At 70.9% G+C, this 111,838-nt stretch carries 102 protein-coding genes, 1 pseudogene and 2 riboswitches (2 of these 105 running past the window's edge); of the genes and pseudogenes, 51 read left to right on the top strand and 52 right to left on the bottom strand.

The genetic code is table 11. The annotated features are described in order from the left end of the window. The 5 genes from P1K89_RS20130 to P1K89_RS20110 all read left to right on the top strand — a co-directional run. Positions 1–422, top strand: partial view of an amidohydrolase family protein gene (locus P1K89_RS20130; protein ID WP_284618290.1) — the end only. Its footprint begins 460 nt before the window's first position; 422 of the gene's 882 nt are visible here — the last part of the coding sequence; the start codon falls outside the window, past its left edge; its stop codon occupies positions 420–422. 66 nt (positions 423–488) lie between these two features. After that, a complete protein-coding gene (locus P1K89_RS20125) occupies positions 489–1,055 on the top strand; it encodes a DinB family protein (RefSeq protein WP_284618289.1) in 567 nt (188 codons plus the stop codon). Next, entirely contained in the window at positions 1,052–1,378 is a 327-nt protein-coding gene (locus P1K89_RS20120) for an ArsR/SmtB family transcription factor (RefSeq protein WP_284618288.1), read from the top strand. Before P1K89_RS20125 ends, P1K89_RS20120 begins: the two co-directional genes overlap by 4 nt. Next, complete coding sequence (locus tag P1K89_RS20115) at positions 1,375–2,259, top strand: DinB family protein (RefSeq protein ID WP_284618287.1); 885 nt, start codon at positions 1,375–1,377, stop codon at positions 2,257–2,259. The genes P1K89_RS20120 and P1K89_RS20115 overlap by 4 nt, the downstream gene beginning before the upstream one ends. Continuing rightward, positions 2,256–3,128 carry a hypothetical protein gene (locus P1K89_RS20110; RefSeq protein WP_284618286.1) on the top strand — a complete coding sequence of 291 codons (873 nt, stop codon included), beginning with the start codon at positions 2,256–2,258 and terminating at the stop codon, positions 3,126–3,128. Before P1K89_RS20115 ends, P1K89_RS20110 begins: the two co-directional genes overlap by 4 nt. A 112-nt stretch (positions 3,129–3,240) precedes the next feature. Here the strand turns inward: P1K89_RS20110 and P1K89_RS20105 are convergent, their stop codons facing one another. Beyond that, positions 3,241–3,672, bottom strand: a complete 432-nt coding sequence (locus P1K89_RS20105; RefSeq protein WP_284618285.1) for an SWIB/MDM2 domain-containing protein — start codon at positions 3,670–3,672, stop codon at positions 3,241–3,243. Positions 3,673–3,985: 313 nt separating this feature from the next. Between P1K89_RS20105 and P1K89_RS20100 the strand changes: the two genes are divergently transcribed. After that, a complete protein-coding gene (locus tag P1K89_RS20100) occupies positions 3,986–4,345 on the top strand; it encodes a phage holin family protein (protein ID WP_284618284.1) in 360 nt (119 codons plus the stop codon). A 42-nt stretch (positions 4,346–4,387) separates the two neighbouring features. Here the strand turns inward: P1K89_RS20100 and pbpC are convergent, their stop codons facing one another. From pbpC to P1K89_RS20085, 3 genes are all read right to left on the bottom strand, one after another. Next, the gene (gene pbpC, locus P1K89_RS20095) at positions 4,388–6,556 is read right to left on the bottom strand and encodes a penicillin-binding protein 1C (RefSeq protein ID WP_284618283.1); all 2,169 of its coding nucleotides are present in this window, start codon (positions 6,554–6,556) and stop codon (positions 4,388–4,390) included. Then, complete coding sequence (locus tag P1K89_RS20090) at positions 6,553–12,402, bottom strand: alpha-2-macroglobulin family protein (protein ID WP_284618282.1); 5,850 nt, start codon at positions 12,400–12,402, stop codon at positions 6,553–6,555. Before P1K89_RS20090 ends, pbpC begins: the two co-directional genes overlap by 4 nt. A gap of 90 nt (positions 12,403–12,492) precedes the next feature. Further along, the gene (locus P1K89_RS20085) at positions 12,493–14,148 is read right to left on the bottom strand and encodes a M48 family metalloprotease (protein ID WP_284618281.1); all 1,656 of its coding nucleotides are present in this window, start codon (positions 14,146–14,148) and stop codon (positions 12,493–12,495) included. A 94-nt stretch (positions 14,149–14,242) separates the two neighbouring features. Between P1K89_RS20085 and moaC the strand changes: the two genes are divergently transcribed. Further along, entirely contained in the window at positions 14,243–14,728 is a 486-nt protein-coding gene (moaC, locus tag P1K89_RS20080) for a cyclic pyranopterin monophosphate synthase MoaC (protein WP_284618280.1), read from the top strand. 16 nt (positions 14,729–14,744) lie between these two features. Here the strand turns inward: moaC and P1K89_RS20075 are convergent, their stop codons facing one another. The 13 genes from P1K89_RS20075 to recA all read right to left on the bottom strand — a co-directional run bounded on the left by P1K89_RS20075 (position 14,745) and on the right by recA (position 27,427). Further along, entirely contained in the window at positions 14,745–16,511 is a 1,767-nt protein-coding gene (locus P1K89_RS20075; protein WP_284618279.1) for a PglL family O-oligosaccharyltransferase, read from the bottom strand. 43 nt (positions 16,512–16,554) lie between these two features. Continuing rightward, positions 16,555–17,340 carry a TfpX/TfpZ family type IV pilin accessory protein gene (tfpZ, locus tag P1K89_RS20070; protein ID WP_284618278.1) on the bottom strand — a complete coding sequence of 262 codons (786 nt, stop codon included), beginning with the start codon at positions 17,338–17,340 and terminating at the stop codon, positions 16,555–16,557. Positions 17,341–17,428: 88 nt separating this feature from the next. Further along, positions 17,429–17,914: a pilin gene (locus P1K89_RS20065; RefSeq protein WP_284618277.1), complete on the bottom strand. Its 486-nt coding sequence runs from the start codon at positions 17,912–17,914 to the stop codon at positions 17,429–17,431. Between the two features lie 287 nt (positions 17,915–18,201). After that, the gene (locus P1K89_RS20060) at positions 18,202–18,687 is read right to left on the bottom strand and encodes a pilin (RefSeq protein ID WP_284618276.1); all 486 of its coding nucleotides are present in this window, start codon (positions 18,685–18,687) and stop codon (positions 18,202–18,204) included. Positions 18,688–18,875: 188 nt separating this feature from the next. Then, complete coding sequence (locus P1K89_RS20055) at positions 18,876–19,658, bottom strand: MBL fold metallo-hydrolase (RefSeq protein WP_284618275.1); 783 nt, start codon at positions 19,656–19,658, stop codon at positions 18,876–18,878. 269 nt (positions 19,659–19,927) lie between these two features. After that, on the bottom strand, positions 19,928–20,620 hold the full coding sequence (locus tag P1K89_RS20050) for an FHA domain-containing protein (RefSeq protein WP_284618274.1): 693 nt from the start codon (positions 20,618–20,620) through the stop codon (positions 19,928–19,930). 83 nt (positions 20,621–20,703) lie between these two features. Then, on the bottom strand, positions 20,704–21,489 hold the full coding sequence (locus P1K89_RS20045) for a Stp1/IreP family PP2C-type Ser/Thr phosphatase (RefSeq protein ID WP_284618273.1): 786 nt from the start codon (positions 21,487–21,489) through the stop codon (positions 20,704–20,706). A gap of 96 nt (positions 21,490–21,585) precedes the next feature. After that, positions 21,586–22,548, bottom strand: coding sequence for a serine/threonine-protein kinase (locus tag P1K89_RS20040; protein ID WP_284618272.1), 963 nt, complete (start codon positions 22,546–22,548; stop codon positions 21,586–21,588). An 87-nt stretch (positions 22,549–22,635) separates the two neighbouring features. Then, positions 22,636–23,358: a TerC family protein gene (locus tag P1K89_RS20035; protein ID WP_284618271.1), complete on the bottom strand. Its 723-nt coding sequence runs from the start codon at positions 23,356–23,358 to the stop codon at positions 22,636–22,638. A 153-nt stretch (positions 23,359–23,511) separates the two neighbouring features. Then, complete coding sequence (sucD, locus tag P1K89_RS20030) at positions 23,512–24,405, bottom strand: succinate--CoA ligase subunit alpha (protein WP_284618270.1); 894 nt, start codon at positions 24,403–24,405, stop codon at positions 23,512–23,514. Positions 24,406–24,435: 30 nt separating this feature from the next. After that, positions 24,436–25,596 (bottom strand): ADP-forming succinate--CoA ligase subunit beta, encoded by a 1,161-nt coding sequence (gene sucC, locus P1K89_RS20025; protein WP_284618269.1) that lies wholly within the window; start codon positions 25,594–25,596, stop codon positions 24,436–24,438. A gap of 223 nt (positions 25,597–25,819) precedes the next feature. Further along, positions 25,820–26,356, bottom strand: a complete 537-nt coding sequence (locus P1K89_RS20020) for a regulatory protein RecX (protein ID WP_284618268.1) — start codon at positions 26,354–26,356, stop codon at positions 25,820–25,822. Between the two features lie 30 nt (positions 26,357–26,386). Next, positions 26,387–27,427 carry a recombinase RecA gene (gene recA / locus P1K89_RS20015; RefSeq protein WP_284618267.1) on the bottom strand — a complete coding sequence of 347 codons (1,041 nt, stop codon included), beginning with the start codon at positions 27,425–27,427 and terminating at the stop codon, positions 26,387–26,389. Positions 27,428–27,610: 183 nt separating this feature from the next. On the opposite strand from recA, the gene P1K89_RS20010 reads away from it, so the two are divergent. Beyond that, complete coding sequence (locus P1K89_RS20010) at positions 27,611–28,282, top strand: response regulator (RefSeq protein ID WP_284618266.1); 672 nt, start codon at positions 27,611–27,613, stop codon at positions 28,280–28,282. A gap of 139 nt (positions 28,283–28,421) precedes the next feature. Next, positions 28,422–29,993, top strand: a complete 1,572-nt coding sequence (locus P1K89_RS20005) for a sensor histidine kinase (RefSeq protein WP_284618265.1) — start codon at positions 28,422–28,424, stop codon at positions 29,991–29,993. Here the strand turns inward: P1K89_RS20005 and P1K89_RS20000 are convergent. The 6 genes from P1K89_RS20000 to P1K89_RS19975 all read right to left on the bottom strand — a co-directional run bounded on the left by P1K89_RS20000 (position 29,954) and on the right by P1K89_RS19975 (position 36,774). Next, positions 29,954–30,856 (bottom strand): NAD(P)-dependent oxidoreductase, encoded by a 903-nt coding sequence (locus P1K89_RS20000; protein ID WP_284618264.1) that lies wholly within the window; start codon positions 30,854–30,856, stop codon positions 29,954–29,956. The genes P1K89_RS20005 and P1K89_RS20000 overlap by 40 nt on opposite strands. Further along, a complete protein-coding gene (rodA, locus tag P1K89_RS19995; RefSeq protein WP_284618263.1) occupies positions 30,853–32,007 on the bottom strand; it encodes a rod shape-determining protein RodA in 1,155 nt (384 codons plus the stop codon). The genes P1K89_RS20000 and rodA overlap by 4 nt, the downstream gene beginning before the upstream one ends. Beyond that, positions 32,004–34,067 carry a penicillin-binding protein 2 gene (mrdA, locus tag P1K89_RS19990; RefSeq protein ID WP_284618262.1) on the bottom strand — a complete coding sequence of 688 codons (2,064 nt, stop codon included), beginning with the start codon at positions 34,065–34,067 and terminating at the stop codon, positions 32,004–32,006. The genes rodA and mrdA overlap by 4 nt, the downstream gene beginning before the upstream one ends. Before the next feature lie 118 nt (positions 34,068–34,185). Next, positions 34,186–34,707, bottom strand: coding sequence for a rod shape-determining protein MreD (gene mreD / locus P1K89_RS19985; RefSeq protein WP_284618261.1), 522 nt, complete (start codon positions 34,705–34,707; stop codon positions 34,186–34,188). 10 nt (positions 34,708–34,717) lie between these two features. After that, positions 34,718–35,665: a rod shape-determining protein MreC gene (gene mreC, locus P1K89_RS19980; protein ID WP_284618260.1), complete on the bottom strand. Its 948-nt coding sequence runs from the start codon at positions 35,663–35,665 to the stop codon at positions 34,718–34,720. Between the two features lie 65 nt (positions 35,666–35,730). Further along, complete coding sequence (locus P1K89_RS19975) at positions 35,731–36,774, bottom strand: rod shape-determining protein (protein WP_284618259.1); 1,044 nt, start codon at positions 36,772–36,774, stop codon at positions 35,731–35,733. Between the two features lie 239 nt (positions 36,775–37,013). On the opposite strand from P1K89_RS19975, the gene gatC reads away from it, so the two are divergent. Genes gatC through gatB form a run of 3 tightly spaced genes read left to right on the top strand, consistent with a single transcriptional unit; the run spans position 37,014 to position 40,242 of the window. Continuing rightward, positions 37,014–37,313, top strand: a complete 300-nt coding sequence (gatC, locus tag P1K89_RS19970) for an Asp-tRNA(Asn)/Glu-tRNA(Gln) amidotransferase subunit GatC (protein WP_284618258.1) — start codon at positions 37,014–37,016, stop codon at positions 37,311–37,313. Continuing rightward, positions 37,310–38,794 carry an Asp-tRNA(Asn)/Glu-tRNA(Gln) amidotransferase subunit GatA gene (gene gatA, locus P1K89_RS19965; protein ID WP_284618257.1) on the top strand — a complete coding sequence of 495 codons (1,485 nt, stop codon included), beginning with the start codon at positions 37,310–37,312 and terminating at the stop codon, positions 38,792–38,794. Before gatC ends, gatA begins: the two co-directional genes overlap by 4 nt. Then, the gene (gene gatB, locus P1K89_RS19960) at positions 38,791–40,242 is read left to right on the top strand and encodes an Asp-tRNA(Asn)/Glu-tRNA(Gln) amidotransferase subunit GatB (RefSeq protein ID WP_284618256.1); all 1,452 of its coding nucleotides are present in this window, start codon (positions 38,791–38,793) and stop codon (positions 40,240–40,242) included. Before gatA ends, gatB begins: the two co-directional genes overlap by 4 nt. Here gatB and P1K89_RS19955 read toward each other — a convergent pair. Continuing rightward, on the bottom strand, positions 40,211–40,924 hold the full coding sequence (locus P1K89_RS19955; RefSeq protein ID WP_284618255.1) for a DUF4124 domain-containing protein: 714 nt from the start codon (positions 40,922–40,924) through the stop codon (positions 40,211–40,213). The two genes, gatB and P1K89_RS19955, sit on opposite strands and share 32 nt — an antisense overlap. A 7-nt stretch (positions 40,925–40,931) precedes the next feature. Beyond that, positions 40,932–41,642, bottom strand: a complete 711-nt coding sequence (gene pyrE, locus P1K89_RS19950; RefSeq protein ID WP_439898013.1) for an orotate phosphoribosyltransferase — start codon at positions 41,640–41,642, stop codon at positions 40,932–40,934. Between the two features lie 14 nt (positions 41,643–41,656). On the opposite strand from pyrE, the gene P1K89_RS19945 reads away from it, so the two are divergent. The 4 genes from P1K89_RS19945 to P1K89_RS19930 all read left to right on the top strand — a co-directional run bounded on the left by P1K89_RS19945 (position 41,657) and on the right by P1K89_RS19930 (position 46,246). Then, positions 41,657–42,445 carry an exodeoxyribonuclease III gene (locus tag P1K89_RS19945; protein WP_284618253.1) on the top strand — a complete coding sequence of 263 codons (789 nt, stop codon included), beginning with the start codon at positions 41,657–41,659 and terminating at the stop codon, positions 42,443–42,445. A gap of 114 nt (positions 42,446–42,559) precedes the next feature. After that, positions 42,560–45,061, top strand: coding sequence for a serine/threonine-protein kinase (locus tag P1K89_RS19940; RefSeq protein WP_284618251.1), 2,502 nt, complete (start codon positions 42,560–42,562; stop codon positions 45,059–45,061). Between the two features lie 119 nt (positions 45,062–45,180). Next, positions 45,181–45,585, top strand: a complete 405-nt coding sequence (locus P1K89_RS19935; RefSeq protein WP_284618250.1) for a DUF3597 domain-containing protein — start codon at positions 45,181–45,183, stop codon at positions 45,583–45,585. Between the two features lie 43 nt (positions 45,586–45,628). Next, positions 45,629–46,246 carry a DUF937 domain-containing protein gene (locus P1K89_RS19930; RefSeq protein ID WP_284618249.1) on the top strand — a complete coding sequence of 206 codons (618 nt, stop codon included), beginning with the start codon at positions 45,629–45,631 and terminating at the stop codon, positions 46,244–46,246. Positions 46,247–46,271: 25 nt separating this feature from the next. Here P1K89_RS19930 and metW read toward each other — a convergent pair whose 3' ends face one another. Together metW and metX are read right to left on the bottom strand one after the other, a co-directional pair. Then, positions 46,272–46,856, bottom strand: a complete 585-nt coding sequence (gene metW / locus P1K89_RS19925) for a methionine biosynthesis protein MetW (protein ID WP_284618248.1) — start codon at positions 46,854–46,856, stop codon at positions 46,272–46,274. Continuing rightward, positions 46,853–48,007, bottom strand: coding sequence for a homoserine O-succinyltransferase MetX (metX, locus tag P1K89_RS19920; RefSeq protein WP_284618247.1), 1,155 nt, complete (start codon positions 48,005–48,007; stop codon positions 46,853–46,855). Before metX ends, metW begins: the two co-directional genes overlap by 4 nt. 61 nt (positions 48,008–48,068) lie before the next feature. Next, positions 48,069–48,144, bottom strand: a riboswitch (SAM riboswitch). 127 nt (positions 48,145–48,271) lie between these two features. Here metX and P1K89_RS19915 point away from each other — a divergent pair. Genes P1K89_RS19915 through P1K89_RS19895 form a run of 5 tightly spaced genes read left to right on the top strand, consistent with a single transcriptional unit; the run spans position 48,272 to position 57,648 of the window. After that, the gene (locus P1K89_RS19915; RefSeq protein WP_284618246.1) at positions 48,272–48,919 is read left to right on the top strand and encodes a ubiquinone biosynthesis protein; all 648 of its coding nucleotides are present in this window, start codon (positions 48,272–48,274) and stop codon (positions 48,917–48,919) included. A 59-nt stretch (positions 48,920–48,978) separates the two neighbouring features. Continuing rightward, positions 48,979–51,126, top strand: coding sequence for a flotillin family protein (locus tag P1K89_RS19910; protein WP_284618245.1), 2,148 nt, complete (start codon positions 48,979–48,981; stop codon positions 51,124–51,126). A gap of 17 nt (positions 51,127–51,143) precedes the next feature. Then, the gene (locus P1K89_RS19905; RefSeq protein WP_284618244.1) at positions 51,144–51,737 is read left to right on the top strand and encodes a TFIIB-type zinc ribbon-containing protein; all 594 of its coding nucleotides are present in this window, start codon (positions 51,144–51,146) and stop codon (positions 51,735–51,737) included. Positions 51,738–51,745: 8 nt separating this feature from the next. After that, positions 51,746–56,923: a DNA repair ATPase gene (locus P1K89_RS19900; RefSeq protein ID WP_284618243.1), complete on the top strand. Its 5,178-nt coding sequence runs from the start codon at positions 51,746–51,748 to the stop codon at positions 56,921–56,923. Further along, complete coding sequence (locus tag P1K89_RS19895) at positions 56,920–57,648, top strand: phospholipase D-like domain-containing protein (RefSeq protein WP_284618242.1); 729 nt, start codon at positions 56,920–56,922, stop codon at positions 57,646–57,648. The genes P1K89_RS19900 and P1K89_RS19895 overlap by 4 nt, the downstream gene beginning before the upstream one ends. 4 nt (positions 57,649–57,652) lie before the next feature. Here P1K89_RS19895 and P1K89_RS19890 read toward each other — a convergent pair whose 3' ends face one another. Further along, entirely contained in the window at positions 57,653–59,083 is a 1,431-nt protein-coding gene (locus P1K89_RS19890) for an FAD-dependent oxidoreductase (protein WP_284618241.1), read from the bottom strand. A gap of 123 nt (positions 59,084–59,206) precedes the next feature. On the opposite strand from P1K89_RS19890, the gene P1K89_RS19885 reads away from it, so the two are divergent. The 6 genes and pseudogenes from P1K89_RS19885 to P1K89_RS19860 all read left to right on the top strand — a co-directional run bounded on the left by P1K89_RS19885 (position 59,207) and on the right by P1K89_RS19860 (position 65,304). Then, positions 59,207–59,845, top strand: coding sequence for a TetR/AcrR family transcriptional regulator (locus P1K89_RS19885; RefSeq protein ID WP_284618240.1), 639 nt, complete (start codon positions 59,207–59,209; stop codon positions 59,843–59,845). Beyond that, a complete protein-coding gene (locus P1K89_RS19880) occupies positions 59,842–60,822 on the top strand; it encodes an HlyD family secretion protein (protein WP_284618239.1) in 981 nt (326 codons plus the stop codon). Before P1K89_RS19885 ends, P1K89_RS19880 begins: the two co-directional genes overlap by 4 nt. Then, a pseudogene (locus tag P1K89_RS19875) lies at positions 60,819–61,484 on the top strand (ABC transporter ATP-binding protein); the annotation flags it as partial. The gene P1K89_RS19880 and the pseudogene P1K89_RS19875, both read left to right, overlap by 4 nt. Positions 61,485–61,577: 93 nt before the next feature. Then, a complete protein-coding gene (locus P1K89_RS19870; protein WP_284618238.1) occupies positions 61,578–62,708 on the top strand; it encodes an ABC transporter permease in 1,131 nt (376 codons plus the stop codon). Between the two features lie 60 nt (positions 62,709–62,768). Beyond that, a complete protein-coding gene (locus P1K89_RS19865; protein WP_284618237.1) occupies positions 62,769–64,529 on the top strand; it encodes an FMN-binding glutamate synthase family protein in 1,761 nt (586 codons plus the stop codon). Positions 64,530–64,665: 136 nt separating this feature from the next. Next, positions 64,666–65,304, top strand: a complete 639-nt coding sequence (locus P1K89_RS19860; RefSeq protein ID WP_284618236.1) for a response regulator — start codon at positions 64,666–64,668, stop codon at positions 65,302–65,304. A 51-nt stretch (positions 65,305–65,355) separates the two neighbouring features. Here the strand turns inward: P1K89_RS19860 and P1K89_RS19855 are convergent, their stop codons facing one another. Beyond that, a complete protein-coding gene (locus tag P1K89_RS19855; RefSeq protein WP_284618235.1) occupies positions 65,356–65,970 on the bottom strand; it encodes a glutathione S-transferase family protein in 615 nt (204 codons plus the stop codon). Between the two features lie 346 nt (positions 65,971–66,316). Between P1K89_RS19855 and P1K89_RS19850 the strand changes: the two genes are divergently transcribed. Genes P1K89_RS19850 through P1K89_RS19830 form a run of 5 tightly spaced genes read left to right on the top strand, consistent with a single transcriptional unit; the run spans position 66,317 to position 70,392 of the window. Further along, complete coding sequence (locus P1K89_RS19850; protein WP_284618234.1) at positions 66,317–66,724, top strand: type IV pilin protein; 408 nt, start codon at positions 66,317–66,319, stop codon at positions 66,722–66,724. Beyond that, positions 66,724–67,197, top strand: coding sequence for a GspH/FimT family pseudopilin (locus P1K89_RS19845; RefSeq protein WP_284618233.1), 474 nt, complete (start codon positions 66,724–66,726; stop codon positions 67,195–67,197). Before P1K89_RS19850 ends, P1K89_RS19845 begins: the two co-directional genes overlap by 1 nt. Continuing rightward, positions 67,191–67,892: a PilW family protein gene (locus tag P1K89_RS19840; protein WP_284618232.1), complete on the top strand. Its 702-nt coding sequence runs from the start codon at positions 67,191–67,193 to the stop codon at positions 67,890–67,892. The genes P1K89_RS19845 and P1K89_RS19840 overlap by 7 nt, the downstream gene beginning before the upstream one ends. Before the next feature lie 11 nt (positions 67,893–67,903). Next, complete coding sequence (locus P1K89_RS19835) at positions 67,904–69,232, top strand: pilus assembly PilX family protein (protein WP_284618231.1); 1,329 nt, start codon at positions 67,904–67,906, stop codon at positions 69,230–69,232. After that, the gene (locus tag P1K89_RS19830; protein WP_284618230.1) at positions 69,229–70,392 is read left to right on the top strand and encodes a type IV pilus modification PilV family protein; all 1,164 of its coding nucleotides are present in this window, start codon (positions 69,229–69,231) and stop codon (positions 70,390–70,392) included. Before P1K89_RS19835 ends, P1K89_RS19830 begins: the two co-directional genes overlap by 4 nt. 14 nt (positions 70,393–70,406) lie before the next feature. Here the strand turns inward: P1K89_RS19830 and P1K89_RS19825 are convergent, their stop codons facing one another. Then, on the bottom strand, positions 70,407–71,687 hold the full coding sequence (locus tag P1K89_RS19825) for an amidohydrolase family protein (RefSeq protein WP_284618229.1): 1,281 nt from the start codon (positions 71,685–71,687) through the stop codon (positions 70,407–70,409). 74 nt (positions 71,688–71,761) lie between these two features. Here P1K89_RS19825 and P1K89_RS19820 point away from each other — a divergent pair, with 74 nt between their 5' ends. From P1K89_RS19820 to P1K89_RS19810, 3 genes are read left to right on the top strand one after another with little or no spacing between them, the layout of a single operon-like run. Beyond that, positions 71,762–73,099, top strand: a complete 1,338-nt coding sequence (locus P1K89_RS19820; RefSeq protein WP_284618228.1) for an FAD-dependent oxidoreductase — start codon at positions 71,762–71,764, stop codon at positions 73,097–73,099. Between the two features lie 37 nt (positions 73,100–73,136). Next, positions 73,137–74,162 (top strand): Bug family tripartite tricarboxylate transporter substrate binding protein, encoded by a 1,026-nt coding sequence (locus P1K89_RS19815; protein WP_284618227.1) that lies wholly within the window; start codon positions 73,137–73,139, stop codon positions 74,160–74,162. Between the two features lie 2 nt (positions 74,163–74,164). Then, the gene (locus P1K89_RS19810) at positions 74,165–75,013 is read left to right on the top strand and encodes a phytanoyl-CoA dioxygenase family protein (RefSeq protein WP_284618226.1); all 849 of its coding nucleotides are present in this window, start codon (positions 74,165–74,167) and stop codon (positions 75,011–75,013) included. A gap of 90 nt (positions 75,014–75,103) precedes the next feature. Here the strand turns inward: P1K89_RS19810 and P1K89_RS19805 are convergent, their stop codons facing one another. From P1K89_RS19805 to soxC, 10 genes are all read right to left on the bottom strand, one after another. Continuing rightward, positions 75,104–75,514 (bottom strand): carboxypeptidase regulatory-like domain-containing protein, encoded by a 411-nt coding sequence (locus P1K89_RS19805; RefSeq protein ID WP_284618225.1) that lies wholly within the window; start codon positions 75,512–75,514, stop codon positions 75,104–75,106. Between the two features lie 49 nt (positions 75,515–75,563). Further along, on the bottom strand, positions 75,564–75,920 hold the full coding sequence (locus tag P1K89_RS19800; protein ID WP_284618224.1) for an ArsR/SmtB family transcription factor: 357 nt from the start codon (positions 75,918–75,920) through the stop codon (positions 75,564–75,566). A 102-nt stretch (positions 75,921–76,022) separates the two neighbouring features. Beyond that, positions 76,023–77,321 carry a D-amino acid dehydrogenase gene (locus P1K89_RS19795; RefSeq protein WP_284618223.1) on the bottom strand — a complete coding sequence of 433 codons (1,299 nt, stop codon included), beginning with the start codon at positions 77,319–77,321 and terminating at the stop codon, positions 76,023–76,025. Positions 77,322–77,547: 226 nt separating this feature from the next. Continuing rightward, a riboswitch (glycine riboswitch) is annotated at positions 77,548–77,650 on the bottom strand. Positions 77,651–77,678: 28 nt separating this feature from the next. Then, the gene (soxB, locus tag P1K89_RS19790) at positions 77,679–79,415 is read right to left on the bottom strand and encodes a thiosulfohydrolase SoxB (protein WP_284618222.1); all 1,737 of its coding nucleotides are present in this window, start codon (positions 79,413–79,415) and stop codon (positions 77,679–77,681) included. 66 nt (positions 79,416–79,481) lie between these two features. After that, positions 79,482–80,132 (bottom strand): sulfur oxidation c-type cytochrome SoxX, encoded by a 651-nt coding sequence (soxX, locus tag P1K89_RS19785; protein WP_284618221.1) that lies wholly within the window; start codon positions 80,130–80,132, stop codon positions 79,482–79,484. Between the two features lie 14 nt (positions 80,133–80,146). Next, positions 80,147–80,986 carry a sulfur oxidation c-type cytochrome SoxA gene (soxA, locus tag P1K89_RS19780; protein ID WP_439898012.1) on the bottom strand — a complete coding sequence of 280 codons (840 nt, stop codon included), beginning with the start codon at positions 80,984–80,986 and terminating at the stop codon, positions 80,147–80,149. A 79-nt stretch (positions 80,987–81,065) separates the two neighbouring features. Next, complete coding sequence (gene soxZ, locus P1K89_RS19775; protein WP_284618220.1) at positions 81,066–81,377, bottom strand: thiosulfate oxidation carrier complex protein SoxZ; 312 nt, start codon at positions 81,375–81,377, stop codon at positions 81,066–81,068. Positions 81,378–81,389: 12 nt separating this feature from the next. Beyond that, a complete protein-coding gene (gene soxY / locus P1K89_RS19770) occupies positions 81,390–81,848 on the bottom strand; it encodes a thiosulfate oxidation carrier protein SoxY (RefSeq protein ID WP_284618219.1) in 459 nt (152 codons plus the stop codon). A 50-nt stretch (positions 81,849–81,898) separates the two neighbouring features. Then, complete coding sequence (locus P1K89_RS19765; RefSeq protein WP_284618218.1) at positions 81,899–82,999, bottom strand: c-type cytochrome; 1,101 nt, start codon at positions 82,997–82,999, stop codon at positions 81,899–81,901. Further along, positions 82,983–84,371, bottom strand: coding sequence for a sulfite dehydrogenase (gene soxC, locus P1K89_RS19760; RefSeq protein WP_439898011.1), 1,389 nt, complete (start codon positions 84,369–84,371; stop codon positions 82,983–82,985). The genes P1K89_RS19765 and soxC overlap by 17 nt, the downstream gene beginning before the upstream one ends. A 145-nt stretch (positions 84,372–84,516) precedes the next feature. Between soxC and P1K89_RS19755 the strand changes: the two genes are divergently transcribed. Beyond that, complete coding sequence (locus tag P1K89_RS19755) at positions 84,517–86,007, top strand: ABC transporter substrate-binding protein (RefSeq protein ID WP_284618216.1); 1,491 nt, start codon at positions 84,517–84,519, stop codon at positions 86,005–86,007. 13 nt (positions 86,008–86,020) lie between these two features. Next, entirely contained in the window at positions 86,021–87,352 is a 1,332-nt protein-coding gene (locus P1K89_RS19750; protein WP_284618215.1) for a tetratricopeptide repeat protein, read from the top strand. Between the two features lie 3 nt (positions 87,353–87,355). Here P1K89_RS19750 and P1K89_RS19745 read toward each other — a convergent pair whose 3' ends face one another. After that, on the bottom strand, positions 87,356–88,171 hold the full coding sequence (locus P1K89_RS19745; protein ID WP_284618214.1) for a Crp/Fnr family transcriptional regulator: 816 nt from the start codon (positions 88,169–88,171) through the stop codon (positions 87,356–87,358). 148 nt (positions 88,172–88,319) lie between these two features. Here P1K89_RS19745 and P1K89_RS19740 point away from each other — a divergent pair, with 148 nt between their 5' ends. Beyond that, entirely contained in the window at positions 88,320–89,021 is a 702-nt protein-coding gene (locus P1K89_RS19740; protein WP_284618213.1) for a TetR/AcrR family transcriptional regulator, read from the top strand. Between the two features lie 10 nt (positions 89,022–89,031). Here P1K89_RS19740 and P1K89_RS19735 read toward each other — a convergent pair whose 3' ends face one another. Further along, positions 89,032–89,754, bottom strand: coding sequence for a histidine phosphatase family protein (locus tag P1K89_RS19735; RefSeq protein WP_284618212.1), 723 nt, complete (start codon positions 89,752–89,754; stop codon positions 89,032–89,034). Between the two features lie 85 nt (positions 89,755–89,839). On the opposite strand from P1K89_RS19735, the gene P1K89_RS19730 reads away from it, so the two are divergent. From P1K89_RS19730 to P1K89_RS19710, 5 genes are all read left to right on the top strand, one after another. Then, a complete protein-coding gene (locus tag P1K89_RS19730; RefSeq protein ID WP_284618211.1) occupies positions 89,840–90,754 on the top strand; it encodes a glutaminase in 915 nt (304 codons plus the stop codon). Between the two features lie 150 nt (positions 90,755–90,904). Further along, positions 90,905–91,084 (top strand): hypothetical protein, encoded by a 180-nt coding sequence (locus tag P1K89_RS19725; protein WP_284618210.1) that lies wholly within the window; start codon positions 90,905–90,907, stop codon positions 91,082–91,084. A gap of 680 nt (positions 91,085–91,764) precedes the next feature. Next, a complete protein-coding gene (gene fusA / locus P1K89_RS19720; protein WP_284618209.1) occupies positions 91,765–93,798 on the top strand; it encodes an elongation factor G in 2,034 nt (677 codons plus the stop codon). 193 nt (positions 93,799–93,991) lie between these two features. Then, a complete protein-coding gene (locus tag P1K89_RS19715; RefSeq protein WP_284618208.1) occupies positions 93,992–94,300 on the top strand; it encodes a hypothetical protein in 309 nt (102 codons plus the stop codon). Positions 94,301–94,511: 211 nt separating this feature from the next. After that, positions 94,512–94,694, top strand: coding sequence for a hypothetical protein (locus P1K89_RS19710; protein ID WP_284618207.1), 183 nt, complete (start codon positions 94,512–94,514; stop codon positions 94,692–94,694). A 65-nt stretch (positions 94,695–94,759) separates the two neighbouring features. Here P1K89_RS19710 and P1K89_RS19705 read toward each other — a convergent pair whose 3' ends face one another. Further along, positions 94,760–95,620, bottom strand: coding sequence for an FAD/NAD(P)-binding protein (locus P1K89_RS19705; protein ID WP_284618206.1), 861 nt, complete (start codon positions 95,618–95,620; stop codon positions 94,760–94,762). Further along, entirely contained in the window at positions 95,542–96,156 is a 615-nt protein-coding gene (locus P1K89_RS19700; RefSeq protein ID WP_284618205.1) for an FAD/NAD(P)-binding protein, read from the bottom strand. The genes P1K89_RS19705 and P1K89_RS19700 overlap by 79 nt, the downstream gene beginning before the upstream one ends. A gap of 150 nt (positions 96,157–96,306) precedes the next feature. On the opposite strand from P1K89_RS19700, the gene P1K89_RS19695 reads away from it, so the two are divergent. Both P1K89_RS19695 and P1K89_RS19690 read left to right on the top strand, forming a co-directional pair. After that, positions 96,307–97,014, top strand: a complete 708-nt coding sequence (locus P1K89_RS19695) for an RBBP9/YdeN family alpha/beta hydrolase (protein WP_284618204.1) — start codon at positions 96,307–96,309, stop codon at positions 97,012–97,014. Between the two features lie 51 nt (positions 97,015–97,065). Then, the gene (locus P1K89_RS19690) at positions 97,066–98,079 is read left to right on the top strand and encodes a sulfate ABC transporter substrate-binding protein (RefSeq protein ID WP_284618203.1); all 1,014 of its coding nucleotides are present in this window, start codon (positions 97,066–97,068) and stop codon (positions 98,077–98,079) included. Between the two features lie 39 nt (positions 98,080–98,118). Here the strand turns inward: P1K89_RS19690 and P1K89_RS19685 are convergent, their stop codons facing one another. Genes P1K89_RS19685 through P1K89_RS19670 form a run of 4 tightly spaced genes read right to left on the bottom strand, consistent with a single transcriptional unit; the run spans position 98,119 to position 101,773 of the window. Next, positions 98,119–99,240, bottom strand: coding sequence for a WG repeat-containing protein (locus tag P1K89_RS19685; protein WP_284618202.1), 1,122 nt, complete (start codon positions 99,238–99,240; stop codon positions 98,119–98,121). Positions 99,241–99,248: 8 nt separating this feature from the next. Further along, complete coding sequence (locus P1K89_RS19680) at positions 99,249–99,425, bottom strand: hypothetical protein (protein ID WP_284618201.1); 177 nt, start codon at positions 99,423–99,425, stop codon at positions 99,249–99,251. 15 nt (positions 99,426–99,440) lie between these two features. Beyond that, positions 99,441–100,643 (bottom strand): S-adenosylmethionine:tRNA ribosyltransferase-isomerase, encoded by a 1,203-nt coding sequence (locus P1K89_RS19675; protein ID WP_284618200.1) that lies wholly within the window; start codon positions 100,641–100,643, stop codon positions 99,441–99,443. Next, the gene (locus tag P1K89_RS19670; RefSeq protein WP_284618199.1) at positions 100,640–101,773 is read right to left on the bottom strand and encodes an SDR family NAD(P)-dependent oxidoreductase; all 1,134 of its coding nucleotides are present in this window, start codon (positions 101,771–101,773) and stop codon (positions 100,640–100,642) included. The genes P1K89_RS19675 and P1K89_RS19670 overlap by 4 nt, the downstream gene beginning before the upstream one ends. A gap of 107 nt (positions 101,774–101,880) precedes the next feature. Between P1K89_RS19670 and P1K89_RS19665 the strand changes: the two genes are divergently transcribed. The 3 genes from P1K89_RS19665 to P1K89_RS19655 are packed head-to-tail and all read left to right on the top strand — an operon-like array spanning position 101,881 to position 104,076. Next, on the top strand, positions 101,881–102,450 hold the full coding sequence (locus tag P1K89_RS19665; RefSeq protein ID WP_284618198.1) for a helix-turn-helix domain-containing protein: 570 nt from the start codon (positions 101,881–101,883) through the stop codon (positions 102,448–102,450). 34 nt (positions 102,451–102,484) lie between these two features. Beyond that, entirely contained in the window at positions 102,485–103,513 is a 1,029-nt protein-coding gene (locus P1K89_RS19660) for an aldo/keto reductase (RefSeq protein ID WP_284618197.1), read from the top strand. Between the two features lie 14 nt (positions 103,514–103,527). Further along, entirely contained in the window at positions 103,528–104,076 is a 549-nt protein-coding gene (locus P1K89_RS19655) for a flavin reductase family protein (RefSeq protein WP_284618518.1), read from the top strand. A 3-nt stretch (positions 104,077–104,079) separates the two neighbouring features. Here P1K89_RS19655 and P1K89_RS19650 read toward each other — a convergent pair whose 3' ends face one another. Continuing rightward, the gene (locus tag P1K89_RS19650) at positions 104,080–105,813 is read right to left on the bottom strand and encodes a hypothetical protein (protein WP_284618196.1); all 1,734 of its coding nucleotides are present in this window, start codon (positions 105,811–105,813) and stop codon (positions 104,080–104,082) included. Positions 105,814–105,917: 104 nt separating this feature from the next. Between P1K89_RS19650 and P1K89_RS19645 the strand changes: the two genes are divergently transcribed. Further along, positions 105,918–106,466, top strand: a complete 549-nt coding sequence (locus P1K89_RS19645; protein ID WP_284618195.1) for an HD domain-containing protein — start codon at positions 105,918–105,920, stop codon at positions 106,464–106,466. A gap of 64 nt (positions 106,467–106,530) precedes the next feature. Then, positions 106,531–107,298 carry a glucose 1-dehydrogenase gene (locus P1K89_RS19640; RefSeq protein ID WP_284618194.1) on the top strand — a complete coding sequence of 256 codons (768 nt, stop codon included), beginning with the start codon at positions 106,531–106,533 and terminating at the stop codon, positions 107,296–107,298. 6 nt (positions 107,299–107,304) lie between these two features. Here P1K89_RS19640 and P1K89_RS19635 read toward each other — a convergent pair whose 3' ends face one another. Both P1K89_RS19635 and P1K89_RS19630 read right to left on the bottom strand, forming a co-directional pair. After that, complete coding sequence (locus P1K89_RS19635; RefSeq protein WP_284618193.1) at positions 107,305–109,296, bottom strand: OPT family oligopeptide transporter; 1,992 nt, start codon at positions 109,294–109,296, stop codon at positions 107,305–107,307. Positions 109,297–109,327: 31 nt separating this feature from the next. Beyond that, positions 109,328–109,747, bottom strand: a complete 420-nt coding sequence (locus tag P1K89_RS19630) for a VOC family protein (RefSeq protein ID WP_284618192.1) — start codon at positions 109,745–109,747, stop codon at positions 109,328–109,330. 173 nt (positions 109,748–109,920) lie between these two features. Here P1K89_RS19630 and P1K89_RS19625 point away from each other — a divergent pair, with 173 nt between their 5' ends. Further along, positions 109,921–111,267 (top strand): MATE family efflux transporter, encoded by a 1,347-nt coding sequence (locus P1K89_RS19625; protein ID WP_284618191.1) that lies wholly within the window; start codon positions 109,921–109,923, stop codon positions 111,265–111,267. A 31-nt stretch (positions 111,268–111,298) separates the two neighbouring features. Here the strand turns inward: P1K89_RS19625 and pncB are convergent, their stop codons facing one another. Beyond that, a protein-coding gene (pncB, locus tag P1K89_RS19620) for a nicotinate phosphoribosyltransferase (protein ID WP_284618190.1) crosses the window boundary here: on the bottom strand, positions 111,299–111,838 show its end. It continues 663 nt past the right edge of the window; only the last 540 of its 1,203 coding nucleotides appear in the window; its start codon lies beyond the right edge, outside the window; the stop codon is at positions 111,299–111,301.

The following is a 111,838-nucleotide window of genomic DNA, read 5'->3' as shown; positions in this document are numbered from 1 at the left end:
AGCTGGCGCAGGCGCGCGGGCTGGTCGTGCTGGCGCACGTGGATGACGCGGCGATCGACAAGCTGATGGCGCATGCGCCGCAGGCCCGCCTGATCTGGGCGCACACCGGCATCGGCGGGGCACCGATCGAGCGGGTGCGCGCCCTGATGCAGCGTTACCCGCAGCTGGTCGGCGAGCTGTCCTACCGCCCCGGGCTGACCACCGGCGGCGGGGGCCTGAGCGCCGAATGGAAGGCGCTGATGACCACCTTCCCCGACCGCTTCGTGGTCGGCTCGGACACCTGGATCAACGGCCGCTGGAGCGGCTACGAAGCGCTGATGAGCGACGCGCGGCGCTGGCTCGGCGACCTGCCGCCGGAAGTCGCGCGGCGCATCGGCTGGGGCAACGGCGCGAGGCTGTTCGGGCTCGCCGATCCGGACTGAGGGCGCAACGGCTTCGCATCTCGATCTGCAATCGATGGGTTGCATGTTCGCGTCAGGCCTGGCAACATGCAACCATCGAGTTGCCTGTCGGCGCCGACCGACCTTGTCGCGATGATCCCGCTGCCATTACTGGAATCCGTGTTCGGCCACAAGGCCTGGGCCGACGACGCGCTGCTGAGCCGCCTGCGCGACGTGGACGCCGAAGCCCATGCCGATGCGCGCCACGCCGCGTTGCGCATCCTGAACCACATCCACGTCGTCGACCGCATCTTCGCGGCGCACCTCGAAGGCAGGCCGCACGGCTACACCGCCACCAACACCTCGGAGACGCCGACGCTCGACGCGCTGCACGCCGCCGTGCGCGAGACGGACCAGGGCTACCTCGCGCTGATCGGCGCGCTGTCGGCCGATGCACTGGCCGAGCCCATCCGATTCACCTTCACCGACGGTGACGTCGGCTGCATGACCCGGGCCGAGATGCTGCTGCACGTCGCGCTGCACGGCAGCAACCACCGCGGCGCGGTCGGGCGCATCCTCACGCAGCTGGGCGTGGCGCCGCCGCGCGACCTGTTCACCGGTTTCCTGCATCGCCAGCAGCCGCAGCGCCGCGAAGCCGGCGCCGCGCCGGCATGAACGACGACGACATCGATCGCCTGCTGCGCGCGTTGTCCGACGCGACGCGGCGGCGGCTGCTCGACCGCCTGCGCGACCAACCGGGGCTGACGCTCGGCGAGCTGATCGAGGGCTTCACGCAGTCGCGCCAGGCGCTGTCGAAGCACCTCGCGCTGCTGGAAGCGGTCGACCTCGTCGTGCCGGTGTGGCGCGGGCGTGAGAAGCTGCACTACCTGAACCCGGTGCCGCTGCAGACGCTGCCCGCGCGCTGGGTGACCACCAGCGCGCGCGAGCACAGCGCCGCGCTGGCCGCGCTGCACAAGGCCCTGGAGGGCGCGTCGTGAGCCGGGCCGGCGTTCCGCAGGCGGTGCATGCGTCGCGGCTGCCGGCGCCGCCCGAGCGCGTCTGGGCGCATGTGCACGACAGCGGCTTCATCGCCGACTACCTCGGCGCGGCGCTGCCCCGGCGTGCGCTCGAGGCCGGCGCGGTGCTCACCGGTCATGACGCACAGGGTCGTGCCATCACCATCACCGTGCTCGACGCCCGACCGCCGACCAGCCTCGTGCTGGTGGTCGACGGCGCGGGCGGCCGGCGTTCGCTGCACTGCGCGGTGGCGGCTTGCGACGGCGGCAGCCGGTTGACCTTGCTGCATGAAGCGCTCGACGGGCAGGACGGTCGCCTGCCGCGCGATGCGGTGGCGGACGCCCTCGGCGCTGCGCCGCGCGGCCTGCTGCCGGGTGCCCGCATCGGCGACGAGGCGGCGCTGGCGGCGGCCCGCGCGTACCTGGCCGGCAGCGCCGCCGCGGTGCGCCGGCTGCTCGACGCGATGCCCGCCGATGCCGGCTACCGCAAGCCGGCACCCGATCGCTTCTCGCTGGTCGAGCACCTGTGGCACCTGGCCGACGTCGAGCAGCTCGGCTGGGCGCAGCGCTGGCCGCGCGTGCTGCACGACATCGAGCCCGAGCTCGCCGGCGTCGATGGCGACCGGCTGGCGATCGAGCGCCGCTACCAGCAGCGCCCGTGGCGCGGCGCCGCGCGGCGCTTCGTCGCGCAGCGCGCACGATCGCTGGCCGCGCTCGCGCGCTGCGATGCCGAAGTGCTGGCGCGGCCGATCCGATTCGGCGGACCGACCACGGCCGGCGACCTGCTGGCCGCGATGGTCGCGCACGACCAGGAGCACCGCGCCGAGATGGCCTTGTTGTGGAACGAAGGGGAGGATCGATGAACGACGACCTGCGCGCCTTTCTCGACGGCGCCTACGACACCCACGCGGCCTCGCCGCAAGCCATCGCCGAGGCGCTGGCCGCGCGCGCGCCGACGCTGCCGGCGGACGACGAAGGCGCCGAGGCCTTGCGGCTGGCCGAGCATGTGCTGCTGGGCCACCTGGCGGACGCGGACGCACTGCAGCGCCTTCTGGCGGCCTTGCCGGCCGGGTTCCGCGACGCGCCGGGCGGCGCCTGCGCCGATGCGGTGGGCCGCGTCCGTTGGGCGCTGGCACGGGTCGGCGATGCTGCGGATCTGCCGCCGATCGGCGAGCCGTCGCGCTGGCGCGTGCTGCAGAACGTGCTGCTGGCCTGGATCGCCACGGGCCGCGGCGGCGACGCCAGCCGCACGTTGCGCGAGTCCGAGCCGCAGGCGGCCGGATCGCCCGACACCGCTACGCGCCAGGCCTTCGCCGCCTGTGCGAACAACCTCGCGCTGCACCTGCGCGAGGGCCCGCGCGGGAACGCGGCGCGCGACGCGCTGATGCTGGACGCCGCCACGATCGCGCGGCGGGCCTGGCAGGGCGCGGGCACCTGGATGCATGTGGAGCGCGCCGACTACCAGCTCGCGCGCTGCCATGCGGTGCTGGGCCGGGGCGACGAGGCGCTCGCCCACGCGCGTTCGTGCCTGGCGATCTGCGAGGCCGAAGGCGCCGATGCGGCCGAACGCTTCTTCGCGCACGAGGCGCTGTGGCATGCGGCCCGTGCTGCGGGCGATGCGGACGCTGCCGGGCGACAGCGTGACCGCATGCAAGGCCTGTTGGCCGAGGTCGGCGACGAGGCCCTGCGCACGTGGTGCGCGCAGGTGCTGCAGGATCTGCCGGCGCATTGATGAGCAACGACGCGCGCACCAATGAAAAAGGCCGGCTGCAAAGCCGGCCTTCGTCGCTGCTTCGGGATCGCTCGTCCGGGTAGCCTGCCCCTCGGAGCGATCCTGAGGCGGCTTACTTCAGGTGCGCGTTGATCAGCTTGGTCATCTCGAACATCGACACCTGCGCCTGCTTGAAGATCTCCTTCAGCTTGGCGTCGGCGTTGATCATCGTCTTCTTGACCTTGTCCTGCAGGCCGTTCTTCTTGATGTACTCCCACACCTTCTTCGTCACCTCGGTGCGCGGCAGCGCCTTGTCGCCGATCACGGCGGCCAGGGCGGCGCTGGGCGTCATCGCCTTCATGAAGGCGGCGTTCGGGGTGCGCTTCTTGGCGGGCGCGGCCTTCTTCGCTGCGGCCTTCTTCGCCGGGGCGGCCGCCTTCTTCGCGGGGGCTGCTTTCTTCGCCGGGGCGGCGGCCTTCTTCGCGGGCGCCGCCTTCTTCGCCGGGGCGGCCTTCTTCGCCGGAGCGGCCTTCTTGGCCGGAGCGGCCTTCTTCGCAGTTGCCATGTTGATTCTCTCCATCACAAGGTTGTTGATGTGCCGGGGTCCGGGCCGGGGTCTCGCGGACCCTCGTTTCTCTCATGACCTCTGCGGGCGCAATGGTACTGCGTCACCTAGGTGCTGAGAAGCGGTTTTCCCTCGTAGAAGCCCGCTTCTTCCCTCTGAAAACGCTGATTTGTCGTCTCGCTGCATCACTCGATGCGTCACTCGGTGCGTCACTCGGTGCATTCGGGCGCGCTCTCGTGGACCTTTCGTGGCTCGCACGAGCGCATCGCGAGGCACTTGAAGGGCCGCTCGACGGCCTTGATATGCTGGCCGCATGAAGATCATCGCGCGCTGGTTGTTGCTCGCCGCGGCCCTGCTGCTGGTGGCTCACGTGTACTCGGGGGTCGTCGTCACGAGCTTCGTCTCGGCGATGATCGCGGCCCTCGTGATCGGCCTGTTGAACACGCTGGTGCGGCCGCTGCTGGTGCTGCTGACCTTCCCGGTCACGCTGCTCACACTGGGCCTGTTCCTCTTCGTGATCAACGCGCTGATGTTCTGGGCCGCGGCCAGCGTGCTGGCGGGCTTCAACGTCTCGGGCTTCGGCGCGGCGCTCATCGGCTCGGTGATCTACAGCCTGTGCGGCATGGTCATCGACGTCGCGGTCGAGCGCGTCTTCAACCGGGCTGACGCCTGATGGCGCGTTGAGCGAGATGCCGTCTCGCTCAGCGCAACAAGTTCAGCGCTTCGCAGTCACCGTCGCGCCACGCACCTCGAAGGCGACGCGGTCGACCACGCGGCCGTCGAGGCCCTTCAGCTCCAGCCGATGGCGACCCGGCCACGGCATCCACTGCAGCGACGCGCCCTGGCCGATCGGCCGGCCGTCGAGCCACCAGTGGCCCGCTTCGCCCTCGAAGCGGATGCGCTGCACCGGCGCCGGCATATCCGGATCGAGCGCGAACACCGAGCCGTCGCGCGGGCTGCTGATGCCGCTGGGCCGCGCCTGCGCGAGCTGCTCGCCGGCGCGCACGCGGCCGCCGGCGGGTGCGCTGCCGGCCACGAACCACTCCTCGCGCGACGCTTCGAGTGCCTCGTCGAAGTGGATCGCGCGCCGCTCGAGTCCGGCCGGCGGCAGCGGCGCGCGCGACGGCACCTGCGCCTGCAGCTGCTGCACCAGCGCGCGCCACACCGGCGCCGCGCCCTGCGTGCCGCTGACGCGGTGCATCGCCTCGCCGCTGGCATTGCCGACCCAGACGCCGATCGTGTGGTGTTCGGTGAAGCCGATGCACCAGTTGTCGCGCATGTCCATGCTGGTGCCGGTCTTGACCGCCGCGAAGCCGCGAGTGACCAGCGCGCTGTCGAGGCCGAAGGTGGTCGCGCGCGCGCCGGCGTCGGCGAGGATGTCGCCGATCTGGAACGCGGTGCGGGCATCGATCACCGAACGACTGCCGCCCCTGGCAGGCGCCGTGCCCGATGCGCCGGCCAGGCCCACCACCGGCGACCACCGGCCCTGGTTGGCCAGCATGCGGTAGGCATTCGTCAGCTGCAGCAGCGTGACGTCGGCGGTGCCCAGCGCGAGCGCGAGGCCGTGGTAGCCGCCGCTCTCGCCGAGCTGCAGGCCGGCGGCGTTCAGTGCATCGAAGAGCGGCTCCGGCCCGATCAGCGCCGCGGTCCGCGCGGCCGGCACGTTGAGGCTCGCGGCCAGCGCGGTGCGCGCGCTGACCCAGCCGCGGTAACGGTGGTCGTAGTTGCGCGGCATGAAGGCGCCGCTGCCGCCGTCGAGGTCCGCCGGCGCGTCGTGCACCAGGCTCGCCGGCGTCAGCAGGCCGCGTTCGAAGGCCAGCGCATAGACGAACGGCTTCAAGGTCGAGCCCGGCTGGCGGCGCGCGAGCACCGCATCGACCGCCGGTGCGTCGGACCAGGCGGCGCCGCTGGAGCCGACCCAGGCCAGCACCTCGCCGGTCCGGTTGTGCAGCACCACGACCGCGCCGTCCTCGACCTGCCGGCCCTGCAGCTCGGCCATCTGCGCACGCAGGGCCTGCAGCGCGCTGCGCTGCAGCCTCGCGTCGAGCGTGCTGCGCAAGGTGGCCGCGGTCATCGGCTTCGGCTGCTGCGCGAGCAGCCAGCGCGCATGGTGCGGCGCCAGCGGCTCGACCGGCGGGGGCATCGTGCGCTTCGGGGCCAGCGCGCGCGCGGCGACGATGCCGATGCGCTCGCAGTCCGGCGCTTCGCCGATCAGCGCGCAGGCGCGCCGCTGCACGAGCGCCGGTGTGGCGTTCGGCGCGCGCAGCAGCGCGACCAGCAGCGCCGCTTCGCTGCGGTCGAGGCCCGACGCGCGCTTGCCGAAGAGCTGCCAGCTCGCCGCCGGCACGCCGACCAGCTCGCCGCGCAGCGGCACGAGGTTGAGGTAGGCCTCGAGGATCTGCACCTTGCTCCAGCGCGCTTCGAGTTGACGCGCCGCGCCGATCTGCGACCACTTCTGCGCCACGCCGCGTCCTCCAGACGGCCGCGCGAGCGCCGGGTCGAGCAGCGCGGCGAGCTGCATCGTCAGGGTCGAGCCGCCCTCCACCCGGCCCTGCGAACGGGCCAGTGCACCGCGCGCGAGGCCGCCCCAATCGACACCGGCGTGCGACCAGAACTGCCGGTCCTCGCCCTGCACCAGCAGTTCGCGCAGCGCCGGCGAGACCTGCGCCAGGGGCAGCCACGGCAGGCGGCGCACGGTGTGATCGATGCGCAGCGACTGGATCGGCCCGCCATGACGGTCGAGCACCGTGAGGTCCGAAGGCCGGTGCGCCGCGCGCACGGCCTCGAAGCGCGGCACCTCGTCGTCGGCCGCCGCATCGGCCGCCACGGCACAGGCCATCGCGCACAGCAGTGCGACGGTGGCGTGCCGTGCCGAACGGGTCACGGCTTCACCTCCAGCACCGCGTTCGGTACTTCGCCGAAGCTCTCCGGCGCGTACATCGCCTCGACGCGCGACGGCGGCAGGCCGAAGCGGCCGGCGCTGTTCAGGCGCAGCGTGTACTCGATGACGTGCTTGCCGCGCGGCATGAACTCCCAGGTCGCGCGGAAGGCGTCCTGCGCGCGCTCCTCGTAGGTCAGCCATGCGCTGCCCTCGCGGCGTTCACCGCCGGTGGCGATGGCCGAGTCGCGGCCGAGGCCAGAGCCGAGCAGCGTGGCGCCGGTCGGCACCGGATCGTTCAGCGCGACCCAGGTCATGTCGGCCTGCGCATCGATCTCCACGCGCACCCGCAGCACGTCGCCGCGGCTCCACGCGCCATCGGCCTTGCGCTCGACGGCGCTCACCGTGCGCGTCAGGCGATAACCGGCGGCGACCGGCGCCTTCAGCGGCACCGCGGCGAGCGCCTGCACGGTGAGCCAGGGCTTGCCGCCGCCCTGCTGCGTGACCTGCAGCGTGGCGCCCGAGGCCGCCGCGGCGGGCCACGGCAGCGACATGCGGCCGCCGTTCTTCTGCGCAGACCAGTCGTGCGAGACGCTGGCGCTGCCGAGGGTCGCGACGCTGCGGCCGCCGACCGCGGCACTCTCGAAGCGCGCCGCGAAGCGCTCGAGCGCGAGCACGCCCCAGAGATTGGCGGTGGTCGTCAGCCACGCGCCGCGCTGCTGGCGGCCCAGCGCACCGAGCACCAGCCGTGGCAGCTCGTCCTTCCAGGCCGGGTCGTCGACCAGCGCGAGGATCAGCTTCGCCGCGTTGGCATCGCCGCTGTCCATCAGCCACCACCAGAAATCGCCGGCCTCGGTGCTGAACTTCAGCATGCTGCCGGCATACGTGATGCGCGAACGCAGCACGGTCTGCGCCTCGGTCAGGCGCTGCGCGCGCTCGGGCACGCCGTCGATGCGCTGCAGGATGCGCAGCCAGTCGATCACCGCGGCGGTCGGCCAGCGGTTCGGCTCGATGGTGATCGACTGCAGCTGCGCGGCGCGCGCGCGGCCGTGGCGCGACAGCGCCTCGATCGCCGCGAGCTTGCGCACGTCGAGGTCGATGCCGGCGCTGCTGGCCGGCACCCAGGGTTTGCGTTCGAGCCGGCCTTCGACGAAGTTGACCAGGGCCTGCAGCATGCGCTCGCGCGGGGCGTCGGGAATCGTCTGCTTCGCTTCGTGCGCGGCGGCGATCAGGTAGGCGGTGAGCCGGTCGCTGCCGCGCGGTGCATCGCCGGCGCGCGGCGGGTAGTAAAGCGCGAGGCCATCGGCGTCCAGGTACCCCGGCAGCGCGTTGACGAGGCGCGTCCAGGCCGCCGCGTCCTGCAGCGCCAGCGCGCGCGAGCTCTGCTGTTCGAGGCAGCTGAACGGGTACTGCTCGAAGAAGCGGCGGATGCCGGGCAGCGCGCCGGCGAGTGTCGGCTGCAGGCCGATCACCAGACCGCCGGCGCGCGGGCCGTCGGGCTTCGCGGGATCGACGGGGATCGCATCGGCCGGCGGCGCCACCGGCAGCGTGACCGGACCGTCCAGCTGCTGCAGGGTCGCGCCCCAGGTGCGAACCGGCAGCGCCGGCCGCACCAGCTGCGTCGTCTTCACCGCGTCGCGCACGCCGCCGCGGTCCACTTTCTCCTGTGCCGTGGCCTCGTAGACCAGGCTGATCGCGCCGGTCGGCAGTTCGATGGGCCATTTCACTTCGGCCGCTCCACCGGCCGGCAAGGTGACCGCCTGCGGCGCGAAGGTCAGCGGCGTGCGCTGCAGGCCGCCCGCGCCATCGTCGCGCTGCACGCTGGCCGCGAGCGCCGCGTCGACCTTCAGCTCGCGCGCGGTGGTATTGCGCAGCGTGTAGACCGCATCGAAGCGGTCGCCTTCGCGCGCCACCGGCGGCAGGCCCGGCAGCAGCTGCAGGTCCTGCGTCACCCGCACCGTCGCGTGGCCCGTGCCGAAGCGATCGGCACCCGACGAGGCCAGCGCGACGAGGCGGAAGCTGGTCAGCGAATCGTTCAGCGGCACGTCGATCGTGGCTTCGCCGCGCGCATCCAGGGTCACGCTGCCGCGCCACAGCAGCAGCGTGTCGAAGAGCTCGCGCGTCGGGTTGCGGCCGCCGCCGCCGCCGGCCGGGATGGCCTTGCGGCCGTAGTGGCGCCGGCCGATGATCTCGCCTTGCGCGGTGGAGGTCTCGACCGCCCAGGCCCGCGGCGGGAACATCGATTCCAGCACCTTCCAGCTGTCGTTCTCCAGCAGCGCGAGCAGGCTTTCGTCGACCGCGGCGAACGCCATGTCCGCCCCCGCGGCGGGCTGCCCGGCCTGCGTCACCTGGACGCGCGTCTTCACGGTCTGCCGCACAGCGTACTGGCTGCGCTCGGGCGTGACCTTGACGTCGAGCTGGTGCGCCGCGAGCCCGATCTTCAGGTTCGCGACGCCGAACTTGTGCGAGGGCTTCGCGAGATCGACCATCGCCGTCGGTGCCTGGTACTCGCGCCCCTCGTAGCGGAAGGCGCGCCACCATTCGCCGGGCGAGCGCCAGCCCCAATTGAAGAACGAGTACCACGGCACATGGCGCACGCGGCCGCGCAGCACCAGCACGCTGGCGTAGACGTTGGGCGCCCACGAGGCGGTCGACGCGCCCGCCGTGCCGCTCTTCGCGTCGCGGTTCGGGATCACCAGCTCGATCACCGGATCGTCGCCCTGCAACTGCACGACGCGGCTGTCGACGATGCCTTCGCGCTCGATCGAGACCAGCGCGGTCGCCTGGCGGTAGGGCATGCGCACCTGCAGCCTGGCGGTCTCGCCCGGCGCGTAGTGCGGCTTGTCGGCCAGCACGTCGATGCGGTCGTCGTTGTCCTGCTCGAACCACAGTTCGCCCTGGCGCGTGATCCACACCGTGGTCGCGGCTTCGGCGATGCGGCCGGCCTCGTCGATCGAGCGCGCGACGAGCTCCACCTCGCCGGCGGCGTCAATCGAGGCTTCGCACAGGAGCATGCCGCGTTCGTCGCTCTTGCCCGAGCAGACCTCGCCGAGCGGCTTCTGCAGCGAGCGCTGGTCGTAGGCGTAGAAGCCGCCGACGAGGCGCTTGCGGCTGGCTTCCCATTGCGTGACCCGCGCGATGACGCCGAGCTTGGTGTTCGCAATCGGCTTGCCGCGCAGGTCCAGCGCGATCGCCTGGAACTTCACCTTGCCGATCGCCGCGGCCCAGCTGCCGGTGCGCACGCCGACCACCCGCGCGGCCGGCCACAGCGGCACGCGCGACGACACCGTCTGCACCTCGCCGTTCGGGTCGTTGAAGGTGACCTCGGCCTGCAGCTCGCTCGGCCGCGTGATCTTCGGCAGGCCCTTCAGCGTCACCGCGGCGGCGCCGTTGGCGTCGGTGGCCAGCGCCTGCTTGTCGACCACCAGCTTCGCGGCATCGCCGGACGCCGGCTCGTCGTCGGCCGACGGATCACGCCGCTCGGGGCGGGGCGGCTGGAACGAAAAATTCTCGTAACCGGGGAAAGACACGTCCCGGTCGCGCAGCAGCGCACTGGCGCGCGCCGGCGCACGCGCGACGCCGCCGCCCGACAGGTGGTTCAGCTGCAGCGACAGCACGGTCTCGGCCGGCGCGATCACGTCGCCGCGCGGCGGCATTAATTTCGCATCGATCAGCGGCAGGCGGAATTCCTCGACGCGGAAGCGCCCGCCCGACCATACGCGGCGTGCGCTCTTCAGGATCACGTCGTAGAGCCCGAGCCTGGCGGTCGGCGGGATCGCCCAGCTCGACAGCGCCGCGCGACCGGCGGCATCGAACTGCAGGGGCTGCGTCACTTCGTCGCCGCTGCCGACGTGCACGATCTTCAGCGTCGTCGGCAGGCTCGCCCGATCGGCATCGCGCAGGCCGGCGGTGGTTTCCTGGCGCACCAGGTGCTTCATCGACACCGTCTCGCCGGCGCGCAGCAGCAGGCGGTCGAAGATGGTGTGCACGCGCAGCTGCTCGGCGCCGCGTTCGTCGCCGTAGAGGCCTGAGACCTGGTTGAAACGCCAGGGCTCGATGCCGCGGTTCCAGTTGCTGAAGACGAAGGCGCTGTCGCGCTGCGGCTGGCCCTGCGCGGTCTTCATCACCTTGCTCGCGGTGACGTAATAGCCGGGCTGCCAGGTGCAGCGTTCTTCGTTCGGGTCGGGCAGCGCCTGGGGCACCAGCGCGCGGCCCTGCGCATCGGTGCGGCCTTCCCACAGGCGCTTGCCGACGCAGTCGTGCAGCAGCACCTCGGCATCGGCGACCGGCTGCGCGCGGTCCAGCGTCGTCACCCACACCAGCGAGTTCTCGTGGCCGCGCTTGAAGTGCACGCCGAGGTTGGTCACCAGCACGCCGGTGCGCACGAACATCGGCGCGCGCGTCGCCAGCAGCCGTTCGCCGAGCACCTGCGACTCGATCTCCACCACGTGGTAACCCGGCTCGGCGAGCGGGATGCCGACCACCTCGAAGGGCCGCGGGTCGCCGCCCTGCAATTGCGGCAGGTCGAGCTTGCGCACGTCGGGCTGGCGCGCGAGCAGCGCGGTTTCGCGACTCTTGAACTCGTTGTTCTGGGCCGCTGCGAGCTGGCCCATCCACTTCAGCCACTCGCGTTCGTCGATCTTCTTGATGCGCACCGCGCCGCCGGCGCGGATCTCGCCTTGCACATGGCGCAGCGTGATCGGCAGCATCGCGTCCGGCCCGTGCTCGACGATGCCGAAAGGCGAGGCGGCGAACTTCGCCAGCGGCGGCATCGGGCCGGTGGCGACGGTCAGCGGGAAGCGGTCGGCGTTGGCGAGCGGCCGGTCGGCGATGTCCTTCAGCTCGCGCGGCAGCGTCAGCTGCAGGCTGGCCTGCTCGGGCAGCGGCGCGGGGAAGCGCACTTCGCTCGTCTGCGATTCGTTGTCCGGCAGCTTCGGCGTGCGCGCGGCGCCGTGTTTCGAGTCGCTCGGCGTCAGGCGCAGCTGCTCGGCCAGCGCGCGCGGGATCGGTGCGCTGAAGCGCACGATGGCGGCGGCCAGCGGCATGCACGGCGCCTGCGCGCGCTCGCGCTCGCAGCTGAACTCGGCGGTGAAGCGTGGCTGCACCTCGAAGCGCAGGCGCTGCGGCGCGCGCGTCTGCACCGCCGGGTCGGCGGCCGAAGCGATGCCCGCGCCCCAGACGATGCGCAGCTTGGCCTGGGGGCTGAGCGGCCGCGCGCAGTGCACGAGCAGGGTGCGGGCCGCATCGGCCGCGCGCACGCGACGGGCCTTCAGCACCGCGTCGCGCGCCGCGCCATTGACGATGTTCAGGCCGATGCGCTCGCCGATGCCGTCGACCTCGCACCACGCGTTGGCGGCGATGCTGGCCGGCGTCGCCGGGCCGGTCAGGCGCAGCAGGAAATGCTGGTCCTCGGCGATCGTCGTCGAACCGTCCCAGGGGTCGCTGCGCTCGATCGCCGGGCCGCCGGTGGAGAAGTTGAAGTCGGTGCGGCCCTCGAGTGTGCCGCTGCGCGGCTGCCAGGCCGGGTTGCGCTGCGTGGTGCAGCGCACGCCGGGCGGCAGCGGCGCGTGGAAGTCGAGCACCCATTCGCGTTCGGTGTTCCAGCGCGCGCTGCGCTCGGGCAGCGCACCGCCGCTGCACTGCAAAGTGAGCGGCGCCTGGCGCAGCATGTCGCCGGCCGGCGAGACCGCGTCGTCGAAGCGCACGACCAGCTGCCGCACCTGCGCGACCTCGCCCTGCGGCGTGACGCCGGTGATGCGCGCGGCCTCGGCCGGCGCGGTGACGGCCGCGGCCATGAGCGCGGCGACGATGTTGCCTGCAATGCGGCTGAACGCCGCGATCCCCAAACGCATGGTCGGCTCCCCTGGCGAACGCGGCCAGTGTAGGAGCCGCGGTGCCTGCCCCCGGGGGCAAGCGTCGCCTCGGGAACGGCCCGGCGGCGACTAGTCGGGGTCGGCCTGGCGCGGCTGTCCGCGGTCGCCGCGCTGCTCGGCCATCAGCTGGCGGCGCTGTGCGATCAGCTCGCGCATGCGTGCGTCGATCACCGAGGCTTCGATGAAGTCGATGTTGGGACCGCCGCGCTTGGCCAGCAACTGGCCGGCGCGCAGGCGGTCCATCGCCCCGGGCAGGTCGCCCAGCGCAGCCTGCGCCTCGGCCTGCGCCCGCAGCGAGCGCAGCGGCTGGTTCATTCGTTCGGCGGTGGCGGCGAGTGCACGCCATGCGCCGGCGTCGCCGCGGTGTTCGGCGGCCCAGGCCTGCAGCGCTTCGGTGCTGTCGCGCAGGGCCGTGTCGTCGTTGGCCAGCAGCGCGAGCTGGCTGCGCAGCAGCAGCTGGCTGCGCGTGCCGTCGGCCGGCAATGCGGCCAGGGCCTGCGCGGCGAGTTGCGGCTGCGCACGCGCGATCGCGAGCTCCGCGTTCAGCTGTGCCCAGGCGAGGCGGGCGTCGCTGTCGGCCAGCAGCGGTGTGCCGGCGGCGAGGGTTTCCTCGGCGAGGGTGAAATCGCGCAGCCGCATCGACGCGAGCGCACGCGTGTACAGCGCGGCGAGGCGCTGCATCGGCGTTGCGTCGCTGCGCGGCACGGTCTCCTGCTGGCGCCGCACCGACTGCGTCGACGGGTCCATCAGCACGCGCGAGCGCGCCTGCATCAGCGCGTGGCGCAGCGCGCCGGCATGCGCCGGGGCGTTGCCGAAGGCCGGGGTCGTCGCCGCCGACGCGCGCTGGCGCGCTTCGCCGACGCGGTCGACGGTCAGCGGGTGGCTGCGCAGGTAGGGAAAGCCGCCGCTGTCGTTGATGCGGTTGGCGCTGTCGAGCTTCTCGAACATCGCGGCCATGCCCGACGGCGCGTAGCCGGCCTGCGTCATCAGCGCATAACCGTTGCGGTCGGCCTCGCGCTCCATGTCGCGCGAGAAGTTCAGCTGTGCCTGCGCGGCGGCGGCCTGGCCGCCCATGATCGCGGCCTGCGCCATGTCGGCGCTGCCGGCGCGGCTGGCGGCCAGCACGCCCAGCAGCATCGCGGCCAGGCTCAAGGTGCTGCTGCGCTGCGACGCGACGATGCTGCGCGCGATGTGGCGCTGCGTGACGTGCGACAGCTCGTGCGCCAGCACCGATGCCAGCTCGTCGCGCGTGGCGGTCAGCCCGATCAGCCCCAGGTGCACGCCGACATAACCGCCGGGCAGCGCGAAGGCATTGACGCTGCGGTCGCGCACCAGGAAGGCTTCGTACGGGAACAGGCCGTCGGAATCCTTGTCGATGTCGCCGCGCGCGCGCGCCGTGCGCACCAGCGGCTGCCACAGCGCCTGCAGGTAGTCCAGCAGCACCGGGTCGTCCAGGTAGTCGGGATCGCGGCGCACCTCGCGCATGATCTGCTCGCCCAGGCGCTTCTCGGCATTGAGGTTGAACTCGTCGGAGGCCGATTCGCCGAGTGCCGGCAGGCGCACGTTCGATTCGGCCGCGCGTGCGGCAGCCGAGTCGTCGACACGGCCGGGCTTGGCTGTCGCGTCGGGCGACTGGGACCACGCGGGCGCGGCCAGCGCGGCCGCCATCAGGCAGCACAGCGCGCGTCGGCGCCACGGGAAGCGGGGGGAGGGGGAACGAACCACCGGCGGCAGCGGGCGGCGGTGGCGCCGCCCGAGAAATAGCGTCGCCTATGATGGCACCGCTGCATTTCCCTTACGTTTCTGGTTGTCCCCGACGATGACGCAACCGCTGACCCACTTCGATGCCCAGGGCCAGGCCCACATGGTCGACGTCGCGGCCAAGCCGGACACGCACCGCATCGCGCGCGCCGGCGGCACGATCCGCATGCAGCCGGCGACGCTGGCGCTGATCGCGCAGGGCAGCGCGAAGAAGGGCGACGTGATCGGCATCGCGCGCATCGCGGCGATCCAGGCCGCCAAGCGCACGGCGGAGCTGATCCCGCTGTGCCACCCGCTGCCGCTGACGCGCGTGGCGGTGGAGTTCCGGCTCGACGACGCGGCCAGCGCGGTGCACGTGGAAGTGCAGGCCGAGACCGTCGGCCGCACCGGCGTCGAGATGGAGGCGCTGACCGCGGTGCAGGTCGCGCTGCTGACCATCTACGACATGTGCAAGGCCGCCGACCGCGGCATGGTGATGGACGACGTTCGCTTGCTCGAGAAGCAGGGCGGCAAGTCCGGCCACTGGGTAGCCGACGCCGGCTGACCCGCTGCGGCGGACGCTACTTCGCCGGCGGCGACCGGTAGTCGCGCCAGTCGTGCGGGCGCTGCGGCGCCTGGCACTGGAAGTTCGAGAAGGCGCCCTGGGCGCAGGGCTTCAGGAACTCATCGGAGGCGGAGTTCCGGAACTCGCGCAACCGGTCGGCCAGCGCGCGGGCGAGATCGGGCTGGCCGTGCTGGTCGAGGTAGCGGGCCCAGGCGATCATCAGCCGGGTATCGAGCAGGTAATGCGGTGCGCGGCGGAACGCCAGCGCGGTGCCGGGCATCGGCTCCGCGCCGGTGGCGGCGGCGTAGTCCGCATGGTGGCCGAACAGCAGGCTGCGCTGGCCGATCGCGATGCGTTCGTCGAGCGGACCGGCGCTTTCGCTCGGCGCGTAGATGTCGACGATCAACTTGTAGTCGTAGGTGGCGTAGGCGGCGCCCAGCACCAGCACGGCGCCGGCGATGCCGCCGGCCCAGGACGGGCCGGGCCGCGGCCCGATCGCGGTCACGGCCCGGCCGGCGCCCAGCGAAAAGCCCCAGGCGAACGCCGCCGGCAGCAGGAAGTACGCGTACCACAGCGGGTACTCGGACAGGCTGTGCAGGCCGATCATCAGCACCAGCATCCAGGCCGACCGCGCGCAGGTTCCGTCGTCGCCGGTCGCGTCACCGCTGCGGCGCCAGCCCTGCCACAGTGCCAGGCCCAAGAGGCCCATGATCAGCCCCGCCAGCGGCAGGCCGAGCTCCACGGCCAACTGCAGCGGCAGCGTGTGCGTGTGGTCGAAGAAGGCGGTCGGACGGCCGGGGAAGGGTGTCAGCGACCAGGCGAAATTGAACTCGCCGAAGCCGACGCCCAGCCACGGGTGCCGGGCGATCAGGGCCAGCGCATTGGCCCAGATGCGGCGCCGCGAGTTCGGGCTTTCTATGCCGCCGCCGCCTTCCGCCGCGCTGTCGGCGGCGATGCGCGCGGCGGCGCCGAAGGCCTGGTCGCTCCACTGGCCGTACAGCGCCATCGCGCCGTACGACAGGGCGTACAGCAGCGGCGTGGCCAGCAGCAGCGCGCGGCTGCGCCTGGACAGGCGCTTGTCGAGCAGGCCCCACAGCGCCAGCAGGCCGAGGCCGAGCGCGCCGGTGCGCGAGGCGCTCAGCTCGACGGCGAAGACCATCGCGGCGACCAGCGCGGCGGTGGCCCCGAAGCGCAGCACGCGCAGTTCATGCAGCGCGACGGTCGCGATCACGCCCCACAGCAGCAGGCTGCACAGGTGGTTCGGCTGGCGCAGGTTGCCCACCGCGCGGCCCGGCAGGCCGCTGACCGCGATCCAGTTGCCGTCGGCCAGCGACGGTGCGAAGACCTGCACCAGCGCGACGACGGTGCTCAGGGCCCCGGCGACCAGCAGGCCGATGGCGAACCAGCTGAAGAGGGCCGTGCGCTCGTCGCGCTGCGCGGCCGCGCAGCCCGCCCACGCCACCCCCAACGCCGCGATGACCAGCGCAGCGGCCGAGGCCGTCAGCGGCAGGGGCAGGGCACCGAAGAGGCCGCTGCCGAGCACCGCGGCCAGCAGCAGCAGCACCGCGGCCATCAGCACCCGCGCGCGCAGCCAGCCGTCCGAGGGCGCCACCGTCGCGACGACGCCGCCCCAAAGGCCCACCGCGAGGCACTGGTTCAACATCGTCGAGGACGGCGGCAGGTTGTATGCCAGCAGCGCGGGCAGGGCGCAGGCGAGCAGCAGGGCGGGCATCCAGAGCGCGTGGCGCGCGGCCTGCGATCCTGCAGTGGAGGTCAGCAGCATCGGTGCATTCTAGGAATGCGCCGAAGGGGGACCGGGCGCGCGATCAGTACGCGTTGAACGGCGCGAAGCCGACGACATCGCCGCTGGCCTTGTCGATCAGCGCCACCCAGTCGGCGTGCCGCGAGATCACCGGCACGAAGACCAGCTGGTCGTCGCTGCGGCCGCTGCGCGCGACGGCCTCGTCGAGCTCGGCGGCTCGGGCCGGGTAACGGGTGCGCAGCACCTTCAGGGGTTTGCCGTTCTCGCGCGTTTCCCGTCGGGCGGTGTCGTCCCAGGCGCGCCAGTACTTCGGCCGCGTGCCCAGGTCCGCGCCAGCCAGTGCCATCTCGATGGACTTCATCAGCTCGTCGGCATCGGTGGGCGTGATGGTCCGCAGCTGGCGCGGACCGGTGATCGACAGGGCGCGCAACTCGGCCGGGGCTTGCCCGAGTTCCTCGGCGATCACGTCGTTCGCAGCGACCACCCGGAAACGGTTGCTCTCGAGCGCCAGCGCCACCGGTCGCGCGAGGTACATCGTGTGCATGCCGTAGCCCAGCGCCGCGAGCTGCAGCACGACGATCACCGCGAGGTCGCGCCGCAGGTGCGGCCAGCCCTTGCGCAGGTCGAAGATCGCGAAGGTGATCGCCGGCCCGAGCACGATGTCGACGCCGGTGATCAGCAGGAAGAGCTTGCTGCCGCCGCTGAGCGCCGCGTAGGGCCACGGGTACCAGAGCAGGAAGATCAGCGCCGCGGCGATGCCGGCGACGAATGCGCTGCCGCTCAGGTGGATCAACGCGGCTTTGATGCGGGTCCGCAGGTCCAGTGCGGGCAGGGCGGTAACGCGGTTCATGGTGAATCGAATGGCGCGTCGGACGTTGTTGGAGTCGGAAATGGCAGAAGGGCGCCCGCAGGCGCCCTCCTTGGCAGGTCGGGTGCCGTTACTTGCAGGAACCCGGAGCGTACTTGCCGAAGGTGGCCGGCGTGCCGACGACGCAGCGGAAGCGGTCGACCTGGGTCGGGATGGCGGCGACGGTCAGCGCGGTGCCGGCGGCATTCTGCGGGGTCAGCGTGAAGACGATGCCGGCGGCGCCGAACAGGTCGGGCGCGTTGGCCAGCGACTCGCCGGTGGCGGTGATCACGCCGTTGGCATCGGTGGCGATCGAAGCCAGGTACTTGGTCTTGGCGGTGCCTTCGCCACAGCCCCAGCCGTTGGCACCCGGGGCGGTGACGCCGGCGGTACCCGTCTGGTAGACCTCGGCGACCGACGTGCGGCACTGGCTGGCGGCCAGGATGATTTCCGAGACACGCGCCTTGACGGTGTAGTCGCGGTAGGCCGGCAGCGCGACGGCTGCGAGGATGCCGATGATCGCGACGACGATCATCAGTTCGATCAGGGTGAAACCTTTTTGGATGCTGCGCTTCATGAGACTGGAACTCCAGACGGTGTTGGGGGGGCGAGTGCCATGTTGCAGGGCCCGTGCCAGCCCGATAACGAGGACCTTTTGCACGCCGAGTGCGCCGGCGGGTCATCGAAAGGGGTTTCTTCGACCATTTTCGTCAGCCGGTTCGTGTCGGTTGACGCGATTCGTCACTTTGGTCAGCGCCAGCTTTGGCCTCCAGCTTGGCCGCCGACTTGGCATTCAGCGAGCCGCGGCGCCGCAATGACAAAGGGGCGCCGAGGCGCCCCTTGTCGAATGGGCCGACGGCCCGATTACTTGCAGGAACCCGGGGCGTACTTGCCGAAGGTGGCCGGCGTGCCGACGACGCAGCGGAAGCGGTCGACCTGGGTCGGGATGTCGGCGATGGTCAGCGCGGTGCCGGCCGCATTCTGCGGGGTCAGCGTGAAGACGATGCCGGCGGCGCCGAACAGGTCAGGCGCGTTGGCCAGCGACTCTCCGGTGGCGGTGATTACGCCGTTGGCATCGGTGGCGATCGAAGCCAGGTACTTGGTCTTGGCGGTGCCTTCGCCGCAGCCCCAGCCGTTGGCGCCCGGGGCGGTGACGGCAGCGGTGCCGGTCTGGTAGACCTCCGCAACCGACGTGCGGCACTGGCTGGCGGCCAGGATGATTTCCGAGACACGCGCCTTGACGGTGTAGTCGCGGTAGGCCGGCAGCGCAACGGCTGCGAGGATGCCGATGATCGCGACGACGATCATCAGTTCGATCAGGGTGAAACCTTTTTGGATGCTGCGCTTCATGGGGTGCTCCTGGACAACCGAGGGGGGAGGGGTGGTGCGCTTCCAAAGTTGCACGCCATGTGCCAGCCCTTGAACGTGGGGGTTGGCCGCCTCAACCGTGAATCACGTCACGAATGAAAGGGCGAAGTGCCCTGGTGCGTCACTTCACGCTGCCGGAGCTGACGCTTTTCGTCGACCAGAACGGTCGGTCAGACGATGGCCATCACCTGCCCCGCCGTCAGCGCATGGATCGCGTGGCGGTGGGCGATGGCGCCGATCTCGCTCATCACCGGATCGAGCTCGCCCGGCTTGATGTGGGTGATGTAGACCGAGACACCCGGCGCCAGGTTCTGCAACTCGCGGCCGAGCGCGGCCGGGTGCATGTGGCGGCTGATGTCGGCGAGCACGTGCTCGTCGTTGCGGAAGGCGGTCTCGATCACCAGGCTGCCGACACGCATCGCCGCCAGCCGCTGCCACAGCGCCTGATCGGGTGCGGTGTCGCCGGTGAAGACCCACGCGCCGGCGTCGGTGTCGGCCGGCGGCAGCACCGCGAAGCCGACGGCCGGCACGGTGTGCAGCGCCGGCAGCACTTCGACGCGGCGGTCGCCGAACTCCAGCACGTCGCCCGTCGCGAAGGGGCGCAGCGACAGCACCGGCTGGTCCTTCGACGGCAGGCGGGTGAAGTCGGGCCAGATGGCGCCGTTGAAGATGTGGGCGCGCAGCGCGTCGAGCGTTTCGGGCAGCGCATGCACCTGGATCGGCGGGCGGCCGCTGCGCCGGCGCATCACGCTGTCGGCCAGCAGCGGCACGCCGAGCACATGGTCGAGGTGCGAGTGGCTGAGCAGCACGTGGTCGATGTGCTCGAGCTGGTCGAGCGACAGATCGCCGACACCCGTGCCCGCATCGATCAGCACGTCGTCGTCGAGCAGGAACGCGGTCGTGCGGCATCCGGCCGCGATCGACCCCGAGCAGCCAAGAACCCGGATTTGCATGGAAAGGCGGCGTGGTCCGAGAGCGGCGTGCGCGCCCGGGCGAACAAAAGCCAATCGTCGCGCCGGGTTTGTCGGACCGCAAGGTCGCTTTGTCCACAGTCGGCGCTAGCCGTGGAGCACCGATCGCCGTTCGTGACGGCCTCGTGACCTAGTTCACGACGGCTCGGGTGGGTCCGAATGCAGCGGAAACGGGGGGCCGCCGAGGGGCGTCGCATCCCGCTGGAGCGGACGCCGCCGCATCCCGCGGCGCCCGGTTGTGTCCTCGCAGGCTACGCCTGGATGAACTGCATCTGCGTGCCGGCCAGCTCGATCAGGTCGCCGTTCTTCAGCGGCGCGATGTCGCCGGCGAGCGGCATGCCGTTGATGGTCGGGCGGCTGAGGCCCTCAACATGGGCGATCACGTAGCCGCCCGGACGCTTGGTGATCGAGGCGACTTGCACGCCCGGCTTGCCCACCGTGGTGACGACCTTGGTGAGCGTCACTTCGCGGCCGGCGGCGGCGCCGCTCAGCACCTTGATCGACGCCGGCAGCGTGCTGACCGGATTCGCGCCCAGCGGGCGCGGCGAGGTGGCGACGGGGTTGAAGGTGCCGTGGCCCGACGGCGGTCCGGCATGGTGGGCGGCCGGCGCCATGGCGCCCGGCCGCATGATCATCGTCTTCTCGTAGTCGCCGTTGTCCTCGACCAGGTACTTGATCTTGTACTTGCCGATCTCGACCGTGTCGTTGTGAGCCAGCAGCTGCTTCTTGATCGCCTTGCCGTTGATGTAGGTGCCGTTGGTGCTGTTGAGGTCTTCGATGAAGACGTCCTGGCCGACCATCTGCAGCACGGCATGCTCACCGCTGACGGCGAGGTTGTCGATCACGATGTCGTTGTAAGGCCGGCGCCCGAGCGTGGTCTTGTCCTTGGTGATCTGGACTTCCTTGATGACCACACCGTCGAGCGACACCACCAGTTTGCCCATGCTTGCCCTTATCTAGACTGCCGGACCCCCCGTCACCCCGGTCCGGCATGTTCGGCCTTGCAGGCCGCTGTAATCAGGTCTGTTCAGCGCCCGAAGCGCCACCAGGGCTTGGCGTTCGACGCCGGGTTGCCCGCGACGCGCACGAGAACGAGCGCGATATTATCCTTTCCGCCTGCCTCATTGGCCGCGTCGATCAGCGCGCGGCCGGCCTTCGGTAACTCGTCGTGTACCTGCAACAGCTGCTGCATCGCGGCGTTGTCGAGCATGTCCGAGAGGCCGTCGGAGCACATCAGGTACAGGTCGCCGGGCTGCACGTCGTGCAGGTGCGTCTCGAGCAGCACCGTGTCCTCGACGCCGACGGCGCGCGTGACGAGGTTCTTGTTCGCGGAAAAGGCGGCCTGTTCCGGCGTGATCAGGCCGGCATCGATCTGTTCCTGCAGCAGCGAGTGGTCGCGGGTGATCTGCACCAGCTGGCCGCCGCGCATGCGGTAGGCGCGTGAATCGCCGACGTGCCCGAGCCGCAGCTGGCCGTCGCGGAACACCGCGACCACCAGCGTGGTGCCCATGCCAGCGTACTGCGGGTTGGCGTTCGCGGCGTTGAAGATCGCGCGGTTGGCGTTGTCGACGCAGATGTCCATCGCGCGGCGGACCTCGGCATCGTTGGCCTTGCCGCCCGCCTCGTGCAGCCAGCGCCCGAGCTCGCTGCGGATGAACGAGGTGGCCATGTTGCTGGCGACCTCGCCGGCGTTGTAGCCACCCATGCCGTCGGCCAGCACCGCCAGCGCGTTGCCCTCGTCGACGGCCACCGAGTCCTCGTTGTTCGAGCGCGCGCGGCCGGTATCCACGGCATGGAAGAACTCGAAGCTCATCGGGGCGGAGTTGTGCTCGGCATGCAGTTGTGCGGCGATTGTGCCTTGTCCTTTGCGGGCGTCACCTTGCGGGTGGTCCCGAGCCCGTGGGGGACGTCACGATGGCGCCGGCCGCTGCAGCAGCGCGGCCCAGCGCTCCAGGTCGTCGGCCAGCCGGCCCAGATCGGCCGGTCGGGCCTGCGGGTCGGCGTGCAGCAGGCTGGCGAGCAGTTGGTCGAGGCCCTCGGGCAGCTCCGGGCGCCAGTGGCGCAGCGGCGCCGGCGCGCCGGCGGCGACCGCGCGCAGCAACTCGCCCAGGTGCGTGGCCGGATACGGCAGGCGGCCACACAGCAGTTCGTAGAGCATGACGCCGAGCGCGTAGGTATCGCTGGCCGGGCGGGCGTCGTCGCCGGCCAGCTGCTCCGGCGCCATGTAGGCCGGCGTGCCGAGCGTGACGCCGGTGCGGGTGACCGAGGCGTCTTCCAGCCGGGCGACGCCGAAGTCGAGCAGCTTGAGGCGGTCGCCGGCCAGGTCGAAGCGCACGTTGGCCGGCTTCAGGTCCCGATGAACGACCCCATGGGCATGCGCATGCGCCAGCGCCCGCGCGACGCGCGCGCCGATGCGCAGCACCAGCGGTTCGGGCAGCAGCCGGTTGGGGCGCGTATAGCGGGTGAGGTCCGTGCCCGGCGCCACCTCCATCGCGATCCAGGGCCGGCCGTCGCTGTCGCCCTCGTCGAGCAGCCCGACGATATCGGGGTGCGACAGTGCGCGCATCACCGCCGCCTGGCGTTCGAAGCGCCGGCGCAGGTCGGCCAGTTCCAGCGACTTCAGGCGGGGATCGAGTGCCAGCACCTTCACGGCGGCCGTGCGCTCGCCATCCTGGGCCAGGTAGACCGGACCCGAGGCGCCCTGGCCGAGCAGCGCCGTCGCCTGGTAGCGGCCGAAGCGCGGTGCGCCGCCGGTGGCCGGCGTGCCCGATCGCGCGCTGCTCGCCGCCGGAGCCGCTCCGCCCGCGTCCGGGCGCGCCGGCCACAGGCGGCGCCACCATCCGGGCGCACCAGGCGGAGCGGTGGGTTGCATGTCGTCGGCTGCTGCGGTGGCGGGGCGGTTCGACCGCAAGCTACCACAGCGACGACAGCCCGGGAACTGCTCCGGGCCCGTCGGACGTTATTCCTTGCCGTGCTGCGAGGGCCGTCGCCGCCGCAGCAGCATGCCGACGGCCAGCACCAGCAACGCGCCAGCGATGCCGGCGGTGTAGCGCACCGCCGCGGTCGCCTCGCCGTTGACCTGCGGGATCTGTCCGGCGAGCGCCGGGTCGCCGACGGCCATCGTGCCGGCGATCCAGCCCAGCAGCATGCCGCCCAGCGTGATGACGATGGGGAAGCGGTCCATCAGCTTGATCACGAACTGGCTGCCCCAGACGATGATCGGAATGCTGACCAGCAGGCCGAATATCACCAGCGGCATCTTGTGGTCGCCACCCGCACCTTCGGCCGCGCCGGCGATGGCGATCACGTTGTCCAGGCTCATCACGAAGTCCGCGATGATGACGGTGCGCACCGCGGACCACAGCTTGTCGCTGGCCTGGATGTTGCCGTGTTCGTCGCCGTCCTCGGGCAGCAGCAGCTTGATGCCGATCCACACCAGCAGCGCGGCGCCGACCAGCTTCAGGAACGAGATCTTCAGCAGCGTCAGCGCGAAGAAGATCAGCGCGACGCGCAGCACGATCGCGCCGATGGTGCCCCAGATGATGCCCTTGGTGCGCTGCTGCGGCGGCAGGCTGCGGCAGGCCAGCGCGATGACCACCGCGTTGTCGCCGCCGAGCAGGATGTCGATCATGATGATCTGCCCGACGGCGATCCAGAAGTCGACATGCATGAACTGGTCCATGGGTGGCCTCTTGTGATGCGTTCTTGCGCCGCCGGTGGCGAAGGCGGCGGAAGTTTATGCCGCGCACCCGCCCGCGGCGCTGCGGGGATTACATAGCGCCAGGGCCATGAAAAAGGCCACCCGCAGGTGGCCTGGCAGCGGTGCGTCGAAGCCTTACAGCAGCGACTTCAGCAGCCGGCCCATCTCGCTCGGGTTGCGCGTGATGGTGAAGCCGCACTCCTCCATGATCGCCAGCTTGGCGTCGGCGGTGTCGGCGCCGCCGGAGATCAGCGCGCCGGCATGGCCCATGCGCTTGCCCGCAGGCGCCGTGACACCGGCGATGAAGCCGACGATCGGCTTCTTCATGTGGTCCTTGCACCAGCGCGCGGCTTCGGCTTCGTCCGGGCCGCCGATCTCGCCGATCATGATCACCGCGTCGGTGTCCGGATCGTCGTTGAAGGCCTTCATCACGTCGATGTGCTTCAGGCCGTTGATCGGGTCGCCGCCGATGCCGACCGCGCTCGACTGGCCGAGGCCGATCTCGGTGAGCTGCGCGACCGCTTCGTAGGTCAGCGTGCCCGAGCGCGAGACGACGCCGATGCGGCCCTTGCGGTGGATGTGGCCGGGCATGATGCCGATCTTGATCTCGTCGGGCGTGATCAGGCCGGGGCAGTTGGGGCCCAGCAGCAGCGTCTTCTTGCCGCCGGCGGCTTCCTTGGCCTTCATCTTGTTGCGCACCTCGAGCATGTCGCGCACCGGGATGCCTTCGGTGATGCAGATCGCGAGGTCCAGGTCGGCTTCCACCGCTTCCCAGATCGCGGCGGCGGCACCCGCCGGCGGCACGTAGATCACGCTGACCGTCGCGCCGGTCTTGGCCTTGGCGTCGGCGACGGTGGCGTAGATCGGGATGCCTTCGAAGTCCTCGCCGGCCTTCTTCGGATTGACGCCGGCGACGAAGCAGTTCTTGCCGTTGGCGTAGGCGACGCAGCCGCGCGTGTGGAACTGGCCCGTCTTGCCCGTGATGCCCTGGGTGATGACCCGGGTGTCTTTGTTGATCAGGATGGACATGGAGTGAATTCCTTCGGGACTGGCGGGCGGTTACTTCACGGCGGCGACGATCTTCGTCGCGGCTTCGGCCATGGTGTCAGCACTGATGATCGGCAGCCCCGACTCGGCGAGCATCTTCTTGCCCAGGTCCTCGTTGGTGCCCTTCATGCGCACCACCAGCGGCACGCTCAGGTTCACTGCCTTGCAGGCGCTGATCACGCCCTCGGCGATGGTGTCGCACTTCATGATGCCGCCGAAGATGTTGACGAGGATGCCCTTGACCTCCTTGTTCTTCAGCATGATCTTGAAGGCCTCGGTGACCTTCTCGGCGCTGGCGCCGCCGCCGACGTCGAGGAAGTTCGCCGGCTCGCCGCCGAAGAGCTTGATGGTGTCCATCGTCGCCATCGCCAGGCCCGCGCCGTTGACCAGGCAGCCGATGTTGCCGTCGAGCGAGATGTAGGCGAGGTCGAACTTGCTGGCTTCGATCTCCGCCGGATCTTCCTCGTCGAGGTCGCGGTAGGCGACGATCTCGGGGTGGCGGAACAACGCGTTGGCGTCGAAGTTGAACTTCGCGTCCAGCGCCTTGATGTTGCCGTTGCCTTCGAGGATCAGCGGGTTGATCTCGGCGAGGCTGGCGTCGGTCTGCATGTAGCAGGTGTAGAGCTTCTTCAGCACGTCGATGGCCTGCGCCTGGCTGGCCAGCGGAACGCCGATGCCGGCAGCAAGCTCGAGCGCCTGCTTGTCGGTCAGGCCCTCGGCCGGCTCGACGAAGACCTTGATGATCTTCTCGGGCGTGGCGTGCGCCACTTCCTCGATGTCCATGCCGCCTTCGCTGGAGGCCATCATCGCGACCTTCTGCGTGGCGCGGTCGGTCAACGCGGCGACGTAGTACTCCTTCTTGATGTCGGCGCCTTCCTCGATCAGCAGGCGGCGCACCTTCTGGCCTTCGGGGCCGGTCTGGTGGGTCTTCAGCTGCATGCCGAGGATCTGGCCGGCGAGCGTCTTCACCTCGTCCATCGAGCGCGCCAGCTTGACGCCGCCGCCCTTGCCGCGGCCGCCGGCATGGATCTGCGCCTTGACGACCCAGACGCTGCCGCCGAGCTTCTGCGCGGCTTCGACCGCTTCCTGCACGGTGAACGCGGGGTAGCCCCGGGGGACCGGTACGCCGAACTGGCGCAGGATCTCTTTGCCTTGATACTCGTGGATCTTCATCGGGGGGCTCGCTGCGAAGGGTCGGTAAAACGCCGGACGCCGGCAGCGGCGCCGACGATCGGCAGCAGGCTGGCGCCTGCCACGGAAGCAAACCGACGCAATTTAGCATGCTGCGCTGCGGCAAAGCTGACGGGAACCACGCACCCCGCTGACGCACCGGGCGGGCGCGCCCTTTTGCGCGGATCCCCGCGCCTGCCGCGCGGTCTTGCCAGCGCTGCGGCCCTCAGGGCTCGGTGTCGACCGTGTCCGCCCGTTCGCCCGGCGCGGCGGCATCGCGCAGCACGCGGCGCACGACCTCGGGCGAGAAGCCTCGGCCGACGAGGAATCGCATCTGTCGAACCCGCGCGGCGGCGTCGGCCGCGCCGATGGCCGCGTACTTCCTGTGCCAGACCTCGCGGGCGCGCTGGTATTCGGAGGCCTTCAGCGCCGCGCGGGCGTCGGCGTCGAGCGTGACGCCGTGCTGCTGCAGTTCGCGCTCGATGCGCAGGTTGCCGAAGCGCTTCTCGCGCGCATGCACTCGGCTTTCGACGAAGCGCGCCTGCGACAGGTAGCCGCGCGTGCTCAGCCAGTCGAGCAGGGTGTCGACCTCGGCGGCGAGGTCGGCTTCATCGCGGTCGCCGCCCTCGGGCGCTTCGACGGTCGCGCGCGGCGTGCGCATCAGGCGCAGCAGCTTGGCGCGCAGTTCGTCGCGGCTGTGCTCGCGCTGCGCCAGCCACTGCAGCGCGCGCACCTTCGGCGAGGCGGGGGGCTTGGGCGCCAAACCGGGCCGTGCGGACGATCAGTCTTCGGATCAGCCTTCGGCCGCGGCGGCCGGCGGCAGCGCCGGGATGCCCAGCGACTCGCGCACCTTGTTCTCGATCTCGCGTGCGAGGTCGGGGTTCTCGCGCAGGAACTCTCGCGCGTTGTCCTTGCCCTGGCCGATCTTCTCGCCGTTGTAGGCATACCAGGCGCCGGACTTCTCGAGGATCTTGGCGTTGACGCCCAGGTCGATGATCTCGCCCTGGCGGCTGGTGCCTTCGCCGTAGAGGATGTCGAACTCGGCGGTCTTGAAGGGCGGCGCCACCTTGTTCTTGACGACCTTGACCTTGGTCTCGCTGCCGATGACTTCCTCGCCGCGCTTGATGCTGCCGGTGCGGCGGATGTCCAGGCGCACCGACGAATAGAACTTCAGCGCGTTGCCGCCGGTGGTGGTTTCGGGGTTGCCGAACATCACGCCGATCTTCATGCGGATCTGGTTGATGAAGATGACCATCGTGTTGGTCTTCTTGATCGTCGCGGTCAGCTTGCGCAGTGCCTGGCTCATCAGGCGGGCCTGCAGGCCGGGCAGCGAGTCGCCCATCTCGCCTTCGAGCTCGGCCTTGGGCGTCAGCGCGGCGACCGAGTCGATGATCACCAGGTCGACCGAGCCGGAGCGCACCAGCGCGTCGACGATCTCGAGCGCCTGCTCGCCGGTATCGGGCTGGCTGATCAGCAGTTCCTGCAGGTCGACGCCGAGCTTCTGGGCATAACCCGTGTCGAGCGCGTGTTCGGCGTCGATGAAGGCGCAGGTGCCGCCAAGCTGCTGCATCTGCGCGACGACCTGCAGCGTCAGCGTGGTCTTGCCCGACGATTCGGGGCCGTAGATCTCGACCACCCGGCCGCGCGGCAGGCCGCCGACGCCGAGCGCGATGTCCAGGCCCAGCGAGCCGGTGGAAACGACCTCGATCGGCTCGACCTCGCCGTCGCCCAGGCGCATGATCGAGCCCTTGCCGAACTGCTTCTCGATCTGGGCCAGCGCGGCCTGCAGGGCCTTGGCCTTCTCGGTGTTCAGCGCTTTGACGGGTGCATCCATGGGGCTCTCCTCGGGGTCTTGCTGGGTTGGCGCCGGATTATGGCAGTGGCTGGATATTTGTACAGTACATTGAACTTGCGCATCCACAAGGCGGTGCTTGACAGTGCGGGCTGTCCGGTGAATCGAACTGCCTAGAATCCGCTCGACACCTCGGCCCGCAGAGGCTCGAGCAGGAGACAAGCGATGCGGATACTGATCGCCGAGGATGACCAGGTGCTGGCCGACGGCCTGATGCGCTCGTTGCGCGCGTCGGGCTACGCGGTCGACCAGGTCGGCAGCGGCAGCGAAGCCGACGCGGCGCTGTCCTCGCACGAATTCGACCTGCTGATCCTCGACCTCGGGCTGCCGAAGATGCATGGCTTCGACGTGCTGCGCAAGCTGCGCGCCCGCGGCTCCTCGATGCCCGTGCTGATCCTCACCGCGGCCGACAGCGTCGAGCAGCGCGTCAAGGGCCTGGACCTCGGCGCCGACGACTACATGGCCAAGCCCTTCTCGCTGCAGGAGCTCGAAGCGCGCGTGCGGGCGCTGACGCGGCGCGGCCTGGGCACCGCGTCCAGCCTGATCCGCCATGGCCCGCTGACCTTCGATGCGACCGGCCGCGTCGCCTACATCAGCGACCAGATGATCGAGCTGTCGGCGCGTGAGCTGAGCCTGCTGGAAGTGCTGCTGCAGCGCGCCGGGCGCCTCGTCAGCAAGGACCAGCTGGTCGACCGCCTCTGCGAATGGGGCGAGGAGGTCAGCAACAACGCGATCGAGGTCTACATCCACCGCTTGCGCAAGAAGATCGAGCAGGGCCCGATCCGCATCGCGACCGTGCGCGGCCTCGGCTACTGCCTCGAGAAGATCCAGAACTAGCCTACCCCTGGAGCGGCCTGGCGGCCGGTCAGGCCGCGAGGCCCGACGTGGCCCGCAGGACACACCAGCGGCCCGGCAGAGCCGGTTCCGCGCTGTCCGCTTGGGAAGGCACGCGGTCGGGCTATGCTGAGACCCAGCCATGCAAGCCCACCCGTACCGTGAGCAGCGGTCGTTGTTTGGCGAGATCCTCGACTGGATGCTCGCGCCGCTGCTGCTGCTGTGGCCGATGAGCGTCGCGTTGACCTGGCTGGTGGCGCAGAGCATCGCCAACCGGCCTTTCGACCGCGCACTGGCGGAGACCGCACGCACCATCGCGCGCCAGGTGGTTGTCGAGCACGCCGCGGGCGGCGCCAGCCGCGTGAAGCTGCGGCTGCCGGAGGTGGCCAACGAGGTGCTTCGCTCGGACGAGGCCGACCGCGTGTTCTTCCAGGTGCTGGGCGCACGCGGCGAGTTCGTCGCCGGCGACCGCGAGCTGCCGGTGCCGGACGAGGTCGCGGCGCCGGCGCAGGAGCTGCGCTACCGCGACGACGACGTGCAGTCCGACGCGGTGCGCGTGGCCTACGTCTGGCTGCCATCCACCGGCGTGCCGGGCGAGGTGCCGCCGCTGGTGCAGGTGGCCGAGACGCTGGACAAGCGCTCGCGCCTGGCCACCGAGATCATCAAGGGTGTCATCGTGCCGCAGTTCGTCGTGCTGCCGCTGGCGGTGCTGCTGGTGTGGTTCGCGCTGGCGCGTGGCATCAAGCCGCTCAACGAGCTGCAGCAGCGCATCCGCCGCCGCGAAAGCCACGACCTGTCGCCGCTGCAGGAGCGCGACGTGCCCGAGGAGGTCGCGCCGCTGGTGGGCGCGATCAACGACCTGCTCGGCCGCCTCGACCGCTCGATCGGCGCGCAGAAGCACTTCCTGGCCGATGCCGCGCACCAGCTGAAGACGCCGCTGGCGGGGCTGCGCATGCAGGCCGAGCTGGCGCAGCGCGAGATCGATGCCGGCGAGCAGGACCCGAAGGCGCTGAAGCGCTCGCTGCAGCAGATCGCGCATGCCAGCCAGCGCGCGGCCCACATGGTCAACCAGTTGCTGGCGATGGCCCGCGCCGAGGACAAGGAGAGCTCGCGCAGCCGGCAGGACGTGAACATCGCCCGGCTGGCCCGCGAGACCGTGCGCGACTTCGTGCCGCGGGCGCTGGAGAACCGCATCGACCTCGGCTACGAGGGGCCGGACGAAGGCCAGGCGCTGCACGGCCGCCTCACCGGGCAGCCGCTGCTGGTGCGCGAGCTGATCCGCAACCTCGTCGACAACGCGCTGCAATACACGCCGGCCGGCGGCAGCGTCACGGTGCGTGTGATGGACGACCCGTTCGGCCAGGTGGTGGTGCTGCAGGTCGAGGACACCGGGCCCGGCATCCCGGAGGCCGAGCGCGAGCTGGTGTTCCGGCCGTTCTACCGGGCGCTGGGCACCAATGTCGACGGCAGCGGGCTAGGCCTGGCGATCGTGCACGAGATCGTGCAGCAGCACCAGGCCGAGATCGCCATCGCCGACGCGCGTCCGCGCACCGGCCTGCCGTCCGGCCAGGGGCCCGGTGCGCTGTTCACGGTGCGCTTCCCGCTGGCGCGGCGCGACGAGCTGCTGCCGGACGGCACGGCCGCGCCGTCCGCGGCATCGCCCGACGACCGTGATCAGCCTGCCGGCGGCTTGCCGGCGCCCGCTCGCAGGTAGCGCAGCAGGCTCGCGTCGTCGGCGGCGGCAAAGCCGGCGTCGCAGGCGGCGCGGAACAGCGCCGCGGCATCGCCGCCCAGCACCGGCGCGACGCCGGCCGCCTGCGCCATGGCCATCGCCAGTGCCGAGTCCTTGGCCAGCAGCGTCGTGTGTGCGCGCGGCGCGAAATCGCCCCGCAGCGCCCGTGCCATGCGGTCGCTGCCGATCCAGCTCTGGCCGCTGGACTGCTCGATCACCTCGAGCGTGCGGCGGGCGTCGAGGCCGAGGTGTTCCGCCAGCGCGATCGCCTCGGCGGCACCGGCGAGGTTGATCGCTGCCAGCAGGTTGTTGACCAGCTTGGTGCGGGCGCCATCGCCGGGCCGCGCACCGATCCGGAACAGCCGGCTGCCGAGCGTGCGCAGCAGCGATTCATGACGCGCAAAGAGCGCGTCGTCGCAGGCCACCATCAGACTCATCGTGCCGTCGCGGGCGCGCGCCGGGCCGCCGGAGATCGGCGCGTCGATGCAGGCGATGCCGTGCGCGGCGAGCTGCGCCGCCGCCTGTTCGACGTCGCCCGGGCCGATGGTCGGGCAGAGCATCACGGCGGCTGGCCGGCGCGGCGCGTGCACGACACCGCGCGCGCCGAAGAGCACCTCGTGCACCTGCGCGGCATCGATCACGACGACGATCACCACGTCGCAGTGCGCGGCCAGCGCGGCCGCATCGGGTGCACACGTGCCGCCGGCGGCCAGCACCGGCGCCTCGCGCGCGGGCAGCAGGTCGCGCACCGTGACGCGCCAGCCGGCCTCGACCAGGCGCAGCGCCATGCCCTGGCCCATGTTGCCGACGCCGATGACGCCGACACGCATCGAGTCGTCGGTCATCGCTGCATCAGCCCGCGGCTGCGCGAGATCGACATCAGCATGCCCAGCGCCAGCCCCAGCGTGACCATCGCCGTGCCGCCGTAGCTGACGAAGGGCAGCGGGATGCCGACCACCGGCAGGATGCCGCTGACCATGCCCATGTTGACGAAGGCGTAGGTGAAGAAGCTCAAGGAAAGCGCGCCGGCCAGCAACCGCGTGAAGACGGTCGGCGCCTGCGCGGCGATGACCAGCCCGCGCAGGATCACGAAGATGAAGGCGCACACCAGCACCGCGGCGCCGGCGAGGCCGAACTCCTCGGCATAGGCGGCGAAGATGAAGTCGGTGGTGCGCTCGGGGATGAACTCCAGGTGCGTCTGCGTGCCGTTCATGAAGCCCTTGCCGCCGACGCCGCCGGAGCCGATCGCGATCATGCCCTGGATGATGTGGAAGCCCTTGCCGAGCGGATCGGTCGTCGGGTCGAGCAGCGTGCAGACGCGGTGTTTCTGGTACTCGCGCAGCAGCGGCCACACCTTGTCCGGCTCGCAGATGGTGTCGGCACTGGCCACCAGCGCCACCAGGCCGATCGCCGCCGCCCCCAGCACCGGCAGGATCAGCTTCCACGACAGCCCCGCGAAGAAGATCACGTAGAGGCCGGCCGACAGGATCAGGATCGCGGTGCCGAGGTCCGGCTGCTTCGCGACCAGCCCCACCGGCAGCAGCAGCAGCGCGCCGGCGATCGCGAAGTCCGGCACGCGCAGCTGGCCTTCGCGCTTCTGGAACCACCAGGCCAGCATCAGCGGCATCGCCAGCTTCATGATCTCGCTCGGCTGGATCACGACGCCGATGTTGAGCCAGCGCGTCGCGCCTTTCTTCGTGATGCCGAACATCGCCGTGGCCACCAGCAGTGCGATGCCCAGCGTGTACAGCGGCACCGCGAGCCGCATCAGCTTCTGCGGCGGCAGCTGCGCCATCAGGAACATCACGACGAAGCCCAGCGCCATGTTGCGGCCATGGTCGACGAAGCGCGTGCCGTGGTCGAAGCCGGCCGAGTACATGATCGTCATGCCGATCGCCGACAGCAACAGCAGGCCGCCGGCCAGCGGTGCGTCGAACACCGCCAGCACGGGCCGCACGCGCTGCCACAGCGTCGGCTGCTCGACGATCGCGATCATCGCGACGCTCCCGCGGGCTGGCGGCCCACCGCGCCCACCGGGCCCACTGCGATCGGCGAGCCCGCCGCCGGCACGCTGGCCGCGGCGGGCACGACGGCCGATGCCGGCACGGCCGACCTGAACGCCACGTCCGCGATCCGCCGCGGCGGCTTCAGCGGTGCCGGCGCCTGGCCCTGCTGCACCGCGGCGATGTCCTCCTCCGTCGGATACAGGCCCATCAGCCAGTAGTCGAAGATGCGGCGCGCGATCGGCGCGGCGTTCTGCGCGCCGAAGCCGGCGTTCTCGACCACCAGCGCGACGGCGATCTTGGGGTTGTCGGCCGGCGCGTAGGCGACGTACAGCGCGTGGTCGCGCAGGTGCTCGGCCATCTTCGCGGCGTTGTACTTCTCGTTCTGCTTGATCGTCACCACCTGCGCGGTGCCGGTCTTGCCGGCCGAGGTGTATCCCGCGCCGCGGAAGGCGGTGGCCGAGGTGCCCTCGACGTTGACGCCGACCAGCGCGCGGCGGATCTCGGCGAGGTGCTCGGGCTTGATCGGCACCGGCTCGAACGGCTCCTTGCCCACCGGGCGTCGCGTGTTGTGCACGACATCGACGACCTCGCGCACCAGGTGCGGCTTGTGGCGTTCGCCGCCGGTGGCCAGGATGCCCAGCGCCTGCGCCATCTGCAGCACGGTGTAGCTGTTGTAGCCCTGGCCGATGCCCAGCGAGATCGTCTCGCCGGCGTACCAGCGCTGCTGCTCGGGCTTGCGGTAGGCGCGCTTCTTCCAGCTCGTCGACGGCAGGATGCCCTTGACCTCGCCCTCGAGGTCGATGCCGGTCAGCTGGCCGAAGCCGAAGGGCGCCAGCTGCTCGGCCATCAGGTCGACGCCCAGCTCGCTGGCCAGCACGTAGTAGTAGGTGTCGCAGCTGTGCACGATCGAGCGGTACATGTCGACCCAGCCGTGGCCGCCTTCCTTGTCGTCGCGGAAGCGGTGGTTGCCGAACATGAAGTAGCCCGGGTCCGAGATGCCCTGCTGCGGCGTGCGCTTGCCGGTGGCCAACCCGACCAGAGCCATGAAGGGCTTGTAGGTCGAGCCCGGCGGGTACAGCCCGCGCAGCGCGCGGTTCAGCAGCGGCTTGTCGATCGATTCGTTGAGCTCGCGCCAGCTGTCGACGTCGATGCCGTCGACGAAGAGGTTCGGATCGAAGGTCGGCTTGCTGACGAAGCTCAGCACCTCGCCGGTGTGCGGGTCCAGCGCCACCAGCGCGCCGCGGCGGTCGCCATAGAGCCGCTCGACCAGCTGCTGCAGCCGCATGTCGACCGACAGCACCAGCGTATTGCCCGGCGTCGACGGGTGGCTGCGCAGCCGCCGCACCGCGCGGCCGCCGGCGCTGGTCTCGACCTCCTCGAAGCCGGTGATGCCGTGCAGCTCGCGCTCGTAGCTCTGCTCGAGGCCGAGCTTGCCGATGTAGTCGGTGCCGCGGTAGTTGCCCTGGGTTTCCTCGTCCCACTCCTCCATCGCCGCCTTTTCCTTGGCGTTGATGCGGCCGATGTAGCCGAGCAGGTGGCTCGCGGCTTCGCCCTCGGGGTAGTTGCGGAACAGGCGCGCACGCACGTCGACGCCGGGGAAGCGGAAGCGCTGCGCCATGAAGCGCGCCACTTCCTCGTCGGTCAGCTTGGTGCGGATCGGCAGCGATTCGAAGCTCTTGCTCTCCTCGAGCAGGCGCTTGAAGCGGCGGCGGTCGCGCGGCTGGATCTCCAGCAGGGCCCCGAGCTGGTCGATCATCGGGTCGAGCTCGGCCTCGACCTTCGACGGCGTGATCTCCAGCGTGTAGGCCGAGTAGTTCGTCGCCAGCACGAGGCCGTTGCGGTCGACGATCAGGCCGCGGTTCGGCACGATCGGCACCACTGCGATGCGGTTGGCCTCGGCCTGCGTCTGCAGCTCCTCGTGGCGCACGACCTGCAGCCAGGTCAGGCGCGCCGCCAGCAGCCCGAAGCACAGCAGCACGAACAGCGCCGCCGCCACCAGCCGGCCACGGAAGCGGCTCAGCTCGCGCTCCAGATCCTTTATCTCCGTCATGGCGCGGGTCTTCCCAAGCGGGCGCCGCGGAACCGGCTCTGCCGGGCCGCTGGGGCCGCCCCCTGGGGGGAGAGGGCGAAGCCCGAGGGGGCATCGCCGAAGGCGCTCCGGGGGGGTCTCATAACGGTCTGTTTTCGTCGGGGTCCGGCGCGCGCCGCTGCGGCGCCAGCAGCAGCCAGCCGACCACCGGCCACAACATCGCCTCGAACACCGGCGCCAGCATCACCGACCAGCCGGGGAACATGCCGCCGACGATCAGCCGCGTCGCCAGCGACACGCCGTGTGCCGCGGCGAACAGCGGCAGGATCTGCAGCGCCTGCGACATCACCGGGAACCACAGCAGACGGCGGTGGATGCTGACCGCGAAGAAGGCCAGCAGCGTGTAGGCCAGCGCATGCTGGCCGAGCACCGCGCCTTCGTGCACGTCGATCAGCAGGCCGAAGACGAAACCGAGGCCGACGCCCACGCGCTGCGGCTGGTGCACGATCCAGAACACCAGCACCAGCGCCAGCAGGTCGGGCGACGCGGCGTGGCGCCCGATCGGCAGCATCTCGAGCGCCAGCGCCAGCAGCAGCGACAGCCCGATGAACATCGGGTTGACCGGCAGCAGCAGCTGGTCGGAGCCGCGCGGCATGATCATCGCGGTCTCCTCACGGGGCGGCTCCCGAGCCGGCGATGCCCGGCCGCGAGGCCTTGCCCTTGCCCGGCCTGGCCGCCGCGGGCGGCGCTTCGGGCAGGGGCGGCAGCTGCACAGACAGCGGCTCCAGCACCAGCACGTGCCGCACGCCGTCGATCGCCGCCGCGGGGGTCAGCAGGATGTGCGCGAAGCCCGAATCGACCTTGCGATCGACCTGGGCGACCTGCGCCACCGGCAGCCCCGGCGGGTAGACGCCGTCGACGCCGGACGTGACCAGCTTGTCGCCGACCTGCACGTCGGCATTGCCGGCCATGAAGCGCAGCTCCAGGCCGCCGCCGTCGGCACCGCCGAAGGCCGCGCTGCGCCGCTGGCTGCGGGCATTCAGCACCGGGATCGCCGCGTCCTTGTCGGTCAGCAGCGTGACCATCGAATTGAGCGGGAAGACTCGCGTCACCTGGCCCAGCACGCCGGCTTCGTTGATCACCGGCGCGCCGAGCACGATGCCGTGCGTCGCGCCGCGGTCGATGAAGGCCTTGCGCGAATACGGGTCGGGCGCCTCGTACATCACCTCGGCCGAGATCGACTTCACCTGCAGCGCCGGGCGCAGGTCGAGCAGCGCGCGCAAGCGGGTGTTCTCCTGCGCCAGCCGGTCCCCGCGCTCGGCGCGTTCGGCCTGCCGGGCCAGCTGCTGGCGCACCCGGTCCTCGGCGGCGATGGCCTGCTGCAGGCCGTTCAGGTAGTCGAGCCCGCTATAGGCCAGGTTCACCGGCGCCATCAGCGCGCGCTGCAGCGGCAGCAGCGCGGTGGCCACCGCGGCGCGCAGCGGCTGTGTCAGCTTGAGGCGGTTGTCGGCGGCCATCAGGAACACCGCCAGCGCGGAACACAGCACGAGCTTGGTCAGCGCCGGTGTTCCTTGGCGGAAGAACGGCGGCGGGGTGCGGTCCAGGGTACCCAGCGGCATGGTGTGGCGGCCCGCCCTTGCTTGGGGTGCGCCAGCGCCTCGTGGGCTTCAGCGCACCACGAACCTTACTCCGAGGTGAAGATGCTGCCCAGGCGTTCCATGCGCTCCAGCGCCATGCCGCAACCGCGCACCACGCAGGTCAGCGGGTCTTCGGCCACCAGCACCGGCAGGCCGGTTTCCTCGGCCAGCAGGCGGTCGAGGTCGCGCAGCAGCGCGCCGCCGCCGGTCAGCATCATGCCGCGCTCGGCGATGTCGGCGCCGAGCTCGGGCGGCGTCTGCTCGAGCGCGTTCTTCACGCTGGAGACGATCTGGTTCAGCGGATCGGTCAGCGCCTCGAGGATCTCGTTGGAGCTGATCGTGAAGCTGCGCGGCACGCCTTCGGAGAGGTTGCGGCCCTTGACCTCCATCTCCTTGACCTCGCTGCCGGGAAAGGCGCTGCCGATGCTCTTCTTGATGCTCTCGGCCGTCGGCTCGCCGATCAGCATGCCGTAGTTGCGGCGGATGTAGTTGATGATCGCTTCGTCGAACTTGTCGCCGCCGACACGCACGCTGCCCTTCCAGACCATGCCGCCGAGCGAGATCACGCCCACTTCGGTCGTGCCGCCGCCGATGTCGACGACCATCGAGCCCGAGGCTTCCGACACCGGCAGCCCCGCCCCGATCGCCGCGGCCATGGGTTCTTCGATGAGGTAGACCTCCGACGCGCCGGCGCCGAGGGCCGATTCGCGGATCGCGCGGCGCTCGACCTGCGTCGAGCCGCAGGGCACGCAGATGATGATGCGCGGGCTCGGCCTCAAGACGCTGCGCGGATGCACCATCTTGATGAACTGCTTGAGCATCTGCTCGGTGACGGTGAAGTCGGCGATCACGCCGTCCTTCATCGGGCGGATGGCCTCGATGTTGCCGGGCACCTTGCCGAGCATCGCCTTGGCTTCGGCGCCGACGGCCTGGATCGTCTTCTTGCCGTTGGGGCCGCCTTCATGGCGGATCGAGACGACCGAGGGCTCATCGAGCACGATGCCCTTGCCACGCACGTAGATCAGCGTGTTGGCGGTGCCGAGGTCGATGGCCAGGTCGGTGGAGAGGTAGCGGCGCAGGGATCCGAACATTGCAGGCGGTGACGGGCTAGGGTGCGCTGAGGGCCGGGCTTTCTCGACCGCGCGCTGTGTCGGCGCGCGGGAAGGGCCGCGTGGGCGTGCGCGGCGGCAGCGAGGTTCTGGGTGGGGGAATTCGGGGCCGCTGCACCGGGGAACCGGTCGCGGCGGATAGCCAGCGATAATACCCGATCACCCTCGTGTTTCCGCTCTTGGAAACCCGCTGCAGGACGTAACGCACCGCCGTCATTCCGATGCCTTTGACCCCCGTGGACGTGAGCCGGATCGCCCATCTGGCGCGGCTCGCACTGACCCCCGACGAAGAACGGCTGATGCTCGCGCAGCTCAACGGCTTCTTCTCGCACGTCGAACAGATGCGCGCCGTCGATACCAGCGGCGTCGAGCCGCTGTACACGCCGCTGTCGGCGGTGCACGAGGTCGCGCTGCGCCTGCGCGACGACGCCGTCACCGAGGCCGACCGCCGCGAGGCCAACCAGCGCAGCGCGCCGGTGGTCGAGGACGGCCTGTTCCTCGTGCCGAAGGTGATCGAATGAGCGCTGAACTGCATGAGCTCGGTGTGGCCGATCTCGGCCGCGCGCTGGCGGCGAAGCAGGTCTCCAGCGACGAGCTGGTGACACATCTGCTCGCGCGCGTCGACAGCCGGTCACGATTGGGCGCCTTCCTGCATGTCGACGCCGAGGGGGCCCATGCCGCGGCGAAGGCCGCCGATGCGCGCCGCGCGGCCGGTGAGTCGTCGCCGCTGCTGGGCGTGCCGATCGCGCACAAGGACATCTTCGTCACCGCCGACGCGCCGACCACCGCCGGCTCGAAGATGCTCGAGGGTTACGCGAGCCCGTTCGATGCCACCGTGGTCGCGCGCCTGAAGGCCGCCGGCACGGTGAGCCTGGGCAAGCTGAACTGCGACGAGTTCGCGATGGGCTCGGGCAACGAGAACTCGGCCTACGGGCCGGCGCTGAACCCGTGGGATAGCTCGCGCGTGCCGGGCGGCTCCTCGGGCGGCTCGGCGGCCGCGGTGGCCGCGCGTCTGGTGCCCGCGGCCACCGGCACCGACACCGGCGGCTCGATTCGTCAGCCTGCTGCCTTCACCGGCGTCACCGGCATCAAGCCGACCTACGGCGTGTGCTCGCGCTACGGGATGATCGCCTTCGCGTCCAGCCTCGACCAGGCCGGCCCCTTCGCCCGCTCGGCCGAGGACTGCGCGCTGCTGCTGTCGGCGATGAGCGGCTTCGACGAGCGCGACTCGACCAGCGCCCAGCGCCCGCCGCAGGACTTCCACGCCCAGATGCTGCAGCCGCGTCCCGGCGCCAGCGCCGCGCGGCCGCTCGAAGGCCTGCGCATCGGCCTGCCGAAGGAGTTCTTCCCGGCGACGCTGGCTTCGGACGTCAACGGCGCGCTGCGCGCCGCGCTGGCCGAACTGGAGAAGCTCGGCGCGACGCTGGTCGACGTCAGCCTGCCGCGCACCGAGCTGTCGATCCCCGTCTACTACATCATCGCGCCGGCCGAGGCCAGCTCGAACCTGTCGCGCTTCGACGGCGTGAAGTTCGGCCACCGCGCGGCGCAGTACGGCGACCTGCTCGACATGTACAAGAAGACGCGCGCCGAGGGCTTCGGGCCCGAGGTGAAGCGCCGCATCATGATCGGCACCTACGTGCTGAGCCACGGCTACTACGACGCCTACTACCTGCAGGCGCAGAAACTGCGGCGCATGATCGCCGACGACTTCCAGCACTGCTTCGCCGAGTGCGACCTGATCGCCGGCCCCGTGGCCCCGAGCGTCGCCTGGAAGCTGGGCGAGCAGGGCGACGACCCGGTCAAGGCCTACCTCGCCGACATCTTCACGCTGCCCGGCAGCCTGGCCGGCCTGCCCGGCATGAGCTTGCCGGCGGGCTTCGGCGAACACGGCATGCCGGTGGGCCTGCAGCTGCTGGGCAACTACTTCGCCGAAGGTCCGCTGCTGCATGCCGCGCACGCGTTCCAGCAGGCGACCGACTGGCACCGCCGTTCTCCCCAATGAGCACCGCTTCCCTCCTTGTGCGCGGCTACGAGGTCGTCATCGGCCTCGAGACGCATGCGCAGCTCTCGACCCGGAGCAAGATCTTCTCCGGCGCGTCGACCGCCTTCGGCGCGGCGCCGAACACCCAGGCCTGTGCCGTCGACCTGGCGCTGCCGGGCACGCTGCCGGTGATGAACCGCGCGGCGGTGGAGCGTGCGATCCGCTTCGGCCTGGCGGTGGGCGCGAAGGTGGCGCCGCTGTCGATCTTCGCGCGCAAGAACTACTTCTACCCCGACCTGCCCAAGGGCTACCAGATCAGCCAGTACGAGATCCCGGTGGTGCAGGGCGGCAGCGTGTCCTTCTTCGTCGGCGAGCAGCCGAAGACGGTGCGGCTGACGCGTGCGCACCTCGAGGAGGACGCGGGCAAGAGCCTGCACGAGGACTACCACGGCCAGTCCGGCATCGACCTGAACCGCGCCGGCACGCCGCTGCTGGAGATCGTCACCGAACCCGACATGCGCTCGGCGGCGGAGGCGGTGGAGTACGCGCGCGCGCTGCATGCGCTGGTGGTGTGGCTCGGCATCTGCGACGGCAACATGCAGGAAGGCAGCTTCCGCTGCGATGCCAACGTCTCGGTGCGCAAGCCCGGCGCCGAGTTCGGCACGCGGCGCGAGATCAAGAACCTGAACTCGTTCCGCTTCATGCAGCAGGCGATCGACTTCGAGGTGCACTGGCAGATCGACCGCATCGAGGACGGCCTGAAGATCGAGCAGGCGACCGTGCTGTTCAATCCGGACACCGGCGAGACGCGGGCGATGCGCACCAAGGAGGACGCGCACGACTACCGCTACTTCCCCGATCCCGACCTGCCGCCGCTGGTGATCGCGCCCGAGTGGATCGAGCGCGTGAAGGGCGAGATGCCCGAGCTGCCCGCGGCGATGGCCGAGCGCTTCCAGAAGGCCGACGGCCTGCCGGCCTACGACGCGACGATGATGACGCAGAGCCTGGGCTTTGCGCGTTATTACGAGGCCGCGCGCGACGCCTGCGGCCAGCCGAAGCTGGTCGCCAACTGGCTGATGGGCGAAGTGGCGCGGCGGCTGAACGCCGAAGGCCGCGACATTGCCGACAGTCCTGTGCCGGCGGCGACGCTGGCCGCGCTGATCCAGCGCATCGGCGACGGCGTGATCTCGAACAACGCCGCCAGGCAGGTCTTCGATGCGCTGTGGACCGGCGAGGGCAGCGACGTCGATCAGCTGATCGAGGCCAAGGGCCTCAAGCAGATGAACGACACCGGCGCGCTGGAGAAGATCGTCGACGAGGTGGTCGCCGCGAACCCGAAGTCGGTCGACGAATACCGCGCCGGCAAGGACAAGGCCTTCAATGCGCTGGTCGGCCAGGTGATGAAGGCCAGCCGCGGCAAGGCCAACCCGGCGCAGGTCAACGAGCTGCTGAAGCGGCGGCTCGGCTGAGCGCCGGCGCCGCCGGGGCGCCGGATGTGCTCGGACCCAGGGAGCCCGGCTGCGCGCCGGCCCACAGCTTGCGCAGGTGCGCGAGCTCCTCGTCGTAGAGCTTGTTGATGCGCACCAGCTCGGCCTGCTGGTTGGCCACCGCGGAGCGCTGGGCCTCGACCGCCGCGTCGTTGGCGTCGATCTGCTGCTTCAGCTTCGCGGGCAGCGACCGGCCCTTGTAGAACTCGGCTTCCTCGTTGAGCGGCTTGCGCTCGTTGGCCAGCTCCTGCTGGCGCTGCTCGGTGGCCTTCATCGCGACGCGCACGGTGTCCAGCGCGGCCTCGCGCGCCTTCTGGTGCGAGGCTTCGTTGGGGAAGCGCAGCATCAGGTTGCGGTCGCGGCGCACGGCATCGGCCTGCGCCGCGCGCATCAACGCCGCACGGCGCTCGGCGGCCTCGCGATCGGCTCGTTCCTCGGCCGTCAGCGTGGGCGGCACGATGCGCCGCAGGGAACCGTCGCGGTTGAGCTCGCGCTGCTCCTTGGCGGCGCAGGCTGGAATCGGCCGGTCGGACGTCAGGCGCCGGCCGTTGTCGTCGACGCAGGTGAAGATGCCCGCAGCCGACGCCGCCTGGCCGGGCACCTGCGCCGGCGCCGTGCCGGCGGCGCCGATCGACAGCAGCAGCAACAGCAGCGGGCCGCGCATGGTGGCGTCAGGCCGCGGCGACGCCATAGCGGTCGCGGTAGGCGGCCACGCGGTCGGCGTGCTCGGCGAGCCGCGGATCGGCCGTCGTCGACAGCGTCTGCAGCAGGTCGGCCAGCGTGGCGATCGCCACCACCGGCAGCTGCAGCTGCTGCTGCACGTACTGCACGGCCGACCACGGCAGTTCGTTGCCGGCTTCGGCCGCGCGCTCCTGACGGTCCAGCGCAATCAGCACGCCGGCCGGCTGCGCGTTGGCGGCCTGGATCATCGAGATCGATTCGCGCACCGAGGTCCCCGCGGAAATCACGTCGTCGATGATGACAACGCGGCCGGCGACCGGCGCGCCGACCAGCGTGCCGCCTTCGCCGTGATCCTTGGCTTCCTTGCGGTTGTAGGCGAAGGGCACGTTGCGGCCGAGGCGCGCGAGCTCGATGGCCACCGCCGCGGCCAGCGGAATGCCCTTGTACGCGGGGCCGAAGAGCATGTCGAACGCCAGGCCCGAGTCGAGCAGGCGGCGTGCATAAAATCCCGCCAGGCGGCCCAGCTTGGCACCGTCGTCGAACAGGCCGGCGTTGAAGAAGTACGGCGACAGCCGACCGGCCTTGGTCTTGAACTCCCCGAATCGCAGCACACCGGCCTCGACCGAGAAGCGGACGAAGTCCTGCGCCAGCTCGTCGCCGGCCACCGTGTCAAGCGCTCGCGGGGGCGGCATCGTGGACATCGTTGGAGTCACCCTTGGCATTTCGTCTCGTCACCCTGAACCTGAACGGCATCCGTTCGGCGGCCAGCAAGGGCCTCGTCCCATGGGCGGAGACAGTGGGCGCCGATTGTATGGGGGTGCAGGAGGTCAAGGCCCAGGCCGCCGACGTCACCGGCCGCTTCGATGCCATCGCCGGCCTGCAGGGCCATTTCCACTTCGCGCAGAAGAAGGGCTACTCGGGCGTCGGCGTCTATGCGCGCAAGACGCCGTCGGACGTCATCGTCGGCCTGGGCCATGACGAGTTCGATGCCGAGGGCCGCTACGTCGAGACGCGCTTCGACACGCCGGGCCGCAAGCTGAGCATCATCAGCTGCTACTTCCCCAGCGGCTCGTCGGGCGAGGAGCGGCAGGCCGCCAAGTTCCGCTTCCTCGATGTCGTCTACCCGCACCTGCTGTCGATGCGGGGCGCGCGCGAGTTCATCCTCGTCGGCGACGTCAACATCGCGCACAAGGAAATCGACCTGAAGAACTGGCGCGGCAACCGCAAGAACTCGGGCTTCCTGCCCGAGGAGCGCGCGTGGATGACGCGACTGCTCGAGGAAGCCGGCGTGGTCGACGTGTTCCGCCAGCTGAACCCGCATCCCGAGCAGTACACGTGGTGGAGCAACCGCGGCCAGGCCCGGGCGAAGAACGTCGGCTGGCGGCTGGACTACCACCTCGCGACGCCCGGCCTCGCGGCGAAGGCCAAGCGCGAGTCGATCTACCTCGAGCAGCGCTTCTCCGACCACGCGCCGCTGATCATCGACTACGACTTCAGCCTGTAAGCCCCCTCGGGCGGGCGGGCGGTCGGCGGCGCGCCGCACCGCGCCGCGGCTGCCGGCCTCCATCATCCCGATGCGCTCGACCGCTCGCGGTGCAGTCCTTACGATGCGCGGGTGGTGCAGCAGCGGCCCGATACGACCAACGGCCAGACCGACGGCCAGAACGACGGCCAGACCCAGGTTCTGTCCGAGCCGGCGCGTGAGGCCGCCAGCGACGCCTTCCACCAGGCCGTGACCGCGGCGACCGGCGCCGAGCCCCGCAGCGGGCAGGTCATCGCCGGCTATCGCCTGCTGCGCCAGCTCGGCGAAGGCGGCATGGCCACCGTGTGGCTGGCCGAGCGCGCCGACGGACAGCTGAAGCGCCAGGTGGCGATCAAGCTGCCGAAGGCCTCGCATGCCTGCGGCGTGCTGGCCGAGCGATTCGCGCGCGAACGCGACGTGCTGGCGGCGCTGGACCATCCGCACATCGCCCGCCTGATCGATGCCGGCGTCGCCGAACACGAGCAGCCCTTCATCGTGCTCGAGCACGTGGCCGGCGTGCCGATCACCGAGTACGCGGCCGGGCGCCCGCTGCGCGACAGGCTGCGCCTGTTCCTGCAGGTGCTCGACGCCGTCGACCATGCGCACCGCCACATGACGGTGCACCGCGACCTGAAGCCCAGCAACATCCTCGTCGATGCCGAGGGCCAGGTGAAGCTGCTCGACTTCGGCATCGCCAAGCTGCTGGCGCCGGCGGCCGAGACGCCGGCACTGACGCAGGACGCGGTCTACCTGATGACGCCGCAGTACGCCGCGCCCGAGCAGGTGCCCGGCGGTGACGCGGTGACGACGGCGACGGATGTCTACAGCGCCGGCGTCGTGCTCTACGAGCTGCTCACCGGCCGCATGCCGTACGGCCGCGCCGGCGACAGTGCCGCGCAGTCGATCCAGGCGCTGACGCTCACCGAGCCGCGCATGCCGGGCCTGGGCCGCGATGTCGACACCGTGCTGCTGAAGGCCTTGCGCAAGGCGCCGCGCGACCGCTACGCATCGATCGAACATTTCGCGGAGGACCTGCGCCGCCTGCTCGCCGACCGGCCGGTGCTGGCGCGCCGCGTGCCGTGGTGGCAGCGCCTGCAGCTGCTGCTGCGCCGACACCGCGTGGCCAGTGTCGTGGCGGGCGCCGGCGGGCTGCTGGTGGTGGCGGCCGCGGCGCTGGCCTGGCAGCAGGGGCGCGAGTCCGACGCGCAACGCGAGCGCGCCGAGACGGTGCGCGACTTCATCTACCACATGGTCAGCGATGCCGAGCCGGCACAGGGCCGCAGCGAGGTGACCGGGCGCGAGATGATCGACGCGGCGGTGGCCCGCGCGCGCGGTGATTTCGCCGGCCAGCCGCGCCTGCGCGGCGAGCTGCTGGGCGAGCTGGGGCGCGTGTACTTCCGCCTGCGGCAGACCGAGGCCTCGGTGGCGACGCTGCAGGAGGCCGTCGGCCTGCTGGAGTCGCAGGCCGAGGCCGACGATCCGGCGCTGAACCGCAGCCGCGCAGCGCTGGCCGAGGCGCTGCTGCGCAGCGACGGCGCGCGCGCTCGCACGCTTGCGCAACAGGCGCTGGCGGCGTGCACGCGGTCCGGCGTCGGCTGCGCCGAGGCGCGCGCGCTGGCGCACTACGCGTTGACGGCGGCCGAGAGCTGGCTCGGCCACGCCCCGCAGGCGCTGCAGCATGCGCGGGCGTTCGTCGCCGAGACCGAACGCGCCCGCGGGCCCGATCACCTCGATCTCGCCTCCGCGCTGGAGGCCTTCGCGACCACCGCGCGCAACCAGGGCGAGCTGCGCGAGGCCGCCGACGCGATGCAGCGCGCCCAGCGCATTGCGGCCCGCCGACCGATGAAGGCCGTCAACCGGGCCCGGCTCGACGCGGTGCAGGCGGTGATCGACATCGACCTCGGACAATACGGCGCGGCGCGCGAGCGCCTGCTGCGCCTGATCCGCGGCAGCGACGCGCCCACCGAACACCCGCTGCAATGGCGCCTGCTGGCGGCCGCCGAGATCGGGCTCGGCCGGCCCGAGGCGGCGATGGACGCGGCCCGTCAGGCCCTGTCGGACACCACGGCCACCCGCGGCGCCGAAGGCTGGGTCGCGGTGCAGGCCTGGGGACTGGCGGCCTCGCTGGCCGGTCGCGCCGACGACGGCCTCACCGCGCTCGCCGAAGCGCGCGCCGGCTTCGTGGCGGCGGGCTTTCCGGCCACGTCGGCGTCGATGTTGAAGCTGCGCCGCATGCAGGCCGAAGCCTGGCTGCGCCACGGCCGGGACGATCCGGCAGCCGAGCTGCGCACGCTGGTGGCCGAACACGCCGCGGCGCCGACGCCGCACCGCGTCGAATGGGGCCAGGCGCTCGACGCCCTGGGCTGCACCGAGGCGCTGGCCGGGCGCGCCGACGCGGCGCGCCGCCTGCATGCCACGGCCGATGAACGCTATGCCGCGGCGCTGCCGGCCGAACATCCGCTGCGCCTGCGCAATGCGCTGCTGCGCGAGCTGCTCGATGGCCCGGCCGCCACCGCGCTGGCGGCCTGGCATCAGACGCTGGCTGCCGACAGCCCCTGGCGGCAGCGCACGGTGCGCAGCTGCCAGGCGGTGCTCTGAACCCGGCCGGTTTCGCGCCGTCACCAGCAGGTTGATCAGGGGGCTTGGCGGGCCGTGGCCGGCGGGCGCATGATGGGCCGCGCCGGCGTGTGCCGCGATCATCCTCGGGGAGAAGCACCATGGGATTCTTCAGCAACATCCTCAGCAAGCTGGGCTTCGGCGGCGGCGACGCGGCGGCAGCCCCCGCCGCGCCCGGCGCGGCGGGGGCGGCGCCCTCCGCGACAGCGGCCCCTGCCGCGCCGGCCGCCCCGGTGGCCGTGCCGGTCGTCGACGTCGTCGCGCAGCTGGAGCAGCGCGCTGCGGCCAATGCCCAGAAGCTGAACTGGCGCACCTCGATCGTCGACCTGCTGAAGTTGCTGGACATCGACAGCAGCCTCGGCGCGCGCAAGGAGCTGGCGACCGAGCTCGGCTGCCCGGCGGCGCTGATGAACGACTCGGCGCAGATGAACATGTGGCTGCACAAGACGGTGCTGGCGCGCATCGCCGCCAACGGCGGCAACGTGCCGAAGGAACTGCTCGATTGAACCTTCGCCGCGCGGCCGCGCGGCCTGTCGACGGGAGAAGTGCATGGACATGACGGACGTGCTGGCCCGCATGGGCGGGCTGCAATCGATGGCGCGCGAGCTCGGCGTGAGCGAATCGCAGGTGGCCAACGGCGCCGATGCGCTGCTGCCGGCGATCCTGGGCGGCTTCAAGAAGCAGGCGCAGGCCTCCGGCGCGGGGCTCGACGCGCCCGGCGGCCTCGGCGACCTGCTGGGTCAGCTCGGCGGCGGCGGCCTGCTCGACGACGTGCTGTCGCCGCAACCGACCGACATCAACCGCGGCAACGACGTGCTGGGGCAGATCTTCGGCTCGCGCGACGTCAGCCGCGCGGTGGCGCAGAACGCGTCGGCGCAATCGGGGCTCAACGTCGATCTGCTGAAGAAGATGCTGCCGATGCTGGCGATGCTGGTCACCGGCCTCATGGCACGGCAGCAGCCGGCCGACGGCGCCGCGGCGGCCGACACGGGCGACGGCGGCGGCCTGGGCGGCATGCTCGGCAGCGTGCTCGGCGGTCTCGCCGGGGGACACGCGCCGGCGGGCGCGCCCGCCGGCGGCGGCCTGGCATCGATGCTCGACCTCAATGGCGACGGCAATCCGCTGGACGACATCCTGCAGATGGCCGGCAAGGTGCTGCGCCGCTGACGGCGCGCCGGTGCGGCGCCGGCCGTCAGCCGCGCTCGAACTTGAACACGGCGACCGTCGCCAGCAGGTTCGGCAGCCGCCGCACCGGCTCGCCGCGGTGCAGGCCGAAGCTGTCGAGCACGCGCAGGCCGTTCTTGCGCGCCAGCACCTCGAAGTCGGCATGCGTGCCGACGCGGATGTTGGGCGTGTCGTACCACTGGTAGGGCAGGGTCTTCGTCACCGGCATGCGGCCGCGCAGGATCGAGAAGCGGTTCTGCCAGTGCGCGAAGTTCGGGAAGCTGACGATGCCCAGGCGGCCGACGCGCGCGGTTTCGCGCAGCATCTTCTCGGTGTTGCGCAGGTGCTGCAGCGTGTCGAGCTGCAGCACGACGTCGAAGCTGGCGTCGTCGAAGAGCGCCAGGCCCTCTTCCAGGTTCAGCTGGATCACGTTGACGCCGCGCCGGGTGCAGGCCAGCACGTTGTCGTCGGCGATCTCGATGCCGTAGCCCGAGCAGCCGCGGTGCGCGCACAGGTGCGCGAGCAGCGCGCCGTCGCCGCAGCCGAGGTCGAGCACGCGCGAGCCGGCGGGCACCAGCTCGGCGATCAGCTCCAGTTCCTTGCGTTCGCTCATGCGACCTCCGTCGCGATGCGCTCGAAGTACGCCCGCAGCACGCCGTGGTAGCGCGGGTCCTCGAGCAGGAAGGCATCGTGGCCGTGCGGCGCGTCGATTTCCGCATAGGTGACGTCGATGCGGTTGTCGACCAGCGCCTTGACGATCTCGCGCGAGCGCGCCGGCGAGAAGCGCCAGTCGGTGGTGAAGCTGACCACCAGGAACTTGTGCGCCTTCGCCGCCGCGAAGGCGCGGGACAGGTCGCCGCCGTGGTCGCGCGCCGGGTCGAAGTAGTCGAGCGCCCGGGTGATCAGCAGGTAGGTGTTGGCGTCGAAATACTCGCTGAACTTGTCGCCCTGGTAGCGCAGGTAGCTCTCGATCTGGAACTCGATGTCCTGCGTCGTGTAGCCCAGCGTCGGGGCGCCGCTGTCATGGCTGCCGTTGCGCAGGCTGCGTCCGAACTTCTCCTCCATCGAGTCGTCGGACAGGTAGGTGATGTGGCCGATCATGCGCGCCACGCGCAGGCCGCGCCGCGGCAGCACCCCATGGGCGTAGAAGTGGCCGCCGTGGAAGTCGGGGTCGGTGATGATCGCGCGCCGCGCGACCTCGTTGAAGGCGATGTTCTGCGCCGACAGGTTGGGCGCCGTGGCCACCGCGATGCAGTGGCCCACGCGCTGCGGATGGCGCAGCGTCCACGACAGCGCCTGCATGCCGCCCAGGCTGCCGCCGAGCACCGCGGCCAGCCGCGTGATGCCCAGGCGGTCGAGCAGCCGGGCCTGCGCGTCGACCCAGTCTTCCACCGTGACCACCGGGAAGTCGGCGCCCCAGGGGCGGCCGGTGCCCGGGTTGTCGTGCATCGGGCCGGTCGAGCCGAAGCACGAGCCGAGGTTGTTGATGCCGATGACGAAGAAGCGGTCGGTGTCCAGCGGCTTGCCAGGGCCGACGAGGTTGTCCCACCAGCCTTCGCTCTTCGCCTCGCCGGCGTAGGTGCCGGCGACGTGGTGGCTGGCGTTCAGCGCATGGCACACCAGCACCGCGTTGCTCCTGTCGGCGTTGAGCGTGCCGTAGGTCTCGTAGACCAGGTGATAACGCGCAATCGACGCGCCGCTCTGCAGCGGCAGCGGGTCGGCGAATTCCAGCGTCTGCGGCGTGACGTGCCCGAGCGATGCCATCGCGAAAATCCTGCCCCCGAAAAACAAAACCCGGCGCCGCTGCGAAGGCGACACCGGGCTTTCAGGGCCGTGGCGTCCCTCTTTAGCGGCATTTCTAGAGCGCCCGCAATCCGGAACAAATCGGCGCTGTGAAAGTGGAGTATATCGGTGCCGACGCCAATCCCGATCGTCCCCTCGCCGGTGCTTGACGGGCTCGCGCGATCCATCGGACCATGCGCCGCCGGCGGCCCTCCCGGGCTGCGGCGCAGGAACCAGAGAGGGCCCATGGGCGACTTCACCGCAGCGACCTTCGTCTACCCCACCGCGGTCTACACCGCGCTGCTGGGCATCGTGCTGGTCTACTGGGTGCTGGCGCTGATCGGCCTGGTCGACTTCGAGCACTCGGGGCTGGATCTCGACATCGAGGCGCAGGCCGATGTCGATGCCGCGGAGCTGACCACGCTGGCGAGCTACGTCGTCGCCTTCGGCCTGTCGGGCGTGCCGATCTCGGTGGCGGTGAGCCTGCTGGTGCTGTACGCCTGGGTCGCCAGCTGCCTGGCCGGCATGTGGCTGCTGCCGCTGCTGCAGGCAATGACGCCGCTGCCGGATGCGGTGCAGACGATCGTCGCCGGCACCGTCGTGCTGCTGCTGGCCGCCGCGCTGGCGATCCCGCTGGCCGCGGCGACCATCCGGCCGCTGCGCAAGCTCTTCGTCACGCACACGGCGATCTCCAACCACGCGCTGGTGGGCCAGGCCTGCCGGGTGCTGACCGGCGTGGTCAATGCAAAGGTCGGCCGCGCCGAGGTCGCGCAGCGCGGCGCCAGCATCAACATCCGCGTCTGGGCCGACGAGCCCAACGCGCTGACCAAGGGCTCGGCCGCACGCATCGTCGACTACGACGCCGAGCGTGCGCGCTACAAGATCGCACCCTAGCTGCGACCGGACCCGTTTCACCCACCTTCACCTGCACGCGCTCTACGAGAGGGATTTCGATGGAACCGCTGATCATTGCCGCCATCGTGCTGGCCGTCTTCATCCTCGGCCTGTTCGCGATGTTCGCGAAGTTCTACCGCAAGATCGAGCAGGGCTATGCGCTGATCGTCAATACGCTGCGCGCGGAGCCCGAGGTCACCTTCACCGGCCGCATGGTCTATCCGATCATCCACAAGGCCGAGCTGATGGACATCTCGGTCAAGACGATCGAGATCGACCGCTCCGGCAACGAGGGCCTGATCTGCCGCGACAACATCCGCGCCGACATCAAGGTGCGCTTCTACGTGCGGGTGAACAAGACCGCCGAGGACGTGCTGAAGGTGGCGCAGGCGGTGGGCTGCGCGCGCGCGTCGAACCACGCGACGCTGGAGGAGCTGTTCTCGGCCAAGTTCTCCGAGGCGCTGAAGACGGTGGGCAAGTCGCTCGACTTCATCGACCTCTACGGCGCGCGCGACCGCTTCCGCGACGAGATCATCGCGCAGATCGGCGACGACCTGTCGGGCTACGTGCTGGAGGACGCGGCGATCGACTACCTCGAGCAGACGCCGCTGTCCAAGCTGGACAACAGCAACATCCTCGATGCGCAGGGCATCAAGAAGATCACCGAGCTGACCGCGGTCGAGCACGTGCGCACCAACGAGCTGCAGCGCAACGAGGAAATGCAGATCAAGAAGAAGAACGTCGAGACGCAGGAGGCGCTGCTGGAGCTCGAACGCCAGGCCGCCGACGCGCAGGCGCGGCAGTCGCGCGAGGTGGCCAGCGTGCGTGCGCGCGAGGAGGCCGAGACCTTGAAGATCCAGGCCGAGGAAAAGGCCAAGAGCGAGCTCGCGCGGCTGCAGTCCGAGCAGCTCATCGCGGTGCAGAACGAGAACGTGCAGCGCGAGAAGGAAGTGGCCGAGAACAACCGCAAGCGCGCGGTGGCGATCGAGGAGGAGAAGGTCACCCGTGCCCGCGAGCTCGAGGTGGTCGACCGCGAGAAGGAAGTGACCTTGCAGAAGATCGACAAGGACCGCGCGGTCGAGGTGCAGAAGAAGGCCATTGCCGACGTGATCCGCGAGCGCATCGTCGTCGAGCGCACGGTCGCCGAGCAGGAGGAGGCGATCAAGGAGCTGCGCACCACCGCGGAAGCCGACCGCACGAAGAAGTCGACCATCATCATGGCCGAGGGCCAGGCCGAAGAGAAGCTGCTGCTGGAGGTCAAGGCCGCCGAGGCGCAGGAGCGCCGCGCCAAGCACCTGGCGAGCGAAGAGATCACGCTGGCGGAGGCGCGCCTGAAGGTGGCCGAGAAGGCCGCCGAGGCGAAGAAGCGCGAGGCCGAAGGTGTCGAGGCACTGGCCGCCGCGTCGGGCCTGGCCGAGGCCAAGGTGCTGATGGTCAAGGCCGACGCGCAGGAGAAGCAGGGCATGGCCGACGTGCACGTGCGCTCGGCCGGCGCCGAGGCCACGCTGAAGACCGGCCAGGCCGAAGCCCAGGTGATCGAGGCCCGCGCCGCGGCGGAGGCCGCCGGCCTGCGCGCGAAGCTGGGCGCCGAGGCCGAGGGCAAGGAGAAGCTCGGCCAGGCCGAGGTCAGCGTGCGCCTGCTCGATGCCGATGCGACGGTCAAGGCCGGCCAGGCCGAAGCCGCCACCATCGAGGCCCGCTTCCTCGCCGAGGCCAAGGGCCTGAAGGACAAGTTCGACGCGATGAAGGCGATGAGCACCGACACGCGCGAGCACGAGGAATTCCGCATGCGGCTGGAGAAGTCGCATGTCGAGACGATCAAGGGCATCGATGCGCAGCAGGCCATCGCGCAGCAGCAGGCCGAGGTGCTGGGCACCGCGATGGCCAACGCGAAGATCGACATCGTCGGCGGCGAGGGCGACTACTTCGAGCGCTTCGTCAACGCGCTGGCGATCGGCAAGGGCATCGACGGCGTGATCGCCAAGAGCCAGACCCTGCAGGTCGGGCTGAAGGACCACCTCGCCGGCGAACGCGACCTGGTCGGCGACCTGCGCGGCCTCGTCGGCGCCTTGGGCTCGTCGGCGGCCGAGCTGCAGAACCTGAGCGTCGCCAGCCTGCTGGCGAAGGTGATGCGCGAGGGCACCGAGCCGCAGAAGGCCGCGTTCCAGGCCGCGCTGCAGTCGCTGCAGCCGCGGCTGCCGCAATAACGCGGGAGGTGAGCGACATGCCTCATGCCCTGCACTGCAGCTGCGGCGCCGATGCCGGCTGGCGCCTGGTCGAGCTGGCGCCCGGCCTGCCGGCGTCCACCTGCGCCGCCTGCGCCGGCCAGTTGATCGCACTCGACGACTACCGCCGCTGGCATCAGCGCGGCGCCGCGCTCGGCGCCACCGCGCCGGCCGTCGGAACGTCAGCGCCAGCCGTCGGAACGTCACCACCGGACGACGCGGCGCTGCCCATGGCCGACGCGGCCGAGGGCGCGCGCCACTGCCCGCGCTGCACGCGGCTGATGCAGCGCCTGCGCGTCGGCGCGCCGGTGGACTTCCGCGTCGACCGCTGCAGCCCCTGCCAGCAGGTCTGGCTCGATGCCGGCGAGTGGGAATCGTTGCAACAGGCCGGCCTCGCGACGCGGCTGCTCGACATCCTGTCCGACGGCTGGCAGCGCCAGCTGCAGGCCGACGATCTGCGCGCGCGCCGCGAAGCGGGCCTGCGCGAGAAACACGGCGCCGAACGCCTGCAGGAGCTGGCGCGCATCCGGGACTGGCTCGATGCACAGCCGCAGCGCGATGAGCTGCTCGCGCTGCTGCGCGCCGGCTGGTGAGCGTCGGCATGAGCGAGAGCGCGGCGCCCGTCGCCACCGATGCTGCCGCGGCGCCGGCGCCGGCGCCGGCGGCCGCCGAAGGCAGCGACGCCCTGGTCGCCGGCAGCGGCAGCTACGAGCTGCTGAAGTCGCGCCTGGTCACGCTCGGCGCCCGCCTGAGCACGAAGGCCAGGGCGCTGAACGACGCGCGGCTCGCCGCCTTCGGCCGCAGCGAACAGGCGCTGCTCAAGCGCACGCGCGCACGCACCGAGAACAACTGCGTCGCGCGCGACCTGGTGCGTATCGGCGATCTGCTGCTGTTCGGCTACAACGTCTTCATCGGACTGCGCAAGGAAACCGCGGTCGGCGACGTGTTCGCGCTGTACCGCCTGGCCGAGGTCAGCGACGAGCTCGAGGCCGTGCCGCTGGCCGGCAGCTTTCTCGAGGACCCGCGCTTCGCATCCGACTTCCGCGAGCTCTACGCGTACTACAAGAACGCCTCGCTGCAGCAGCTGCGCGTCACCGGCGACAAGCTGCTGGCCGCGTTCCAGATCGGCCAGCAGCTCGCCGACCGGCGCGTCTTCCGCTGGGAGATCCAGCGCGACGGCAGCGTGCGCTACGTCGACAACCGCGGCGAACGCGACATCGCGCTGCCGGCCAGCCACGACTTCGAGTGGACGACGGCCACGCGCGAGGACCACGTGCAGGGCAAACATCCGCACGTCAACGTGCTCGACACGATCTTCGTCGAGACCACCGGCGGCGACCTCACCGTCAAGGTCGAGAACAACACCGAGACGGGCCTCGGCCTCTACAGCGAGCCGGTCGAGGATGCGCACCAGTCGCTGGCCGATGCCGAGATCGCCTACGCGCGCGTCGGCCAGCTGATCCTGCTGCGCATCAAGCCCTACCGCGAGACGGCTCAGCGCTTCCTCGTCTACAACGCGCGCACGCAGCAGGTGCGGCGCATCGACGCGATCGGCGGCGCCTGCATGCAGCTGCCGGAGGACCACGGCATCATCTTCCCGGGCGGCACGCTGCTGCAGTCGGGCGAGTTCAAGCGCTTCGACCTGCCCGAGGAGGTGGTCGCCGCGTTGCGCTTCAAGCGCCTGATCCGCTCGCCGAACGGCGAGGACGTGCTCTACGTCTTCTACGAGCCGGAGGCCGGGCTCTACGCGCTGTTCACCTACAACCTGATCGACAAGACGCTGGCCGCGCCGATCGTCGCGCATGGCTACGCGCGTTTTCCCGACGGCCGCATGCTGGTGTTCACCGCGGATCGCAACGAGCCGACGCGCGTGCACCCGATGCAGCTGTGGCGCACGCCGTTCGAACACGAGGAGCACGCGCAGGCGCAGCCGCCGGCCGAAGGCTTCTTCGGCCGCATCGGTAATGCCGAGCTGGTGCGCGGCATCTCCGACCTCGTCGGCATCGCGCGCGCGCTGGCCGAGCAGGCGCCGACGCGGGCGGCCTACGAGGACCTGATCCGCCAGGCCGGGCGCATCGCCGATGCGTTCTTCTGGCTCGGCGAGCCGGAGGCGCAGGGCCTCGCGGACGACCTGCGCGCCGTGGCCGACGGTGCGCGCGCGACGCTGGCCGAGTTCGAGAAGGTCGAGACGATCCGGCGCGAGACCGCGCAGGCCATCGACCAGGCGACCCGCGCGCAGCGCGCGCTGCTGACCGACATCGCCAGCACGCTGTGGCGCAGCGCCGACCACTTCGTGCAGGCGCTCGACCGGCTGCGCGAGCAGCGCGGTTCGCTGCATGCGCTGAAGGACCTGCGTTATGCCGACGTCTCGGCGATCGCCGCGATGGACGTGGTGCTGGCCGCCGAGCAGCAGCGCGTCGGCGAGCGCGCGCTGCAGTTCCTGGCCGCCGACAACGCGTTCGAGCCGCAGCAGCGCGGCCTGCAGCGCTCGGCGGCCGAGCTGGCGCAGGCGAACACCTCGCCGGCGCTGGTCGAGCTGCTGCGCCAGCTCGACGCGCAGGCCAACGGCCTGGACCTGCTGACCGCGCAGCTCGGCAGCCTGCCCGGCGGCGACGCGGTGGTGCGCACGCGCATCCTCGACCGCATCTCCGGCCTCTATGCCGAGATCAACAAGCAGCGCGCCGAGGCGCGACAGCGTCGCAAGTCGCTCGGCGCCACCGAGGCGCGGGCCGAGTTCGGCGCGCAGTTCAAGCTCTTCGGCCAGGCGGTGGAGAACGCGCTGGCCTTCGCGGACACGCCGGAGAAGTGCGACGAGGCGCTGACGCGCCTGCTGGCGCAGCTGGAGGAGCTGGAAGGCCGCTTCGCCGACCACGAGGAATTCATCGCCGACATCGCCGAGCAGCGCGAGTCGGTGTACGAAGCACTCGCCGCACGCCGGCAGGACCTGGTCGAGGGGCGCCAGCGCCGCGCGCAGGCGATGGGCGATGCGGCGCGCCGCATCCTCGACGGCATCCCGCGCCGCGTCGCCACCTTGCGCGAGCCGGCGCAGGTGCACAGCTACTTCGCCGCCGACCCGATGCTCGGCAAGCTGCGACAGCTGATCGACGAGCTGCGCGATCTCGGCGCGGCCGTGCAGGCCGACGACCTGGCGACCCGCTTGAAGGCGGCGCACGATTCGGCCTTGCGCGCGGTGCGCGACCAGCGCGAGCTGGTCGCCGACGACGGCCAGACGCTGCGCTTCGGGCCGCATGCCTTCACGATCAACCGCCAGCCGCTGGACCTGACGCTGGTGCCCGCCGGCGACGGCCTGGTCTGGCAGCTCACCGGCACCGACTACCAGGCGCCGGCGCACGACGACGAATTGCAGGCATTGAAGCCGTTCTGGCAGCAGGCGCTGGTGTCCGAAAGCGCCGAGCTGACGCGCGCCGAGTACCTGGCCGGCAGCCTGCTGCGCGAACTGGCCGACGGTCGGCCGCCCTTCGATGCCGCGCTGCTGCAGGCCACGGCCGAGGGCGGTGTGGACCCGTTGCGCGATGCGGTGCGCGCGGTGGCCGCCGCGCGCTACCAGGAGGGCTACCAGAAGGGCGTGCACGACGAGGACGCGACCAAGCTGCTGCGCGTGCTGGCACGCCTGCAGCAGGGCGCCGGGCTGCTCGTCTACGGGCCGGGCGCGCGCACGCTCGCGCTGCGCTGGCACGACGCGCTGGAGGCCGATACGCGCGCCGGCCTGCAGCGCCGCGCCCGCAGCGCGCTGCAGCTGCAGGCGGCCTTCGGCGCGACCAGCGCGCTCGTCGCGCTGCAAGGCGAGCTGGCCGAGGCGATGGACGCCTTCGACGCCGACGCCGCCCGCCGCGACGAAGCGGCCGCGTACATCGTGCGTCAGCTCGCCGACCCGCGTGCCGGCGACGGCTGGGTCATCAGCGGCCCGGCCGAGGACCTGGCGGCCGGCCTGCAACGGGCGCTGGACCGCAGCGGCCAGCTGGCGGCCTGGCTGGCCGACCTCGACGCCGCGCCGCCCGCCGAACGCTGGCCGCTCGCGCGTGACTGGGTCGCCGGCTTCGCGGCGACGCAAGGACCCGAGGCGGCGCCGTGGATCGACGAGGCTGCGGCTGCGCTCGCACTGCGCGGCGCACGCCAGCGCCACAACGCCGAGCTGTTTGCAACCGCCGACGGGCTGCTGGGCGATCACCCGCGCCTGGCCAACGGCACGCTGGCGCTGCAGCTCAATGACTTCTGGCAGCGCTTCAACCGGCACGTCACGCAGGTGCAGCCGGGCTTCGAAGCCTTCCGCCGCCGCCGCCATGCGCTGCTGGAAGCGGAGAAGCAGCGCCTGAAGCTCACGCAGTTCCAGGCGAAGCCGCTGTCGACCTTCGTGCGCAACCGGCTGATCGACGAGGTCTACCTGCCGCTGGTCGGCGACAACCTCGCCAAGCAGCTCGGTGCCGCGGGCGCAGCCGCGCGCAGCGACCGCATGGGCCTGCTGCTGCTGATCTCGCCGCCGGGCTACGGCAAGACCACGCTGATGGAGTACGTCGCCGACCGCCTCGGCCTGGTCTTCGTGCGCATCAACTGCCCGGTGCTCGGCCACCACGTCACGTCGATCGACCCGGCCGCGGCGCCGAACAGCGCGGCGCGCCAGGAGCTGCAGAAGCTGAACCTCGGCCTCGCGATGGGCAGCAACGTGATGCTGTACCTCGACGACATCCAGCACACGTCGCCGGAGTTCCTGCAGAAGTTCATCGCGCTGGCCGATGCCACGCGGCGCATCGAGGGCGTGTGGAACGGCGAGCCGCGCACCTACGACCTGCGCGGCAAGCGTTTCGCGGTGGTGATGGCCGGCAACCCGTACACCGAGTCCGGCGAGGTCTTCAAGATCCCCGACATGCTGGCCAACCGCGCCGACATCCACAACCTGGGCGACGTGCTGTCCGGCCGCGAGGCGCTCTTTGCGCTGTCCTACCTCGAGAACTGCCTGACCTCGAATGCGATCCTGCTGCCGCTGTCCTCGCGCGACCCGAAGGACCTGCACAAGCTGGTCACGCTGGCCGAGGGCGGCGACGTCGCGAGCAGCGCGTTCGTGCATCCGTACAGCGCGGCCGAGCTGGAGGAGCTGACGGCGCTGCTGAAGCGACTGATGCGCGCGCGCGACCTGCTGCTGAAGGTCAACCTCGCGTACATCGCGTCGGCCGCGCAGCAGGATGCCTACCGCGACGAGCCGCCGTTCAAGCTGCAGGGCAGCTACCGCAACATGGTCAAGCTGGCCGGCCGCATCACGCCGCTGATGAGCGACGCCGAGCTCGATGCGCTGCTGCGCGACCACTACCGCGGCGAGGCGCAGACGCTGACCACCGGCGCCGAGGAGAACCTGCTGAAGCTGGCCCACCTGCTCGGCGCGCCCACCGCCGACGAAGCCGCGCGCTGGCAGGCGATCCGCGAGGCGTTCACGCGCCGCAGGCAGTTGGGCGGCGACGACACCGACGGCAGCACGCGCATCGCGTCGACCTTGCTGGAAGTGGCGCGCGCGGTCGAGACGCTGAAGCCGCCGCCGGCCCCGCCCGCGCCGGTGGTCATCGACGATCCGTCGCCGGCCGACGAGCCCGAGTCGCTGCGCCTCGCGCAGGCGGTGCTGGAGATCGCGGTGACCTACCGCAAGATCATCATGCCGCTGATCGCCGCGACCGAGCAGCGGCTGAAGCTCGACCACACGGTGTCGAGCCAGGTCGAGCGGCTCGCGAAGCAGCTCGATGCGCGGCTGCAGTCGAAGAAGGCCTCGGAATGAGCCGCACGCCGGACTCTGAAACCACCGCCGAGCTGCTCGAGCAGCTGCAGCGCACGCTCGAGGACGACGCGCTGTCCGACGACGAGAAGCGTTCGCTGGCCCAGGCGTTGCGCGAGGCCGAGCCGCCCGAGGACGCCCTGCGCCAGCTGCGCAACCGCGCCTTCACGCTGGTGCGCGAGCGCGTCGGCGCCGACCCGGCGGCCACGCTGCCGCTGCTGCGCTGGCTCGACGGCATCACGCGCTGCATCGACAACGCACGCCTGCCCGCGCAGGCGATCCAGGCCCATGCCGCGTTCAGCCCCGGCGAACAATGCCTGTCGCTGATCCGCGGCCAGCTGCGGCAGGCCCGGCGCAGCGCGGACCTGTGCGTCTTCACGCTGTCGGACGACCGCATCACGGCCGAGGTGCTGGCGATGCACCGGCGCGGCGTCGCGGTGCGCCTGATCACCGACGGCGACAAGGCCTTCGATGCCGGCAGCGACGTGTTCGCGCTGCGCGACGCCGGCGTGCCGGTGGTGCTGGACACCAGCGCCGCGCACATGCACCACAAGTTCGCGGTCCTCGACCAGGCCTGGCTGCTCAACGGGAGCTACAACTGGACGCGCAGCGCCTGCGAGCACAACGAGGAGAACGTCGTGCTCTGCAACCATCCGGCGCTGGTGGCGCAGTTCGGCGCGGTGTTCGAGCGCCTGTGGGCAGCGCTCGGCGGCCGGCCGCGTCCTTGAGGCGCTAGGCCGCTGCCACCGCCGGCCGCGTGGCATCCGCCGGCCGCCGCCAGCGTGCGCTGAGCACGCGCGCCAGCATCGCCGGCCGCATCAGCGTCGGCGGGGCTTCCAGCAGGTGCGAGACCCGCTCGAAGGCCACGGCCACGTCCGGATCGGTCTGCGCCGCATCGAAGACCTTCGCGACATAGGCGTTGATGAGGCGAACCGGCAGCGGCCGCTCCCCCTGCACGCTGGGGATCGCGAGGTCGGCGCCGACGGCGGTCTGCCAGGCGATGTCGATGCTGCGCGCGGCGGCGCGGAAATAACGGCGCGCCAGGCCCCGATCGATGGCGGCACCGGCCTGCAGCGCCTGCTGCAGCGCCAGCGCTTCGCAGGCGGCCACGCTCATGCCCTGGCCGAACACCGGGTTGAAGCTGCAGATGCTGTCGCCGATGGCCAGCACGCCGGCGGGCAGGCTCGAGCGCTCGTAGCGCCGGCGCTGGCTGTGCGGGAAGCGGTAGCCGAAGGGTTCGCACAGGAACTGCGCATCGCGCACGACCGCGGCCAGCTCCGACGGCGCGGCCTCCTGCGCGCGGCGGATGAAGCCCTCGCGGTCCAGCGGCGGCGCATCCTCGCCGTACCCGCCCTGCGTCACCACCCAGCGCCCGCCTTCCTGGCTCAGCAGCACCGAGGGCCGCGGGTGGTCCGGTGTCGCGGCGCAGATCACCGCTTCGAGGCCCGGCGCATGCTGCGGCTCGCGCTGCAGGTAGGCGGTGGCGTAGCGGATCTGGCAGTGCACCTGCTCTTCGCGCGGGGCATCGTGGCCGAGCTCCACCAGCCACTTCGGCAGCCGCGAGCCGCGGCCGCTGGCATCGACCACGAGGTCCGCGCGCAGCGTGCGGCGGTCGCCCGCCGGTTCGTCGCGCAGACGCCAGTGCAGGCCTGTGACCGCTGAACGGTCCGCCGCGCCGAGCAGGCCCGTCGCTTCGACACCGCTGACCAGCGTGATGCGCGGCAGCGCCCGCACGCGCCAGCGCAGCACGCCTTCGATCGCGCTGCGGCCGAGGCAGATCGCCTGCGCGTCGGCGGGGGCCTGCGCGAAGCGGCGCCGGCCGGCGTAGAAGAGGGCATCGCTGCCGACGTCGCCGAGGCGGCCACCGGCGGCCATCCATTCGTCGCCGATGCCGGGAAAGAGCTGCTCGATCACCTGCCGGCCGCGCGCCAGCAGCGCATGGGTGTGGTGGGTGTGCGGCATCGTCTCGCGCGGGCCCAGGTCCATCGGCAGTGCATGGCGTTCGAGCAGCAGCACCTCGTCGACGTGCTCATGCAGCACGCGCGCGGCCAGCAGCCCGGCCAGGCTGGCGCCGAGCACCACGGCGCGCCGCGGGCCGCGCGGGGCGGTGCCGGTTTCCTTGTCGCAAAGCGCGGCCAACGCGCGGGCATCGAGCGTGTTCATGGGACTCCTGCGGAACGGCCGTCGGCCGGTGATGGCGGGACATACGGCGCCTGCGCCGGCCCGGATGCACGCATTCCGGGGGATGCTTGCGCTTTTCAGGTCAGCTGACCAATAATGGCCGCCGTGGCCCGCCCCTCACAACAGCTCGACCAGGCCCTGCTCGCCAGCGGCCGCGCGCTGTATGCGCAGCTGGGCTGCGCCGGGCTGTCGCAGCGCAAGCTGGCCGAGCACGCCGGCATCAGCGCGGGCATGTTCCATTACCACTTCGACAGCAAGGACGCCTTCCTGCGCGCCTTGCTGCAGCAGCTGTACGAGGAGATGTACGGTCCGCTCGCCGGCCAGGCCGCGATGCAGGGGCCGGCGCTGGACCGGCTGCGCGCCGCGCTGCTGAGCCTGGCCGGCTTCGTGCGCGCGCAGCGGCCCGTGATCGTGCGGCTGGTGCTCGATGCGGCCGGCGGGGCGGAGGTCGCGCGCGAGTTCCTGCGGGCCAACGTGCCCCGGCACGTCGGCCTGCTGCTGCAGCTGCTGGCCGAGGCGGAGGCCGAAGGCGCGCTGCCGCCATCGCGCCATCCGCTGCAGCGCATCGCGCTGCTGATGGGCGCGGTGGTCGCGCCGATGGTCATGGCCCCGGCGGCGGCCGCGCTGGGCATTCCGCTGCCGAAGCCGTCGTTGCAGACGCAGGTCACCGGCGACGTGGCGATTGCCGAACGCATCGAGCTGGTGCTGGCGGCCTTGTGCGCCGGCGAGGAGGCCCCCCGATGAGCGCTTCGAGGACCCGGGCGGCCAGCGCAGGGGCGAGGCTGCTGCTGGTGCCGCTGCTGGTGCCGCTGGCCGCCTGCGACAAGCCGCCGCCGGCCGGCTGGTCGGGATATGTCGAGGGCGAGTACGTGCTGGTCTCGTCGCCCCTCGCCGGCACGCTCGCCGAGCTGCCGGTCGCGGCCGGCGGCCAGGTCGCGCAGGGGGCGCCGCTCTTCGTGCTCGACGACGATGCCGAGGTCTTCGCGAAGGACGAAGCCGCGGCGCGGCTCGGTGTCGCGCAGGCGCAGGCGCGCAACACCGAGACCGGGCGCCGCGCCGATGAAGTGGCAGTGACCCGGGCGCAGCTGGCCAGGGCGCGCGCACAGGCCGCGCTGGCGCGCAGCGAGCTCGCGCGGGTGAAGGCGCTGGTGGCGCAGAACTTCGTCAGCGCCGCGCAGCTCGACGATGCACAGGCCGCGATGACGCAGGCCGATGCACAGGTGAACGAGCTCGAGGCCGCGTTGCGCGTCGCGCAGCTGCCGGCCCGCGAGCAGGAACGGGCGGCCGCGCAGGCCGGCGCCGGGGCCGCGGCGCAGGCGCTGAAGCAGGCCGACTGGCGCGTGCAGCAGAAGGCGCCGCGCGCGCCGGCGGCCGCGGCGGTGGCCGACACCTTCTTCCGCGTCGGCGAATGGGTGCCCGCCGGGCAGCCGGTGGTGTCGCTGCTGCCGGCGGGCGCGGTGAAGGCGCGCTTCTACGTCGCTGAAACCGAGGCCGGTGCGCTGCAGCCCGGCCAGGCGGTGAGCATCCGCTGCGACGGCTGCGGCGCGCCGATCGCCGCGCGCATCAGCCGCATCGCGACGCAGGCGGAGTACACCCCGCCGGTGATCTATTCGAACGCCCAGCGCGCAAAGCTGGTGTTCCTGGTCGAAGCGCGGCCGGCGCCGGCCGATGCGCCTCGGCTGCGCCCGGGTCAACCCATCGACGTGCAGAAGGGCGGCTGACCGTGCTGGCGATCGACGTGCACGGCCTGACCAAGCGTTACGGCGGCCGCACCGTCGTCGACCATGTCGACCTGCAGCTCGAGCGCGGCCGCATCTGCGGCTTCCTCGGCCCCAACGGCAGCGGCAAGACGACGACGATCCGCATGCTGTGCGGGTTGCTGAAGGCCGACGAGGGCCGCGGCACCTGCCTGGGGCTGGACATCGCGGAGGGCGGCGCCGAGATCAAGCGCCAAGTCGGCTACATGACGCAGAAGTTCGGGCTCTACGAGGACCTGTCGATCCGCGAGAACCTGGACTTCGTCGCTCGGCTGTTCGAGCTGCCCGGGCGCCGCGCGGCGGTCGACCGCGCGCTCGCCGACCTCGGCCTCGTCGAGCGCCAGCAGCAGCTGGCGGGCGCCTTGTCCGGCGGCTGGAAGCAGCGGCTCGCGCTCGCCGCCTGCCTGCTGCACGCGCCGCAGCTGCTGCTGCTGGACGAGCCGACCGCCGGCGTCGACCCGAAGGCGCGGCGCGAGTTCTGGGACCACATCCACCGCCTCGCGGACGACGGCATCACGGTGCTGGTGTCGACGCACTACATGGACGAGGCCGAGCGCTGCCACGAGCTCTGCTACATCGCCTACGGCCAGGTGCTGGCGCGCGGCACGGCTGCCGAGATCGTCGCCGAGGCCGGTGCGCGCGACCTCGAGGAGGCCTTCGTGCGCCTGGTCGATCGCGCGCAGGACAACTTCGCCGCCGACGTTCCCGGCCCCTAGCGCATGAATTACTCGTGGCGCCGCACGCTGGCGATCTTCATCAAGGAGTTCCAGCAGATGCTGCGCGACCGCCTGACCTTCGCGATGGCGGTCGCGGTGCCGGTGATGCAGCTGGTGCTGTTCGGCTACGCGATCAACACCGATCCGAAGGGCCTGCCGACAGTGCTGGTGGCCGAAAACGGCGGTCCGCTCGCGCGCAGCGTCGGCGCGGCGCTGCAGAACAGCGGCTACTTCCGCATCGCGCACCGCACCGGCAGCGAAGTCGAGGCCGAGGCGCTGCTCGAGCGCGGCGAGGTGCAGTTCATGGTGGTGATCCCGCCCGGCTTCACGCGCGAGGTCGTGCGCGGCACGCGGCCGGTGCTGCTGGTGTCGGTCGACGCCACCGACCCGGCGGCGTCGGGCAACGCGATCGCCGCGCTGCAGCCGCTGCTGACGCAGGCGCTGGCCACCGAGGCGGTCGGGCCGCTGGCGGCGCTGGCGCCGCGCCCCACGCCGGTGGAGCTGCGGGTGCATCGCCGCTACAACCCGGAAGGGCTGTCGCGCTACAACATCGTGCCGGGGCTGATCGGCACCATCCTGACGATGACGATGGTGATGCTGACCGGCCTGGCAATGACCCGCGAGCGCGAGCGCGGCACGATGGAGAACCTGCTCGCCACGCCGGTGCGCCCGCTCGAGGTGATGATCGGCAAGATCCTGCCGTACGTCGTCATCGGCTACATCCAGCTCGGCGTGATCATGCTGGCCGCGTGGTGGCTGTTCGAAGTGCCGATGAACGGCAGCCTCGCGCTGCTGCTGGCGCTGATCGGGGTCTTCATGCTCGCCAACCTCGGCGTCGGCTTCACCTTCTCGACCCTGGCGAAGAACCAGCTGCAGGCGCTGCAGATGACCTTCTTCTTCTTCCTGCCGTCGATCCTGCTGTCGGGCTTCATGTTCCCGTTCCGCGGCATGCCGGGCTGGGCGCAAGCCATCGGCGAGCTGCTGCCGCTGACGCACTTCCTGCGCATCGTGCGCGGCATCCTGCTCAAGGGCAACGGCCTGCCCGAGCTGTGGCCGGAGCTGTGGCCGATGCTGCTGTTCCTGCTGGCCGCCGGCGTGCTGGCGCTGACGCGCTACCGCCGCACGCTCGACTAGGGCTCGACTAGGGCTCGACCAGTGCTCGATTAGCATGCGGCGGGCGAGGAGGTTCCCCCGATGCCCAGCTGGCTGAGTGCGCTCGACCGCCATTTCCCCATCCGCTACCTGACGCTGCTGCTGTGCGCGGTCTTCGCGCTGCTCGGTCTGTTCGCCTGGGTCGGCTTCGGCGAGCTGGCGTGGATGGCGCTGCTCGGCCTCTTCGGCCTCGCGACCGGCGTGCACGACCTGCGGCAGAACCGGCGCGCGGTGCTGCGCAACTACCCGGTGATCGGCCACCTGCGCTACCTGCTCGAATGGATCCGCCCCGAGATCCGCCAGTACTTCATCGAAAGCGAGCGCGAGACCATCCCGTTCTCGCGCCAGCAGCGCTCGCTGGTCTACCAGCGCAGCAAGGGCGAATCGGACAAGCGGCCCTTCGGCACGCAGCTCGACGTCGGCGCCGCGGGCTACGAGTGGATCAACCATTCGCTGCAGCCTACCGCGCTGCCGAGCCACGACTTCCGCGTCGACATCGGCGGCGAGCGCTGCGCGCAGCCGTACTCCGCGAGCCTGTTCAACATCTCGGCGATGAGCTTTGGCGCGCTGAGCGCCAACGCGATCCTCGCGCTCAACGGCGGCGCCAGGCGCGGCGGCTTCGCGCACGACACCGGCGAAGGCTCGATCAGCGAACACCACCGCGTGCACGGCGGCGACCTGATCTGGGAGATCGGCTCGGGCTACTTCGGCTGCCGCAACGCCGACGGCACCTTCGACGAGGAACTGTTCGAACGCAACGCGCGCGACCCGCAGGTGCGCATGGTCGAGCTCAAGCTCAGCCAGGGCGCCAAGCCCGGCCACGGCGGCGTGCTGCCGGGGCCGAAGGTGACGCCGGAGATCGCCGCGGCGCGCGGCGTGCCGGTGGGGGTCGACTGCATCTCGCCGGCCGCGCACAGCGCCTTCGACACGCCGCTGCAGATGCTGAAGTTCCTCGACCGGCTGCGCACGCTGTCGGGCGGCAAGCCGGTGGGCTTCAAGCTGTGCATCGGCCATCCGTGGGAATGGTTCGCGATCGTCAAGGCGATGCTGGAATGCGACCTGCTGCCTGACTTCATCGTCGTCGACGGCGCCGAGGGCGGTACCGGCGCGGCGCCGCTGGAATTCACCGACCACGTCGGCTCGCCGCTGCAGGAAGGCCTGCGGCTGGTGCACAACACGCTGGTCGGCGTCGGCTTGCGCGATCGCATCCGCATCGGCTGCGCCGGCAAGGTCATCAGCGCCTTCGACATCGCGCGCGCGATGGCGCTGGGCGCCGACTGGTGCAACGCGGCGCGCGGCTTCATGTTCGCGCTCGGCTGCATCCAGGCGCAGCATTGCCACACCGGCCACTGCCCCACCGGCGTGACGACGCAGGACCCGCTGCGCCAGAAGGCGCTGGTGGTGCCCGACAAGATCGAGCGCGTGCGCCGCTTCCACCAGTACACGCTGGAGGCGCTGAAGGAACTGGTACAGGCGGCCGGGCTCACGCATCCGAACCAGATCACGCCGGCGCACATCGTGCGGCGCACCAGCGACCACTCGGTGCGCCTGCTGTCGCGGTTGTTGCCGACGCTGCAGCGCGGCGAGCTGCTGGCCGCCGAACGCGGCGAGGTGGCGTGGCCGCACCAGGTCTTCGCGCTGTACTGGCCGATCGCCTCCAGCGCCAGCTTCCAGGCGGGGCCGGTGGCGGCGCAGATGCTCGACAAGCGGGTGATGCCGAATCCGTCGCCCAACGACGGATCGGCGGCCGGGTCCAGTGGCAGGCTTCACGCGGCAGACCCGGAAGCGACCCGTTCGGCGTGATGCACTTCACGCCCTCCGGCTCCCGCCATCGGTAGCGACCCGACATCCCCCGCGGCTCGGGGATGCAGGTCCGCGCCCGCGTCCCCAGAATTGGTTACATCAAGAAACCACGGGTCGTTGGGATATGAAGACCGCGTTGCTCGCCGGGAACAGCCCGGCACGCAGCCAGGCGTGGCGCGACGAACTGCTCGCCACCGGCGAATGGGACGTGCTCGGTCCGGTGCAGAGTTTTGCCTCGGCCCGCGTGCTGATGCACCGCCACGATCCCGACCTGCTGATCGCCGACCTGCGGCTCGTCGACGGCACGGTGCTCGACATGATCCGCGTGCTGCGCGTCGGCATCAGCCCGCTGAAGGCGCAGGTGCTGGTGGTCTCGCACGGCGAGGACCTGCTGCTGCTGGACGCGCTGCAGGAAGGCGCCGACAGCTTCTACGACGCCGACGACCTGCGCGCCGAGCCGCTGGCCGTGCATGCGCGCGACACGCTGGCCGGCGCCGCCGACATCACGCCATGGATCGCCAGGCGCCTGCTCGACCACTTCGAGGCCGACCAGCGCAGCGTCGCCGCGTCGCCGCTGGACGAGATGATCAGCCCGCTGGCGCTGGGTCCTGACGACCTGCTGCTGCTGCGCCGCCTGGCGATCGGCCGCCGCATCGCCGAGATCGCGCGCTTCGAGAACGTGCCGCCGCGGGCGCTCGCGGCCCGCGTGCGGGCGATCTACCGCAAGATGCAGTGGGACCTGCGCGCCGGCAACTTCACGCTGCAGGCCGCCTGAGGGCGTGCGCCTGCCGCTCACTTCGGGCGTCAGGGACAGCGCCGGCGATCGTCAGGCCGCCGGCGGCACGGTGTCGGCAAAGCTCGGCCGCGCGGCCAGCTTGTCGGACAGGCGGGCCAGGTTCGGATGGTCGCCGCGCCAGTCGATGTCCTTGAAGCGGAAGTCCAGGTAGCCCAGCGCGACGCCGACCGCGACGTCGGCCAGCGTGAAGTGGTTGCCGTTGCACCACGGCTTGTCGCCCAGGCCCTGGCTCATCGCCTTCAGGCAGGTGCCGATGCGGCTGAGCTGCCGGTCGATCCAGGCCGGGCTGCGCGCGTCGCCGCGCGGGCCCCAGGTGGCTTCCAGCCGCGCCAGCAGCGCGGCGTCGCAGACGCCGTCGCCCAGCGCTTCCCAGGTGCGCACTTCCACGCGCTCGCGGCCCGACGGCGGGATCAGCTTGCCGACCGGCGACAGGGTGTCGACGTACTCGACGATGACGCGCGAGTCGAACACCGCCTCGCCGCCTTCCATCACCAGGCAGGGCACCTTGCCGAGCGGATTCGATTTCAGGATGGCGTCCTGCGCCCAGACGTCCTCCAGCACCAGCTGGTAGTCCAACCGCTTCTCGGCCATCACGATCCGCACCTTGCGCACGTAGGGGCTGGTCAGCGATCCGATCAGTTTCATGGGCGGGCGGTGCAGGCGCGAGGTGCGATCGATTTTAGCGATCGACCCCCGCGCGACGGGGTGCGCCTCGCGGGCGCAGGGTTGAGTGTGGTCCGCAGCCGACGCTGCCGGTCGTGACGTCTTGACGCGGCGCACCAGCGCGGTGCGCTGATGGGGTTCCGCGCGGTGCGCCGATGGACGTCCGCGCGGTGCGCTGATGGACGTCCGCGCGGTGCGGCGGGGACGCCGTTCGACCCGACGAGCGGTCGAACAGGGGTCGCGAACGGTCGCTTCTCCGGCTCAAGCGCTCCATCGGCGGGCCGAAAACCTCGACATGCGCCGGATCGTTCAACCCCCCAACCCCCTCGTGAAGGGCTTCACGCTGATCGAGATGATGGTGACGCTCGCGATCATCGCGATCGTCTCGTCGATCGCGTACCCGAACTTCATGGCCAGCATCCGCAAGGGCCGCCGCGCCGATGCCGGCGATGCCGCGGCCAACGTGATGCAGGCGCAGGAACGCTGGCGCGCGAACAACGCGACCTACACGACCACGCTGGGCAACCTGGGCATCAGCAGCAGCACGACCGGCAACGGCTACTACACGATGGCCTTGTCGATCGGCGCCGGCCAGACCGCGTCGACCGGGTACACCATCACGTTCACGCCGGTCGCGTCGAAGGGCCAGAACAACGACACGGGCTGCACCGCGATGTCCGTCACGGTCACCGCGACGAACCCTGTCTACGCTCCTGCCACCTGCTGGAGCCGGTGATGTCGAGCCGTCCGAACCGTGGCGTGACGCTGATCGAGGTGCTGGTGGCCGTGGCCATCGCCGCCATCCTCGCCGGCCTGGCCGCCCCCCAGTTCACGCAGTCCATCGCGCGCACCCGCCTCGAAGGCGCGGTCAGCACGCTGGGCATCGACCTGCAGTACGTGCGCAGCGAAGCCATCCATCGCCGCACCAACGCGAGCCTGGTCGTCGCCGCCGACGGCGCGTCGTACGACGTGCGCTACACGCCCACCTCCGGCGCCGATGTCGTGCTGAAGACGGTCACGCTGCCGGCAGGCGTCACGCTGTCGGCCGGCACGGTGGTCTTCGAAGGCCTGCGCGGCACCACCACGGCGCAGACCCTCACCGGCAGCAGCAGCTACACCAGCGCGCAGCTGCAGGTCACCACCAACGCCTTCGGCCGCATCGCGACGTGCTCGCCGTCGGCCGCCTTCCACGGGTACACCGCATGTTGAGCCTGCGCCCCCCACGCCGCATCGCGCGCCCGCGCGCGCGCCAGCGCGGCCTGTCGATCATGGAGCTGATGGTCGGTGCGGCCGTCGGCATGATCGTGGTCAGCGGCGCCGTGCTGCTGTTCGCGAAGAACGTCTCCGGCTCGCGCATGCTGCTGGCCGAGACGCGCCTGAACCAGGACCTGCGCAATGCCGCCGACCTGGTCACGCGCGACATCCGCCGCGCCGGCTTCTGGGGCAACGCGATCCTCGGCACCACCGCCATCGGCGGCACCTCGGTGACCACGCAGAACCCGTACAGCCAGGTCAGCATGCCGGCCGCCAACGAAATCGCCTACCGCTTCTCGCGCGACAGCGCCACCGACAACAACACGCTCGATGCCAACGAGCAGTTCGGCTTCCGGCTCAACGACGGCGCGCTGCAGATGCAGGTCGGCGGCAGCTGGACCGATGTCACGGACAAGAGCTCGGTGAACATCACCACGCTGACCGTGACGCCCACCGTCACCCAGATCAGCCTCGGCGACACCTGCCCGACCGTCTGCGGCATCGGCACGCCGAACTGCCCCACCACCACCGTGCGCAGCTACGCCGTCGTGCTGCACGGTCAATCGGTTCGCGATGCCGCCGTGCAGCGCAGCCTGCGTTCGACGGTCCGTGTGCGCAACGACCAGGTCGCCGGCGCCTGCCCGGCCTGAAAGGTGATCCGATGTTCTCCCTCCACCTGACCCGCTCCCGCCGCCGCCAGCGCGGCGTCGGCACGCTCGTCGTCGCGCTGATCCTGCTGTTTGCCGCGTCGCTCGGCGCGCTGTACGTCAACCGCGGCGTGCTGGTCGAACAGCGCACGTCGGCCAACCAGATGCAGGCCACGCTGACCCACGAAGTCGCCGAAGCGGCGCTCGAATGGGCCACCGGCATGTTGAACGCGCCCTACGACATCGGCGCCAACTGCACCTTCGACAACACGGCCGGCAACACCTCGTTCCGCAAGCGCTACGTGATGACGAACTGGAACGCCGCGACGCCGTCGACCGATGTCGCGCCGGCCACCACCGTCTTCCCCGGCTGCAAGATCGATCCGGCCACCGGCACGCTCAGCTGCAGCTGCCCCAACACCCCGGGCAGCGGCACGGCGGTGGCCAGCCTCGGCAGCGCGGTGCAGCCCGGCTTCACCGTGGCCTTCGAGGCGGTGCCCGGCGATACCGACGCGGTGAAGATCACCGCCTGGGCCTGCAGTGCGCAGGCGGCGTCGTGCGCATCGACCACCTACGGCAATGCCGACGGCAATGCGCGCACGACCGTGACGCTGAAGCTCGGCCTGTCGCCGCGCCCGCCGGCCGCGCCGCTGACCTGCGGCACCTCGTGCGACATCGGCGGCTCGTTCAACGTCGCCAACAACGACGTCGCGACCAACGGCATCACGATCAATGCCGGCACGACGATCGACACCTCGCCGGGCACGTCGGTGACCACGCTGGCGGGCCAGCCGGTGGCGAACTCGCAGATCGAGAACGACCAGTCGCTGTACTCGCTGGCCAGCGCCGACCCGACCTGCGAGAACTCGGCGATGTTCAAGACCTACTTCGGCATGACCATCGAGCGCTTCCGCGATTCGCCGACCACCAAGATCATCAGCTGCGGCAGCGCGTCCGACTGCAAGAGCAAGATCGACACCGCCTACAGCCAGGGCTGGCGCTCGTTCTACTTTGCCACCGACCTGCAGCTCAGCGGCAACAACACCTACGGCTCGCAAGGCGACCCGATCATCTTCGTCACGCCCAACGCGCTGAAGATCAACGGCACCAATACCTTCTACGGCCTGATCTTCTCGAACAGCGCCGACTGGAACGACATCGGCACCGGCACGGCCAACATCAACGGTGCCCAGATCACCTGCGCGGCCTACAAGACCAACGGCAACGGCACGGTGACCTACGACCCCGATGCGCTGAAGAACGCCCGCCGCATGAGCGCCCCGCTCGTGCGCGTCCCGGGCAGCTGGCGCGATTTCCGCACCACCACGGACACGTTGCCATGAAGCGCCGCATCACTTTCCGCCGCCAGCAGGGCTTCTCGCTGCTGGAGTCGATGATCGCGCTGGTCATCATGGCCTTCGGCCTGCTGGCGATCGCCGGCGTCAGCCTGAAGCTCGCGCGCAGCGAGGACGTCGCGCGCCAGCGCGGCGAGGCCGCGCGGCTGGCGCAGGAGAAGATCGAGGAGTTCCGCTCCTACACGCAGATCGACACCGCGGCCGGGGTCAACGCGTGGGAGAGCATGGGCTCCGGCGCGACCACCGACAGTGTCGGCAACGGCGCCAACTACCACGCGAACACCACCTTCACCCGCAGCTGGCAGGTCTTCGACAGCACCGACGACCCGTGGCGCCGCGTGAAGATCAGCGTCAGCTGGGCCGACCGCACCAGCACCACGGCCACGGCCGAGACGACGCTGAACTTCTCGACCATCATCTCGAAGACCGACCCGTTCGACAGCGGCGCGCTGGCCTTCCCGCTGCCGGGCAATACGACGCTGAAGCGCCCGAAGAACCGCAACCTGAACATCCCGGTTCCGGCGGTGGATCTCGGCGGCGGCAAGAGCGTGGTGCAGCTGACCAACAACTTCGCCGTCGTGTTCTCGAACGACTCCGGTTATGTCGTGCTGACCTGCAACTTCATCGTCGACAGCATCGACGACCTGGCGAACTGCACCGAGACCAGCGCGTACATCATCGCCGGCTACATCTCGCTGGACGGCAGCATCAGCTTCCCCACCGGCCTGCTGGTCAGCAGCACGGGCCTCACCGGCACCACCGGCGTCACCTGCTCGCTGAACAACGCGGTGGACCAGAACACCGGCACCGCGATCACCGGCTACAAGTACTACCTGTGCGTGATCAGCGTGCCGTCGGCGGGTGCGCCGTGGGCCGGCACGCTGCGCCTCGGCGGCACGGGGCTCAACTCGGGCGCCACCAACTACAAGGTCTGCCGCTTCCAGTACCCCACGGGCAACGGCGCGACGGCGAACCAGCGCAACGTGCAGCCCTACACCCAGGTCTCCGAGTCGCTGGACAACCAGAACTACATCCTCAGCACCTCGGGTGGCCCGAACTGCCCCACCGTGACGTCGCTGGCGACCGTGCTGCACCAGGACTGCCGCAGCAGCAACGCCGCGCGCGCGACGGAGTGCCCGGTGAACTGACGGTGGACGGCCGTTCAGCGCGCCAGGGTCCAGTCGACCTGCGCGCGACGGCCGCCGAGGTCCAGCACCGACGCCGCCGGCGCCTGCCGCGCGACCACCTCGCCGCGGCGCATCACCGCCAGGCGCGCCGCACGCAGGCGGATCGCCTCGGCCGGCGTGCGCGCCTGCAGCAGCACCGCATCCGCATGGCAACCGACCTCGAGCCCGTAGCCTTCGAGACCGAGCACGCGTGCGGCATTCACCGTCACCGCATCGAAGCAGGCACGCATCTGCGCCTGCGAAGTCATCTGCGCGACGTGCAGTCCCATCTGCGCGACCTCCAGCATGTCGCCGGAGCCGAGTGCGTACCACGGGTCCATCACGCAGTCGTGGCCGAACGCGACGTTGACGCCACCGGCCATCAGCTCCGGCACGCGCGTCATGCCGCGGCGCTTCGGGTAGCTGTCGTGCCGGCCCTGCAGCGTGATGTTGATCAGCGGGTTGGCCACCGCATGCACACCGCTTTCGGCGATCAGCGGGATCAGCTTGGACACGTAGTAGTTGTCCATCGAATGCATCGAGGTCAGGTGCGAGCCGGTCACGCGGCCCTGCAGCCCGAGGCGCTGCGCGTGGAAGGCCAGGGTCTCGATGTGGCGCGACAGCGGGTCGTCGCTCTCGTCGCAGTGCATGTCGACGCGCAGCCCGCGCGCGGCGGCGATCTCGCACAGCAGCTTCACGCTCTCGGCGCCGTGGTCGGACGTGCGCTCGAAGTGCGGAATGCCGCCGACCACGTCGACGCCCTTGTCGAGCGCACGCTGCAGCGTCTGCAGCGCGTGCGGCGTGCGCAGCACGCCGTCCTGCGGAAAGGCGACCAGCTGCAGGTCCAGCCAGGGCTTCATGCGTTCGCGCACCTGCAGCAGCGCGTCGACCGCCAGCAGCCGTTCGTCGCAGACATCGACATGCGTGCGGATCGCCAGCAGCCCGCGGGCGATCGCCCAGTCGCAGTACTGCAGGGCGCGCTCGGCGATGGCCTCGGCCGTCAGCAGCGGCTTGAGTTCGCCCCACAGCGCGATGCCCTCGAGCAGCGTGCCGCTGGCATTGATCCGCGGCAGGCCGTACGACAGCGTCGCGTCCATGTGGAAATGCGCATCGACGAACGGCGGGCTCAGCAGCCAGCCGGCGGCATCGAGCTCGGGTTCGCCCGGCTCGCCGGCCACCCCGTCCTGCACCGGGCCGATCGCCGCGAAGCGGCCGTCGCGCACCAGCAGGTTGATGCCGGTGCGGCCGTCGGGCAGCGTGGCGTTGCGGATCAGCATGGCTGGTTTCTCCCGATGGTCCCAGGCGGCGACGGCCGCCGAATGCATATAGGCTAGCGCCTTTGCTCCGACGCATGACTTCCCTTCGCACGCTGACCGAGCCGGCGCGATCGACGCCGGTGATCGCCGAGACCGAGGTGCTGGTGCTCGGCGGCGGGCCGGCGGGCATCGCGGCCGCCGCCGCCGCCGCGCAGGCCGGCCGCCGCACGCTGCTGGTCGAGCGCTACGGCTTCCTCGGCGGCATGGGCACCGCCGCCGGCGTCACCAACTTCTGCGGCCTGCATGCCAACGTCTTCGGCCGCATCGAGCAGGTGGTGCACGGCATCGTCGACGAACTGCTCGACCGCATGCGCCGCTGCGACGGCCTCAGCGAGCCGCATGCCCTCTTCGGCGGCAAGATCGCCGCGCAGGCCTACGACAACCCGGCCTTCAAGATCGGCGCCGACGAGCTGCTGGCGTCGCGGGGTGTGCGCCTGCTGTTCCATGCCTACGCGGCCGGCGTGCTGATGCGGTCGCCGTCGCAGGTCGAGGCGCTGCTGGTCGAGACCAAGTCCGGCCGCGGCGCGATCACCGCCGAGGTGTTCATCGACTGCTCGGGCGATGCCGACCTCGCGGTCGCCGCCGGCGTGCCGTTCGAGAAGGACGAGCTGCTGTACCCATCGACGATGTTCCGCATCCACGGTGTCGACGACGCACGGGCCGGCGATGCGTGGAACCGCTTCGACGCGCTGATGGCCGAAGCGGAAGCGCGCGGCCGCCGCTTCCCGCGCAAGACGCCGATCGTGCGGCCGCAGAAGCATGCGGGCGAATGGCGCGCCAACGTCACGCAGCTCGCGAACCCCGACGGCAGCCCGGTCGACGGCACCGATGCCTGGCAGTTGAGCGCCGGCGAGCTCGAAGGCCGGCGCCAGATCGTCGGGTTCATGGACTTCCTGCGCTCGAGCGCGCCCGGCTTCGAAGGCGCCTACCTGCTTGAGATCGCGCCGCAGCTGGGCATCCGCGAGACGCGGCGCGTCGTCGGCGAGATTCAGCTGAGCGATGCCGACGTGCTGGGCTGTGCGCGCTTTGCCGACAGCATCGGCGTCAACGGCTGGCCGATCGAGGCGCACATCGCCGGCGACGTGACCTTCGAGTTTCCGCCCGGGCTCGGCACGCACCAGGGCGTCAACCAGCTGCCGCTGCGCATGATCCTGCCGCGCGTCGTGGACAATCTGCTGGTCGCCGGGCGCTGCGCGTCGATGACGCATCGCGGGCAATCCGCTGCGCGTGTCAGCGGTGCCTGCTTCGTGATGGGCGAGGCCGCAGGCAGTGTCGCCGCGCTGGCCCTTCAAGGCGGCGTGACGCCACGCGCCGTACCCGCCGCCGAGCTCCAGCGCACGCTGCAGCAGCAGGGCGTGTTTCTCGGCGCCTGACGGTTCTTCGAATCCCGTGACCACCCGGAGTCCTCGCATGCACCAGCGACGTCGCTTGTTATCCCTGCTCGCAGCCGGTCCCGCGGCCTTCACGCTGCCCACCTGGGCGCAGACGGCCGGCGCGCCGCGTACAGCCGCGGCCGCCGCCTCCCCGAAAGCGCTGGCCTGGCCGACGCAGCCACTGAAGATCCTGGTCGGCTTCCCCGGCGGCTCGACCCCCGACCTCGCGGCGCGGGCGATCTCCGAAGCCCTGGCCAAGAACCTCGGCCAGCCGGTGGTGGTCGAGAACCGCCCCGGCGCGTCGGGCAACATCGCCGCCGACCTCGTCGCCAAGGCGCGCGACGACCACACGATCGGCGTGCTGATCAACGGCAACCTGACGGTCGCCAAGCTGCTGAACCCGAAGCTGCCGTTCGACCCGGCGAAGGACTTCGCGCCGCTGTCGCTCATCGGCACCGCGCCGCTGCTGCTGACCGTGGCCGGCACCGCGACGGGCAGCAAGCCCGCCGAGCTGCTGCACTGGGCGCGCAGCCTCGAAGGCAAGGCCAACTACGGCACGCCGGGCAACGGCACCGTCGGCCACCTCGGCATGGAGCTGATCAAGAGCAAGACCGGCATCACCGCGGTGCACGTGCCGTACCCCGGCAACCCGCAGGTGATCAATGCGATGCTGTCCGGCCAGGTGCACCTGGCGCTGCTGCCGCCGGGCCTGGCGCTGCCGCACGTGCGCAGCGGCAAGCTGAAGGCCATCGGCCTGACCTCCCCGGGCCGCAGCGCGCTGGTCACCGACCAGCCGACCCTGCGCGATGCCGACGTCACCGGCGCCGACCTCGAGATCTGGACCGCCGCCGCGGCGCCCGCGTCCATGCCCAAGCCCATCGTCGCCAAGCTCAGCGCCGCGCTGGTGGAGGCGATCCGCGCGCCGGATTCGCGCCAGAAGCTGCTGAACGCCGGCTGGCAGGCCGTCGGCACGGCGCCTGAAGGTCTGGCCAACCGCATGAAGGCCGATACCAACCAGCTCGGCGGCATCATCATGATGCGCGGCATCAAGGTGGACAGCTGACCATGCCGCCCGCCGTTTTGTCCGCCGCACAGATCGAGCGTTATCACGCCGACGGCTACCTCGTGCTGCCGGGCTTCAAGACGGCCGACGAGGTCGCCGCGCTGCGCGCGCGGGCGCTGCAGATCGTCGACCAGTTCGAGCCCGGCGCGAAGCGCACGATCTTCAGCACCACCGACCAGGCGCGTGGCACCGGCGACGACTTCCTGGCGTCGGCCGAGGGCATCCACTGCTTCTTCGAGGAGGAGGCCTTCGACGCCAGCGGCGCACTGCGCCAGGCCAAGGCGCTGTCGATCAACAAGATCGGCCACGCGATGCACGACCTCGACCCGGTGTTCGAGCGCTTCTCGCGCGGACCGCGCATGGCGGCGCTGGCCCGCGACCTGGGCCTTGCCGATGCGAAGGTGTGGCAGTCGATGTACATCTTCAAGCAGCCGGGCATCGGCGGCGAGGTGAAGTGGCACCAGGACGCCACCTTCTTCGACACCACGCCGTGCACCGTCACCGCGTTCTGGTTCGCGCTGGAAGACGCCACGCGCGACAACGGCTGCCTGTGGGTCGAGCCGGGCGGCCACCGCGGGCCGCTGCGCGAGCGTTTCGTGCGCGATGGCGAGGTGGTCACGATGGAAACGCTGGATACCACGCCGTGGCCGGACGATGCGGTGGCCGTGCCGGTCGAGGTGAGCGCCGGCACGCTGGTGTGCTTCCATGGCCTGCTGCCGCACTGGAGCGCGCCGAACCGCTCGGCGCATTCGCGCCATGCCTATACGCTGCACGCGACCGACGGCACCAGCGCCTACTCGCCGCGCAACTGGCTGCAGCGCGAACGCGTGCCGCTGCGCGGCTTCGACTGAAGGCGTGCCGCCGGCTCAGCCGCCGCCGGGCCGCCCCAAGGCGGCTGACGCCCCCTTGGGGGGCAGGAGCGAAGCGACGTGGGGGTCCACTCAGCCGGCCCAGGTCATCGACACCGCGGCGTGGCGCTTGCCGTCGAGGCTGACGCTGCGCTGCTGCTGCCGGCCGTCGGGGTGCGTCGCTTCGATGACGTAGCGGCCGGCGGGCATGTCCAGCAGCACCATCGGGCCGACGCCCTTCGCTTCGTAGACCGTGCGTCCGCCCGCGTCGCGCACGCGCAGGCTGATGTCGGCGACGAACGCGCCATCCGGGCGCGAGAAGGTCAGGGCCAGCGGGTAGCCGGGCGCCGCTTCCTTCATCGCCCGCGCTTCGTCGGCGCCGATGCCGCCGCTCAGCGAGCGCACGGCGCCTTGCTGGTCCGCCGCCGGTCCGGCGAGGGTGGAGCCCGCGATCGCCAAGGCGAGGGCGCCCGCGAGCCAGGGCGCCAAACGGTGGGTGTTCATGCGTGAAGCGCCGGCAATCGGCATGCCGGCTCGCCGCGCCGGCCGGACTTCAGCGCGCGCCCAGCGGCAGCAGCCGGTCGCCCGGCTGCACCTCGGCCTCGGGGTCCATCTCGATCGCCACCTGCGTGCAGACCGCGCGGCACAGCATGGCGACGCGTTCGCTCTGCAGCCGGTAGTAGATCTGCGTGCCGTCGCGGCGCTTGCCGAGCACGCCGGCGCGGTACAGCGTCGACAGGTGCTGGCTCATGTTCGGCTGCGTGGTGTCGATCTCGGCCAGCAGCTGCGACACGTTCTTCTCGGTGTTGCACAGCGCGCCGATGATCTTCAGCCGTATCGGCGTCGACAGCAGCGCGAACAGTTCGGCGACCGATTCGAAGACGGCGTCGGCGGCGGGGTCGGTGTCCATGCGGGGCGGGCGGTCGATCGTTGATGCGCGAAGTTTATGCGCGACCGCTGATGAACGCCCGCCGACCGTGGTGCGGCGGGCTTGCGCTGGATCAGCGCGCGCTCAGGCGGTGCGCAGGGCGCCGGGGCTGCGCCGGTCTTCGCGGCTGAGGCCGGTGAAGGCGAAGTCCAGCGCCGGCGCGCGGCCGCTGACGATGTCGGCGATCGCCTGGCCCGAACCCGCCGAATGCGTCCAGCCCAGCGTGCCGTGGCCGGTGTTGAGGTACAGGTTGGCGATCTTCGAGCGGCCGATGTAGGGCACGTTCGACGGCGTCGCGGGCCGCAGGCCGGTCCAGTAGCGCGCCTGTCGGCCATCGGTCATCTGCGGGAACAGCTCGCGCACGCGCCGCACGATGGCTTCGCAGCGCGTGATGTTCAGCGCCGTGTCGAAGCCGTTGAGCTCGGCGGTGCCGGCGATGCGCAGCCGGTCGCCCAGGCGCGAGAACACCAGCTTGTACTCGTCGTCGGTCAGCGATACCGAGTACGCGTGTGCCCGGTCCTGCACCGGCAAGGTCACCGAGTAACCCTTGGCCGGGTAGATGTTGAGGTGAATGCCGAGCTCGCGCGCGAAGCCAGCGGAGAACGAGCCCAGGCACAGCACGTAGCGGTCGGCGGCGAGCGTCGAGACGATGCCCTGCGCATCGGCGAGCTGCACCCCGGCGATGCGGTCGCCTTCGCGGCGGATGCCGACGATGCGCGTCTCGACCCTGAACTGCACCCCGGCCGCCGCGCAGGCCGCGGCCAGCGCCTGCGTGAAGCGGTGCGCGTCGCCGGATTCGTCGCTCGGCGTCATGCTGCCGCCGACGATGCGGTCGCGGCATTGCGCCAGCGCCGGCTCGATCGCCACGCACTCGTCGGCGCTCTTCATGTCGAGCTCGCAGCCGTGCTCGCGCATCACGCGCGCCGGTTCCTGCGCAGCCTCGAACTCCGCGGCGCTGGTGTAGAAGTGCAGGATGCCCTTGCTCAGCTGGTCGTACTCGAGCCCCAGGTCGCGGCGCAGCTGCTGCAGCGTCGCGCGGCTGTAGAGGCCGAGGTTGACGATCTGGCGGATGTTGTGGCGCGTGCGGCCCGGCGTGCATTCGCGCAGGAAGGCGAGGCCCCAGCGCCACTGGGCCCAGTCGGCGCGCAGGCGGAACAGCAGCGGCGCGTCCTCCTTCGCCAGCCACTTCAGCACCTTCAGCGGTGCGCCCGGGTTGGCCCAGGGTTCGGCATGCGACACCGAGATCTGCCCGCCGTTGGCGAAGCTGGTTTCGAGGCCGGCAGCGGGCTGGCGGTCGATGACGGTGACGTCGTGACCCGCCTGGCGCAGGAACCAGGCCGACGTGATGCCGGTGACGCCGGCGCCGAGGACGAAGACTTTCATGGGAAGGCTCTCTCGAAGGTCGAATCGAAGCAACGAACGAGAGGCGATGGGCCGCACATCGTGGACGGATGCGAAGCGCACGCGACGACGGACCACCGGTCCTCTCGCGCCGCTCCCGCTGTCCTCGGTACCTGAGAGATTCGGCGCCGGCTTCGTCGTGAAGCGCGGGCCTTGCTCCTTCGGTGGATGCCTTCGCTGCGAAGGCATCGCTCTCCAGTGTCGGCTGTGATCCGAACCAGTACCGGGCCTGAGCGTGTATGGGAGGTTGCGCCTTCGGCGGCGGCCTTCGCGGAATTTCGCGGAAGGCCGCACTCTCCTGGTTCGAGCCGCGATTCTAGGGGCCGGGCGCCCCGACCGTCAAAGCCGGACGCCCGGATCGCCGGCGATGCCGACCAGCTTGGGCACGCTGACTCGCCGCGGTTTCACCCGCGGCTTCTGCGCCTTCAGCCAGGGCTCGATCACCTCCCACACCGGCTTCCAGCCAGCCGTGCGCGCGCCTTCGGCCACCGGCGCCCAGCCGGCCACCTTGTAGGTCTTGCCGGCCTCGATGGCCCGGCCGTTCGCCAGCCGCAGGTCGGCGATGCGCCGGCCCATCGCCGCGGCCGGCGTGCAGGTGTAGGCCAGGCCGCCGGTGCGCACCATGTCGCCGCCCTGCTGGTAGTACGGGTCGGGGTTGAAGAGGTTGTCTGCGACGTCCTCGAGCACGGTCTTCAACATCTCGCCGCTCATCTCGGTGAGCGTCGCGTACGGGTAGGTGATCGCCAGCTGGTCCATCAGCCGTTCGCGGGTGATCGTCTCGCCGGGCAGCAAGGTCGTGCCCCAGCGGAACCCGGGCGACAGCGCGAGGTCGGCGCCCTGCACGTCGATCAGCGCGTCGCAGATCAGCTGGTCCCAGCTCCCGTTGAAGTTGCCGCGGCGGTAGAGCAGGCCCTCGGTCACGGCCAGCGGCTCGGCCAGCCTGGCTTCGTAGGGGCCGCGTACTTTGTCAATCAGCGCCTGCATGGCCGGGTCGGGTGTCAGCTGGTTCGTGAACACCGGCAGCAGCTTGTAGCGCCAGTCGGCGAGCTTGCCGTTGCGCACGTCGAAGTCCATCACGCCGAGGAACTTGCCGTTGCTGCCGGCGTTGGTCACCAGCGTGGTGCCGCCGGGATTGCTGATGGGCAAAGCGAGCGGCACGCCATCGTGCGTATGGCCGCCGAGGATCGCGTCGATCCCGCGCACGCGCGAGGCGAGCTTCAGGTCGACGTCCATGCCGTTGTGCGACAGCAGCACGACCAGCTGCGCGCCCTTGGCGCGCACCTCGTCGACCGTCTTCTGCAGGTTGGCTTCCTCGATGCCGAAGCGCCAGTCGGCGACGAAGTAGCGCGGGTTGGCGATCGGCGTGTACGGGAAGGCCTGGCCGATGATGGCCACCGGCACGCCGTTGATCTCGCGCCAGCTGTGCGACGGGAAGACCGGGTCGCCGAAGTCGGCCGTCTGCACGTTCTGCGCGATGAACTGGATGCGGCCCTGGAAGTCCTTCTCGACGATCTGCTTCACCCGCTCCATGCCGTAGGTGAACTCCCAATGGCCGGTCATCACGTCGACGCCGAGCGCCAGCGCCGCGTCGACCATGTCCTGGCCTTGGGTCCACAGCGCGGTGGCCGAGCCCTGCCAGGTGTCGCCGCCGTCGAGCAGCAGCGCGCCGGGGCGGCTGGCCTTCAGGCGCTTGACCAGCGTCGCCAGGTGCGCGAAGCCGCCGACGCGGCCGTAGCGGCGCGCGGCGCGCTCGAAATCGAGCATCGTGAAGGCATGCGCGGCGCGTGTGCCGGGCGGGATCTTCGCGGCCTTCAGCAGCGCGTCACCGACGAGGTGCGGCCACTGGCCGCGCATCGCCCCGACCCCCAGGTTCACGCTCGGCTCGCGGAAGTGCAGCGGCAGCAACTGCGCATGGCAGTCGGTCATGTGCAGCAGCGAGACGTTGCCGAAGCGCGGCAGGTCGTACAGCGCGGCTTCGGCCGTCGCGGCATCGGCCTCGGCATGCGGCCCCAGGGCCATGCCGGCGGCCGACGCCGCACCCAGCACCTGCAGGAATTCGCGGCGCGCGAGCGTCATGGGGACTCCGTTCGAAAGGGCCCCGCTGCGGGGGGCCGCGCCGCGCTCAGCGCGCGGCGGTCAGGCTCACTGGTTCACCGGCGACTTCGGGTCGAGCAGCAGCGCCATCAGGTGGCGGATCTGCTTTTCCTCGAGCAGTTTCGCGCGGCCGAAACGCGGCATGTTCGAGCAGGCCGCGTAGGCCTTGCTGTTCCACAGCTTGCCCCAGGTGTACTTGATCACCTCGGCGCTGGCCGGGTCGGCCGGGTCCTTGACGCCGCGCAGCTTGCCGTACTGGTAGAGGCTGGGGCCGATGTTGCCGAAGGAGATTTCGGCAGGACCGATCTGGTGGCAGTTGTAGCACATGGCCCCGTTGGCCGAGGGGGCCGCGCTGCTGTCGGACCAGGTCATGCCGCGGCCGTTCTGCGCCAGCTTCTCGCCTTCGCGCCAGTCGCCGAGGTACTGGCCGTCGGACGGCCACTTGACGCCGGCGAGCGACTCGCTCTCGATCTGCTTGGCGACGGCCGGCGAGGGCGGCTGGTCCGACGAGCAGGCGCGCTGGCTGGCGTCCTGCTCGAGCCGGTCCAGGCCGGCGATGCCTTGCGCCCGGAAGTCGGCCTTGTGCATCGCGATGGATTGCGCGTCGAGCTCGGCCGGCGACGGCAGCGTCGCGCAGCCGACCAGCACGGCGGTGCCCACCCCGGCGGCGAGGGCGAGGAAACGATGGGTGCGGTTCATGCGGCAGCCGTCCTTCAGCGCTTGATCGACGGCGCGATCGATTCCGCGCCCTTGGCGTTGACGCCCATGTAGACGCCCAGCGCGATCGTCACGTCGCTCGCATAACCGGGGTAGGGGAAGCGCTGCTGGCGGTAGCAGTCGTTCAGGCGCCGCTGCATGCCCCAGAGCTCGCCGCTGGAGACGCGGTAGGCCGGCCACGCGGCGAAGCCGATGCCGTCGCCCGGGTTCTTCGTCAGGTTCGGCAGGTCCTGCATGCGGATGCGCATGCCGTCGGCGTTGTGGCAGGTCGCGCACGCGAAGTCCATCGGCCCGCCGCGGAAGAAGAACGCGCGCTTGCCGAGCTCGTACATGCGCTGCTCGGCCGGGTGCGATTGCGGCAGGTTGACCTTCAGCCCGCGCGACTCGGACGCGATCCACGCCGCATAGGCTTCCATCGTCTGCTGCTCGCCGCGGCCGAAGGGCGTCTTGGCGATCTCGGCCGGGTCGAAGCCCTGCAGCGTCTCCATGCAGGTCAAGAGGCGCGACTCGAGGTCCTGCACCCGCTGCGTATCGGCGAAATAACGCGGCAGCTGCACCCAGGCGCCCTTGATCACACCGGGGCCGAGGCCGAGGTCGCAGCGCTCGAGCGACACCTTCTTCGGGCCGCGCGGCGTCTTCCACAGCGCCTCGCCCTTGGCTTCGAACAGTTCGGCCGGATTGCCCTCGGCCAGCATCGCGCGGTATTCGGCGATGGCCTCGGCGGAGCTCTTGGGCTTCTGGGATGGGGCCGGCGGGGTCTGGGCCTGGACCGCCACGACGGCGGTCATGGCGGCCAGCACGGCCGCGGTGCAGGCTGCTGCGGGCAGTCGCTTCATCGTCTGCAATCCTCTCCTCCAGGATCGGTGGAACTGTCGGCCGGTCGGCGCCATGGCGGCGGCGCGCTGCCGGCCCCGCTCAGGACACGACGGCTTCGTCGGTGCGTTTCTCGCCGCGATTGTCAACCCAGGTCACGGCGACCTTGTCGCCGGCCTTCGCGCCCTTGATCGCGAACTGCAGGAAGGGGTTCTTCGAGATCGACGGGCCCCACTGCGCGGCGAACACCGGCTTGCCGTTGTGCGTCGCGCTGACTTCCTGGATGAACCAGGCGGGGATCGTCTTGCCGGCCGAATCCTTGCGCTGGCCGGTTTCCATCTCGTGTTGCATCAGCACGCGCACGGTGGCCTTGTCGCCAGCGGCCTGGGCGCGGATGCGCATCGGGTCTGCCATGTTGTCTGCTCCTTAACCGCCACATCCACCCAGCGTCACCTTGATCTCCTTCTGCGAGAACAAGGCCTTGCCGTCGCCCGTCAGCGCCACCGCGTAGACGTTGGACGACTGGCCCATCTTCACGCGGGTGGTGAAGGCGGCGTCGATCGCGTCGTTGCACTCGAAGATCGCCGACAGCGCGTTCGGGTTCTTCTCGACCAGCAGCAGCAGACGCTTGACGCCCGGCAGCGTGGTCGAGCAGCCGACCTGCACGACGGCGCCGTTCTCGGCGATGTCCGGGCCGGTCAGCACCACGTCCTTGCTTTCGGTCGGCGCGCCGGCGCCGAGCGCCTTCAGCACGTCCGCCAGGTTCTTGCCGTCGAACGCGGCCTGCGTCCAGGCAGCCTGCGCCGCGGCCGGCAGCAGGCCCAGGCCGGCCAGCAGGCCGGCGACGCCGGCGCTGCGTTGCAGCATCTCGCGGCGGGTTTGCATCGTCATCTCCTTCATCGTGCAGTCACTCATTCCGGGCGGCCGCGACCGTATCACGGCCGCGCACCGTTCGCCAGCCAGCGGGCAATCGTCTCGGCTTCGCCATCGGCCAGGGTCTGTGGCGGCATCGGCACCGCCCCCCAGACGCCGGAGCCGCCGGCCTTGATGCGGCCGGCCAGGTAGGCCACCGCGTCGCCCCGCGTGCCCTGTTTCGACGCGATCTCGCGGAACGCCGGGCCGACGATCTTGTTCTCGACGCCGTGGCAGGCCACGCAGCCCTGGGATTGCAGCAGGGCGAGCACCGGACCGCCGCCGGCGGCCGGGTTGGTTGCGGGACCGGCCGCCATGCTCGTCGAGGGAGGGGCCGTGCGCACGCCCCGCTGCGCCCCTACGAGCCGGTTCTGGTCGGCGAGGTTCCCGTGCGCGTTGCGGGCATGGTCCGGCAGCGCCGAGGCGATGCGCGGCGGCGCCTTCTCGCAGTCGCGCATGCAGGCGCTGCCCTGCACGTCGGGCTTCGCGCCGGCGCCCAGGCCGTCGCCCGGCCACAGCGCATGGCGCGTCGTCATGCCGTCGCGGTTCGGCAGCTTCTGCTGCACCTCGCGGATCGTGTGCTGGTCGAGCACGAAGCCCTCGTCGACGATGCCGCCCAGGTTCAGCATGTAGGCGGTCACCGCGTAGACCTCGTCGGTCGACAGCGTCTTCGGCGCGTTCCACGGCATCGCGCGGCGGATGTAGTCCCACAGCGTCGACACGGTGGGCAGCTTCATCAGCGTCGTGCGCGCCGGGTAGGCCCGTTCGGCCAGCGTCGCGGTGCGGCCGCGCTGCACGTCCGCCGGCGTGGTGCCGCCGACCAGCGGATGGAAGACCTGGTTCGATTCGCCGAAGGTGCCGTGGCAGGAGGCGCACTGCGCCTCCCAGAGCTTCTCGCCGGCGGCCACCGAGCCGCGGCCCGGCGGCAGCCCGAGGAAATCGGGGCGCACGTCGATGTCCCAGGCGGCGACCTCCTTCGGCGTGGCAGGGCGGCCGATGCCGGGGTAATTCGTCGCGGCCGCTGCAGCGGCTGCAGTGCCCGCGGAAGGGCCTGACGCCGCGGCGCCGAGCAGCAGCACCACGCCCAAGGCCCGAAGCGGGCCGGCCCTACGCGAGCTGGACATTGCGCACCTCGCCGTTCTCCTGCACCCACCAGGTCTGGATCGCGTTGTTGTGGTAGATCGAGCGCGTGCCGCGCACCGCGCGCAGCGCACGCATCGCCGGCTGCACGTGGCCGGTGGAATCGGTCGCGCGGCTGCAGATCAGCGCCGGCTTGCCGTCCCACACCCAGTCGAGCGAGAAGCGCGTCAGGCACTTCGACATCACCGGCGCCTGCAGCCGCGCCGGCCGCCAGTTGGCGCCGCCGTCGACCGACACGTCGACCTTGCGCACCGCGCCGCGGCCGGACCAGGCGAGGCCGCTGATCGCGTGGAAGCCCTTCTGCAGCAGCGCCTGGCCGCCGGACGGCGTGGTCACCACGCTCTTGCATTCCTGCGTGCTCGAGTACTGGCGATGCGTGCCGTCGGGCAGCAGGTCGATGTAGTGCACGGCCTCGTCCTTGGTGGCCCAGGGCTGGTCGCCGACCTCGATGCGGCGCAGGTACTTGACCCAGCTCACCCCCTGCACGCCGGGCACCACCAGGCGCAGCGGGTAGCCGTTCTCCGGCCGCAGCATCTCGCCGTTCTGCCCGTAGGCCACCAGCACCTCGCCCGACTCGACCAGCGCCATCGGCAGCGTGCGCGTCATGCCCGAGCCGTCGGCCCCTTCGCCCAGCACGTAGCGCGCGCGCTTGAAGTCGACGCCGGCCAGCTCCAGCAGCGTGCGCAGCGGCACGCCGGTGAACTCGCTGCAGCTCAACATGCCGTGCGTGTATTGCACGGTCGGCACCGCGACGTTGCCCCATTCCATGCCGGTGTTCGCGCCGCACTCGATGAAGTGGAAGCGCGACACCGACGGCAGCCGCATCAGCTCGTCGAGCGTGAAGACCATCGGCCGCTTCAGCAACTGCTCGGTCGAGCCGTTGAGCATCAGCCGGTGCTGCGTCGGGTCGATGTCCCACCAGCCCTGGTGGTGGCGCTCGAAATGCAGGCCGCTGGGCGTGACGATGCCGAACAGCGACTGCAGCGGCGCGAAGGACACCGAGGCCTGCGCGGTCTGCGTCAGCCCCGGGCTGGGGCGGCGCTGCACGTTGGCCTCGTACTGGGAGGGCCTGCCGTAGCCGTCGCTGGCCACCGGCTTGCCGAGGCCCGTGCTGTGCGGCGGCAGGTTGAGGATCTGCGGCTCGCCGTCGGCCGCCGCCATCGTTTCCCGGCCCTGCGCGCGGGCGGTCCCGGCGGCCAGCGCCAGGCCGGACGCCGCACCGGCCAGCGCGCCGCGCAGGAAATCGCGCCGACCCTGCCGCGCCTCGGCGAACACCCTGCGCACGCCGGTGGCATCGATGAAGTTCTCCGGCGCCTTGCGCAGCCGGCCGGGCGATGGGGGCAGGGCGTCGTTCACGAGCATTCAAATATAAGCACAAAAGGATATTAGACCTGCAAGCGCGCCGTGTCGGAGGGTGTTAACCCGCAGCGCGCGGCGACGCGGGCGACTGCGGCTAGCATCGCCGACGCTGTCGCCGACCGATTCGCTTCGAGGAGCCCGCATGATCCGCCGCCGCACCGCCCTGAGCCTGCCCGCCGCCGCCGTCGGCCTGACGCCCTGGTGGGCGCAAGCCCAGTCGAAGAAGGACACGCTGGTGCTGGCGATGACGCTGGAGCCGCCGGGCCTGGATCCCACCGCCGGCGCCGCCGCGGCGATCGGCGAGGTGGTGCACTACAACATCTTCGAGACGCTGACGAAGATCAACGGCGATTCGTCGATCACGCCGCTGCTGGCGCAGAGCTGGACCGTCACGCCGGACAACAAGACCTGGGCCTTCAAGCTCAGGACCGGCGTCACGTTCCACAACGGCGAGCCGTTCAACGCGAGGACGGTCAAGTACTGCTTCGAGCGCAACGTCGAGCCGGGCAGCACCAACAAGGACAAGGCGACCTTCGCCAACATCGTCAACATCGCGACCACCGACGACCACACGGTGGTGCTGACGCTGAAGAACCCGAACCCGGATTTCCTGTTCCAGCTCGGCCAGGCGACGGCGTCGATCGTCGAGCCGAAGAGCGCGGCCAACAACAACACGCAGCCGGTGGGCACCGGGCCGTTCAAGCTGGAGAGCTGGGCCAAGGGCTCGTCGGTGGTGCTGGCGCGCTGGGACGGCTGGCGCGACGCGAAGTCGATCCGCCTGCGCCGCGTGACGATGCGCTTCATCAGCGATCCGGCGGCGCAGGTGGCGGCGATGCTGGCCGGCGACGTCGACCTGTTCCCGCGCATCTCGGCGGCCAAGTCGCTCGAGCAGTTCAGGCGCGACAAGCGCTTCCAGATCCTGATCGGCGGTTCGCGCGCCAAGACCATTCTGGCGATCAACAACAAGAAGAAGCCGCTCGACGACGTGCGCGTGCGGCGCGCGATCGCAATGGCGCTCGACCGCAAGCAGGTGGTCGAAGGCGCGGCCGACGGCTTCGGCACGCCGATCGGCAGCTACTACGTGCCGGGCGCGCCGGGCTACGTCGACCTGACGGCGGTGAATGCCTACAACCCCGAGCGCGCGAAGGCGCTGCTGAAGGAGGCGGGTGTCACCACGCCGCTGGAGCTGTCGCTGAAGCTGCCGCCGACGCCCTACGCACGCCAGGGCGGCGAGGTGGTGGCCGCGATGCTTGCGAAGGTGGGCATCGTCGCGAAGCAGGAGAACATCGAGTGGGCGCAGTGGCTGTCCGGCGTCTACGGCCAGAAGGCCTACGACCTGACCATCATCTCGCACGTCGAGCCGCTGGACTTCGGCAACTTCGCGCGGCCGAACTACTACTGGAACTACGAGTCGCCGAAGTTCAACGAGCTGTGGGCCAAGGTCAACGCCACTGCCGATCCGAAGGTCCGCAACCAGCACCTGGCCGACCTGCAGCGCCTGGTGGCCGACGACGCGGTGGCCGCCTACCTGTACCAGCCGACCTGGATCACGATCGCCAATGCGAAGCTCGGCGGCCTGTGGAAGGACATGCCGATCTTCGCCAACGACCTGCCCGCGCTGCACTGGACCTGACGGACCGGCCGTGATGGTGGAGGCGCGCGATCCGTTCGGCCTGCCGATCGCCGTGCAGCAGCCCGGCAGCGCGGTCGCGGTCAACGGCTTCGTCGAGGGCTTCCTCGGCTACACGCCGCGCATCCTGGAGGTGCTGGCGGTCGCGGACAGCGATCACAGCCTGATCGTGCAGGCCTGCGCCGCGGCGCTGCAGATGTTCGCCGAGAACGGCGCCGCGCCGGCGAACGCGCGGCCGCACCTGGAACGGGCCGCGCGTGCGCATCTTCCCAGCTCCGAAAGAGAGCGGCAGTTCGCGGCCGGCATCCGGCTGTGGGTCGACGGCGATACCGCAGCCGCGCTCGCCACGCACGAAGCCGCGCTGGCGCGCTGGCCGCGCGACCTGTGCACGCTGAAGCTCGCGCAGTACCACGCGTTCAATCTCGGCGATTCGCCGGCGCTGCTGCGGCTGGCCCTGCGCGCGCTGCCGGCGGCGCACGACATCGCCTGGCTGCACGGCATGCTGGCCTTCGGCTGGGAGCAGTGCCACCGGCTCGACGAGGCCGAGCACGCCGCGCGGCTGGCGCTGGCGATGCGCCCGGCCGAACCCTGGGCGCAGCATGCGCTCGCCCACGTGATGCTCACCGACGGCCGCCTCGCCGAAGGCGCGGCCTTCCTGCGCGCGGCCAGCGGCCAGTGGCGCGGGCTGACCTCGTTCATGCGCACGCACAACTGGTGGCACCTGGCGCTGATGCTGATCGAGCTCGGCGACGAGGCCGGCGCGCTGCGGCTCTACGACGACGAGGTCTGGGGCGTCGACAAGTCCTACTCGCAGGACCAGGTGGGCGCCGTGTCGCTGCTGGCGCGGCTGGAGCTTGCCGGGCTCGACGTCGGCGCCCGCTGGCAGGAGCTGGCCGGCTGGCTGGAGACGCGGCTCGACGACCGCGTGCAGCCGTTCCTCGACCTGCAGTACCTCTACGGCCTGGCGCGCGCCGGCCGCCCGGAGGCCGCCGCGCTGCTGTCGCGCATCGAAGCCGACGCGCCCGACGCGCCGACGGCCACGCGCGAAGCCTGGCAGCGTGTCGCGGTGCCGGCCGCGCGCGGCTTGCTGGCGTACGCCGAAGGCCGCTGGGACGAGGCGGCAACGCAGCTCGAAGCGGCGCTGCCGCGCCTGGTCTCGATCGGCGGCAGCCATGCACAGCGCGACCTGTTCGAGCAAATCCACCTCGACGCGCTGCGCCGCGCCGGCCGCCATGCGGGGGTGCTCAATGCCTTGCAGCCGCGCGCGAACGCGCTGCCGCAGTCGCTGCGCCTGAAGCGCCAGGTGCGCGAGAGCTGCGCGGCGCTCGGCATTCCGGCGCCGAACTGACGGCTAGAACGCGGGTTCGGCCAGCGCTTCGAGCGCCGCGAGGTCCAGCACCTCCCAGCGCCCGGTCGCCAGCCAGAGCACACCGTCGCGCTCGAGCTTCTTCAGCCCGGCATTGACGCGCTGGCGGCTGGCGCCGAGCAGGTCCGCGAGATCCTGCTGCGACAACTTCAGCCCGATGCGCACGGCGTCGCCGGCCGCCCGCGCGCCGAAGCGCCGCGCCAGCTGCAGCAGCTGGCGCGCGAGTCGGTTCTCGAGCGGCAGCGACAGCGCATCGGCGAAGAGCCCCATCAGCGCGCGCGTGCGGCGGCCGTTCAGCCGCGCCAGCGCGATGCCGAAGTCGGCATGGCGGGCCAGCAGCTGCAGCAGGTCGTCCTTCCTCAGCACCAGCAGCGTCGCATCGGCACAGGTCTCGGCATCGCAGGGCGCGGCCAGGCCGTCGATCAGCGGGATGTCGCCGAACCACGCGCCCGGCTCGACGAGCTGGAAGTTCACCTGGCGGCCCGAGGCCAGGCTGGTCGACAGCCGCACCGCGCCGGCCGCGACGCCGTACCAGGCCTCGCCGGCCCCCGAGCCGCCGCGGATCAGCACCGCGCCGGCGCGCAGCCGCCGCACCGTCGCGCGCGCCAGGATCGCGTGCTGCAGCTCGGCCCCGAGGCTCGCGAACCAGGCATCGCCGCGCACCGCCTGCAGTTCCGGCGCCGTCAGCTTCGCGTGGCCGGCGACGGCAGCGAGGCCCACCACCGGCGCCGGTCCGCGCAGCGGGTCGAGCAGCGGGTTGGCGATCGATTCGGACATGGCGGCCAGCGGCTGAGCGGACATCGTGCTTCCCAATCGAGCTCAAGACTAAAAAAATACCGAGCGCTCGCTCGGTTTTGTGGAGTCTACAATCCGCGCGCCCTGGGGTCAACGCGCCTTATCCGGCACTTCCGACCCGCCCGCCCGGCCTCACCGACCCGTTCGACGCCGCATGCTCCTGGACCTGCCGCCGCGCTTTCTGTTCGCCGATTTCAAGCGCGTCGCGCCGGTCGACGCGAGCACGGTCTGGGACAAGCTGCTCGAGCGCAATGCGCACCGGCTGACGGTCAAGCGCCCGGCCGCGCTGGAGAACCTGCGCACCATCGTCGAGACGACCTTCAAGCTGGCGAACAAGGTCGGCTTCGGCGCGATGACCCTGCGCGACCTGAGCGGCGCCTGCGGGCTGTCGATGGGCGGGCTCTACGGCTACATCGCCAGCAAGGACGACCTCGCCGCCATGATCGAGGACATGATCCGCTACCTCGCCGCGGAGATCCCCGGCTGGTTCGACGGCCCGTGGCCAGCGCTGGAGCGGCTGGAGGCGACGCTGCGCGGCCACCTCTACATCACCGAGATCCTGCAGCCCTGGTTCTACTTCGTATTCCTGGAGTCGCGCACCTTGTCCGACAGCCAGCGCCAGGTCGCGAAGGCTTCCGAGATGGACGTGCAGGCGGGCTTCAAGCGCCTGTTCGCCGAGGCCGGCATCGACGACGAGTTGGAGGCGCAGGTGCTCGCCGGCCACTTCCTCGCCCTGAGCCAGGACTGGTACGTCAAGCGCTGGAAGTACCGGCAGCTGAAGGTGCCGGTCGATACCTTCGCCGACAGCCTGTGCCGGCTGGCGCGCGCGCGCATCGAGGCGACGACGGTCGACTGACGCCCGCGTGTCAACGGGCCGCCGGCACCGTGCTCGGCTGCTCGGGCAGGCCCAGCAGGTGCGCGTCGTCGGCCCACTGCAGCACCGTCAACGCACCGTCGGCGAAGCGCAGGCGGTTGATGCCGGTGTTCGGGATCGCGCAGGCGCGTGCGCCCGACAGCGGCAGCTCGTTCGCCGCGCGCCACAACATGTCCAGCACGCCGCCGTGCGTGACGACGGCGATGCGCCGGCCCGCATGGGCCTCGACGGTGGCTTCCAGCGCGCGCTTGACGCGGGCATAGAAGTGCAGGTTGCTCTCGCCGCCTTCGGGCAGCGCGTAGTCGGCGTCGTGCTGCACCCAGCGCTCCCACAGGTCGCGGTGCTGGCGGCGGATCGTCGTCACGTCCAGGCCCTCGAGGATGCCGAAGGCCTGCTCGCGCCACAGCGGCTCGATGTTCGGCGCGAGGCCGTGCCGGCGCGCGATCGGCGCGGCGGTGGCCTGCGCGCGCTGCAGGTCGCTGACCACCAGCACGTCGATGGCTTCGCCGGCCAGCCGCTCGCCCAGCCGCGCCGCCTGCTCCAGCCCCATCGCGTTCAGCGGCACATCGATCTGGCCCTGGAAGCGGTGCTGGCGGTTCCAGTCGGTCTCGCCATGGCGGATCACGATCAGCTCGGTCCCGGGCCCGCCCGGCCGCCCGAAGGGCCCGGAGCGCCCCTCGGGGGCAGCGAACGAAGTGAGCTTGGGGCTGTCCATTCCTTCAATTGTCCGTCGTCGGCAGCGGGCCGCCTGGCGCGCGCTTGGCACACTGCGGGCAAGCATCACGAACGACCGAAGGCCCATGGACTATCCCGCCATCCTCCAGCAAGTGCACGAACGCATCGCGCCGGTGATCGGCCAGGGCCGCGTCGCCAGCTACATCCCCGAGCTGGCGACCGTCTCGGCGCAGCACTTCGGCATGGCGGTGGTCGGCATCGACGGCAGCGTGCATGCGATCGGCGATGCCGAGGTGCCGTTCTCGATCCAGAGCATCAGCAAGCTGTTCACGCTGGTGATGGCGCTGCAGGTCGAAGGCGATGCGCTGTGGGAACGCCTGGGCCGCGAGCCCTCGGGCAACCCGTTCAACTCGCTGGTGCAGCTGGAGCACGAGCACGGCAAGCCGCGCAACCCCTTCATCAATGCCGGCGCGCTGGTGCTGGCCGACATCCTGTGCACGCGCTACGCGGTGCCCGATACCGCGGTGGTCGAGTTCCTGCGCAAGCTCGCCGGGCACGACAACATCCATTACGACCGCCGCGTCGCCAAGTCCGAGCGCGACACCGCGCATCGCAATGCGGCGATGGCCTACTTCATGAAGAGCTTCGGCAACCTGAAGAACCCGGTCGGCCACGTGCTCGACGCCTACTGCCGGCATTGCGCGATCGAGATGAGCTGCATCGACCTGGCGCGCGCGGTGACCTTCCTCGCCAACCACGGCGTGCTGCCGCGCACCGGCGAGCGGCTGCTGACCGCCAGCGCCGCGAAGCGCCTGAACGCGCTGATGCTGACCTGCGGCACCTACGACGCGGCCGGCGACTTTGCCTTCCGCGTCGGCCTGCCGGCCAAGAGCGGCGTCGGCGGCGGCATCCTCGCGCTGGTGCCGGGCGAATGCGGCGTCTGCGTCTGGTCGCCGGGGCTGGAGCCCTCGGGCAACTCGCTCGCCGGCTCGTTGGCGCTGGAGACCTTCACGACCTTGACGGGGCGGTCGATCTTCTGATCCCGCGTCGCGCACGCTCGTCGCAGGTGCCGACGCTTCATCCGCGTGCCGAGACAGTTCATTGCAAGCCGCTGTCGCGCCGCGGCCCCGGTGCCTAGAGTTCACTCCATCGCAACACCGCGATGCCACTCGAAAGCACCGGAGTCCACCATGTTCAAGCAGATCAGCGCCCAAGCCACCGCCTTCGGCCTCGCCGCGCTGGTGACGCTGGCCTCGCTGGGCAGCATGGGTGCCCTGGCCAATACGAATGTCGCCAGCGCGATGAGCAAGGCCGACAGCACGCCGGTGCAACAGGTCGTCGTCGTCGGTCAGAAGGTGCCGCGAGGCTGAGCCCGACCGTCGATGCACGTGCGCGCGGCCACCTTGCTGCCCGACGTGTCTAAAGTCCAATGACACGTCGCGGCGCTGCGCAGTACAAACGCGACGCTGGCAGACTGGTGCGGGCGTCAGGACTGATCCAACGACGCACCTCGCGTGCTTCATCGCCGGCCGGCTGATAACCGGCCGGCGTTCTCTTTCGCGCGCACGCATGACTGCCACGCTGCGCGTGTGCGGAAAGCCGAACGCCATCGCGTGGTCGCCGCAGGCATGGCCAACCTGGTTTGACACAGTCGTCCGGCGAGGCCGCGGCTGTCTTGTCGGTTGGAGACAACGCCCCATATCCCCGGTGTTGCGATGCTCTCCGGGCTTGCTGGACAATGCTGACCATCATGAAGAACCTCGACGTGATCAAGGCGACTTTCGCCACCTGACAGCGCCTTTCGATCGCGTTCGGAAGGCCTGCGTGCCTTCCGGCTGAAAACCCCGGCAGGCCCCCGCCCTCCGGGGTTTTGTCTATTCAGAGTTCCATCATGCGCACCTTCGACAAGTTGATCGCCACGATTTCCGCCCGCCGGAGCGGGGATCTCGTGCGCCCGCGCTTCGGCCGCAGTCTGCTTCTTCGACGCTAGCCCGTCAGGCGAATCGGCCTGAGGGCAGCGCTTTGCCCAACTGGCCCTAGAAAGTTCGCCATGAACTCGAACAACAGAAACCTCCGCAACATCGGCGTCATCGCTCACGTCGACGCAGGCAAGACGACGACCACCGAACGCATCCTGTTCTACACGGGCGAGAACCATCGCATCGGCGAGGTCCATGACGGCACGACCCGCATGGACTTCGATCCGCAGGAACGTCAGCGCGGCATCACGATCAACAGCGCGGCGACGACCGTGCAGTGGAAGGGCGCGCAGATCAACCTGATCGACACGCCGGGTCACATCGACTTCAACATCGAGGTGAACCGCTCGCTGCGGGTGCTCGACGGCGCTGTCGTGGTGTTCGACGGTGTCGCCGGCGTCGAGCCGCAGACCGAGACCAACTGGCGCCTGGCGGACAAGTACCGCGTGCCGCGCGTGGCGTTCGTCAACAAGCTCGACCGCGTGGGAGCGGACTTTCTGCGCGTCGTGGCGATGATGCGCGAGCGGCTGGGCGTCACCGTGGTGCCGCTGCAGTTGCCGATCGGCGCGGAGGGCGACTTCCGTGGCGTGGTGGATCTGCTGACGATGCGCGCCCTGGTGTGGGATCGCGACGATGCGCGCGAGCCCTGTCGCGAGACCGATGTGCCGGCAGAACTGATGGAAGCCGCGCTTCGACAACGGTCGTTGCTGGTCGAGGCGGTTGCGGAGCAGGACGAGCGGGCGCTGAGTGCGTACCTCCAAGGCGAGCCCTTGGATGCCGCGCTGCTGCGCACGTGCATCCGCCGCGGCACGCTGTCAGGTGCGTTCGTTCCGGCGCTGGCTGGTTCGGCCTTCAAGAACCGCGGCGTGGAGCCGCTGCTTGACGCGGTCGTCGACTACCTGCCGTCGCCGGAGGACGTCGTGCGCGTGGAAGGCGAGCCCGCGTCGGACCCGGAGGGACCGTTCGCGGCGCTCGCATTCAAGGTCGTGGCTGATGACCACGGTCCGATGGTCTTCGTTCGTGTGTACCGCGGTCGCCTGCGGCGCGGGGCAACCGTGCTCAATACGAGCACGGGACGCTCGGAACGCGTCTCGCGCCTGTACGAAGTGCACGCCGATGACCACATCGAGCGCGACGAGCTGCGTGCGGGCGACATCGCTGGGATCGTCGGGCTGAAGGAGACGCTGACCGGACACACCTTGTGCGATCCGGCGCATCCCCTGCATCTGGAGGAGATCAGCGTGCCCGACCCGGTGATCGACGTGGCGATCGAACCCCGCACGCGTGCGGACGCGCAGGGCCTGGCCAAGGCGATGCAGTTGATGCTGCGCGAGGATCCGAGCCTGCGGATGAGGCAAGACGCCGAGTCCGGGCAGACGATCCTCTCCGGCATGGGTGAGCTGCAGCTCGAGGTGTCGATCGAGAAGCTGCGGGCACGACACGGGGTCGACTTGCAGGTTGGCCGACCTCAGGTGGCCTACCGCGAGACGATCACGCGGGCGGTGGACGTGCATCACGTGCACAAGAAGCAGTCCGGCGGTCCTGGCCAGTTCGCAGAGGTGCGGCTGCGCTTCGAGCCCTTGGCTCGCGGCGAAGGCGTCCGTTTCGACAGCCAGGTGGTGGGCGGCGCGGTACCGCGCGAGTTCGTGCCTGCTGTCGAGCAGGGTGTCCGTCGCGCTGCGCAGACCGGAGTGGTCGGTGGCTTCGCCTGCGTGGACTTCCAGGTCACGCTGGTGGACGGCAGCTTCCACGAGCGCGACTCGTCGTCGCTGGCGTTCGAGCTGGCCGCGGCGGCCGCGGCGCGCGAAGGGTTCGCCCGAGCGTCGCCGCAGCTCCTGGAGCCGGTGATGGCGGTGGAAGTGGTCACTCCGGTCGAGTACCTGGGCGACTGCATCGGCGACCTGCATCGTCGACGCGGCGTTGTGCGTGGTCAGCAGTCGCGGGGCAACGCGGCGGTCGTCGACGCCCGGGTGCCGCTGAAGGAGATGTTCGGCTACATCGGCAGCCTGCGCGCCCTGTCCTCAGGACGCGCGCAGTACACGATGCAGTTCGATCACTACGACGCAGCCCCGGCCAGCATCGCGGCTGAGGTCGCTGCAGGTTGAGGCGTTGCCCGCGTCATGGGTGACATGCGCAGGAGGAGGATGACATGGGTGAACCATTCAACGAGGCTGTGCCTCCGGCGACGCCGGAGGCACAGCCCGATCGATGCGAGGTCCCGCGCAGGACCGCGGCGCTGGCTGGCGCACGGCATCGCTTCCTTACAGTGCAGCAAGGAACGGCCACCACAATGAACGCATGCAGCTGTCCAGGCCCAAGCTTGTGTTTCTCCCATTCGGCGCCGAGCGCTTCCTGCCGCGCCAGCCGAAGGAAGGGACCGTCCTGGGTGTCGTGCAACACGGCATGCTCACGGGCGCCCTGCTGAAGAAGGACGACGGCTCGTACGCGCAGGTCAACGGCGACATCACGCAGCCGCTCAACACCTCGCGCGTGGAACATGCGATCCGCGCAGCCGGTGGGCTGAAGCGGGCTCGTGAACGGGTGGCCACCCCGGCCATCGTCGTCATGAAGCGGCGCCGCAAGATCGATCCGGCGTTGCGCGGGTAGGCAGCACGGCGGCGCTCACCACCCGTCGACGCCGCCACGCCACCGCGCTACGCGCGCTTCATCCCGCCAAGCGCAACCGTACGTCGCGTGCGGTGACGGTTCATCGATCAACCACGGCACTTGGTCGCAAGGCGCTGTCGCGATCGGATCCCGGTCCCTAGAGTTCACGCCATCGCAACACCGCGATGCCCCTCGACAGACCGGAGCCACCATGTTCAAGCAGATCAGCACCCAAGCCACCGCCTTCGGCCTCGCCGCGCTGGTGACGCTGGCCTCGCTGGGCAGCATGGGCGCCCTGGCCAACACGAGCGTCGCGAGCCACGACCTCGCCCAGGCCGGCAGCGCGCCGGTGCAGCAGGTGGTCGTGGTCGGCAAGCGTGAATCCCGCGGCTGATCGTCCACCCCGCTGCGAACGATGAAGCCCCGCCTCGGCGGGGCTTTCGCTTTTTCAGGCCCCGCTCAGGGCGCGAGCAGGCGCTGCGCGAGCGTCCAGGCGTGCTGCCGCAGCTCGGGCACGGCGGTGGCTTCCCAGTCGCGCGCCTTCAGCAGCGGGCCGATGTACGACAGCCGCGGCGTCGGCAGGCCGTCGCGGCCGATCACCGCGTAGCCGTGACTCACCTGCAGGCCGAGGCCGAGCGGGTCGGCACTGATCCAGCCGGCGTCGAGCAGGTCGCGCACCAGCGGCGACGCGCAGCGCCGCAGGTCCGAGCTCGGGCCGGTGCAGTTGACGAGGTGGTCGACGGCGAGGCGTTCGACATCCGGCATGCCGCGGCGCTTCAGCGTCACGTCGAGCCGGCCGTCGCTGCGGGGCTCGACCGCGACGATGCGGGCCGCGCGCACCTCGAGCCGGCCGTCGTCCACCAGCTGCCGGTAGGCGTCGTGCGCACTCGGCGCGCAGCGGTGGCGCAGCGCTTCCCAGTGCGGCCGCGCATGGCGCAGGAAGCGCGCGCGGTCGGCGCTCGACAGCCGCTGCCACAGCGCCGGCGTGTGCGGCCGCAGCGCGCCGATGACGTCGCGCCAGTCCTCGCCGCGCGCCGATCGCGCCGCGAAGTGCTCGCGCAGCACGCGCCACTGCCGGCGCAGCGTGTCGCCCATCGCGTCGACCAGCGCGCCGGCGTCCAGCGCGCCCGGTGTCGCGCCGCTGCGGCGGTGCGATTGCGGCGCGAGGCCGCGGCGCGAGATGCTGACCAGCTGCCCGCCGCGGGGTCCGCACGTCAGCGCCAGCGCGACATCGACCGCCGTCAGCCCGGCGCCGACGAGCAGCACGTCTGCATCGGGCGCGATGCCGCGCAGTGCATCGCGCGCCCAGGGATCGCGCACGTAGCGCGGGCCGGCCGCGGCCAGCGACTGCGGCGGCAGCGGGTCCAGCGGCGCGAAGTGGCCGAACGCCAGACGTGGTCGACCGCGATCAGCCCGCCCTGCGCCATACGGATCGCGACGCCGGCCCCGGCGTCGATGTCCAGCCCGATCACGCGGCCGACCACGCGTTCCAGCGCGATCGTCGGCGCGGCGGTCAGCTCCGCGGCCGACAGCAGCGCCTCGAGGTAGGCGCCATACAGCCGGCGCGACACGAACGAGCCGGGTCCGACCTGCGGATCGGACCAGCGGCAATAACGCAGGAAGTCATCGGCATCCTGCGCCAGCGCGCTCATGTTGCCGGCCGGCACGTTCAGCACGTGTTCGCGGCTGGACGTGCCGTAGGCCAGGCCGCGCGCGCAGCGACCCGATTCGTTGATCAGCACCACCTGCAGGCCCTCGGGCGGCGCGTGGCGCAGCAGCTGCACCGCGGTGACCGCGCCGCTGAAGCCGGCGCCGACGATGGCGATGCGGCGGGCGCGGGCCGAAGGGTGCGTCAAGGGCCTGGGGCGGCTCGCTGCAGACGACGTGGCGCGCATGATAGGGGCCGCTTGCTCGGCCCGCGCCTAAACATCGGACGAAGGCTTCGTTCCGCTTGCGCGCGCCGCGGCCAACACTCGCCGCATCGAGATTCGACCAGGGGTGCCGCGATGACCGGCGGAACGTTCGACGACGACGATGACGACGGCGGCGCCGCGGAGCTGTTCTGCCGGCCGGCCGCCGCGCAGACACCGCGGCTGCTGATCGTGCCGGGCCTGCACGACAGCGGGCCGGCTCACTGGCAGAGCTGGCTGCAGGCGAGCTGGCGGCCGAGCGCGCGCGTCGCGCAGCGCGACTGGCACATGCCGGACCTCGAGCGCTGGAGCGCGCGCATCGACGCGACGCTGGAGCGCGCCGGCGGTGGCGGGCCGTGGATCGCCGCGGCGCACAGCTTCGGCTGCCTGGCGCTGGTGCACCACCTCGCGCGCAGCGTCGCAGCGGGACCGCACTCGCCGATCCGCGCCGTGCTGCTGGTCGCACCCGCCGAGCCGGACCGCTTCGGCCTGGCCGACGCGCTGCCGCAGCGCCCGCTCGGCCTGCCGGCGATGCTGGTGGGCAGCCAGAACGACCCGTGGATGAGCGCCGGCAGCGCGCAGCGCTGGGCCGGGCGCTGGGGCTGCCAGTGGGTCAACCTGGGCGAGGCCGGCCACATCAATGCCGAAGCCGGCTTCGGGCCGCTGCCGCTCGCGCGGCGCTGGGCGCTGGCGATGCAGCAGCGCCTGGCGCAGCAGCAGCGCCAGCGGACGATCGAGGCGGCCGAAGCCGCCTTCCCTCGTTCGTCGCATGAGCAACGAAGCTTTCATTCGTTCGCCAAATGAGCCGGGCTTCCTAGCATCACGGCCATCGATCGCACCTTCCCCGGACCTCCGATGACCCGATTCGCTCTCCCGCGCCGCCTGCTGCTGGCCGCCGCCCTCGCGGCCACCACCCTCGGCGCCGCCGCCAAGGACGTGGCGCTGCTCAACGTGTCCTACGACCCGACGCGCGAGCTGTACCAGGACTTCAACAAGGCCTTCGCCGCGCACTGGAAGGCCAAGACCGGCGACACCGTCGCGGTCAAGCAGTCGCACGGCGGCTCGGGCAAGCAGGCGCGCACGGTGATCGACGGGCTCGACGCCGACGTCGTGACGCTGGCGCTGGCCTACGACATCGACGAGATCTCGAAGATCGGCAAGCTGCTGCCGGCCGACTGGCAGAAGCGCCTGCCGCACAACAGCGCGCCGTACACCTCGACCATCGTGTTCCTGGTTCGCAAGGGCAACCCGAAGGGCATCAAGGACTGGGACGACCTGGTGAAGCCCGGCATCGGCGTCATCACGCCGAACCCGAAGACCTCGGGCGGCGCGCGCTGGAACTACCTGGCCGCCTGGGGCTACGCGAAGAAGAAGTACGGCAGCGACGACAAGGCCCAGGAGTTCGTGCAGAAGCTCTTCGGCAACGTGCCGGTGCTCGATTCCGGCGCGCGCGGCTCGACCGTCACCTTCGTCGAGCGCAACCTCGGCGACGTGCTGCTGGCCTGGGAGAACGAGGCGCTGCTGGCGCTGAAGGAACTGGGGCCGGGCAAGTTCGACATCGTCGCGCCGTCGGTCTCTATCCTGGCCGAGCCGCCGGTCGCGGTGATCGACAAGGTGGTCGACAAGAAGGGCACGCGCGCCGTCGCGCAGGCCTACCTCGAGTACCTGTACTCCCCCGAAGGCCAGGACATCGCCGGCCAGAACTACTACCGGCCGGTCGATGCCAAGGCGGCGGCCAAGTTCGGCCAGCAGTTCCCGAAGCTCACGCTCTTCACGCTCGACAGCGTGTTCGGCAGTTGGGCGGCGGCGCAGAAGACGCACTTCGCCGACGGCGGCGTGTTCGACCGCGTCGTCACGAAGCACAAGTGAGGGCGGGCAGCCCGGCCGCGCAGGCCGGGTGCAGCCGGGCTAACGGTCCGTCTGCCAGACGAACTTGCCGTCGGGCCGGATGTAGCCGCTCATGCGGCCCTGGCCGACATAGGCCAGGCCGTTGTTGAACGGCCGCGCGAAGCTGAACTGCGGCTCGATGACCAGCTTGCCGCGCTTGTCGATGTAGCCGTGCTTGCCGCCGACCTTGATGGGCGCCAGCCCCTGCGAGAACGGCCACACGCGCTCGGCTTCCGGCTGCAGCACGGGCCGGCCGGCGCCGTCGACGAACATCGCCTGGCCGTTGAGCTTGACCAGCGCGAGGCCGTCGGAGAAGTCCTCGGCGGTCTCGTAGCGCGGCGCAATCACCTGCGTGCCGCGCTTGTCGATGTAGCCGTACTTGCCGTCGATCCAGACGCGGGCGAAGCCTTCCTTGAAGTCGCTGGCCTGCTGGAACACCGGCGGCACCACCAGCTGGCCGGTGGTGCTCATGAAGCCCTGCAGCCGGCCGGCCCAGACGCGCACCATGCCGTCGCTGGCGATGCCGACGAAGTCGATGCCGGGCGGCGTCACGTCGCGGCCCTGCGCATCGAAGACGCGGTGGCGGCGCTCCTTCGACTCGGCGCGCACCAGGCCGCCGCCGGGCGGCAGCAGCTTGTCGTGCGTGGCCGGCAGCACCAGCTTGCCGCGCTTGTCGATGGCGCCGAACTTCATCGTGCCCCAGGCGTCGGCGAGGCCGACCACCGCGAGGCCGTCGGCGAAGCCGCCGGCATCGTCGAAGGCCGGCGCGATGACCCACTGGCGCTGCGCGTCCACATAACCCCAGCGCAGCTTGCCCTGCGCATCCTTGCCGCGCATCGGCACCAGGCCGTCGGCGAAGGGCTGAGAGAGCTCGTCCTGCGGCTCGATGACGAAGCGCCCGGTGGCGTCGGCATACGCGGTGCGGTAGCCCTTGCGCACCATCACCAGCGGCGCGCCGATGCGCACCTCGGTGTACTCGGCGGCGAGCACCTCGCGGCCGTCGAGGTCGATCAGGCCGTGCAGGTCGCCGAGGCGGATCGGGAACAGCGGCGGCAGCGGCGCGGCCTGTGCACCGGCGCTGGCACACACCAGCGCGAGCAAGGCCGACGGCGCCCGGCGCACCAGCCAGGCGAGGCGATTCATCGCGGCGCTCATCCGTGCAGGCACAACACGAACGCCGCGCACGCGGCCACCAGCGCGATGGCCAGCACCAGGCTGCGTTCGCCGGGCAGCAGCCCGCCGACCGTCTGCGTGGACTCGGCATTCATCGTGTGGCGGAGCTGGCCCAGCATGCCGGGCGGCAGGTTGGTCAGCGCATGCGGGTTCATGGCGGCACTCCGGGATCAGGCGATGGTGGGGACTGTGGGCTGGCGGGGTTTCAGAACGGCTGCGTCGGCATCCGCCCCTGGTTTCGTTTGTAGTCGGATGACGCCAGGCGTGCTGTGCGTTCTGCACGCTGCGCCGGCCCCGTCGCCGGTGGGGTGACCTTCGGCACCGGCACCCGCGGCGCGCCACAGCAGCACCGAGTCGCCGTACTCGTGGCCGCGGTAGCCGCCGAGCGCGAGCGCGGTGTCCAGCCGGTCCAGCGTCGCCGCGCCGGCGAAGGCGCTGAGCAGCCGGTGGTGGCTGGTGCCCGGCTCGTGCGTGCCGCTGACCAGCGCGTCGACCACGCGCAGCACGCTGCCGGGGCCGAGCCGGTTGTCGGCCAGCCCTTCGCCGGCGCGCAGCGGTCCGGTCGATGCCGCGTGTTCCAGCGCCCGTGTCACCGTCGTGCCGAGCGCGACCACGCGGCCACCGTCGCGGCGCGTGCGTTCGATCGCCGCCACCGTCGCGGCCGGCAGGTGGTAGGGCTCGGGCAGCGGCAGGCGGGCGTCGAGCGCGGCGTCGCCGGTCGACGACAGGCCGGCGGCATGCGTCAGGGTCGCGAAGCCGATGCCTCGAGCCCGCAGCGCGTCGAGCATCGCCCAGTCGAGCAGGAAGCCGGCCGACGGCGGCTCGAAGGCCACCGGCTGCGCGGCGATGCGGGTCCAGCTGTCCCACAGCGCGATCGGCTCAGCCAGGTGCGCGTACTGCACCGGCTTGCCGTGGCGCGCCAGGCCGCGCCAGATCGCCTCCGGCGTGCCGTCGAAGCGGATCTGCACGAGGCGGGCATGGCCAAGCAGCGTCTTGACCCGTGCGCGCAGGACATCGGTGCCGCAGCCGAACAGCAGCAGGTCGTCCGGCTGCAGCGGTGGTGGCGGCGGGCGATCTTCGGTGCGGGTGCGGTGGTCGCCCTCGCCGAAGACCACCGCGGCGAATTCCTTCACCGCGTCGACGGCCAGCGTCGGCCGGCCGGCGAGCCGTACTTCGATCGGCCGGCCGGTGCGGCCATGCACGCCGTGCAGGCTGGCCGGCAGCGTGGCCGCGTCGTTGGCGACCAGCAGGTCGCCCGGTGCGAGCAGCGCGGGCAGGGTGTGGCGCGCGTGGTGGTCGAGGCGGCCACGCGCGTCGATGCGCAGCAGGCGCGCATCGGCCGGGCGCTGGACTGCTTGCGTGGCGGGTGTCATCGGGCGCCCTCCGCCGCGTTCAACGCGGCGGCCGCCGCCGCGTGCTCGTAGGTCGTGATCTCGTACGGGTTGCCGTCCGGATCGCGGAAGTACAGCGACCACGATTGGCCGTGGTCGACCGCGCGCGGCGCCTCGCCGAGCGCTGCGGCGAGGCGGCGGCGCCACGCGACGAAGCCGCCGGCGCTGGTCGACAGCGCGAGCGTCGAACGGTTGCCCGCTTGCGGCGGCTGCTCGAACAGCGCGAGGTGGATCGAGCCGCCGGCATTGGCGATCGTCAGCGGGCCACCGTCGCGGGCCCAGTGCGCGAGCGCGTCGATGCGGGCGAGCCCCAGCACGTCGCGGTACCAGGCTTCGGCCGCGGCGCGATCCCGCACGTAGACGTGCAGGTGGTCGACGTCGTCGAGCGTGGGCGCGGCCGGTGGCGCCGCGGCGGTGCCGGCGATCGAGGCTTCGAGGCGCGCGATCACCTTGTCGGCGGCATCGGCCGGTCGCTGCAAGCTCGCCGGGTCGGCGTCCGGCACCGCGGCGGCGTGCAGTGGTGTGTCCATGTCGCCGGGGTCGAGCTCCAGCACGCGGATGCCGAGCGCTTCGAGCTCCTGATCCCAGATCGCCGCCATGTGGCGGGCCGCGGCCTTGCTGGCGCCGTACGCGCCCCAGTTCGCATAGGCGTTGAGGCCGGCGTCGCTGCCGATGAACAGCACCCGCGCCGCGCGGCCGTCGCGCGCCGATGCCGCCAGGCTGCCGAGCAGCGCGCGCGTCAGCCGGAAGGGGCCGAGCACATTGGTCGCCAGCGCGTCGTCGAACTGCTCGCACTCGGTGTCGGCCAGCGGCTTCAGCGGCACGGGACCGAGGCTGGACGCGTTGTGGATCAGCACGTCGACGCCGCCCAGCACACCGGCCAGCTGCAGCGCGAGCGCATGGATCTGCTGCTTGTCGGCGACGTCGCCCGCGACGCCGTGCGTGCCCGGGTGCGCGGCGGCGACGGCGCGCACGCGCTCGGCGTTGCGGGCGACGAAGGCCACGTGCGCGCCGCGCTGGCGCAGCGCTTTCAGCAGTGCCAGGCCGAGGCCGGAGGTGCCGCCGGTCAGCACGATGCGCAGGCCGGCGAGGGGGGAGGTGGTGGTATTCATGGCTGTGGCTCCTGGTGTGACGCAACGGTAGGCCGCGGCAGCCTGCATCGCGAGCCGGATGTCCGACGCATTGGCGGAAGATCGATGCGCTGGACAACAATCCGTGGATGGCCTCGGACGACCGCACCGCCTCGCACCTCGCGCGCAACCTCGGCGCGCTGCGCCATGCCCGCGCGCTGACGCAGCAGGAGCTCGCGCGCGCCGCCTCGGTGCCGCGCTCGACCATCGCCAACCTCGAGTCCGGCGACGGCAACCCGTCGCTCGCGGTGCTGGTGAAGGTGGCCGGCGCGCTGGCGGTGCCGATCGACGAACTGCTGGCCGCGCCGCGCGCACTGGTGCGCCACTGGCCGGCCGACGCGGTGGCGCCGCGCCACAAGGGCCGCGGCGTGCAGGTGCGCGACCTGGTGCCCGAGCCGGTGCCCGACGAGATGATGGAGCTGATGGACTTCGAGCCCGGCGCGGTGATGGGCGGCACGCCGCACCTGCCGGGCACGCGCGAGTTCTTCACCTGCCTCGACGGCCGCGTGATCCTGATGGTGGCCGGCGACCGCTTCGAGCTGGCGCCCGGCGAGGTGCTGGCCTTCCCGGGCAACCTGCCGCATTCGTACCAGAACGCCGATGCGCTGCAGCGCGCGCGCGGGGTGTCGGTGGTGGTCCTGGCGAAAGCGGGGGTTTGACGGAAGGTCCGGGCGCCGTCGCTACGATGTGGCGATGGACTCCACCCTGCCTCCCTACCGGAACCTCGGCGCCAGCGGCCTGAAGACCTCGCCGCTGTGGCTGGGCACGATGATGTTCGGCGACCAGACCGACGCCGCCGAAGCCGCGAACATCGTCGCCGCGACGCGCGACGCGGGCCTGAACGCCATCGACACCGCGGACATCTATGCCAACGGCGAGTCCGAACGCATCGTCGGACAGCTGATCACCGGCGACCGCTCGCGCTGGGTACTGGCCAGCAAGCTCGCCAATGCGATGAGCGCCGAGCCGAACGACCGCGGCACCTCGCGGCGCTGGCTGATGATGGCCTGCGACGCCAGCCTGAAGCGCCTCTCCACCGACTGGATCGACGTCTACTACCTGCACCGCGACGACGAGTCGACGCCGATGGAGGAGACGCTCGCCGGCCTCGCGAAGCTCATCGCCGACGGCAAGATCCTGCACTGGGGCGTGTCGAACTTCCGCGCCTGGCGCATCGCCCGCATCGCCGAGCTGGCGCGCTCGATGGGCGTGCCGCCGCCGATCGTCTGCCAGCCGCCCTACAACGCGATGAGCCGCGGCATCGAGACCGAACTGCTGCCGGCCTGCGCGCACTACGGGCTGGGCGTCGTCGCCTACAGCCCGCTGGCGCGCGGCGTGCTGACCGGCAAGTACAAGCCCGATGCGGCGCCCGAGGCCGGCACGCGCGCCGCGCGATCCGACAAGCGCCTGCTGCAGACCGAGTTCCGCGCCGAGTCGCTGGCACTGTCGCAGCGCTTCGCGGCCCATGCGGCCGAGCGCGGTATTGCACCGAGCGCCTTGGCGATCGCCTGGGTGCTGCACAACCGGCTGATCAACGGCGTGATCGGCGGCCCGCGCACGCTGGCGCAGTGGCAGGATTACCTGGCCGCGCGTGCGGTGACGCTCAGCGCCGACGATGAAGCCTTCGTCAGCGGCCTGGTGCCGGCGGGCCACGCCTCGACGCACGGCTACACCGATCCGATCTACCCGGTCACCGGCCGGCAGCCGCGGAGCGCCGCGTGAGCGATGCCGTCGTGATGGAACCGGTCGAGCTGCCGAAGGCCTACCGGCTGATCAACCACGGCCCGACGGTGCTGGTCAGCAGCGCGCACGGCGGGCGCCGCAACGTGATGGCCGCGTCCTGGAACATGGCGCTGGACTTCACGCCGGCCAAGGTCTGCGTGGTGATCGACAAGACCACCTTCAGCCGCGGGCTGATCGAAGCGTCCGGCGAGTTCGTGCTGAACGTGCCGGCCCGCGCGCAGGCCGCGCAGGTGCTGGCGATGGGCCGGAAGTCCGGCCGCGATGGCGACAAGTTCGACGCGCTGCGGCTCGACACCTGGCCGGCGACCAAGGTCGCCGCACCGCTGCTCGCCGGCTGCCTCGGCTGGCTGGAATGCCGCGTGATTCCCGAGCCGCACAACGAGCAGGCCTACGACCTCTTCATCGGCGAGGTGGTCGCCGCCTGGGCCGACCCGCGCGCGTTCAGCAACGGCCACTGGCGCGCCGATGCGCCGCCGAGCCTGCACTACATCGCCGGCGGCGCGTTCTTCGCGACCGGCGAGGCGTTCGAGGTGACGGGCTGACGTTCAGCGCAGCGTGACGCTGGCGGCGATTTCGTTGTCGTTGCGATCGACGTAGTGCAGCGCGAACTCCACGGTGGTCTTGCCGCCCATGTCCGCCAGCAGCGGCGTGACGGGCATCCCGCTGAACGACGTCGCCGTGCTGGCGGGATACGACAACTTCAGGTGACGATAGCCCGGGTAGAGCACGCCCGCGGCATTGCCGAGCTTCGGGCCCGAAAAGAACTCGTGCGCCTGCAGCACGCGGTATACGCGGCCGTCCGGGGCCGCGGGGGCGTTCCAGCTCATGTTCATCGGCGCCGGCGTCACGCTCATCGCGTTGGCATGCACCTGCGCCAGGCTCAGGCCGCCGAAGCTCAGGCGTGGGTGCCGCTCGCCCTGCGGCCCGGCGGTGGCCATCTGGACGAAGCTGTACGGCAGCTTGTCGAGCACGGCGGTGTAGGTGGCGATCGGCGTGCGGGCCGCCTGGCCGTTCACCGTCTTCCAGCCGTCGTCGTCATGGATCGCGAACACATAGGTCGCGCCGGGCACCATGCCGAGGTTTGCGAAGGTCAGGTCCGCGTTGGCGCTCGGTGACGAACTGCTGAAGCCCCAGTTGTCGCTGGACGCACCGAAGCCGGCGCAGTCGGCCGCGACGGCCGACGGCGGCGTGCCCGACGCATTGCCCTGCACGTCGCAGATGCGGAAGGTGTCCTCGTCGCGCCAGTTCAGGTGGTTGCCGACCTTGCCGCTCATTTCCGGCGCGCTGCGCATCACGCGGGGCGACAGGAACTTGAACGAGCGCTGATAGACCTTGCCGCCGATCAGCAGCGGGCCGGTGACGATCGCGTATCGGGCATGGCCCATCGGATCGCTGATGAGCCAGCGGACTTCGCGGCGGAAGGTGGTCGTTGTCAGCGGCGGCGTGCGCGTGGCGTCGAACATGTCGGTGCGCAGGTTGCGCGCGCGTACCGCGACCGAGACCAGTCGCTGGTCGCCGAGCAGGCGCCACGACGAGCCGCTCTGCGGCGTCGCGCAGCGCGGCGTGCCGTGCGTGCTGCCGGTGACCAGCGTCTGCCGCACGTGGACGTCCATCGATCCGTCGACGAAGCGCTGGTCGTATTGCACGTCGACCTCGACGCGCGTGCTGCCGTCGGCATTGCTCAGCTGGCGCACGGCCAGCACCTGGACGTTCAAGGTCTGCTGGCCGATGCGGTAGGCGTCGCGCGCCTGCAGGGCCGCGGGGTTGCCGTCGTTCTCGGCCATCAACCAGTCGCGGCTGCGGCCGTCGTGCAGATAGCAGGCGTCGGCGTGCTGCATGCGCGCCGCGCCCGGGACCTGCGTGGCGAACTGCGCATCGATGGCCGCCAGCAGCGCCTTGACACCGGCGAGCGTATCGGCCGCCAGCGGCGTCGCCTCCTGAAGCGTGAACCGGTACTGGCCGGTGTCGCGCAGCGTGACGTTCACGTAGGTCAGCTCGCCGACCTTCACGGCCGGCAGCGTCAGCAGCTTCGTTGCGGCGTTGTAGCTCGCGACCCCCGGCGCCGCCGGCGTCTGCGTCGTCGCACCCTGCAGCGCGAAGACCATCTGTGCATCGCCCTGCAGCGTCACGTTCGTGTAGCTGGTGCCGCCGACGCTGACCGATGGAATCGTCAGCACGCCGCTGGTCGCGTCGTAGGTGCTGACCTGGGCGTGCAGCAGGCCGGACCCCGCGCCGAACGCGCACAGGGCCGCCAGGCGCGCGAACATCGTCTTTTTCATGTGTTTCCTCCCGGGCGGCATCTTAGAGGCCCGCAGAACCCCGGTTTGCGGGGTGGCGAGCCGACCATCCACTACCATCCGATCGGCTCAATCGGGTCCCCATGATGGAACGACGCCCCGCCTCCGACCTCGCCACCGTGCTGCGCGCCGCTGCCTTCGCCGCGCACAAGCACCGCAACCAGCGGCGCAAGGATGCCGGCGCGTCGCCGTACATCAACCACCCGCTGGCGCTGGCGGCGGTGCTGGCGCACGAGGGCGGCGTCGACGACCCGGTGACGCTTGCCGCCGCGCTGCTGCACGACACGGTCGAGGACACCGAGACGACGGCGCAGGAGCTCGCTTCGGCGTTTGGCGCGGAGGTGGCCGCGGTCGTCATGGAGGTCACCGACGACAAGACGCTGCCCAAGCCCGAGCGCAAGCGCCTGCAGGTGGAGCACGCGGCGACGATGAGCGATCGCGCGCAGCTGGTGAAGCTGGCCGACAAGATCTGCAACCTGCGTGATGTGGCCGCCTCGCCGCCGGCCGACTGGCCGCTGGAACGGCGCCAGGCCTACTTCGACTGGGCGAAGCAGGTGGTCGACCGGCTGCGCGGCGTGCATCCGGGGCTGGAGGCGGTCTTCGATGCCACCTTCGCGGCGCGGCCGGTGGACTGAATCCTCCAATCCGCCGTCGCGGCGGTGACTGCCGCCGTGCGGGCAACTGCCGCAGGATCGGCCGATGAATACTTCTTCCTCCTTGGCGGGCCGCGTCGCCCTGGTCACCGGCGCCGGCGGCGGCATCGGCCGCGAGATCGTCCGCGCGCTGGCCGCGGCCGGTGCGCACGTGGTCGCGCTGGACCTGTCGGCCGACGCGCTCGCGGCCACGGCGCAGGCGCTGCGCGAGCAGTCGCTGTCGATCACCACGTTGCAGGCCGATGTCGGCGCGGCCGACGATGTGCGCGGGGCGATCGAACAGGTCGTCGCCACGCACGGCCGGCTCGACCTGCTGGTCAACAACGCCGGCATCGAGGAGGAGCACACCCGCCTGGCGGATGGCGACGAGGCGCTGTTCGACCGCCTGATGCGGGTGAACGTCAAGGGCACGTGGTTGTGCATGAAGCACGCGCTGGCGCCGATGCTGGCGCAGGGCGGCGGCTGCATCGTCAACATCGCGTCGGTGGCCGGCCTGGTCGGCGCGCCGCTGCAGAGCGTCTACGCGGGCACCAAGCACGCGGTGGTCGGCCTGACGAAGAGCGCAGCGGCCGAATACGCGCGCAAGAACATCCGCATCAACGCCGTGTGCCCCGGCATCACCCGCACCGCGATGTTCGAGCGGGCGCTCGAACGCGCGCCGCAGCGCGCGAAGGCTATCGACCGCGCGCAGCCGATGGGCCGCATCGGCGAGCCGCAGGAGATCGCGCAGGCGGTGCTGTGGCTGGCGTCGGACGCGGCGAGCTTCGTCACCGGCCAGACGCTGGCGGTGGACGGCGGGCTGACCGCCGTCTGAGGGTCGTCAGCCGATCATCACGTTGATGATCGCGTTGGCGATGCCCATCAGCGCCGCGCCCGAGATCAAGCCGGCGCAGATCGGCTCCATGCCCTCGACCCACACCGCGTGACCGCGCGTGCCGGGCGCCTTGTGGCGCAGGCCCATCCCCCAGAAGATCAGCGCGCCGACCCACATCGCGAAGGTCGCCTCCGGCGGCAGCACGACGCCCAGGCCGATCGACACCGAGGTCAGCGGGAAGCGGCCCTTGGTGACGATGCGGGTGATCTCGATCGCTGCCGCGGCGAGGGCCGCCACCACCATCGCGGTGACCGCCGACGCCGGCAGCCCTTGCACACCCTTGGCGATCAGCTCGGCCACGCCCTTCCACTGCAGGATCGACGGGAACGCGAAGGCATCGGAGATCAGCGTCGCGGTCGAGCGCTGGCCGCTCGCATCGGGCGGCAGGAACAGCAGGAAGTACAGCGGCACGCAGGCGATCACGCCGGCGAAGAGGCCGATCACATGGCCGATCGCCTGGTGGCGCGGCTTGCCGCCCAGCATGTAGCCGGGCTTGATGTCCGACAGCAGGTTGGCGGCGTTCGCCGCGATCTCGCTGGTCATGCCCGCCGGCAGCAGGTTGCTGGCCGGGTTGCTGCGGTCGAACGCGCCGATGGTGAACTGGGTGATCTTCGACAGCGAGCCGGTCGGCGTCCACGAGGTCAGCGCCATCGAGTTGGTGCAGATCACCGTCAGCACGAAGATCAGCGGCAGCGACACCAGCGCCAGGCCCCAGGGCACGCCGAAGAAGGCATGCGTGATCCACGCGCCGAGCACGCTGAACACCGGCACACCGACCCACGAGACCCACAGCGGCAGCTCGATGTGCTGCAGCAGGTCGTCCCCCTTGGCCAGCGCCGGGCCGCTGCGCTTGCCGACCGACTTGAACGCCGCGCTGAAAAGCTCCGGCCGCGCGCCCAGGCTGATCAGCGAGCCGACCACCATCATCGTCACGCCCCACCACATCGACCACTGGTTGACGATCTCGGCGCGCGAGATCGGCACCACCGCACCCGACGGCGAGATGCGCTGCACGATGTCGCCGGCCTGGATCATCAGCGGCGCGAGGATGACGAAGTTGATGAAGGCGCCCAGCAGCACGCTGGTCGCCACCGCGATGCCCATCAGCCCGCCGACGCCCAGCATCGCGGCGTCCAGCGTCAGCCGCAGGCCCAGCGCGCGCAGGTCGGTGCCGAGGATCTTCGGCGTCGCCCACGCGAGCTTCGCCGCGGCTTCGTAGTAGTAGGTGTCCAGGCGCTCGTGGAAGGTCCACGGTTCTTTCAGCCCGGCCCACTGGTGCAGCCGCAGCAGCTTGAACTGGATCAGGTTCATCCAGCCGTCGCTGACCATCGCCTGGTACACCGCGGTGCCGGCGGCGGTGATCGCCAGCAGCCGCGCCTTGAACATGCCGGCGCCGGCCTGGCCGGAGTACAGCGAGTCGAGCACCACGCCGCTGGCGCGGCCCTCGGGGAAGGGTAGCTGGTCCTCGTTGATGAAGCGGCGCTTCATCGGGAAGGCGATCAGCACGCCGATGATCGAGATCACGACCATCCAGACCATCATCTGCCACCACGGGATGATGGTGCCGGTGACCAGCATGTAGGCGCCGAGGCTCGAGTACAGCGGCGTGATCACGTAGCCGGCCGAGGTGGCGATCGACTGGGTGCAGTTGTTCTCGAGGATCGTGAAGTCCTGCGCCAGCCCCATGCCGTGCATCAGCCGGTAGATCGCGAAGGCCAGGATCACCGAGGTCAGCCCGACGCCGATGCCGATGCCGGTCTTGGCGCCGATGTACAGCGCGGTGGCTGCCAGCACGCCGCCGAGCAGGAAGCCGGTGAGGCCCGAGCGCAAGGTCAGCTGCGGCATGTCGCCGCGGAAGACGTTCTCGAACCACCAGCGGTCCTTCTGCTCGCGGCTCCAGTCGCGGATCTGTTCCTCGTCCAGTTGCTGCAGGGCCATGGGCAATCGCCTTCGCGGGTGGATGCGGGGGCTACCAGGCGCCGACGTTCGGCATCGACGCCCACGGCTCGGCCGGCGCCAGCGGCGTGCCCGCCTGCAGCAGCTCGATCGAGATGTTGTCCGGCGAGCGCACGAAGGCCATGCGGCCGTCGCGCGGCGGGCGGCTGATGGTCACGCCGTGGTCGACCAGGCGCTGGCAGGTGGCGTAGATGTCGTCCACCGCATAGGCGACGTGGCCGAAGTTGCGGCCACCGCCGTAGACCTCCGGGTCCCAGTTGAAGGTCAGCTCGATCTGCGCCTGGTGGTCGCCGGGTGCGGCGAGGAACACCAGCGTGTAGCGGCCGGTCGGCACTTCCTTGTGCGACAGCACGTCCAGGCCGAGTGCATCGCGGTAGAAGCGCAGCGAGGCCTCGAGGTCGGTGACGCGCACCATCGTGTGCAGGTATTTCATGGTCGGTTGGGGCTCCGGAGGATCGGGATCGGGAATGCGCCGATCTTGCCGCGAATGCGGCCGGTCCGCGCAAGCGGTCCCGCCCGTCGACTCCACCGGGGGGGCGGATGCGCGGCGCCGGTGGACTGGATTAGCATCGCGCGCTCGGAGATAAGAAAGCGCTTTCATCCACCATGCCGACCGCCGCCGCCAATCCCCGCCTGACCAGCCTGGCCTGGCCGCTGCTCGTCGAGCTGCTGCTGGGCATCGGCGTCGGCGTGGTCGGCACGGTGCTGGCGGCACGGCTGTCGGACGCGGCGGGCGCGGGCTTCTCGCTGGCCAACCATGTGTCGGCGATGTTGTTCCTGCTGTTCCGCGTCGTCGGCGCCGGCATCAGCGTGGTGGTGTCGCAGAACCTGGGCGGCGGCCGGCGCGACCGCGCCGACGCGGTGGCACTGGCCACGCTGGGCGCCAGCGGCTGGATCGGCGGCGCCGGCGCGCTGATCGCCGCGGCCGGCTCAGGCCCGCTGCTGCGGCTGATGAACGCGCCGGCCGACGTGATGCCGCTGGCATGGCCCTTCCTCGTCGCACTGGCGCCGGCGCTGCTGCTCGACGCCTACAACGCGTCGATGTCCAGCGTACTGCGCGCGCACCTGCGCACGCGCGAGACGCTGGCCGTCATCGTCACGATGCACGCCGTGCACCTGGCGCTGGTGGTGCCGGCGATGAGCGCCTTCGGCCTCGTCGGCTTCGCGATGGCGCTGGCGGTCAGCCGCATCGTCGGCTTCACGCTGCACCTGCTGCTGTGGCGCGCGCGCCTGCAGCTGAAACCCCGCGCGGCCGACTGGGTGCGGCTGCCGCGCGAGGAGCTCGGCGCGGTGCTGCACATCGGCCTGCCGGCCGCGGCCGAGAACATGGGCTGGCGGCTGGCCTTCATGGTCAGCATCGCGGTGGTCGGCCAGTTCGGCGCGCAGGCGCTGGCCACGCATGCCTATGTGATGCAGGCGATGCACGTGATCCTGCTGTTCGGCCTGGCCACCGGGCTGGCGGTGGAGATCGTCGTCGGGCATCAGATCGGCGCCGGCCAGCTGCACGATGCGCACAAGCTGGTGCGGCGCGCGCTGGGCCGCGGCATCGTCGTCAGCTTCGGGCTCGCGCTGGTGGCGGCGCTGGCCGGACGCTGGCTGCTCGGCCTGTTCACGCAGGACGAGTCGATCCTCGCGCTCGGCGCGACGCTGCTGTGGCTGACGGTGCTGATCGAGCCGGGCCGCACCTTCAACCTGGTGGTGATCAACGCCCTGCGGGCCACCGGCGATGCACGTTACCCGGTGATGGCGGGGGCCGCGTCGATGGCGTTGGTGCTGGCCGGCGGCAGCTGGCTGCTGGGCGCCCAGCTGGGCTGGGGCCTGCCGGGCGTGTGGATCGCCTACGCGGCCGACGAGTGGATACGCGGCCTGCTGATGTGGCGCCGCTGGGCGCGGCACGACTGGGTGCCGTATGCGCGCGCCACGCACCGGCGCATGCGGGCCCACGCGGTGTGAGCGGCGCGGCGCGGCGCGCCGCGCGGGACGTTCAGCTGCCCGGGTGGTCCACCGGCACGTTGAACACCTGCCGCAGGTAGGCCAGGAAGGTCTGGTCCTCGCAGAGGATTTTGCCGGGGCTGTCCGACAGCTTGGCCACCGGCTGGCCGTTGCACTGCGTCAGCTTCATCACGATGTGCAGCGTGTGCAGGCCCACGTCGTTGGTCAGGTAGGTGCCGATGCCGAAGCCGCACTGCGTGCGGTCGGCGAAGTGGCGGTACAGGCGGAAGGCCTTCGGCAGGGTCAGGCTGTCGCTGAACACCAGGCGCTTGGTGTGCGGGTCGATGCGCAGCTTCGCGTAGTGCGCCAGCGCCTTCTCGCCCCAGGCGACCGGTTCGCCGGAGTCGTGGCGCAGCCCGTCGAAGAGCTTGGCGAAGTAGAGGTCGAAGTCGGCGAGGAAGGCGTCCATGCCGACGACGTCGGTCAGCGCGATGCCGAGGTCGCCGCGGTACTCCTGCACCCAGGATTCGAGCGCCGCCTTCTGGAAGTCGCGCAGCCGCACGCCGGTGGCCTGGTGCATCTGCAGGTACTC

Source organism: Aquabacterium humicola, assembly GCF_030167915.1.
GTDB lineage: Bacteria > Pseudomonadota > Gammaproteobacteria > Burkholderiales > Burkholderiaceae_C > Pseudaquabacterium > Pseudaquabacterium humicola.
This window is presented reverse-complemented; position numbering and strand designations above follow the sequence as displayed.

What these genes read in the sequence shown, in the direction of transcription:
- P1K89_RS20035 (WP_284618271.1), bottom strand. Translation starts at nt 23,358, where the DNA reads ATGGACCAGTTCATGCATGTCGACTTCTGGATCGCCGTCGGGCAGATC.
- P1K89_RS19745 (WP_284618214.1), bottom strand. Translation starts at nt 88,171, where the DNA reads ATGTCCGCTCAGCCGCTGGCCGCCATGTCCGAATCGATCGCCAACCCG.
- soxB (WP_284618222.1), bottom strand. Translation starts at nt 79,415, where the DNA reads ATGACGCTCGCGCGCCGCGAATTCCTGCAGGTGCTGGGTGCGGCGTCG.
- P1K89_RS20010 (WP_284618266.1), top strand. Translation starts at nt 27,611, where the DNA reads ATGCGGATACTGATCGCCGAGGATGACCAGGTGCTGGCCGACGGCCTG.
- soxX (WP_284618221.1), bottom strand. Translation starts at nt 80,132, where the DNA reads ATGAACCGCACCCATCGTTTCCTCGCCCTCGCCGCCGGGGTGGGCACC.
- P1K89_RS19820 (WP_284618228.1), top strand. Translation starts at nt 71,762, where the DNA reads ATGACTTCCCTTCGCACGCTGACCGAGCCGGCGCGATCGACGCCGGTG.
- metW (WP_284618248.1), bottom strand. Translation starts at nt 46,856, where the DNA reads ATGAGCGAACGCAAGGAACTGGAGCTGATCGCCGAGCTGGTGCCCGCC.
- P1K89_RS19805 (WP_284618225.1), bottom strand. Translation starts at nt 75,514, where the DNA reads ATGAACACCCACCGTTTGGCGCCCTGGCTCGCGGGCGCCCTCGCCTTG.
- P1K89_RS19955 (WP_284618255.1), bottom strand. Translation starts at nt 40,924, where the DNA reads ATGCGCGGCCCGCTGCTGTTGCTGCTGCTGTCGATCGGCGCCGCCGGC.
- P1K89_RS19895 (WP_284618242.1), top strand. Translation starts at nt 56,920, where the DNA reads ATGAGCCGCACGCCGGACTCTGAAACCACCGCCGAGCTGCTCGAGCAG.
- P1K89_RS19795 (WP_284618223.1), bottom strand. Translation starts at nt 77,321, where the DNA reads ATGAAAGTCTTCGTCCTCGGCGCCGGCGTCACCGGCATCACGTCGGCC.
- P1K89_RS19915 (WP_284618246.1), top strand. Translation starts at nt 48,272, where the DNA reads ATGGGCGACTTCACCGCAGCGACCTTCGTCTACCCCACCGCGGTCTAC.
- P1K89_RS19815 (WP_284618227.1), top strand. Translation starts at nt 73,137, where the DNA reads ATGCACCAGCGACGTCGCTTGTTATCCCTGCTCGCAGCCGGTCCCGCG.
- P1K89_RS19660 (WP_284618197.1), top strand. Translation starts at nt 102,485, where the DNA reads ATGGACTCCACCCTGCCTCCCTACCGGAACCTCGGCGCCAGCGGCCTG.
- P1K89_RS19645 (WP_284618195.1), top strand. Translation starts at nt 105,918, where the DNA reads ATGGAACGACGCCCCGCCTCCGACCTCGCCACCGTGCTGCGCGCCGCT.
- mreC (WP_284618260.1), bottom strand. Translation starts at nt 35,665, where the DNA reads ATGCCGCTGGGTACCCTGGACCGCACCCCGCCGCCGTTCTTCCGCCAA.
- P1K89_RS19900 (WP_284618243.1), top strand. Translation starts at nt 51,746, where the DNA reads ATGAGCGAGAGCGCGGCGCCCGTCGCCACCGATGCTGCCGCGGCGCCG.
- P1K89_RS20090 (WP_284618282.1), bottom strand. Translation starts at nt 12,402, where the DNA reads ATGCGTTTGGGGATCGCGGCGTTCAGCCGCATTGCAGGCAACATCGTC.
- P1K89_RS19690 (WP_284618203.1), top strand. Translation starts at nt 97,066, where the DNA reads ATGACCCGATTCGCTCTCCCGCGCCGCCTGCTGCTGGCCGCCGCCCTC.
- P1K89_RS19890 (WP_284618241.1), bottom strand. Translation starts at nt 59,083, where the DNA reads ATGAACACGCTCGATGCCCGCGCGTTGGCCGCGCTTTGCGACAAGGAA.
- P1K89_RS20000 (WP_284618264.1), bottom strand. Translation starts at nt 30,856, where the DNA reads ATGACCGACGACTCGATGCGTGTCGGCGTCATCGGCGTCGGCAACATG.
- P1K89_RS19865 (WP_284618237.1), top strand. Translation starts at nt 62,769, where the DNA reads ATGCCCAGCTGGCTGAGTGCGCTCGACCGCCATTTCCCCATCCGCTAC.
- P1K89_RS20100 (WP_284618284.1), top strand. Translation starts at nt 3,986, where the DNA reads ATGAAGATCATCGCGCGCTGGTTGTTGCTCGCCGCGGCCCTGCTGCTG.
- P1K89_RS19930 (WP_284618249.1), top strand. Translation starts at nt 45,629, where the DNA reads ATGGACATGACGGACGTGCTGGCCCGCATGGGCGGGCTGCAATCGATG.
- P1K89_RS20040 (WP_284618272.1), bottom strand. Translation starts at nt 22,548, where the DNA reads ATGCAACCCACCGCTCCGCCTGGTGCGCCCGGATGGTGGCGCCGCCTG.
- gatC (WP_284618258.1), top strand. Translation starts at nt 37,014, where the DNA reads ATGCCTTTGACCCCCGTGGACGTGAGCCGGATCGCCCATCTGGCGCGG.
- P1K89_RS19830 (WP_284618230.1), top strand. Translation starts at nt 69,229, where the DNA reads ATGAAGCGCCGCATCACTTTCCGCCGCCAGCAGGGCTTCTCGCTGCTG.
- sucD (WP_284618270.1), bottom strand. Translation starts at nt 24,405, where the DNA reads ATGTCCATCCTGATCAACAAAGACACCCGGGTCATCACCCAGGGCATC.
- mreD (WP_284618261.1), bottom strand. Translation starts at nt 34,707, where the DNA reads ATGATCATGCCGCGCGGCTCCGACCAGCTGCTGCTGCCGGTCAACCCG.
- soxZ (WP_284618220.1), bottom strand. Translation starts at nt 81,377, where the DNA reads ATGGCAGACCCGATGCGCATCCGCGCCCAGGCCGCTGGCGACAAGGCC.
- sucC (WP_284618269.1), bottom strand. Translation starts at nt 25,596, where the DNA reads ATGAAGATCCACGAGTATCAAGGCAAAGAGATCCTGCGCCAGTTCGGC.
- P1K89_RS19765 (WP_284618218.1), bottom strand. Translation starts at nt 82,999, where the DNA reads ATGTCCAGCTCGCGTAGGGCCGGCCCGCTTCGGGCCTTGGGCGTGGTG.
- gatB (WP_284618256.1), top strand. Translation starts at nt 38,791, where the DNA reads ATGAGCACCGCTTCCCTCCTTGTGCGCGGCTACGAGGTCGTCATCGGC.
- P1K89_RS19935 (WP_284618250.1), top strand. Translation starts at nt 45,181, where the DNA reads ATGGGATTCTTCAGCAACATCCTCAGCAAGCTGGGCTTCGGCGGCGGC.
- P1K89_RS20120 (WP_284618288.1), top strand. Translation starts at nt 1,052, where the DNA reads ATGAACGACGACGACATCGATCGCCTGCTGCGCGCGTTGTCCGACGCG.
- P1K89_RS19910 (WP_284618245.1), top strand. Translation starts at nt 48,979, where the DNA reads ATGGAACCGCTGATCATTGCCGCCATCGTGCTGGCCGTCTTCATCCTC.
- P1K89_RS20105 (WP_284618285.1), bottom strand. Translation starts at nt 3,672, where the DNA reads ATGGCAACTGCGAAGAAGGCCGCTCCGGCCAAGAAGGCCGCTCCGGCG.
- soxA (WP_439898012.1), bottom strand. Translation starts at nt 80,986, where the DNA reads ATGAAGCGACTGCCCGCAGCAGCCTGCACCGCGGCCGTGCTGGCCGCC.
- soxY (WP_284618219.1), bottom strand. Translation starts at nt 81,848, where the DNA reads ATGCAAACCCGCCGCGAGATGCTGCAACGCAGCGCCGGCGTCGCCGGC.
- recA (WP_284618267.1), bottom strand. Translation starts at nt 27,427, where the DNA reads ATGGATGCACCCGTCAAAGCGCTGAACACCGAGAAGGCCAAGGCCCTG.
- P1K89_RS19650 (WP_284618196.1), bottom strand. Translation starts at nt 105,813, where the DNA reads ATGAAAAAGACGATGTTCGCGCGCCTGGCGGCCCTGTGCGCGTTCGGC.
- P1K89_RS19695 (WP_284618204.1), top strand. Translation starts at nt 96,307, where the DNA reads ATGACCGGCGGAACGTTCGACGACGACGATGACGACGGCGGCGCCGCG.
- P1K89_RS19845 (WP_284618233.1), top strand. Translation starts at nt 66,724, where the DNA reads ATGTCGAGCCGTCCGAACCGTGGCGTGACGCTGATCGAGGTGCTGGTG.
- P1K89_RS19855 (WP_284618235.1), bottom strand. Translation starts at nt 65,970, where the DNA reads ATGAAACTGATCGGATCGCTGACCAGCCCCTACGTGCGCAAGGTGCGG.
- P1K89_RS19810 (WP_284618226.1), top strand. Translation starts at nt 74,165, where the DNA reads ATGCCGCCCGCCGTTTTGTCCGCCGCACAGATCGAGCGTTATCACGCC.
- P1K89_RS19630 (WP_284618192.1), bottom strand. Translation starts at nt 109,747, where the DNA reads ATGAAATACCTGCACACGATGGTGCGCGTCACCGACCTCGAGGCCTCG.
- P1K89_RS19755 (WP_284618216.1), top strand. Translation starts at nt 84,517, where the DNA reads ATGATCCGCCGCCGCACCGCCCTGAGCCTGCCCGCCGCCGCCGTCGGC.
- P1K89_RS19825 (WP_284618229.1), bottom strand. Translation starts at nt 71,687, where the DNA reads ATGCTGATCCGCAACGCCACGCTGCCCGACGGCCGCACCGGCATCAAC.
- P1K89_RS19680 (WP_284618201.1), bottom strand. Translation starts at nt 99,425, where the DNA reads ATGAACCCGCATGCGCTGACCAACCTGCCGCCCGGCATGCTGGGCCAG.
- P1K89_RS19800 (WP_284618224.1), bottom strand. Translation starts at nt 75,920, where the DNA reads ATGGACACCGACCCCGCCGCCGACGCCGTCTTCGAATCGGTCGCCGAA.
- P1K89_RS19655 (WP_284618518.1), top strand. Translation starts at nt 103,528, where the DNA reads ATGGAACCGGTCGAGCTGCCGAAGGCCTACCGGCTGATCAACCACGGC.
- P1K89_RS19640 (WP_284618194.1), top strand. Translation starts at nt 106,531, where the DNA reads ATGAATACTTCTTCCTCCTTGGCGGGCCGCGTCGCCCTGGTCACCGGC.
- mrdA (WP_284618262.1), bottom strand. Translation starts at nt 34,067, where the DNA reads ATGACGGAGATAAAGGATCTGGAGCGCGAGCTGAGCCGCTTCCGTGGC.
- P1K89_RS19975 (WP_284618259.1), bottom strand. Translation starts at nt 36,774, where the DNA reads ATGTTCGGATCCCTGCGCCGCTACCTCTCCACCGACCTGGCCATCGAC.
- tfpZ (WP_284618278.1), bottom strand. Translation starts at nt 17,340, where the DNA reads ATGAACCGCGTTACCGCCCTGCCCGCACTGGACCTGCGGACCCGCATC.
- gatA (WP_284618257.1), top strand. Translation starts at nt 37,310, where the DNA reads ATGAGCGCTGAACTGCATGAGCTCGGTGTGGCCGATCTCGGCCGCGCG.
- P1K89_RS19730 (WP_284618211.1), top strand. Translation starts at nt 89,840, where the DNA reads ATGGACTATCCCGCCATCCTCCAGCAAGTGCACGAACGCATCGCGCCG.
- P1K89_RS20065 (WP_284618277.1), bottom strand. Translation starts at nt 17,914, where the DNA reads ATGAAGCGCAGCATCCAAAAAGGTTTCACCCTGATCGAACTGATGATC.
- P1K89_RS19740 (WP_284618213.1), top strand. Translation starts at nt 88,320, where the DNA reads ATGCTCCTGGACCTGCCGCCGCGCTTTCTGTTCGCCGATTTCAAGCGC.
- P1K89_RS20055 (WP_284618275.1), bottom strand. Translation starts at nt 19,658, where the DNA reads ATGCAAATCCGGGTTCTTGGCTGCTCGGGGTCGATCGCGGCCGGATGC.
- P1K89_RS20045 (WP_284618273.1), bottom strand. Translation starts at nt 21,489, where the DNA reads ATGAGCTTCGAGTTCTTCCATGCCGTGGATACCGGCCGCGCGCGCTCG.
- P1K89_RS19665 (WP_284618198.1), top strand. Translation starts at nt 101,881, where the DNA reads ATGGCCTCGGACGACCGCACCGCCTCGCACCTCGCGCGCAACCTCGGC.
- P1K89_RS19750 (WP_284618215.1), top strand. Translation starts at nt 86,021, where the DNA reads ATGGTGGAGGCGCGCGATCCGTTCGGCCTGCCGATCGCCGTGCAGCAG.
- P1K89_RS19880 (WP_284618239.1), top strand. Translation starts at nt 59,842, where the DNA reads ATGAGCGCTTCGAGGACCCGGGCGGCCAGCGCAGGGGCGAGGCTGCTG.
- P1K89_RS19675 (WP_284618200.1), bottom strand. Translation starts at nt 100,643, where the DNA reads ATGACACCCGCCACGCAAGCAGTCCAGCGCCCGGCCGATGCGCGCCTG.
- moaC (WP_284618280.1), top strand. Translation starts at nt 14,243, where the DNA reads ATGACGCAACCGCTGACCCACTTCGATGCCCAGGGCCAGGCCCACATG.
- P1K89_RS19835 (WP_284618231.1), top strand. Translation starts at nt 67,904, where the DNA reads ATGTTCTCCCTCCACCTGACCCGCTCCCGCCGCCGCCAGCGCGGCGTC.
- P1K89_RS20075 (WP_284618279.1), bottom strand. Translation starts at nt 16,511, where the DNA reads ATGCTGCTGACCTCCACTGCAGGATCGCAGGCCGCGCGCCACGCGCTC.
- P1K89_RS19870 (WP_284618238.1), top strand. Translation starts at nt 61,578, where the DNA reads ATGAATTACTCGTGGCGCCGCACGCTGGCGATCTTCATCAAGGAGTTC.
- metX (WP_284618247.1), bottom strand. Translation starts at nt 48,007, where the DNA reads ATGGCATCGCTCGGGCACGTCACGCCGCAGACGCTGGAATTCGCCGAC.
- P1K89_RS20050 (WP_284618274.1), bottom strand. Translation starts at nt 20,620, where the DNA reads ATGGGCAAACTGGTGGTGTCGCTCGACGGTGTGGTCATCAAGGAAGTC.
- rodA (WP_284618263.1), bottom strand. Translation starts at nt 32,007, where the DNA reads ATGATCGCGATCGTCGAGCAGCCGACGCTGTGGCAGCGCGTGCGGCCC.
- P1K89_RS19840 (WP_284618232.1), top strand. Translation starts at nt 67,191, where the DNA reads ATGTTGAGCCTGCGCCCCCCACGCCGCATCGCGCGCCCGCGCGCGCGC.
- P1K89_RS20110 (WP_284618286.1), top strand. Translation starts at nt 2,256, where the DNA reads ATGAACGACGACCTGCGCGCCTTTCTCGACGGCGCCTACGACACCCAC.
- P1K89_RS20005 (WP_284618265.1), top strand. Translation starts at nt 28,422, where the DNA reads ATGCAAGCCCACCCGTACCGTGAGCAGCGGTCGTTGTTTGGCGAGATC.
- P1K89_RS19735 (WP_284618212.1), bottom strand. Translation starts at nt 89,754, where the DNA reads ATGGACAGCCCCAAGCTCACTTCGTTCGCTGCCCCCGAGGGGCGCTCC.
- P1K89_RS20060 (WP_284618276.1), bottom strand. Translation starts at nt 18,687, where the DNA reads ATGAAGCGCAGCATCCAAAAAGGTTTCACCCTGATCGAACTGATGATC.
- P1K89_RS19670 (WP_284618199.1), bottom strand. Translation starts at nt 101,773, where the DNA reads ATGAATACCACCACCTCCCCCCTCGCCGGCCTGCGCATCGTGCTGACC.
- P1K89_RS19685 (WP_284618202.1), bottom strand. Translation starts at nt 99,240, where the DNA reads ATGAATCGCCTCGCCTGGCTGGTGCGCCGGGCGCCGTCGGCCTTGCTC.
- P1K89_RS19905 (WP_284618244.1), top strand. Translation starts at nt 51,144, where the DNA reads ATGCCTCATGCCCTGCACTGCAGCTGCGGCGCCGATGCCGGCTGGCGC.
- P1K89_RS19725 (WP_284618210.1), top strand. Translation starts at nt 90,905, where the DNA reads ATGTTCAAGCAGATCAGCGCCCAAGCCACCGCCTTCGGCCTCGCCGCG.
- P1K89_RS19635 (WP_284618193.1), bottom strand. Translation starts at nt 109,296, where the DNA reads ATGGCCCTGCAGCAACTGGACGAGGAACAGATCCGCGACTGGAGCCGC.
- P1K89_RS19710 (WP_284618207.1), top strand. Translation starts at nt 94,512, where the DNA reads ATGTTCAAGCAGATCAGCACCCAAGCCACCGCCTTCGGCCTCGCCGCG.
- pyrE (WP_439898013.1), bottom strand. Translation starts at nt 41,642, where the DNA reads ATGTCCACGATGCCGCCCCCGCGAGCGCTTGACACGGTGGCCGGCGAC.
- P1K89_RS20125 (WP_284618289.1), top strand. Translation starts at nt 489, where the DNA reads ATGCAACCATCGAGTTGCCTGTCGGCGCCGACCGACCTTGTCGCGATG.
- P1K89_RS19625 (WP_284618191.1), top strand. Translation starts at nt 109,921, where the DNA reads ATGCCGACCGCCGCCGCCAATCCCCGCCTGACCAGCCTGGCCTGGCCG.
- P1K89_RS19715 (WP_284618208.1), top strand. Translation starts at nt 93,992, where the DNA reads ATGCAGCTGTCCAGGCCCAAGCTTGTGTTTCTCCCATTCGGCGCCGAG.
- fusA (WP_284618209.1), top strand. Translation starts at nt 91,765, where the DNA reads ATGAACTCGAACAACAGAAACCTCCGCAACATCGGCGTCATCGCTCAC.